This is a genomic window from Streptomyces caatingaensis, from assembly GCF_001187435.1.
In the GTDB taxonomy this organism is placed as follows: Bacteria; Actinomycetota; Actinomycetes; order Streptomycetales; family Streptomycetaceae; genus Streptomyces; species Streptomyces caatingaensis.
This window is the reverse complement of the sequence record NZ_LFXA01000002.1, coordinates 401623-516097: the sequence shown is the minus strand read 5'-3', so window position 1 is coordinate 516097 and position 114475 is coordinate 401623. Positions and strand designations below refer to the sequence as shown.

Genomic DNA, 114475 nt, shown 5'->3' with positions numbered 1-114475 from the left:
GTCATCATGGTCGCCCGCCAGCGGCTCCGCGTCGGCCGCACCTACGCCGGCGAGATCGTCACGGTCCACGTCGAGGACACGTACTTCCGCATCACCCTCAACGGCGCCGACCTGTCGCTTCACCCACGCAAGGAACAGCATCCCGTCACCCGCTTCAGGGCCAAAATCCACGCCCCGAAGCTCTGACGCGCTGTCCAGCATCACCTGAGACCGTCATCGATGTCGTGAGGCCAAGCTGTCAACAAAGTCCTGAGCCCTCACAGATCGGCTCACGGTGGGGAATTTCGTGACCGCCGACAGCCTCGCCCGCGTCGCGGCGTGATGCGGGATCTCCGGCCGGCTGGTCTCGTGGTTGGTCACGCCGCCGGTCGTGAACATCTCGGATTCTGCTGGTCACACGCTGCTCACGCCGACGCCCGATTCAGCCCGGAAAACAGAGAAACCCCAGGTGAACTGGGGTCTCTACTGGTGTCCGAGGGGGGACTTGAACTCTCCTCTCGGGCACCAGTCCACAACCGCTCTGACCTGGGGAAACGCCCGTCGACAGGCTTGATTTCGGCGGGCGTTTCTCCTGTTCTTTCCTGTTGTTTCAGGGGCTTTCAGGCCCCTGTTGGTCATGCGTTGGTCACGTGACCAACCCTCCTCCGGGGCGTCCGTCCCTGGTCAGGCTTCCCGGACCGCGCCACGGGGCTACGCCCAGTCTGCACGGGCGCGTACGTGACCACGTACCGGGTGTGGTCGGGGCGGCCGGGGACCTGTTTATGCAAGGACACGCATAGTCGCGTTCACGCATAGACGCGTAGCGCCACCCCCTCTACTGTCGGTGGGCAGGCGGCCCAAACGGGGCCAGAGCAAGGGGGTTTGGCATGTCCGAACGTTCGGCACTCACCCGGCTCACGGGCAACGGCAACGGCGAGTGCGGAGAGAAGGACTGCCCGAACGTGTACCGCACGGCCACGGGATCGTTCGTCGTGCAGGGCGACGTGTCCAACGCCTTCACCCCGCCGTCCGGGGAAGGGCTCGTGGAAATCCCGGAGGCGGTTCTCAGGGAGGCATTCCGTGCACTTGGATGGTGACGCGTGGAATGACTGCTTCGATTCCATGGCGCGTGAGGCGTGGCGGCTGGAAACGCTGCCCGTCTACACCATGCCCCAGGAAGCGGAGAAGCTGAAGCGCTTCCTCGCCGGGGAGAAATCCCCGGACGATTACACGTCGGCCTGGATGGACGAGGTTCGGCAATGGGCCTCGGAAGGAAAGAGCGTCGGCAGGGTGCACGTCGTGACCCGCCCGCTCTCGGACTACCTTCGGTTCGAGTTCGAGTATTACTACCGGCACCACGTGAAGGCGGGCGAGGATATCCGCATTCTCGACCTCACCGAGCGGGAGAACCCGGGGCTTCCGGATCAGGATTTCTGGATGTTCGATGAGTCCAAGGTGGTCCTGATGAACTACCGGGCGGACGGGACGCAGATAAACCGGGAACTGTACGAGGGTGACCCTGAGCCGTATCGGCAGTGGAAGCGGATTGCCGTGGCCGAGTCGGTTCCATTCCTGGAGTACGTGAGCGGGTGACGTTCGACCCTGAACAGTTGGGGCAGCCGAAGCAAGAATTGGCCGCCCTGCTGAAAGAACTACGCAAGCGAGCCGGCCTCACTGGGGACCGGCTCGCTCGGCGTTGCAACATGTCCCAATCGAAGATCAGTCGGATCGAGAACGGGAAAGCCCAACCGAGCCTGCTCGACCTGGAGAGAATCCTCCGGGCTGTCGTTGCTCCGCCCGAGGTCATCGAGGAGGTCATTGCCCTCGCGAGGCTGGCCAATACCGAGTGGCAAGACCTGCGCTCGCTTCGGCGAAGGGGGCTGGAGAAGAAGCAGACCGAACTTGCCGCGCTCGAATCCTCCTCTACCGAGTTCCGTTTCTTCCTGCTCTCGATGATTACGGGACTGCTGTCCACCCCTGAGTACATCCGGGCCAGCCTTGCCCATTCCCCGGCTGATGTCACTAAGACGATCGCGAGGAAGCTGGAGCGGCAGGAGGTTCTTTACGACGCAAAGAAGCGGTTCACCTTCATCCTCACCGAACAGGCCGTGAGGTGGCCACTCCTGCCCCCTGCCGCGATGGCGATGCAGATTGACCGGCTGACCTCATTGACCCACCTGCCGAATGTGAAGCTCGGTGTCATCCCAATCGCGGGATACAAGCCCATGGCTCCGATGGACACCTTCACTGTCTACGACAACACCCTGGCCACTGTGGAGAACACCACTGGTGTCGTGATCCTGAGAGATCCGCGCGACATCGAAATGCATTTGGAACTGTTCTCGACACTGGAGGGATACGCGCTGTTCGGGGCCGAAGCGCGAGCCCTGTTGACGGAGTGGGCTGCCGCCTGCCGTTCATGATCTTTAGTCCATGACGGGAAAGAACTACACAGCCGCCGCTTTCTAGGCCAATGATTTCCCCCATGACAGCGACCGAGCGAAACGAAGAACGGGTGCGTTACGGCGTAGGTCGGGGGCTGGAGTACCGGCGGACGTTCGGCCCTGACGGTGGTGTGCGCTCATGACGGGGCGCATGACTCTGCGGGTGTCGTACGACGGCGGCCGGACGTACGGCCCGGTTCGTGAGGTGCAGGTGGAGCCGCGCAATGCGGTGATCCTGGGTTCGCCGACCAAGTACCCGCCGTGCGAGTGCCCTCGGTGCACGGGCCGCAGTTCGTTGCCTGCCAGTGTTCTCCGCCCCGTGGCGGTGGAGCCGAAGGCGACGTGATGCGTCGCTTGGGGCACTGGGTGCTGCGCCGCTTGGGCCGGTACGCGGGGCCGCTCTACCTGGCCGCGATCCTCAGCGGCTGTGCCCTGGTTCTCGCCGTAGCTCTTTGGTAACCGCATTGGCCGCTGTCCCTGATGCTTCCCGCCGGATTCCCGGTGGGAGTTCCCGAGAAGAGAGGTAGTCCGATGGTGGAAGAGAACACCACTTCGGTGGCCCCCGAGGGGGGTGGCCTGCTCGTCGCGAAGCGGAAGATCGTGGCCGCGCGCACCCGTGCCGAGCAGGAGTCTGACGTCAGCAGTGGCCGTTCCGACGGCAACGACTGACGGGAGCGCCCACGGTGCTTGATGCAGCCTCGTGGGCGGGGCGTCTGGGCGGGGACACGTTCCTCGCCCGGACGTACCACCGCTCTTACGCGCACTTCCCCGGAGCCGCCGACACGGCGGGCCTGTTCTCCTGGGACGACCTGAACCGGATCATTGCCACTCAGCGGCTGGAGCCGCCCCGGCTGCGCCTGTCGGTCGACGGCGAGATGGTCCCGCTCCACCGCTACGCGATCCCGACCACGAACCGCCGAGCGGTCACCTGGTCCCGTATCCAACCGTCCGACTTCCACGCCCAGCTCAGAGACGGGGCGTCGCTGGTGCTCGATGCGGTGGAGAAGATCCACCCCGCTGTGGGGGCGGCTGCTGAGGGGCTGGAACGCTTCCTCGGAACTTCCGTGCAGGCCAACGTGTACGCCTCGTGGACCGAGCGGGAGGGCTTCGGCCGGCACTGGGATGACCACGATGTGGTGGTGGTCCAACTGCACGGCTCGAAGCGGTGGCGCCTGTGGGGGATGACCCGTGAGGCGCCCACCTTCCGGGACGTGGAGTCGCCGGAGGAGCCGGAGGGCGACCCGATGGCGGACCTCGTTCTGTCCCCGGGTGACGTGCTCTACCTGCCGCGCGGTTGGTGGCACGCGGTCACCGCTGACCAGGGGACGGAATCCCTTCACCTCACGTTCGGCATGGTCCCGCACACGGGCGCTGACCTGATGCTGTGGGTCGTCGATCAGCTCCGGGCGTCCCTCGCGCTGCGCAGGGACATTCCGCGCTTCGGCTCGCTGGCAGAACAGTCGGACTTCATCGACGCCGTTCGTCGTGAGGTGGCCGACATGATGGCGGACCCCCGCCTCGTGGAGCGGTGGGCGGAGTCGATCGATACGACGGACCTGGGCCATGCGATTCCGTCCCTCCCCTACGTGGGCGGACTCCCCGCCCATCGGGACATCACGGTCAAGCTCACCACTCCGAGGGGCCGCCTGACGGCGGACCGCGAACAGGGCACGGTCACCTTCTCGGCGGCCGGTACGGCTTGGGACTTCGCCGAGTCCGCCGCGCCCGCGCTGGGCACGCTGCTGACCAACCAGCCGACCACGCTGGGCGAACTCGCCGACTCCGCCGGGCTGGAGGTCAAGGAGGTGGCCGAACTGGTCTCCGTCCTCATCGACGGCCACGCCGTCGCAGTCGTGGGGACGGCGCTGTGACCGCCGCGCTCTGCCTGGGGACATACCGCGTGCGTGCCGTCAGTCGGGCGGCACGCACCGCCCTGGCGGCCGGTAGTCCCTGGGTGGACACGGCACCCAACTACGCCCGTGGTCGGGTGCATGAGGAGCTGCGCCCGGTTCTCGGGGAGTACCCGACCGTGCGGGTAGCCACGAAGACGGGGTTCTTCACGGCGGAGCAGGGCCGTGCCGCCCTGGCTGAGGGCGTGCTCACCCGGGAAGAGGCGGCGGGTAGGCACAGCCTTGAGCGGGGCTTCGTCCGCTGGCAGACGGAGCGGTCGTTGGCCGCGCTCGGGCGCGTGGACCTGGTGTTCGTACACAACCCGGAGCACCACGGGCACGGCCTTGACCGTGCCGCTCTGCACGGGCGTGTACGGGAAGCCTTCACGACGCTGGAAGAGTTCGCCCACGCGGGCAGGATCGGCGGGTACGGCGTCGCCACCTGGTCGGGCCTGACCTCCGGAGCGCTCAGCGTGCCCGAGTTGCTCACGCTCGCCCGGCAGGCGGCCGGTTCCGCCGAGCATCACTTCACGGGCTTGCAGATGCCCGTCAGCCTGATCATGGATGCCCCGATCACGCAGGCTCTGAACGGCGGCGGACCACTGGTGCAGGCGAAGGACGCGGGGCTGATCACGTTCGGCTCTGCTCCCCTGCACGGGGGTGAACTCCTCGACGCCATGACACCCGAACTGGTGAACCTCATCCGCCCCGGCCTGTCGGCCGCAGCCGCTGCCCTGCTGGCCGCTGGCTCGTGCCCTGGCCTCGATGTCGTCCTCACCTCCGCGAGCACCCGCGAGCACTGGGACGATGTGGCAAAGGCTCTGGCTGCGCCGCTGACGGCCCAGGAACTCAGGAGGGTGACGGATGAACTCACCGGTGAATGAGGAGGTACAGGCCCTGATGGAGGCCGCCCACGACCGGGCGGCCAAGGCACTGGGCCTCACCTGCACGGGGCCGCTGGCGTGGGGCTTCCTCGGTGTCACTCTCGGACGCCGAGCGGGGGACCGGTGGCTACGGGTCAGCCGGACGGCGAAGAGGAACGCGGGCAGGAAGGCGGGGGAGGGCATCGTCGGGGCTTCGGAGCTGGTGCCTGACGGCGTTCCCCGCCCCCGCCTCCACGGGGTGCATGACTGGACTGACGGAGAGTGGGCCTTCGAGTCGGAAGTCCTGGACTACCTCACGCAACCCACCGTGTCCCCGGACCGGGCCGACATCGACCACGACCCGGGGTTGCCTGACGAGTGGTGGGCGGACCTTCGCCGAGCCCTTGCCCTCCTCACTGAAGCAGAGGGAGTGAAGGTGACCGTGCGGGACGGGTGGATCGAACGAGCCTTCCCCCAGTTCCTCGGCATCCCTGCCCCCGCCAAGGTGGAGCGGGTGACTGGTCACGGTGACCTGCACTGGGGCAACCTCACCGCCGCGCCCCTGTGCCTGCTGGACTGGGAGCGGTGGGGCCTGGTGCCCTTCGGCTATGACGCGGGGCTTCTCCACGCCAACAGCCTGCTTGTGCCCGACGTAGCCGCCCGCATCCGCAAGGAGTTCGCGCCGATCCTCGACACCCCGGCCGGCCGAATCGGGGAACTCGCGGCCCTGGCCGAGATGCTGCAAGCCGTAGCCCGTGGCTGGTATCCCGACCTTGCGCCCCGCCTGGTGGCCCGTGCAGAGGCGCTCACCGGGGTGCGCCCACCCGTCCCGGTGCACTCGGAGGTGAGCGCCTGACTGCGCGCCCCTGTGCGCCTGTCTCAGGCGCTCTCACCGATGTGCCGGTACAAGGTGGCCCGGGAGATTCCCAGTGCCTTGGCGATGGCCGTGACGCTCTCTCCCTTGGCGTGCCGGGCACGGGCTACGGCTAGCTTGTCGTCGTCCACGACGGAGGGGCGTCCACCGTGGTTGCCCTTGCGGGCCGCAGTGTCCAGCCCCTCCAACGTCTTCTCCCGGATGCCTTCCCGCTCCACCTCTGCAGCCACGGCCAGGACGGCGAACACGATGGCTCCCGCCCCGTTCGGGTCGTACACGCCCTGCAAGGGACCGGAGAGGAGTTCCAGTTGGATGCCGTCCGCTTGCAGGGTGGAGGACAACGTCATGAGTTCCGCCGCGTTGCGGGCAAGGCGCTTCATCTCCACCACAGTCAGGATGACGGGCTGGTTCGGCGCGGCTGTCTTGAACTCCCGTGCCAGGGTTAGCGCCTTCTCTAGCTCGGGCCGCTCCTTCACGCGGGTGCTGATCTTCTCCGAGAACACCCGTGTGCAGTCGGCACGGGCCAGCATGTCCAACTGGCTCTGTAGTTCCTGCCCAACCGTGCTGCACCTGGCATAGCCCAGTCGTATCGCTGCGCCCGGCACAGCTTCGGCCACCACAGGCACGGGCTCACCCTGCACCCACCGCTTACCGGGGTTCCGGTCGGCCGGAGTCTTCACGGTGAGTTCCGCTTTGAGTGAGGGCACCAGGGCGAAGCGCCCCGTGTGGTAATTCGCTGCCACCTTGCCCGCTCCCGTACGGCAGGGGCTACCGGCGGGGGCGTCGCACTTCGGGCAGGGGTGACGCTCGACCTGTTCGGCCGGGGTGTTCGTGGTCACGACCAGACCGTCTCATAAACGTGTCTCGAAAGCCAGCCGGGAGACGGATCTTTTGAGACGGGTTTCGAGACGCTGGACTGAGGGCGAAACGGACATGGCCTGGTGTTCGGCGGATCGTCTCACTATCGAAGGTTATTGAGACGCCCTGTCGTGATCACTCTCCGCGTTGCCGTGGGCTGGTGCTCGTGCTCGTCGTGCTCACCACCTTCGACAGTGGGGCGCTCGTGCGCCCCGCCTTGGGCTTGTCCTCTGCCCTGACCGCCTGCCCTGTCGTGAGGCTGTGCGCCTGCCTGAGCGCCTGCCGCTCCGCTCTCGTCACGTCGTGAGTCGTGCGGCCTGTCGGCCGTTCAGGGAGGCACACAGCCGTTCACCTGCCACGACGTACGGCAAGCCTGCCAACGGCGGACGGGAGGGCAGGGCTCACGCCTGCCAGGGCGACGGCGAAGCGGACAGCCGAGACGTACGAGGCGACGGCGAAGGGGTGGGGGATGACCCCTTGACACCGAAGTCGAGGACCGCCCTGTCATGGCAGCAAAAATCTTGCCACCATCCCAAGGTCGATCAGACGACGGCGAGACTGGCAGGGCAGGGCATCACCGGTAACCCTTAGCAGGGCTCCCACTGCCACGGTTCCAGGGTCGATCAAGCGACGGCGGGCAGAGGCGACGGCGGAGAAGTAGCAGGTGGGAGCGCTGCCCCTAGCTCGGCCGGCACTCGGAGCCTGCACGAGAACGAAGCCTTTCAAGGCTTGGCGTAAGTGGCTTCGCTCTGTGGCCGCGTAAGCGGCCCATGTCCCTTGCCCTGAGCCGAAGGGGCTTCGGGCCATGGGGGCGCGGCAGCGCCCCACCTGTGGCTTCCCGGGCTTGCTCCTATCGGCCCCTGCCGGGGCCGCTCTGTCGAAGTGGCTTCCGGCTGTGCGGCCGGAGGCCGCCCCTGTCGCTTACCTCTTCGCCGCTGCACGTATGTACGTAAGTGACTTCGAGCTGAGCGGCCGAATGGCCGCCCTCTCTGCTCACGCCTTCGCCGTTGGGTCTTCGCCTATGGGGGCGCTGCGCGCCCCTCCTTCCTTTCGCCGCTGCATGTAAGTACGTAGGGGCTTCGTGCTGTCGGCCCCCTTCGGGGCCGCCCTGACGTAGACCCTTCGGCCCTCGCCTGTACGCCTTGCCGTTGACGTACGTACGCAAGTCGCTTCTCCCTGTCGGCCCCGGCAGGGGCCGCCCACTGCCAGAACCTTGGACATCCCTTACTAGATATAAGAGGGAACGAAGGACTTCGCAGGTCAGATGCTGTTTGCCTTCACGTCCGGCGTGAGGGAGCTTCACGTGTCGCGTGAAGGGGCGGTCATCCACGCCAGACGCGGGCGTTGTGCTGGCTGCAAGACTGGCTGCCCCTCTCGGTGCGGGCGTGGTGGTGTGAGAGCACCAGGCAGCGGGCGTTGGACTCGTTGTTGATGAGCCCCTTCTCTTTGGCCCTGGCGACGGCGTTGGACACACTGCCCTCGGCGAGCGGCTTGTCACCCTTCTTCGCCAGCAACCCGGCCAGTTCGCCGGACTGGAACTCGGCGTGTCCGATCTGGTTCAAGCGCCACTGTGCAGCGAAGTAGACGCGGAGCCACAGCGGGACGTCCGACTCGCGAGCAAGACGCTCGCAGTCCTTCTTGGACAGCTTGTTCCAGTACAGACCGGGACCGAAGCCTTCTCGCATTGAACGGGTGTGCCCTTCGATGTGTGGCGCGACGAGCGCCGGTAGTCGGTGGTTCGCATGTGCTCCCTTCTGATAGGCGCGGCCAGCCGTCCGGCTGGCTTGGGATTGGAGCTCAGGTCAGGCGGCTTCCCGGCAGTCCCGTCCGATCCAGCGGTCCACGTCGGCGGGCCGGAAGCGAAGGTGTCCGCCGATCTTGCAGGCGGGGATGTTCAAGGCTCGGTGGTTGTTGTAGACCCACGCGGGCGTCACGCCCAGGTACTCGGCCAGGTCGGTGACGCTCATCAGGCGGGCGTTCTGCAAAGGACGGCTCCTCGGTTAGCGGAGGGGATGGTTCCCCCTCGGGTTGCCCATCCTGAGTTATCAGTCCTGCTCAGTCAAACCCGGATGCGTCACGGCCTGACTTGCCCAGTGCGGCCATGTTCCGTATGTTGCTGCGCATGACGAACACCAACGATCACGAGGGCAGCGCTGCGCCCCGTGCGGGCGTCGAGCATGTCCAGCGCATCGGGGCATGGAAGGTCACCATGTGGCTTCCGCTCGACTCCGCTTCGGGCAATCCCCGCGAAATCCGGATCGAGCCACACGAGGATGCCGATCCGCAAGAGGTGGCGCGCGGCATCACCAGCACGGTCCTGCGGCAGATCGATACGACCTCACCGGGGCAGGAGATGGTTCGGGCGCGTGGAGAGTCGGCGCTTGCGGATGTGCATGTCGGTCTGACGGCGGTGCTCCCGCACCTTCCACGGGGCGTCTCTGACCAGTACCTGGCGGTTCTCTCCGCCTTCTATGTGCGCGTGGTTGAGATCGGTGAGCGCGCTCCCGTCCAAGAGCTCGAAGCCATCACCGGGACCAAGCAGGCGACGTTGAAGGGGCACCTCCGTGCGGCCCGTCAGCGGGGGTTCCTGACGAAGGTGGAGGGCAAGGCCGGCGGCCAGCTCACGGACAAGGCGATCGAAACGCTGAAGGGGATCAATGTCGAAGAAGTGCTGCGACAGCCGTAGCGGCTGCGACAGAGCGAGGGGGAAGTAGCCGGGTGGCAAAGCGCGGCAACGGGCTCGGTGGGACTCCGGTGGAGATCCCGCGCACGGGCCGACCGAACACCTGGGGCGTGCGTACGCCCCTGCACTTCAACCCGGCGACGGGCAAGAAGGAGCGCTACTGGATAGGACGCGAGTACAAGAACAAGACCGAGGCGGAACGGGCGCTGCGCAAGTGGCACACCGACCACGAGGCAGGCACCCTCACGCCCCGCTCCGACATGACCATGGGACAGCTCATGGACGGGTGGCTTGCCAAGCATCGGGGCGAGGACACGACCAAGGAGGGGTACGAGTCGAAGATCCGGCTGCACATCAAGCCGCACATCGGCAAGGTCAAGGTGGTGGAGGTGACGGACGAGCGGCTGGACGAGCTGTACCGGCTCCTGGAAACCGCGCCCATCGAGGCGAACGGGAACAAGCCGCTCGGCCCCAAGAGCGTCCGCCACATACACAACATCATCTCGGCGGCGCTGGACTCCGTGACCGGACCGAGGAAGCTCCTCACGGTCAACCCCGCCCACACCGCCAACCCGCCGACCGAGCGGCAGATCAAGGCGGCACAGCCGGACTTCCCGACCCTCAACGACCACGAGACGGCGCACTTCCTCAAAGAGATATGGACGCCGTGCGGCAACCGTGCGTGCGACGACGGACTGACCCACCACTGCCTTCGGGACGCCCCACTGTGGACCGCCTACGCGGCCACCTCATGCCGCCGCAGCGAAGTGCTGGGGTGGAAGTGGTCGCTCATCCACTGGGATGAGTGCGCCATCGAACTGGCCTGGGTCGTGGTCGAGGAAGGCAACACCTACCGGCTGCGCAAGCTCACCAAGGACGGAGACGACAACGCGATCATCTACGTAGACCAAGCCCTGATGAACGTCCTCAAGCGGCAGAGGGAGCGCCAGGACGCGGAGCGGGAACGCCTCGGGGATCTCTGGGTGGACCACGACCTCGTGTTCGCCCGCGACGGCTTCAAGCTGTACCGGGGCGAGGCAGGCGGACCACAGGACCCGGAGAAGGTGTCGGCCCGCTGGCGGACGGCACGCAACCGTCTGCACCTGCCGGACAACTTCCGGCTGCACGACTGGCGAGCATCGAAGATCACGAACGATCTCGACAACCACGAGAACCCGGTAGAGGTCTCCGCCAACGCCCGGCACCACTCGCCGGGCTACACCATGGCGCGCTACGGCAGGCGTCGCGCCGAAGGGGCAAAGAAGCTGGCCGCTTCCAGCGCTGCCCGTCTCGGCCTGTCATCCCTGGTCTGACCAGGAAGTTCGCTCGGCTGTTGGTCACGTGGTTGGTCACGCCACAGCCGGAGAAACAGAAAAACCCCAGATCGACTGGGGTCTCTGCTGGTGTCCGAGGGGGGACTTGAACCCCCACGCCCGATAAAGGGCACTAGCACCTCAAGCTAGCGCGTCTGCCATTCCGCCACCCGGACAAGGTGTCTGTCTTCGCGGGGTGTTCCCCGCGGCGACATGGATAACTCTATCAAGGTTTCGGAGTGCCTTTCACCAGGGCTTTCCTCGTGGGCATAAGGTCTGTTTATGGGCAAAGCCGGACAATCCTCGGGGAAGGTCGCCGCCGAGGCCCTCGCGCCCGCTCCCACCAGGCGTGTTCCCCGTCCGCTGTCGCCGTTGCGGGAGCATCTGCGGGACACGTTCTGGTTCACGCCGACGGTGGGGCTGGTGGGGGCCGTGGTGGGGGCGGTGGGGGTGTTGCTGGTGGACGAGGCGTACGTGGGGTGGTTGCAGGAGAGCGGGGACTACGGCACCGTCGCCTCGCTGACCAAGATCGCCGACGACGCGCGGACGATCGTCTCGACCGTCGGCTCGGCGATGCTCACCTTCATCGGCGTCGTCTTCTCGATCTCGCTGGTCGCGCTGCAGATGGCCAGCGGCCAGTTCTCGCCCCGCGTGGTCCGGCTCTACGTCCGCAGCAGGATCACCAAGTGCGCCTTCGCCGTGTTCCTGGCGACGTTCCTGTTCGCGCTGCTGGTGCAGGCGTCGTACGAGGGGGAGACGGACCCCAGGAAGGTCACCACCGTCCCGGTCTTCTCCAGTGGGATGTGCGTGCTGCTGGTGCTGGTGAGTCTGGGGCTGTTCATCGCCTATGTGAACTCCACGCTGCGGCTGATGCGGGTGAGCCACGTGATCGACCGGATCAACCGGGAGTCCATGCGGGTGCTGGACCGGCACGCCCGCGGCGGCGGGCCCGGCCCCGGGGCGGACGCGCTGCCGCCGGCCGGGTCCGAGATCGTCCACCGCGGGCGGGCCGGCGTCCTGCGGGACGTGCACATCGCGCGGCTGGTGCGGGTGGCCCGGCGGCACGGGGTGGTGCTGCGGCTGATCCCACGGATCGGCGACTACGTCGTACCGGGGACGCCCGTCCTCGCGGTGCACGGCGGACACAGGCCGCCCCCGCCCCGGGCGCTGCGGTACACGGTGTCCGTGGGGGTGGAGCGCACGTTCCACCAGGACGTCGGCTTCGGGCTGCGGCAGCTGTCCGACATCGCGCAGCGCGCCCTGTCGCCGGCCGTGAACGACCCGACGACGGCCGTGCAGTGCCTGGACCGGATCGTGCAGTTCCTGGCCGCCGTCGCACACCGTCCGCTGGGCGCCCTGTGCCACTGCGACCGCGCGGGAACGGTGCGGCTGGTGCAGGACCTGCCGGGCTGGACGGACCTGGTGGACCTCGGGCTGACCGAGATCCGGCGGTGCGCGGTCACCAGTCCGCAGGTCACCCGGCGGATGATGGCGGGGCTGGACGACCTGTGGGCGCTCGTCCCGGCGGGACGGCGGCAGCCGGTGGAGCGGCACCGCGCGCTGCTGGCGCAGGCCGTGGCGCGCACGGTGCCGGAGGCGGCGGAGCGGGCGTTCGCGCTCGTGCCCGACCGGCAGGGCATCGGCTGACCGCCGCGCCCCGGGCGACTCGGGCCTCAGGGCATGAGGTGGTACTCCGGGAAGTTGCCCGGCAGCCGCTCGTCCCCCGACGGCCCCACGGTCACCGCCCGCACCAGCAGTTCCCCGCCGACGAAGGCGCCCCGCCACGACGCCCCGAAGCCGCCGAAGAGCTCCTGCCGGTCCCCCCGGGAACGCGGCCTGCCGTGGCCGACCTTGAAGGCGCGGATCTGGGGGGCCAGCCGCTCGTAGGTGGCCGGGTCGTCGCAGGACAGCGTGGCGACGAGGGCACCGTTGCTGGCGTTCATCGCGGCGAGGAGCTCGGCCTCGGTGTCCACGAGGACGATGGTGTCCACGGGCCCGAAGGGTTCGGAGTGGTGGAGGGGAGAGGACGGGGGCGGGTTGAGCAGGGTGACCGGCGGGACGTACGCGCTGCGGTCCTGCCCCGGCAGGAAGCGGCCCTCGGAGAGCGAACCCTGGTGCAGCGGCACCGCGCCCCGGTCGATGGCCTCGGCGACCTGGTCCGTCAGCTCCTTAGCCTTGGCCGCGTTGATCAACGGGCCGAAGTCCAGCTCGGGCAGGTCGTCGGCGGGCCAGTCGATGGCCAGCGGGTGGCCGAACCGCACGGCGCGCACGGCCGGCAGGTAGTGGGCGAGGAACTCCGCGAAGGCGGAGCGCTGGACGACGAAGCGCGGGTAGGCCGTGCAGCGCTGCTTGGCGTAGTCGAAGGTCTTGCGGATCTGCGGGGCGAAGGCGTCCCAGTCGGTGAAGTTCCAGATGCCCCAGGTGTTGAGGCCCTCCTGTTCGAGGACGTGCCGCTTGCCCAGGTCGGCGACGGCGGTGGCGACGCGCGCGCCGGCGTCCCGGCCGCCGACGAACGACACACAGCCGATCTCGGGCGCGCGCACCAGCGCCTCCGACAGCTCGCCGCCGCTGCCGCTGACCAGCGTGACGGGGACGCCCTCGCGGTGGATCAGCGCACAGGCCAGGGTCAGACAGGCCAGCCCGCCGTCCGTCGGGGTCTTGGCGACCACCGCGTTGCCCGCGAGCGCCTGGACGAGCATCGCGTGGACGAGGACGCTCATCGGGTAGTTCCAGCTCGCGATGTTGGAGACGGGCCCGGCCAGCGGGCCGCGCCCGGCCAGCATGCCGTCGATCCCGTCCACGTACCAGCGGACGCCGTCGATCGCCCGGTCCACGTCCGCCTGCGCCAGCCGCCAGGGCTTGCCGATCTCCCAGACGAGCAGCAGGGAGAGGAGTTCGCGGTGTTCGTCGAGGGCGTCCAGCGCGGCGGCCACCCTCGCCCTGCGGTCGGCGAGGGGCACCTCGCGCCAGGCGCGGTGCTGGTCGAGCGCGGCGCGCACGGCCCGGTGGGCGGCGGACGCGTCCAGCCGCGGCGGGCCCGCGATGGGCGTGCCGTCGACCGGGGTGACGGCGGGCAGCGGACGGCCGTCCGCGTGCCAGGCGCCGTTCCAGAGGTTGAGGACACGGTCGTCCCGGAAGGCCTCGGGCGCGAGCACGAGGCAGCGCCGCCAGGCGCTGTCCCACTCGGCGCCGGGCCGCAGGACCAGGGAGTTGAGGGTCGGTGCCATGGAAGTCTCCGCTCTCGGTGCACAGTCGGGGCGGGGAACAAGCACGTTGCCCGTCGAACGGTAGCCCGCGGTGCGGCACGCGACAGGACGCCCGTACGCGATGAGGTCCACGTCACGTACGACCGCCGGTAACCGGGTCCGGAGGGTGCGCGGCCGCCCCTCGCCACGGCCGCCCCCGACAATGGAGCGGTCAGCCGCCGCCGAACAGACCAGGACTGATCACCCATGGGACGGGTCACCGCACGCCGCCGCGTCATCCGCATCCGCAACGGGGCGGTGAACACCCGTCCGGACACGCTGGTCACCGAGGAGCCGCTGGAGATCCGGCTGAACGGCAAGCCGCTCGCGATCACCATGCGCACCCCGGGCGACGACTTCGCGCTCGCCGCTGGCTTCCTGGTCAGCGAGGGCGTCCTCGGCGACGCGGCCGAACTCGCCAACATCGTCTACTGCGCCGGGGCCACCTCGCCGGACGGCGGCGGGAACACCTACAACGTCGTCGACGTCCGGCTCGCGCCCGGCGTCCCCGTCCCCGACGTGAGCCTCGAACGCAACGTCTACACCACCTCGTCCTGCGGTCTGTGCGGCAAGGCCAGCCTGGACGCCGTACGGACCACCGCGCGCTGGCCCCTCTCGGACGGGCCGGCGCCGCTGCGCCTCGACCCCGGGCTGCTCGCCGAACTCCCCGGCCGGCTGCGCTCGGCCCAGAAGGTCTTCGACCGGACCGGCGGCCTGCACGGCGCCGCGCTCTTCGCCCCGGACGGCGAACTCCTGGACGTCCGCGAGGACGTGGGCCGGCACAACGCCGTCGACAAGCTGGTGGGACGGGCGTTGCGCGAGGGGCTGCTGCCGCTGGCGGGCACGGTGCTGCTGGTCTCGGGACGGGCGTCCTTCGAGCTCGCCCAGAAGGCGGTGATGGCCGGGATCCCCGTCCTGGCGGCGGTCTCGGCGCCCTCGTCGCTGGCCGTCGACCTGGCGGCGGAGACGGGGATGACGCTGGTCGGCTTCCTGCGCGGGGCGTCGATGAACGTCTACGCCGGGGAGGAGCGCGTCGTACTGCCGTGACGGCCGGGTCTTCCGGGGTGGTCATGGCGTCCTCCGGGACGGTCATGCCGTCTTCGGGGCTGGTCATGCTGTCTTCCGGGACGGTCATGTCGCCTCCTCCTCAGTCGGCCCTGCGGTCGGCGCGGGAGGCGCGGCGCAGGGCCCCGAGGCGGCCGAGGACGCCGGGGCGCCTGTTCCACTCCTGGAACAACTCCTCCCAGGTCGCGTCCTCTTCGTAGAGGACCTGCTGGATCTCGTCCAGGTGCTCGCGGGGGAGGAAGCGCACGGCGGGGCGCAGCACGTCGTCGAGCAGGGTGGTGCGGACGTCGTCCCAGAGGCCGCTCGCGCCGGGGGCCGTGTGCCAGGCCGTGAAGCAGGCGGCGGCGAACGCGGGGGTGCGGCGCAGCGCGAGGTCGACACCGCCGCCGCGCGCCTCGTGGGCGTAGGCGCCCAGCAGCTCCTCGTCGCCGGACGCGGCGAGCTCGGCCAGCTCGTCGGGGCAGGGGTCGCCGAACAGCAGCCGGCGGACGAGGACTTGGCGCAGCCGGTCCTCGATGCCGGGCTCCAGGGGCCGGGCCTGCTCGCGCAGGGACAGGGCGCGGGCCGTGAAACCGGGGAGCTCCTGGCCGTCGGCGAGGGCGCCGGCCTGATCGAGGAGGAGCAGCGCGGCGTGCCGGCGCGGGTCGAGCCGGGGGCCGCAGCGCAGGACGAGGATCCGGGCCGCCGCCGGCGCCTCGGCGTCGTCGGGCGTGCTCTCCAGGGCGGAGCGGACGAGCACGTCGTCCAGGCCGGCGGCGCGGTGCCGCTCGGCGGGGAGGGCGTCCAGCAGGGCGGCGGTCTCGGCGGGGGTGGGCGGGGAGCTGCCCCAGACCAGGCGGAACGCGGTGCGCAGTACGGAGGGGTTGGCGCCCTGGCCGCGTCCGGCGCTCCGGACGAGCTGGGCGAGGAAGGCGATCCGGTCCTGGGAACGGCCGGTGCCGTCGGGGGCGCCGGGCCGTGGCCCGGCCTCGGCGTCGTCGGGGCTGCGGCGGGGGCGTGGGAGGGAGCCGTCGGCGAGGGCGGCGGCCATGCGCAGGTGCGGGTGACGCTGGAGGTCCTTCGCGGGGAAACCGCCGGTGAGCAGGTGGACGACGGAGGCGGGGTCACCGGTGGCCGCGGTGCGTTCGAGTGTGCCGAGGACGGCGGCGGTGAGCCCGGGGTGGGCGGTGACGGCGGCCCAGACCGCGTCGCGGTCGGGGGCGGCGTCGCCGAGGAGGGCGGCGCTCAGGCGGGCGGTGAGGACGGGGGTGTGGTCGGCGCGCAGCGCCTCGGCGAGGCGGGCGAGGCCCAGGACGCGGGTCAGGGGTTCGCCGGGGGCGGCGCGGTCCAGCTCGGCGCGCAGGTCGCGGCGGAGCCGCTCGCCTGGCGGCTGGGAGGCCAAGGGGGCGAAGAACTCGGCGAGTTCGGCGAGGGCGGCCCATTCCTCGGGCGGCCGGTCGGGCCCCGCGGTGGCCAGGGCCCCGAGCAGGGGGACGAGCAACGGGTTGGGTTCGCGGCGGTCGGCGCGGTCGGCGGTGGCGCGGAAGCGGGCCCAGCGGGCGGCGGCGGTCCGGCCGGCCGCGTCCAGCGGGATGCCGTCGCGCAGGGCGAGGGCGGCGAGGCGTCCCGCGTCGTGTGTGGCGTCGCGGTCGGCGGGGGTGCGCAGCCGCACGGCCTCCGTGAACAGCGCGGGCCGGTCGGCGAGCAGGACGCGGGCGGCGACGGACGCCCAGGGGTCGGGGTCGTCGCGGGCGGGGCTGGAGTGACCTCCGGCGCAGTCGTGGACGCGGTAGCGGCGGTCGCCGGCCACGTGGGCGTAGTCGAACTCCGCACCGGGCAGGGCCCCGACGATCTGCTGGCGGGCGAGCAGGGGTCGGCGGGTGTAGGTGGTGAAGGTGAGCCGGTTGGCGAGGTCGCGGGGCAGGACGGCGCTGGCGACGGCGATCCAGTGCGCGATGCGGTCGGTGTCCCTTTCGATGACGAGGAGTTGGGGCGCGTCGGGCCTGCGGAAGAGCGTCCGCACGTCGGTGAGGAACGGCACCAGCCGCTCGGCGCGCGCCCTGACGAACTCCAGCAGGCCCGCCTTGGTGATGCGGCGGGCCGGGGCGAGGGCGGTGAGGTGCTCGGGCACGCCCGTGCCGGGGGTGCGCTCGGCCCACGAGGGAGACTCCCACGCCTCGACGGGCAGGAGCCCGCCGGGCAGGGGGCCGTCGGGGGGCAGGCGGACGGCGTGGGCGTGGAAGGGGTGACGCCGGCCCCGGGGGTCGTCGCCGGTACGGACCACACGGCACAACAGCCGGGTGCCGTCGGCCAGCCGGTGGTGCCCGAAGACGACGGGGAAACGGGGGGCCGCACCACGGGAGGGGACGGCGGCGGCCCGCAGGGCGGCCGCGGCGGATCCGGATGGTTCGGAGCCGTGAGCGGATCCGGACGCTCCGGAGACGTGGGTGGGCCCGGACGCTCCGACGGCAGGGGTGGGCCCGGACGCTCCGGCGGCAGGGGTGGATCCGGAGGCTCCGGGCGCCCCGGTCGCCGCGGAGGCCGCGGGGCCGCCGCGCGGCGCGGCGGCGCCCGGTCTCCCGCCCGCCGCCCCGGCGGCAAGCGAGTCGGCGGGGGGAGGCCCGAGGCTGACCGACGCGGCGGGGACCGGCGGTGCGGTGACCGGCGCCGCAGGCACGGGCGGTGACGCAGGCACCGGCGGTGCGGATACGGGCACGGCGTCCGGAGGCTCGTAAGTGAGCAGCGGCTCGATCTCGCCGAGGAGCAACGCGGGCAGGTCGGGACTGGCGGCGGTGAAGCGGGGGGCGCTGTCCGGGGACGAGCGCGAGTAGTGCAGCTGCTGGAGCGGCTGCGGGTGCTGCGGACTCACGCGCACCACCTCCGCGTACGGGGCGGACGGCAGGAGCCGTGCGCCCGGGCCTCGTCGGACACAACCGCCCGAGCCGTGACTCTCAACTCCCGTCCGCCTGACCCGCGTTCGACGAGGAGCGCCGGGCGGCGTCGCGCGGAACCACCCGCCCCGTACGACCGGGCCCACCCGCCCGGGCCGTCGGGCCCCCCGACGTCTCCGAGGTCCCGGACCACTGCAACCACCCCTCCATCACGCCAGTCCGCCGGCGAAGGCCATCCCACCAGATCCGCGCGGGGGACGACGGGACTTTCGGGGAATGCCCGGCATCCCCCGGGTCCGGGCGGGGCGGGGTGCGCGGCCCCTCGCCGCCGCCGGTCAGTCCTCGTCGACTATCCGCGCGAGCAGCGCGAGGAAGAGCTGGCGTTCGGCCGGTGAAAGGGCGGCCATCAGGGCTTCGTTGGCCTCGTCGCCGAGCTCGGTGAGGCGCCGGAGGCGGCGGCGGCCCTCCTCGGTGAGGGTGATGGCGTTCTTGCGGCGGTCGTTGGGGTCGGGGGCACGGGTGACGAGCTGCTGGGCCTGGAGGTCGTTGAGGATGCCGACCATGTCCTTGGGGTCGAAGCCGGTGGTGCGGCCGAGCTCGGCCTGGGCCACGGGGCCGAGGTCGGCGACGGCGGAGAGGACGGCGTGGTGGGGCATGCGCAGGCCGTCCTGCGCGAGGGCGTCGGAGACGAGCCTTCGCCCGCGCGCGGAGGCGCGGTTGAGGAGCCAGCTCGGGAGGGTCTGGATGTGGGCGAGGGCGGGCTCGCCGACCGCGTGGGCGTCGCTGTGTGCCATGAGTCGAGGGTAGCGAAAAACTCGTTGGGTTTCCCTACGGAAAACCATTGGACTTCCCAACGCAGTCCGCTATCGTCGTAGCCGTTGGAACCCCCAACGAAGCGCCGGGAGCGCTGAGACGAAACCCTGCCCGTGGAGGTGCACCATGCGTCGTGTCCGCTATCACCAGAACGGCGGCCCCGAGGTTTTGCGGCTCGAGGAGACCGACGTCCCCCGGCCCGGCCCTGGGGAGTTGCTCATCCGTACCGAGGCGGCGGGCGTCACCCTGCCCATGGTGCGCAAGGTCCGCGAGGGCGGGCATCCCCTGCCGGCGAGCCTCGGGGGCGAGGTGGCGGGGGAGATCGTGGCCGTGGGCCCGGAGGTCACCGGCTTCCTGGTGGGCGAGCGCGTCACCGGCCTGTGCTTCGGCGACGGCTACGCCGACTACTCCCTCCTGCACACGGCGTTCACCTCGCGGATCCCCCAGGGGGCGAGTTCGGCCCAGGCCGTCGCCCTGGTGCGCTGCGGCCTGGTCGCCCGGGGCGCGTACGAGGCGGCCCGCCCCCTGGAGGGCGAGTCGGTCCTCGTCACGGCCGCCGCCAGCGGGGTCGGGCACCTCGCCCTCCAGATCGCCAAGGCCCGTGGGGCGGGCCGCGTGGTGGCCGCCGTCGGCTCCCCCGCCAAGGCGGACTTCGTCCGCTCCCTGGGGGCGGACGAAGTCGTCGTCTACGGACAGGAGTCCTGGGGCGACCCGGTGGACATCGTGCTGGACGCCGTCGGCGGCGAGCTCCTCTCCCCCGCGATCGCGGCCCTCGCCCCCGGCGGGCGCCTGGTCGCCTACAGCTCCGGCGGAGGAAGCATCCAGGCGTACGACCTGCTGGTGGGCGCGAAAGCGGTCATAGGGTTCCAGATGGCCCTGATAGCCCGTCACCGGCCGGAGGTGATGGAGCAATGGCGGCGGGAGCTCTGGGCCATGACCGCCGACGGCCGGCTGCAACCGCGCATCCACGCCGAACTCCCCCTGGAGGAGGTGGCTAAGGCCCACGAGATCGTCGAATCGCGCGCCAATCAGGGCAAGGTGCTGCTGCGTCCCGTGTGACCGTCCCGGCACCTGGACCCGGTGCCTTCACGGTCCGCGTACTCGACCGCACGGCCACCGTGTGCCCACTGGACCGCTTGCTCAGGACCGCGCGCCCACTCGACCGCAGCCACTCGACCGCGTGACCACTGGACGGCGTGCCACTGGACCGCGTGGCGGAGCGGCCCGGAGACCGCTCGGGCCGGGGCCCCGTGATCGCCCGGACCGAGGCCCAGTGACACCCTGGCCGGAGCCCGGTGACCACCCGGACCGGAGCCTTGACAACCGCCCGTGCAGCGGCCCGGCCCCCGCCATCAGGGAGTGCGATCGGCCCGATCGGCCGTGGCACCGGCGGGCACGGCCTCACCCCCGGCCGGGGTGGCGGCGCAGGAGGAGGCGGAGGCCGCCACAGCGGCCTCGCGTCCGTACCGCTTGGCGAGCACGGCGCAGACCATCAGCTGGAGCTGGTGGAAGAGCATCAGCGGCAGGACGGCAAGGCTGGCCTCCGCCCCGAACAGGACGGTGGCCATGGGCAGTCCGGCCGCCAGGCTCTTCTTCGATCCCGCGAAGGCGATCGCGATCCGGTCCTCGCGCGGGAAGCCGAGCCGCCGGGAGCCGACGGTGGTGAGGGTGAGCATGACCGCCAGCAGCACGGCCTCGACCCCGAGCAGGGCCAGCAGCCGCCACGGGGTGACCTGGTGCCAGATCCCGCGCACCATGCCGGCGCTGAAGGCGGCGTAGACGACCAGCAGCACGGATGCCCGGTCGACCCGGCCGAGCACGGTGCGGTGGCGGCCGAGGAAGCCGCCCACCCAGCGGCGGAGCCACTGCCCGGCGAGGAAGGGCACCAGCAGCTGGAGCACGATCGACAGCAGCGAGTCGAGGGAGAAGCCGGCCCCGCTGTTGCCGAGCAGGACGGCGGCGAGGAGCGGGGTCAGGACGATGCCGACGATGCTGGAGAAGGAGCCGGCGCAGATGGCGGCCGCCACGTTGCCGCGGGCGATGGAGGTGAAGGCGATCGACGACTGGACGGTGGAGGGCACCAGGCACAGGAAGAGCAGTCCGTCGTGGAGACGGGGGGTGAGGACGTACGGCACCAGACCGCCGGCGGCCAGTCCCAGCAGCGGGAAGACCACGAAGGTGCAGGCGAGGACGGTCGTGTGCAGCCGCCAGTGCCGCAGGCCCGCCACGGCCTCCTGGGTGGAGAGCCGGGCTCCGTAGAGGAAGAAGAGCAGCGCCACCACGACCTTGGACGCCGCGTCGGCGACGGTGGCGGCCTGGCCGCGGGCGGGGAGCAGCACGGCCAGCAGGACGGTGCCGAGGAGGGCGGCTATGTAGGGATCGAGGGGGAGGCCGCGGAAGAGGCGGCCGAGGAAGGCGGGTCGGGGCATGTCCGCCAGCCTGCCGCCGGCCGGGATCATCGGGAACCCCGTTCAGCGCGCTGACTGTTATCACGCTCATCGATGACCGGCTAGCCTGGAAATATGTTCGAGCCCGCCCATCTGCGGACCTTCCTGGCCGTCGCCCAGACACTCAGCTTCACGCAGGCCGCCCACCGGCTGGGGCTGCGCCAGTCCACCGTCAGCCAGCAGGTGCGCAGGCTGGAGGGGGCGGCCGGGCGGCAGCTGTTCGTCCGGGACACCCACAGCGTGTCGCTGACCGAGGACGGCGAGGCGATGCTGGGGTTCGCCCGGACGATCCTGGAGGCGAACGAGCGGGCGGCGTCCTGGTTCGCCGGCACGCGGCCGCGCGGGCGGCTGCGGTTCGGCGCCTCGGAGGACTTCGTGCTGACCCGGCTCCCGGAGGTGCTGGAGTCCTTCCGGCGGGAGCATCCGGAGGTCGAGCTGGAGCTCACGGTCGATCTCTCGGAGACCCTGCACGAGCAGCTGGCCGCCGGCCGCTTCGACCTCGTCCTGGTCAAGCGCCATCCCCACCAGCCGCACGGGCGGCTCGTCTGGCGCGACCGCCTGGTGTGGATCGGCGGCGAGCGGCTGCGCCTGGACGCGCACCGGCCCCTGCCGCTGGTGGCCTTCCCGCCGCCGGCGGTGACCCGGGCGCGCGCCCTGGAGGTGCTGGAGCGGCACGGCCGTCCCTGGCGCGTGGCATGCACCAGCCGCAGCCTCAACGGGCTGGTCGCGGCGGCCCGTGCCGGGCTGGGGGTGATGGCCCACACCCACGGCATGATCCCGCCGGGCCTGGTGCGGATACCCGCGCGCGCCGGGCTTCCCGAGCTGGGCGGCATCGACGTCGTGCTGCTGTACGGCACCGGGCCCGGGCGGGACGACGCCTCGCGCGGCAGCGCGGAGGCGCTGGCCCGCGCCATCCTCGCCGCCGGGGACCGGCTGCACACGGCGGCCGCCCCCGGCTGACCGGAGCCCCTCCCTTTCCCGCTCCCTCCCTCCTCCTCCCCCTCTCTCTCCCCCGAGAGAGGCCCGGTCTCCGCCACCCCGCCTCCGCCCGACCGGAGCCCGGCGCCGGAGGGCACTCTCCCCCGCCACCTCCTCGACCTGGGAAGGTGACACACCGCAGCCAATAATCCGCCCGGATCGGACAGTTCGCCGCCCGTCGCCGAGTACCGAGGGTTCGCCCGAGCCGGATCGGGTACGGTCACCGGCGCTGTGCGGAGCGTCGCGAGGAGCGAGAATTTGCGCGAGTTCACCGTCCCGCCCCTGACGCCGGCCCCGGCCGCCGGCGGCCTGGCAGACATCGTGTTCGAGCACGCCGCCGAGGCCCCGGACCGGATCGCCTTCGGCCGCAAGGCCGCCGGGCGGTGGCAGGACGTGACCGCGGGGGCGTTCCGCGACGAGGTCATGGCCGTCGCCAGGGGCCTGCTCGCCCAGGGCGTCGCCGCGGGCGACCGGGTCGCGCTGATGTCCCGCACGCGCTACGAGTGGACGCTGTTCGATTTCGCCCTGTGGTGCGTGGGCGCCCAGTCCGTCCCGCTCTACCCGGCTTCCTCCGCCGAGCAGGTCTACTGGACCCTGCACGACGCGGGCGCCACGGCCTGCGTCGTCGAGCACGAGGACCACGCCATGACCGTCGGCTCGGTCATCGACCGGTTGCCCCGCCTCGTCCGGCTGTGGCAGCTGGACGCCGACGCGGCCGGCGAACTGGGTGCGGCGGGCGCCGCCGTCCCCGACGAGGAGGTGCACCGGCGCCGGTCCGCCGTCACCCCCTCCTCACCGGCCACCGTGATCTACACCCCCGGCACCACCGGACGCCCCAAGCCCTGCGTCCTGACCCACGCCAATCTCATGGCCCAGACCGACAACGTCGTCCACGGCTTCGGCCCCGTCTTCCGCCCCACCGACGAGGACCCCTCCCTGCTGCTGGCCCTGCCCCTCGCCCATGTCCTGGGGCGGATGGTGCAGGTGACGGCCGTGCGCGCCGGGGTACGGCTGGGACACCGGACCGGGGCCTCACAGGAAGCGCTCCTCGCCGACCTGCGCGCCTTCCGGCCCACCGTCGTCTGCACCGTCCCCCACCTCCTCGAAAGGGTCTTCTCCACCAGCCGCCGCGCGGCGGAACGGGCCGGGAAGGAGCGCCCCTTCGAGAAGGCCGTGGACGTCGCCGTCCGCTACGCCGGCGCCCTGGAGGACCGCGCGTTCGGCACCGGCCCGGGGCCCGGCACGGCGCTGCGCGTCCAGCGGCAGGTCTTCGACAAGCTCGTCTACTCCAAGATCCGCGAATCCCTGGGCGGCCGGCTGCGGTTCGCGCTCTCGGGCGGCTCCTCCCTGGACCGGCGGCTGGGCCTGTTCTTCGCGGGCGCCGGCATCACCGTCGTCGAGGGCTACGGCCTGACGGAGACCACCGCCGCCGCGACGGCCAACCCCCCGGAGCGTCCGCGGTTCGGCACGGTCGGCAGACCCGTTCCCGGGACGGGCGTGCGGATAGCGCCCGACGGCGAGGTGTGGATCAGCGGCCCGCAGGTCTTCGCGGGCTATCTGGACGACGCCCGCGCCACCGCGGCGGTGCTGCACGACGGCTGGCTGGCCACCGGTGACCTGGGCGCGCTCGACGAGGAGGGCTATCTGACGGTCACCGGCCGCAGGAGCGAGGTCCTGGTGACCGCCGACGGCGCGAGCGTGCAGCCGGCGGCGCTGGAGGACCGGGTGCGGACCCACCCCCTCGTCGACCGCTGTCTGGTCGTGGGCAACGGCCGTCCCTATCTCGCGGCCCTGGTGACCCTCGACCGCCCCGAGGTGGCGCACTGGCTCGCGGTGCGGGGCAGGCCCCCGCTCCCCCCTGCCGCACTGGTGCGCGACCGCGAGCTGGAGGCGGAGATCCGCGAGGCGGTGATGGCGGCCAACGCGGGCCTCTCCCCCGCCGAGTCGATCCGCACCTTCCGCATCCTCGCCGGCCGCTTCACCGAGGGGCAGGGGCTGCTGACCCCCACGCTGAAGCTCAAGCGCAGGGCCGTGGAGAAGGCGTATGCGACGGAAGTGGACGCGCTCTACGAGGAGGCCGCGCCCTGAGCGCCCGGCAGCCGCCGGGCAGGAGCGCCGCACGGAACACCGCACGGGACCACCGGGCAGGAATGCCACACGGGAACGCCGGACGGGAACGCCGGACGGGAATGCCGGACGAACCGCACGCGTTGAACCGGATGGGACGGTTCCGCCCCGCCCCCTCCCCCCCCGGGGGCCACGGGCGGAGCCGGACCGCATGAACAGGCACACACGAACTGGCACCGCACGAACAGTCACCGCACATAGAACACGCACGAGCCCGCACGAGCAGGCCCTGCCCGCCCACCACACGACCGTGGACGGACAGGGCCACGACGGCCGCAGGCAGGCCGCCTCAGCGCGCCCCGTGCCCCGGGGCGATCTCCTCGATCCTGCGGGCCAGTTCGACGTCCAGCCCGGTGACCTTGCCGCCCACGCTGTGGGTGTTCACCGCGATCGCCACGGTGTCGTACCCCAGGGTCACCTCCGCGTGATGCCCCAACTCCTCCTGGATCCGGGCGATGTGCACCACCAGGGCCACCGCCGGGAAGTGCCCGGGAAGGCGGTACGAGCGACGGAGCAGCACCCCGTCGGTCGTCCAGCCGGGCAGTTCCTTCAGGCGCTCCTCGACGTCCTGCTGGGAGAGCGGTTCGACCGGCATGTCCCCTGTCCCTTCGTCCACCACCAGACACCGGTTCGACAAGGGTCCCACGGGACGCGGGTAATGTCGCGGCATGACGACTGCCACGGCCGGCGCCCCCACGGTGGGCGCGCTCCTGCGCTCCTGGCGGAACCGGCGCCGCATCAGCCAGTTGGAGCTGGCCCTGCGCGCCGACTCCTCCGCGCGCCACATCAGCTTCATAGAGACGGGCCGTTCGCTGCCGAGCCGGCAGATGATCCTGCGTCTCGCGGACCACCTCGACGTGCCCGTCCGGGAGCGCAACGCCCTTCTCGTCGCCGCCGGTTACGCCCCTTACTTCCCCGAACGCCCGCTGGACGACCCGGCGATGGGCGAGCTGCGCGCGGGGCTGGAGCGCCTGCTGTGCGCCCACGAGCCCTTCCCGGCGCTCGCCGTGGACGGCACCTACCGGGTGGTGGCGGCCAACCGGTCCGTCTCCCTCCTCCTGGACGGCGTCGCCGAGGAGCTGCTCGTCCCGCCGCTCAACGCCATGCGCCTGACCCTGCATCCGCGCGGCATGGCCCCGCGCATCCGCAACTACGGCCAGTGGCGCGCCCACTTGCTGCACCAGATGGAACGCCAGCTGGCCGTGCTGCGGTCGGCGCCGCTGCGCGCCGTCTACGACGAGGTCAGCTCCTATCCGCCGCCGGAAGTGCCGGGCGAGGAGCGGCCGGACGACGGCCCGGCGGCCCCCTTCGCGCTGCCGCTGCGGATCGAGCACGCCGGCCGGACGCTGTCCTTCGTCTCGGCCATCGCGACGTTCAACACCCCCATGGACGTGACCGTCTCCGAGCTGGCGCTGGAGACCTTCCTCCCCGCCGACGCGGAGACGGCCGCGTATCTGCACGGCGCGCACCTCCGGGACGCGCCCCTCCAGGGGGCCCTCACGCCGTAGCGGGCACCCGGTCCAGGAAGCCGAGGACGCCGCGGATGCGTCCGTCCTCGTCGAGCGTGGCGACGTCGGAGCCCGCGACGGGCGCCGACCCGTCCGCCCCGGACACCAGCTCCCAGGAGAACCGCACGGTGTCGTGGTGCCCGTCCGCCACTCCGGTCTGCCGGAAGACGAAGCCGGGGAACTGCTCCTGCGCCCCGGCGATCACGGCGGCGAGCGCCTCGTGGCCGCGGACGTCGGCGAGCGGGTCGGTGTACGAGCCGTCCTCCGTCCACGCGGCGGCGACGGCCCGGGCGCGGGTGTCCGCATCGGTGGCGTTCCAGGCGGCGAAGTAGCGGGTGACGGCGTCCTCGTAACGCGACATGGTGAACTCTCCCTCTCACGGTGCGTATCGAACGACGGGCGTCGAGCGACAGGCGTCGAACGACGGGTATCGAGCGGCCCCCGGACCCGAGTGCGCGGCTCCGGGGGCCATGGCTCCACCTTGTCGTGAGCGGGCCGACGACGCGATGACGTCGGAGGTAAGGGCGCCGGTCAGACGGCGCGGACGGGCTCGGGGGCGCTCCGCTCCGGGGCGCCTTCCACCGCCTCCGCCTCCGTCCCCGCGGCCGCTGGACGGGGGCGGCGCGCCGCCATCCACGCGTAGACGAGGACACCGGCGAAGAGGAAGAGCACGCCCTGGTAGACCGCCTCGTAACCGGCGCCGGCGACCAGCCAGAAGGAGAACGCGAAGGCGCCGAGGGCGAGGACCAGGTCGCGGGTCAGCCGCGCCGGGCGGACGCGCCCGCGCTGCCCGGTGAGCAGGAAGTACACCTGGGCGGCGGCGGCCAGCAGGTAGGGGACGGTCGCGGAGAAGGTCGTGATCAGGACCAGGATCTCGAAGACCCCGCCCGCCCCGGAGACGTAGTTGATCACCGTCAGGCCGGTGGCCAGCACCGACGCCGCCAGGACGCCGACCGTCGGCACGCCGCGCCGCTTGCGCGCGAACGCCGCCGGGAACAGGCCGTCCTTGGCGGCCGCGTAGGGCATCTGGGCGCTCATCAGCGTCCAGCCGTTGAGCGCGCCGACGATGGAGATCACCGCGGCGCCGGCGATCAGCGCGCCGCCCCACTCGCCGCCGAACATCGCGTTGACCGCGTCGGAGAACGGCGCGGTGGAGCCGACGAGCTTGTCGTGCGGCACGGCGCCGAAGACGGAGAGCGTCCCCAGGAGGTAGACCAGGGCGGCGCCGATGGTGCCCAGGACGCTCGCCCGGCCGACGTTGCGGCCCGGGTCGCGGACCTCGCCCGCGCTCATCGCGGCCGACTCGACGCCGACGTAGCTGTAGAGCAGGATCGCCGCCGAGGCGGACAGCCCGCCGGCCCAGCTCCCGCCGCCCTCGTGGAAGTGGCCGAGGTTCTTCGGGTCGAAGAAGAACAGGCCGACGACCGCGACGAACAGCAGCGGCACGAACTTCAGCACCGTGGAGACCAGCTGCACGGCCCCCACCCAGCGGGTGCCGGCCAGGTTGGCCAGCGCCGGCAGCCACAGCATGGCCAGGGCGACGGTCAGGTCCGCGGCCAGGGAGCCCTTGCTCCCGGTCAGGACGTGGAAGTAGCCCACGCCGGCGACCGCGAGGGCGGCGTTGCTGACCCAGGTCATGGTCCAGTACGACCACGCCGACAGGAAGCCGGCGAAGTCGCCGAACGCCGCGCGGGCGTACACGTACGGGCCGCCGGTGTGCGGATGCCGCTCGGCGAGCCGGCCGAAGACCAGGGCGAGCGCGATCGCCCCCACGGTCAGCACGCCGAAGGCCAGCAGGCTGACCGTGCCGAAGGGGGCGACGGAGGCGGGCAGCAGGAAGATGCCGCCGCCGATGATGTTCCCCATGACCAGCGCGACCGCTGTGGGGAGGCCGAAACGGCGCGTGTGCGTGCCGTCGGTCGTGTCGTGCATGGGGGTGGTGCGCCTCTCATCCTGCGGGCAGGTCGCAGATCTGTGCGATACGAGCACATGGTGAGCGGTGGGGAGCCCGGCGCAAAATCGCTCTTTTTTGTCCCGTGCCAGGTGCCCGGCGGCCGGAAAAGGTCCAGCGAACCGGGCCGTGAGCCGTCATTCGTCCACCGCCTCCGCGACGAGCAGTATCGGCACGGCCGGGGACGGCCGCAGTGACCTGGGTCACCACGGCCTCGGCCGTGCCCCCTCACGGCAGGAGGCTCGCGTACGCCGCGTACCCCTCCTCGTTGGGGTGGTACGACTCCCGCAGCGCGAGCCGCACCCCGTTGATCCACGGATCCCGGGAGCACGCGCCGTGCCCCGCGAACCGCCCCCGGGCGTCCCTGTACGTGAAGCCCGCCGCGCGCGTGCGGTCGGCCAGGACGGCGTCCAGGTGGTCCACGGCCGCGTCCATCCGGCGGGCCCGCGGCGGGGCCGGGATCAGGCAGGGGTCGGCGCCGAAGAGGTCGGGGTAGCCGAGGACGATCACGCGGGCGTGCGGGACGCGGCGGGCGACGGCCGCGTACAGCGCGTCGAGACGGGCGGGCAGCACCTCGTCCATCGCGCGCTCGGCCCGGTCGGCCTCCGCCGCGCAGTCCGCGGACGAGCCGATGCTGCACGCCTGCATGACGCGGACGTACTCGACGTCGTTGCCGCCGACGGTGAAGGTGACCAGGGCCGTGTCCGGCCGCAGCGCCGGGAGTTGGCGGGTCAGCAGGTCGCGGGTGGTCGCGCCCCCGCAGGCGGGGAAGCGGAAGTCGGCGACGTGGTGGGCGGCGGCCCACCGGGGCCCGTAGGCGCGCGGGCTGCGCAGGCACGAGCCGGAGGACGGGTCGTAGACGTGGGCGCCGACGCCCGAGGAGAACGAGTCGCCGAGCGCGGCGTAGGAGGGCACGGGTCCGGCGCCGGTGTCCGCCCCGGCGCCCGGGGGCCCGGCCCAGCTCAGGGCGAGGGCGACGGCGAGGGCGGCGGCCGGACGGGCGATGCGGCGGAGGGTGCTCACGGGCTGCTCCTTGCCTTCTGCGTGAGCTGGTTCCCTACCTCCGTCGCGGGCGTTCCAGTCGTCACCCGTTCGGGTGGGGGGACCCGGCCGGGCCGGCGGAGGGCTCCGCCGGCCCGGCCGGGCCGTACGGCCCGTCAGATGTGGTGCTGGGCGTTCCGCTCGCTCGACTCGCACGCGTGCAGCTTGCGGGAGATGGCGTCCGCCTTGGCGAGGGTGCGCCGGGCGGCGGCGTACTCGCCCTCGTGCTTCAGCCGGGCGGCCTTGGCCCTCAGGGAGGCGATCTCCTGGCGCATCTTGGGGTAGTTGCAGGTGACGGTGTGGCCCGCCGCGACGGACTCGGCCGGGGAGGCGGCGAGCAGGAGGCCGCCGGTCAGGGCGGCGGTGACGGCGAAGGCGGATATACGACGGCGCATAACTCTCTCCAGACCGGGCCCGCACGGGCCCGATGGGGGGTGTCTGATTTCGGTCGGTCACCTTATACGAGGCTCCCGGCATCCTTGATCGCGACGGCCCCGGACGCCCAATTCCTCCCTCCTCAGGCGTGTTTGCTCCGACGGTCTAGCAGCTCCGCTCCCACGACACAGCAGCCCTTTCCGGCCAAACGGGAGAAAGGGCACGGCCCACGGCCCCGCGCGGAGTGCGCCCGGCGCGACTGACCGGCGCGCGGAGGGGAAGGATGCCCGCATGACGACCACCCTGCGAACCCCCCGTCTGACGCTGCGGCGTTGGCGCGAGGAGGATCTCGAGCCGATGGCCGCCATCAACGCCGACCCGGAGGTGATGCGCTGGATCGGCGACGGCTCCGTGCAGGACCTGCGGCAGACCGCCGCCGGAATCGCCGCCTGGGAACGGGAGTGGGACGAGCGGGGCATCGGCCTGTTCGCGGCCGAGCTGCGCCAGGGCCGTCAACTCGTCGGCTTCGTGGGCCTGTCGGTGCCGCGCTACCTGCCGGAGATCCTGCCCGCGGTGGAGATCGGCTGGCGCCTCGGCCGGGCGCACTGGGGCCGCGGCCTCGCCACCGAAGGCGCCCGCGCCGCGCTGGACTTCGCGCTGCGCGACCGGGGGCTGGCGCGCGTGGTCAGCGTCCACGCCATAGGGAACGACGCCTCCGAGCGGGTCATGCGCAAGCTCGGCATGCGCGCGGAGAGGGAGACGCGGCACCCGGCCCTCGGCGTGCCGCTGCGCGTCCATGTCCTGGAGGCCCGCCCCTAGTTCCCCTCCTCGCCCGCCTCCTCCGCCGAGGGCCGCGACACGTACAGGGCCGCGTGGTAGTGGCCCTCCGCCTCCCGCCCGGCCGGGTCGAGCCCGGCGGCCCTGACGCGCTCCAGGACGACGCGCCGCTCCTCCGGCCCGGTGAAACGGCGCTGGGGATAGGTGCGTCCGGACGCGGTGGTGACCAGCCCGTGCCGGGCCAGCGCCTCGGCGACGGGCCGGTAGTCGACGGGCCGTACCGCGAAGGCGACCACGCGGACGCGGCCGCCCGAGGGGGCGACGACCGCGTCGAAGGTCCGCGGGCCGATGTAGCTGAGGCCGCCGGTGACGGTGACCAGGTCGGCCGGGGCGAGCGCCGCGGCGAGGGCCGGACCGGCGGGGGCGGCCTCCAGGTTCTCCGCGAACCCGGCGTCCAGCAGCCCGGCGTCCACCGCGTAGGCCACCGCCCGCGCCGAGACGTCGACGCCCACGACCGGGACCGCCTCCGGCCGGCGGCGGGAGGCGTAGAACTCCCGGTCGGACGCGGCGAGTTCCGCGCGGGACAGACCGGCCGTCGCCGGGCCCGTGTAACGGTCGTAGAGCTCGTCCAGGGTGACGTCGTGGTTGAGCAGGGCGGCGTTGATGCCGTAGGAGCAGCAGAGGTCCACGACGGTGACCGGCCGGCCGGGCCGGCGGCGGGCCAGGTCGGCGACGGCGGCGCGGAAGACGGGCTGCGCGTGGTGCGGGATCCGGTACTCCAGCGGGGCCAGCCGGGTGAAGTAGGCACGCGGGTCCGGCCGGTCGTAGATGTCGTCGAAGCTGCTCATGCCCCGCCGGTCGGGGCCCTCCGTCGGCACGCCCGCCGGCACGCGCGCCGTCACGTCGCGTAGGGGTCGACGGGGACGGTCCGCGGCGTCCGGTCGCGGCCGGGCTGCTCCAGCACCCGGGAGCCGCCGATCGGCAGGTCCCACAGGCCGTCCCGCGGCCGTCCCGTCGCCGCCCACGCCGCCCGCACCCGCCGCAGGGGCTCCAGCGGCGGCTCGGCGGACAGCAGGAACGTCCCCCAGTGCATGGGCGCCATCACCCGCGCGCCCACGTCCTCGCAGGCCCGCACGGCCTCCTCCGGATCGGTGTGCACGGGGCCGAGCATCCAGCGCGGGTCGTAGGCGCCGATCGGCAGGATCGCCAGGTCGATGCCCGGGTAGCGGGCGCCGATGCGGCCGAACCAGTGGCCGTAGCCGGTGTCCCCCGCGAAGTAGACCCGCTGCCCGTCCGGCGCCGTCAGCACCCAGCCGCCCCACAGCGAGCGGCACGTGTCGGTGACCGTGCGCCGGCTCCAGTGGTGGGCGGGGACGAAGTCGAAGCGCACCGGCCCGCAGGCGCCGGGCAGTTCGACCGCCTCCCACCAGTCCAGCTCGGTGACCCGGGTGAAGCGGCGGCGGCGCGCCCAGCGGGCGAGCCCGGCGGGGAGCAGCAGGTGCGTGTCGCGCGGCAGCCGCTTGAGGGTGGCGGCGTCCAGGTGGTCGTAGTGGTTGTGGCTGATGACGACGGCGTCGACGCGCGGCACGTCCTCCCAGGCCACCCCGACCGGCGTGATCCTGGCGGGGGTGCCGAGGATTCTGCGCGACCAGACGGGGTCGGTGAGCACGGTGAGACCGCCGATGCTCAGGATCCAGCTCGCGTGCCCGGCCCAGGTGGCGGCCACCGTCGCCGCGTTGACGGCGGGCGGCGGCCCGGGCTCCACGGGCACGCCGGGAATCTCGCGCAGCGCCGCGGCGGACGGGCGCAGCCGCCCCTCCCGGGCGAGGCGCGCGAAGGCGCGCACGCCCGGCAGCGGCGCGGTCAGCCGGTCGGCGAACGACCGCGGCCAGAGGCGGATCTCACCGGGCGTGCGCGGGGCCGCGAGGGGGCGCTCGCGCTCGGTCTGCTCGGTCATCGAAGGGCTCCGTTCGGGAAGAGCAGGCTCATCGACGGGCGACGGCACCGGCGGTCAGCCGCCGGCCAGTTCGGCGAACGCCGCGCCGAGCGCGTCCAGCGCCCGGGCGACGTCCGGCAGGGCCGGCGGGTCGGGGTCGTCGAGGGCGCGCCGGCGCAGGTCGTCGCCGGCACCCAGCAGCGGCAGGGCGGAGAGGCGGACGCGCAGGGCGTCCGGGTCGTCCCCGAACCGGTGGCCGCCGGGGACGGGCCGGCCGAGCGCAGCGGTGAGCCGGTCCTCCAGGTCGACGGAGTCGGCGACTCCGCGCCGGGCCAGCGCCCCGCGCAGCTCGCCGAGGTCCGCGTAGAGGTGCGGGCCGGTCCGCGGGGGGCGGGCGAGCGCCCCCGCGGCGGTGATCCGCTCGCGGACGGCGCCGGTCAGCGCCGCGTACAGCCGCGCGGCGGCGGCCGTCCGCTCGCGGACGGGCGCGGGCTCGCCCAGGGCCCAGCGGGCGGCTCCGGCCACGGGCGGCGGCAGCTCGGCCCGCAGCGCCGCCAGCACCGACAGCGCCCGGGCGCGCAGGACGGGACCGGGCGCGGCCCGGGGGAAGAGGGCGACGGCGGCGGGCCAGGACGACGGGGTCAGGCTCCCGGCGAGGTCGGTGAGGACGACGACGCGGTCCGGGTACATCTCGGCGGGCCCGACGAAGACGGTGCCGTGCGGGTCGTGCCGGCCGTCCCGCCACGTCTCGTCGCTGACGACGGTGAGCCCCTCGCCGGCCGCGGCCTCGCACACCTCGTGCAGGGTCTCGGGCGGGGCGACGGTGCCGGTGGTGTCGTCGGCGACCGACAGCACGAGGAAGCGCGGTCTGCCGCCCTCGGCCCTGATCCGGCCGACCGTCTCCAGCAGGGCGAACGGGTCGGGGACGCCGCCGCACTCGGCCGGGACGGGCACGTGGTAGGCGAGCCGGCCCGCGAGGCGGGCGAGCGGCGCGTACCAGGCGGCGCACGGCCGGGTGAGCAGGACCTCGCCGCCCGCCGAGGCGAAGAGCGCGAGCAGCAGCGGCTGCGGGCCCGGGGCGGCGACGACGTCCGCCGGATCGGCGGCGAGGCCGCGCCGCGCCCAGTACGCGCAGGCGGCGGCGCGCAGGTCCGCGCCGCCGCCGAGCGGTTCGGGCACGGCCCGGCCCGCCTCGGCGGCGAGGCGCCCGGCGAGCTCGGGGAGCACGGGCAGGGAGGGCTCCGGGCCGGGGAATCCGGGGACGCCCGGGGGCGGTGGGGAGCCCTGCTGCATTCCGTGCGCACCTCCTCCGTCCCTGCGGCACGCTTTTCGTCCACCCTCGCAGACGGGGTGGCGGCCGACCGCCCGGCGCGGGCGCCCGGGTGACGGCGCCCGCTGGATCCTTCCCCGCTCCCGCCCTTTCACCGCTTCCCCCGGGGGCTGCGCCCCTCACCCGCGACACCGCGCGGCGGGCGGCCGGCGGGGGCCGCGCACCCCTGCGCCCCACCGCGCCGCAGCGGGCGTTCGGGGACCTCGCGGCGCAACCGCGACTCCCCGCGCGGCGGCGTGCCGGAAACCGAGGTGCCGCCTCCCGGGGAGCAAGGTCGCGACCGGGGCGGAATCCCCCGGCGGGCCCCACCCGCCCCGCATCGCCGGTACGGGTGAACCCGCCCCCGAAGGCCCCCTGCCCGGGCCGCGGGCGAACTGCCGTACAGGGGGCGGACGTTCGCCACCCCACCCTCCCCCGCGAGGCCGTCTTCCCCCCCGCCCCCGGACAACTAGCCTGGCTCCCATGAACATTCTGGGGACTTCGCTAAGGGTGTGCGTCCGCGATCTCGAGGAGTCGATCGCCGTCTACGAACGGCTGACCGGCGCGGAAGCCATGCGCTTCCGGCGCGGCGGCGTCGCCGTCGCGGCCGTCGGCTCGTTCTTCCTGATGAGCGGTCCCGAGGCGGAGTTGTCCATCCTGCGGAAGATCAAGGCCACCATCGCGGTGACGGACGTCGACGAGGCGCTCGCCGACCTGCGCGCCGTCGGCGCGGACATCATCGCCGGGCCGGTGCCGACGCCCATCGGCCGCAACCTCGTGGCCCGCCACCCCGACGGGTCGATCTTCGAGTACGTGGACCGCAGGCAGGAGTGAACGGAGCGGCCGGAGGGGCGGCGGGTCGTCAGCCGGCCTCGGTGGCGACCCGCAGGCCGAAGCCGATCAGGACGACACCGGTCACCCGGTCCAACGCGCGCCGCACACGCGGCCGTTCGAAGACGGACCGCGCCCGGGTGACGAGCCACGCATAGCCGCCCAGCCAGCCCAGGGTCAGCGCCGCGTGCAGCAGGACCAGCAGACCCATGCCCGCCGCCGTGGACAGCCCGTCCGGGGCCGGCGTCGGCAGCAGTCCCGTGTGGAACACGGCGATCTTGGGGTTGAGGACGTTCGTCACCAGGCCCGACACATAGGGGCCGCGTCCGCCCTGCGTCCGCCCCGGCGCGCCCGGCGCGTCCCGGCGGCTCCGCCACAGCGCCCGGACGCCGAGCCAGGCGAGGTACGCCGCGCCGAGGACCTTGACGACGAAGTACGCCTCTGCCGCCCTGAGCAGCGTTTTTGCATCGAACGGAAGATCGGGTAACGTTCTGCCCGCGCCGCTAGCTCAGTTGGTCAGAGCGACTGACTCTTAATCAGTAGGTCCGGGGTTCGAGTCCCTGGTGGCGCACTTCTCAGCGTGGCCCCCGCCGGTTCGTCCGTCGGGGGCCACGGCCGTTTCGCGTCGTACGGCCGGTGGTACCCCTGCCGCATGCCCGGACGCGAGACGCGGAGGTGACGCGATGACCGAGCACGTGGGGGTGGCCGAGGCGCCGCGCGGTGCCGCCGCGCCTCCGGCGACGGCCACGACGGCGGTGGCGGTGGCGACGCCGATGTGCCGTTTCGACGACGTCCTGGGCGCGGCGGCGGCCGACCGGCTGCTGGAGGAGGGCTGCCGGGCGCTGATGGCCGAGGTCCGGGAGCGGGGCGCGGACACGGAGTCCGGGGTGCCGCCGATCTGGCGCTGCGCGGACCAGACGGCGCGGTTCCCGTCACTGGTGGCCCTGGTGACGCGGCTGGCGCCGATGGTGATGACGCTGCTGGGAGTGCCGGTGACCGACGCGCGGGTGTCCTTCGCCCTCACCATGCACAACGAACTCCCCGCCGGCGACGCGGCCGCGCGGCGGGCCCCGGCGCGGGACTCGGCCGGGGCGGGCCGCATCACCTTCCTCTACCACCTGCACCGCAGGCCGCGCGGCTTCACCGGCGGCCAGACGCGGATCTTCGACAGCACGGTCCGCGAGGGGCGGGCCTGCGTGGCCGAGTCCTTCCGGGACGTGCAGCCCGACCACGACTCCCTCGTCTTCTTCCCCGCCGACGCCTGGTACCGGATCCGGCCCGTGACCTGCCCGTCGGCGAAGCTGCTGGACAGCCGGTTCGCCTTCCACGGCTGGCTCGGCGCGGCCGACCGGTGACCCCGTGACGCCCGCGCCGCCCGCCGCCCGGCTGACCGTCGCCGTCGTCGTCCGCGACGACGACCACGACGGGGCGTACTTCACCGCGCTGGCCCTCCGGCTCCACCACCCCGAGGCGGCCGGCCGCTGCGAACTCCTCCTCGCCGACGGGGATCCGGGCGGGCCCGCCGCGCCCGCCCTGCGCGGCCTGCCGTGGCTGCGCCACGTCTCCTGCGACCAGGTGCACGGTTCGGCCCTGCGGGACCTGGCCGTCCGCGAGGCCCGTACCGAGTGGGTGCTGTGCGTGGACTCCGGGACGCTGCTCGCGCCCGGCGCGCTCGCCCGTCTCCTCGCCCTCGCCGACGCGCGTCCCGGGGCGCGGGACCTGTTCCAGGGGCCGCTGCTGGACGACGACCTGCGCGCCGTGCGCACGCACCTCGACCCGGTCTTCGACGGCTCCTCGTTCGGGACGTGGGGCTGCGACCCGCGCGGCACGGACCCGGACGCGCCGCCGTTCGAGATCGGCATGCAGGACCTCGGGCTGTTCGCCTGCCGGCGGGAGGCGTGGCCCGGCTTCAACCCGCGGCTGCGCGGGCACGGCGCGGAGGAGGGCTACCTGCACAAGAAGTACCGGGCGGCGGGGGCGCGGGTGCTGTGCCTGCCGTTCCTGCGGTGGACGCGGCGGGCCCCGGGGGCGCCGGCTCCCGATCCTGGGGCGCTGTGGCGCGACCGGCTCCTCGCGTGGGAGGAGGCGGGGATGGCGGTGGAGCCGGTGCTCGACCACTGCCGGGAGGTGTACGGGGACGCCGCCGTCGACGGCTGGGTCGCGGAGCGGGCGGCGGAGCGGGCGCACGCGCTCGACTGGTTCGACGCGGTCCTGTGCGTCAACTCCGACACGGAACCGCTGCGTTGGGTGGCGGCGGCGCGGCGTTTCCGGCGGCTGGGCGCCGACGCGATCGTCCGCCGCTTCCCGGCCGTCACCGTGTCCGGCGACGACGGCCGGGCCGCCGGGCACGCGCTGTCCCACCGGCGGGCCGTGGAACAGGCGCGGCGCCGCGGCCTCTCCCACGTCCTCGTCCTCGAGGACGACGTCACCTTCCACCCCGACGCGGAGGCGCTGCTCCGGGCGCACCTCGACGAGCTGGCGGAGCGGCGGTGGACGGTGTGCCGGCTCGGCGGGGGCGCGGTCGCCTACCACGGGCGGGTGTTCGACCGTCTGCTGGCGGAAATCCCGGCGGGGGAAGGGGACATGAGGGTGTGGGTGGCCGCGCACGGGGGCCTGGAGCGGTACTGCGACCGGCGCTTCCGGGAGGGGCTGGTGTCGGTGGCTCCGGCGGTGACGGCACAGGGGTGAGGGCGCCCCGGCCTCCGAGGGGGCACCGGAGGAGCACCCTCAACACCCCACCCGCACCGGCACCACCGCCCGCACCACCGATCCCCCGCCCCTGTCCACCTCCACGGACAGCGACCCCCCGACCTCCTCCGCCAGCTCGCGCAGCCGGCGGACGGCGGCCGTCCCCGCCCCGTCGTCGGTCACCTCGGCCACCAGCTCCCCGTCCCCGGCGGACAGCCGCAGCAGCACGACGGACGCCCCGGCGTGCCGTACCGCCTGCGTCAGCGCCTCCTCCGCGATGCGGTACACCGCCGCCTCGCAGGCCGCGGAGAGGTCGGGGACGGCGTCCGGCACCTCCGCGGCGGCGGAGAAGCGGGCGGCGAGCAGCCGCAGGGCCTCGGGCAGGCCGCGCTCGTCGATGTCCGGCGGGCGCAGGCCGGCGGCGAGGCGGCGGATCTCGCGGGTGCCGTGCCCGGCCCCGGCCCGGGCCGCGTCGAGCATCTGCCGCGGCACGCGGGCGTCGGGGACGCCGGTCAGCAGGGAGCCGGCGGTCTCGACGTTGAGGCGGATGGTGGCGAGGACGGGACCGAGGCCGTCGTGCAGTTCGCGCCGCAGCCGCCGGCGTTCGTCCTCGCGCTCGGCGACCACCCGTTCCCGCCCGGCCCGCAGCCCCTCGTGCAGTCCGGCGTCGCGGACGACGGGGGCGAGGCGGGCGGCGAGGAGTCCGAGGACGGCGCGGTCGTCCTCGTCCAGGCCGGGCGCGCCGAGGGCGAGGCGGCCGACGCACTCCCCGTGGTGCCGGAGGTCGACGGTGGTGGCGGGCTCCCCGACCGCCCCGCCGGCGCGGGCGAGTTCGCGGAAGCCGTGCGGCGTGCGCACCGCCAGGGCCGCGCCCGGCACGCGGAACCCCCGGACGACGGCGTCGCACGCGGCACGGGCCGCCCCGGCGGGCGTCCGGCGGCGGGCGAGTTCGTCGCCGAGCGCGCGCAGGGCGGCGTACGGCCGGGCGCGGCGGCCGAACGGCAGGACGTCGACGGCGCGCAGCAGCCGGGACACGGCGGGCGGGGCGACGAGGGTCACCAGGCCCGAGGCCACGGCCGCGGCGGTGACGCGCGAGGCCCCGAACCGGCCGGTGAGGAGCGCGCCGAGGCCGTCGTAGGCGTGGGAGAGCCCCACGCCCAGGGCGAGGGCGACGACGACGGGGCGCAGGATCCGGTCCGGCCGGACGGGGTCGGCGGCGCAGACGAGGGCCGCGGCGAGGGCGGCCGCGGTGCCGCCGAACAGGGCGGCGCCGGGCGGCACATGGGGCAGTGACCGGATCGTCCAGTACGCGGCACAGGCCGTCGCCAGGGCGAGGAGCCGGTGCCGGGCCGCGCCCCGGGCGCGTACGGCGCGCGGTACGAGCCGGGCGAGCACCGCGAGGGCGAGCGCCTGCGGGAGCCAGGGGAAGCGGTCGCCGAGGGCCGGGGACGCCAGGCAACTGCCGTAGACGACCAGGGCCGCGGCGGTGACAGCGCTGCGGACCCTTGGCGCGTCCCCGGCGAACCCCAGCGGGAGGAGGGCGAAGGCGCCCGCCCCGCCGAGCGCCCCGGCGTCCGTCAGGAGCGGGACCCAGCCGGGCGGCAGCGGGCCGAGGACGCGGGCGGCGGGGCCGTCGAGCACGGTGGCGAGCACGTGCAGCCCGTCGAAGCCGGAGACGGCGAACAGGCCCCGGGCGAGGGGCCGTCGGTCCGGGCGGCCGGCGCGCAGGACGGACGCCCCGGCGGCCAGGAAGCAGACGGCCGTCACCGGGGCGCCACCGGCGCGGGCGAGCGCGGCCGGGTCGCGGCCGAGGGCGGCGAGGGCGAGCGCGGCGGCGAGGGGGGCCAGGCACAGTCCGGCAAGGGCCGCGTGTCCCCCGCCCCTTGGGGACGGGACGGCCGGGACATCAGGGGCGAGCGAGCCGTTCGATGACACAGGGTATGTATGCGCTCACATGTGGTGGATCAATCCTTCCCGGACCCTCACGCCGTTTTGCTTCGAACAGGAGAGCAGGTAATGTTCTGCCCGCGCCGCTAGCTCAGTTGGTCAGAGCGACTGACTCTTAATCAGTAGGTCCGGGGTTCGAGTCCCTGGTGGCGCACGGGAGTTCGGGCCCGCGCACGGTTTCGGCCGGCGCGGGCCCGGCGCTTTTCGTCACCCGCCCGGGTACACCCGCTCCAGCGCCTGCCAGCCGTTGTCCCGCTCGCGCACGGCCTCTTCGGCCCGTCCGCCGCCGCGCAGCCCGAACAGCCGCTTGGCGAACAGGAGATAGCCGACCACCGCGAGGTTGATCAGCAGGGTGCAGACCTTCAACGCGCTGACGTGGCCGGTCAGCTCGTAGACCTCGGGGATCAGCAGCACGCTCGTCGCGACGAAGGTCAGGTACTCGGCCCACCGCGCCGCGCGCCACAGCCCGACGGCCTCCACGCCCTCCAGCACGGCGTACGCGGCGATCACCACGCCGATCACCCACAGCGTGCGGTCGTGGGCGGCGAACGCCTTCTCCAGGTCGCCGAGCAGTCCGTGGCCGTGGACGCCGCTGGGGCCGCCGACGCCGTTCTGGAGGTCGTCGACGACGCGGTAGAAGGGGCCGCGGAGCCGCTCGCGCTCGTGGGCGAAGAGGAAGACGGCGACGGCCAGGACGCCGAGGACCAGGAAGTGCACCAGCCGGTCGATCGCGATCAGCCGCAGGACGTAGCGGTCCCGCAGCGGCCTGCCGCGCAGCGGGAGTCCGATCTCCGCCCGCTGCTCGGGGACCTCGCGCCCCGGCCGGTCCGGCGGCGGCAGCGCCAGCCAGGCGTCGCAGCGCAGACAGCGGTGCCAGCGGTGGCCGTCGGGCGTCTCGCGCACCAGCAGCGCGTCCCCGGGGCCGACGCGCGCGGCGTCGGTGCCGACGAGCCGGTGGCTGTGGAGCGCGCACTCCAGCAGTTCGTAGCCGATCCCGCGCCGCCGCGGCCGTACGCCCGGAGCGGGCACCAGGCCCGGGGTGTCCGCCACCGATGTCCCCCTTCGCTCGGTCCGCACAGGATTATGGCGACGACCCGGCGGGAGACACGCCGCGTTTGACGGCGCCGCTGCGGAAAGCGGGCCTTCCCGTGGTGCCCCTTTGGCCCGCTCTTGGCCGGGGAAGTCCCTCCCGGCGCGGGCGGACCGGTCCGGGCGAGCGCTACCGGTGCGGCCGGGCCGCGGCCAGGGCCACCGCCGCCGTGTACCCCTCCCCCACCGCCACGTCCCGGACCGACCAGCCGTCGGGCGAGGCGGGGTGCTCCCCGCACCCCACGTACGTCACGGACAGGGCCTCCGCCAGGCCGGTGCCCGTGCCCTTGAGGTACGCCTCCTTCCGCGTCCAGCAGCGCGCGAAGGCCCGTACCCGCTCGGCCTCGGGGAGCGCGGCCAGTTCGGCGGCCTCCCGGGGGTGCAGCGAGCCCGCGACGTCGGCGACGACCGAGGGCCGCGGTTCCTGTTCGACGTCCGCGCCGACGGGCACGTCCGCGAAGGCGAGCAGCGCCAGGTCGCCCGCGTGCGAGAGGCTGAAGTGGAACGGGGCGCCCGCCACGGCCGGGCGGCCGTGCGGCGCGCCGCAGCAGGGGCAGGGCTCGCGCACGAACTCCACCTCGCCCGGGGCCAGCCCCAGGTAGGCGCCGAGCAGCCGCCGCAGCGCGACGTGCGCGGCGACGTAGCGCTCGCGGTGCCCGGCGCGGACGAAGGCGTCGGCGCGGGCGCGTTCGCCCGCGTCGAGCACGTGCTCGTGGCCGGCGGTGCCGTCCGCGCCGCGCAGCAGCCACACCTCGGGGGCGTCTCCGCCGCCGCGGGTCCACGGGCCGGGCAGCGGGCCGTCGCCGAACGGCCGTGCGCGCATCAGGGCGTTCCTCTCCGGTGGGCCGGCCTCGGCGGCGGCATCCGCCGAGGCCGGGGTCATGCGGTGCCGCCGAGCGGCCCCAGCGGCTCGACGCCGCCGTCCTCCCGGCGGCGGGCCGCCTCGCCCGTACGGTACATGCGCGTCCCGGGCGGGCCGTACGGATCGGCCGCGAACCGGGCCGCGGTGCGGGCCGGCCGCCCCGGCCACCCGGTGGCCAGCCCGGCCCCGGCCACCCACAGCTCCCCGGCGACCCCGGGCGGGCACGGCTCCAGCGTCGCGTCCAGGACGTACAGCCGGAGGTTCCAGCCGGGCCGGAGGACCACCGGGCCGGGCTCCTCGCCCGCCGCGCAGCCGTACCACGCCGCCCCCGCGGCCCCGTCCGGCCCGTAGTGGTGGTGCACCCCCGTCCCCGGGAGCAGGGCGCGCAGCCGCGCGACGGCGGCCGGGTCGGGCACCGCCGTCCCCGTGACGAGGAGGTGCCGCGGGCGGGCGCGGGCGGACTCCTCCCGCGGGTCGGCCAGGAAGCGGCCGAGCGCGTCGGGGCCGAACGCGGCGACGGTGACGGCGTGTTCGCGCAGGGCGGCGGCCGGGGCGCGGGGGTCGAGGACGAGGGTGGCGCCCTCCCGCAGGGGCCAGAGGAGGTGGGCCAGGGAGGGGTCCGCGTCCGGGGCGGGGAGGAAGCGGTCGCCGGCGGTCAGGCCGTAGCGGCCCTGGAGCCAGCGGAGGCGGTTGTCGGCGGCCGAGTGCGGGACGACGAGGGGTCCGCCGCCGGAGCGGACGGCGTACGCCGGGTGGTGCGGTGTCAGGGCGCGCGCCGGGTCGGTGGCCGGCCGGCCGCGCGGGTCCACCGCGGCCGGGTCCACGGCGGGCACCGCCGTGTCCGGCGGGACGTCGGCGGGCGCGGCCAGCACGCAGACGGGCGCGAACGGACCGGCCGGCTCCCCCGGCGCCAATGGGACGTACGCACCGCCCGCCTTGAGGACGGCGAGCACGGCGACCACCAGGCCGGCCGAGGGCGGCAGCGCGATGCCGGCGAACGTGCCGGGGCCCACCCCGAGCGGGACGAGGCGGCGGGCCAGCCGGTTGGCGCGGGCGTTCAGCTCCGCGTAGGTGAGCCGCTCGCGGTCGGTGACGAGGGCGGTCGCGCCGGGGGTGCGGGCCGCCCGGGCCTCGACCGGGCCGATGAGGGTCGTGGGCGGCAGCGCGACGGCCGTGTCGCGCAACCGGGCCGTGCGACGCGGGCGTTCGGACGCGGCGGGCAGCGGTGCGTGCGGGTCGCCCCCGGCGAGCCGGGCCAGCAGGCCGGGGAAGTCGCGCCCGTGCGGCCCGGCGGCGGGGTCGGCGTCGACGTCGACGCTCAGCCCGCCCCCGTCGGCGTCCCGGACGGTGACGACGGTCCGCTCGGGCGTCCCCGCGGCCAGCGGGCGCAGGGTCGTCCGGGCACCCGCGAAGGTGACGCGGTCCTCGCCCGGCGCGACGTGCAGGAGCGGTCCGTCGAGGACGCCCGCCGCCTCCGGCAGCTCCCGGCGGATGCCCGCGCCGCGCCGCCGCTGGTGGCGCCGGGCCTCGCGGATGCCGAGGTCGGCCTGGCGCACGAGGTCGGCGAAGGTGGTCTCCCCGGTGACCGTCAGCCGCAGCGGCAGCGTGTTCGCCACCGCTCCCGGCACGCGGAGCGCGGCCGGAGAGGTCCGCGCGGTCATCGGCAGTCCGAGGACGACGTCGCCGGTGCTGCCGCCCCGGCCCTCGCGCAGGTGCAGGGCCTGCGCGGCGAACAGCAGCCCGGTCCACGACCCCCGTACGGCGGCGGCGAGTTCGCGCAGCCGGGCGGTGGTCGCGGCGTCGAGGTGCGCGGTGTGCCGCACGCGGATGGGGCGTCCGCCGGGGCCGGGGGGTGCCGCCGCGCGGTCGTGCGTCGCCGCGCGTGCGGCCGTGCCCGCCAGCTTCCGCCGCCAGTACGCCCGGTCGCGGTCGTGGGCCGCCGACGTGCGGTAGGCGACGTCGTCGGCCACCAGGCCGGTCAGGCGGCCGAACGGGCTCGGCCCGGGGTCGGCGCCGGCCGCGAGCGCGGTGTAGACCTCGGCGACGCGGCGGTCCACGAGCGCGCGGCCGTGCGCGTCGAGCACGGCGCCGTGCACGCGGCGGTACCACAGCCAGCGCACGTCGCCCACGCGGAAGAGGCCGTGGGCGAAGAGGGGCCCGGTGCCGAGGTCGAAGGGGCGCTCCAGGTCGGAGCGCATCCAGGCCAGCGCCGTGGCGCGGGCGTCGCCGTCCTCGCGCAGGTCGGCGGCGAACAACGGGAAGCCGTGGCCGGGCGGTTCGACGACGACGGGCCGCTGGCGCAGCCCGTCCCGGGTCACGGTGATCCGCATGCGCAGGGCGTCGGCCTCGCCGACGGTGCGGTGCAGGGCCTCGGCGAAGAGGACGGGGTCGAGCGGCCCGTGGATCTCCCGGCAGTCGGCGGCGTTCAGCGCCGGGCTGCGCGGGTCGCGGGCCTGGACGCGTCACAGCTCCGCCTGGGCGGCCGTCAACGGGAGGCCCGCCGGGGCGGAACTCCCGTCGGCCGGGCCGCAGTCGGGGAGCGCCCGGCCACGGGTGGCAGACATCGCCGTCAGTTCCCTTCCAGGTCCGCGAGGAGCCGGTCGGTGGTGGTGACGACGGCGCACTTGGCGGCGGCCCAGCGCAGGGCCATGGCGTGGTCCCCGGCCGAGAAGTCGGCGACGGCGTCGGCGACGAGGAAGGGCCGGATGTCGCGCATCCAGGCGTCGCAGGCGGTCATCATGACGCCGATGTGGGCGTAGACGCCGACGACCACGAGCTGGTCGCGGCCCCGCGCGGCCATCAGCCCGGCGAGGTCGGAGCGGACGAAGGCGCTGTACTTCCACTTGGTGAGGACGGTGTCGCCGGGGCCGGGCGCCACCGCGTCGGCGACGGCCCCCGCCCGCTCGCCGGCGGGCAGTCCGGGCCCCCAGAAGTCCTGCTGGAGCCCGCGCTCGGCGGGGCTCTGGCCGCCGGGCTGGGCGGAGTAGACGACGGGCACGCCGCGCCGCGCGCACTCCTTCCTCAGCCGGCCGACGTTGGCGAGGAGTTCGGTGACCGGCGAGGCGCCCTCGGTGAAGGCGTCGAGGAAGTAGTTCTGGAGGTCGTGGACGAGCAGGACGGCCCGGTCGGGGTCGAGGCTCCAGTCCACCTTGTTCGCGGGGAGGTCGTCCTCCGTGGGCATGGGGTACGGGGCGATGGCGGGGAGCGCCATGGTGCTGGCCTTTCCGTGCGTTCAGTGCTGTGCCGCGGCGAGCCGCGCGGCGATGGCGGCGCGGAGGTCCTTCTTGGAGACCTTGCCGATGCCGGTCTGCGGGAAGGCGGCCACGAACTCGATCCGGTCGGGGATCTTGAAGGCCGCGAGGCCGCGTTCCCGGACGAACTTCTTCAGGGCGGGCGGCCGCACCGGCCCGGCGCCGTCCCTCAACACCACGTAGGCGCAGGTGCGTTCGCCGAGATAGGTGTCGGGCATGGAGACGACGGCGGCGTCGTGCACGGCGGGGTGGGCGAGGAGGTGGTTCTCGATCTCCTCGGCGGCGACCTTCTCGCCGCCGCGGTTGATCTGGTCCTTGGCCCGGCCCTCGACGACGAGATGGCCGGTCTCCGTGAGCCGGACGACGTCGCCGGTGCGGTAGAAGCCGTCGGCGGTGAAGGCGGTGGCGTTGTGCTCGGGGGCGCGCCAGTAGCCGCGGATGGTGTACGGGCCGCGGGTGAGCAGGTGGCCGGTCGCGCCGACGGGCAGGTCGTTGTCCTCGTCGTCCACGACGCGGATCTCGTCGTCGGGGCTGATGGGCCGGCCCTGGGTGGTGACGACGGTCTCCTCGGGGTCGTCGAGCCGGGTGTAGTTGACGAGGCCCTCGGCCATGCCGAAGACCTGCTGGAGGGCGCAGCCGAGCGCGGGCCGCACCCGCCGGGCGGCCTCCTCGCTGAACTTGGCGCCGCCGACGAGGAGGACGTCCAGGCTGGAGAGGTCGTAGGGGGTGCCGGCCGCGGCGGCCTCGGTCCACACCAGGGCGAGGGGCGGCACCAGGCCGGTGAGGGTGACGCGTTCGCGCTCGATGAGGGGGAAGGCGACGTCCGGGCTGGGGCGCGGGGCGAGCACGACGCGGGCGCCGGCGTAGAGGGCGCCGAGCGTGCCGGGCGAGCTGAGCGGGAAGTTGTGGGCGGCGGGCAGGGCGCACAGGTAGACGCTGTGCTCGTCCACCCGGCAGATCTCGTTGGAGCCGCGCAGCGAGTAGATGTAGTCGTCGTGGGTGCGCGGGATGAGCTTGGGCACGCCGGTGGAGCCGCCGGAGAGCTGGAGGAACGCCAGCTCGTGGGGCTCCGGTTCGTCCGGCACCGGCACCGGGTCGCGGGGGACGCCGGCGAGCGCGGTGTGCTCGCCGGGGTCGCCGACGACGAGGACGTGCCGCAGGCCGGGCACGTCGGCCCGTACGCGCGAGGCGAGTTCGCGGTAGTCGTAGCCTTCGGCCACGTCCTGGACGACGTACGCGGCGGCCTCGGTGAAGGCGCAGAAGTGGCGGATCTCGCTGTCGCGGTGCGCGGGCAGCGCGAAGACGGGCAGCGCGCCGATCCGGAAGAGCGCGAAGACGACCTCGAAGAACTCGGCGACGTTGGGGAGTTGGACGACGACCCGGTCGCCCTTGCCGATGCCGAGGGCGAGGAGACCGGCGGCGAGCCGGTCGGCGCGCTCGTCGAGCTCGCCGTAGGTCCAGCGGCGGGTCTCCCCGGCGGGGTCGACGATCGCGATCCGGCCGGGGTGGGCGGCGGCGCGGTCGCGCAGCATGCGGCCGAAGGTCTCGCCGCGCCACCAGCCGGCGGCGCGGTAGCGCGCGGCGAACTCCGGGGGGTAGCCGGGGGCGTCGGTGCTCATCGGTCGACCCCCACGGCCTGGAGGAACGTGCGGAACTTGGCGGCGGTCTCGGCGGTCTCCGCCTCCGGGTCCGACTGCTCGACGATGCCCGCCCCGGCGAAGAGCCGCAGGGTACGGCCCTCGGCCTCGGCGCAGCGGATGGTGACGACCCATTCGCCGTCGCCGTTGGCGTCGCCCCAGCCGACCATGCCCGTGTAGGGGCCGCGGTCGAAGGGTTCGAGCTCGCCGATGACGGTGCGGGCGGTGTCGGTGGGGGTGCCGCAGATGGCCGGGGTGGGGTGCAGGGCGCAGGCCAGTTCGAGGGCGGAGACGCCCGGGTCGGTGGGGTCGGCGGTGATGGTGGTGGACAGGTGCCACATGGCGGCGGTGCGCACCAGGGTGGGGCGCCGGGGGACGTCCATCGTGCGGCAGTACGGGGCGAGGGCCTCGCGGATGGCGTCCACGACCAGGGCGTGTTCGTGCAGGTCCTTCTCGGACTCCAGGAGGGCGGCGGCGCGCCGGACGTCCTCGGCGAGGTCGGCGCTGCGCGGGGTGGAGCCGGCGAGGGGGTTGGTGACGATGCGTCCGCCGCGCTTGGAGAGGAGGAGTTCGGGGCTGGCGCCGAGGAGGGTGCGGCCGGGGCCGGAGGGGACGGCGAAGGTGTAGCCGGAGGGGTCGCGGCGGGCGAGGCGGCGCAGCAGCCCGGGCAGGTCGGGGTCCTGCGGCGCGGTGAGTTCCAGGGTGCGGGAGAGGACGACCTTGCCGAACTCGCCGCGCTTCATGCGCGCGACGGCCGTGGCGACGGCCGCGGCGTAGCCGGCGGGCTCCGGGACGGGCCGTACGTCCCAGTCGAGTGCGGCGGGGGGCGCGGCCGGCAGGGCGGCGAGCGGGTCGTGGGAGAGCGGGGGCGCGAGGCGGACGGTGCGGGGGACGGCGAGTGCGGCGGGGGCGCCGGGGAGGAAGGGGACGGCGCCGACGACGACGGGGTTCTCGTGGCCGTCGAGCAGCTGGGCGTCGAGGGTCTCGGTGACGCGGCGGTGCAACGGGGCGTCGCCGTGCGGGACTTCGGCGCGGACGCCGTGGGCGAGGAGGGTGCGGGTGGGCGAGGCGAAGAAGCGGGCGTCGCGGTGGTCGTAGCCCTCCAGCAGCGCGGTCGCGGCGCCGACGGTGTCCGGGCCCGGGCCGCTCGCGGGGCGGTCGGGTATCGGGTCGGGTCCGCTCGGCCGGGCGGTCACGTGCTGAGCCGTGGTCACCGGGTGCTCCGTTCCTCCGGTGCGGCGGCACCGGGCGTGGGGTGGGGGTGGCGGCCGGCCGCCGGCCGGCCCTCGGGCGGTGGGTGTGGTCGGGTGCCGGCCGTCCGCGCGGGTGCCGTCGGCCGGTCGGGGGGCGGTCCGTCAGACGCGCAGCGTGGCCCCGCCGTCGACGTAGAGGTCGTGCATGGTGATGTGCCGGGCGCGGTCGGAGACGAGGAAGGCAACGGCCTCGGCGACGTCGGAGGGCTGGGCGATGCGGCCGAGGGGGATGCCGGTGCGGTAGGTCTCCGGGTCGCCGTCGAGGACCGTGGCGGGCGGCTCGTCGCCGTCCCACAGCCGGCGCTGCATGGCGGTGTCGGTGGAGCCGGGCGAGACGACGTTGCAGCGGACTCCGCTGCGGCCGAGTTCGAGGCCGAGGCACTTGGTGAACATGGTCGCGGCGGCCTTGGAGGCGGCGTACGCGGCCATGCTCGTGCGGGGGACGCCGGCGGCGTTGGAGCCGACGGTGACGATGCAGCCGCGGCGGCGCGCGGCCATCCTGCGGGCGGCGGCACGGGAGGCGGTGAAGACGCCGGTGGAGTTGACGGCGAAGGTCCGCTCCCACACCTCGTCGGTGAGGTCGACGACGGGCGAAGGGCTGAGGACCCCGGCGACGTTGACGAGGATGTCGAGCGGGCCGAGCGTCCGCTCGGTCTCCTCCACGACGGCCTCGACGGCGGCGCTGTCGGCCACGTCTGCGGTGCGGGGGACGACGTGTTCGGCGCCGAGGTCGGCCGCGAGCTTGTCCACGCCGTCGGGCACCAGGTCCAGGGCCGCGACCCGGGCTCCCCGTGCGACGAGGGCCCTGACGACGGCCTCGCCTATGCCTTGCCCTGCGCCGGTGACCAGCGCGACTCGGCCGGAGAGTTCTGACTGCTCCACGACGCTTCCCCACATTCCGCTTGAATAAGGTAAGGCTTACCTTACACACCTCTGGTGGGGGAGGGAATCGGCGGGCGCGCGGGGACCGCGGGGGCGCGCCCGCCCGCTCACGTCACGGCGCGAGGTCCAGCTCCGGCACCCCCTCCGCCGTGAACCCGAACACCCGGGCGTACAGCCCGAGTTCCGCCACCAGCGCCCGGACCAGCGACTCCGCCCGCCGGAAGCCGTGCCCCTCCCCCTCGAACGCCACATACGCGTGCGGCAGCCCGCGCTGCGCCGCCGCCCGCGCCAGTCGCTCGCTCTGCTCCGCCGGGCAGACCGGGTCCTCCAGCCCCTGCAACAGCAGGAACGGCGCCTTGATCTCCCCGGCCCGGCGCAGCGGCGACCGCTCGCGGTAGCGCTCCGGCACCTCCCCGGGCGGCCCGATCAGGCTCTCCGTGTAACGCGACTCGAAGTCGTGGGTGCCGCCGCCGGCCCAGTCCGTGGGATCCAGCGCCGGGTAGAGCAGCGTGCCGCACGCGTACAGGTCCGTCGTCACCAGCGACAGGGCCGCCGTCCAGCCGCCGGCGCTGCCGCCCCGCACCGCCAGCCGCGCCGGGTCCGCGACGCCCTCGGCGACCAGCGCCTCCGCCACGGCGGCGCAGTCCTCCACGTCCACCACGCCCCACCGGCCGCGCAGCCGCTCGCGGTAGGCCCGCCCGTACCCCGTGGAACCGCCGTAGTTGACGTCCACGACGCCGATGCCGCGCGAGGTGAAGTACGCGGCCTCCAGGTCGAGGGCGAGCGGGGTGCGGCCCGTCGGCCCGCCGTGCGCCCGCACCACGAACGGCGGCAGCTCCCCCTCCGGGACCGCCCGCTCCGGGTGGCGCGGCGGGTGGACGTGGGCGTGCACCTCGCGCCCGTCCTTCCCCGCGAACGTCCGGGCCACCGGCCGCGAACAGTACGCGGGGTCCACGGCGTCCTCGTGCCGGGCCCCGATCACCCGGGCCCGTCCCGTGCGGATGTCCAGTTCCACGATCTCGAAGCCGGTCGCCGGGCTCGCCGCCACGCCCACGACGCGGCTGCCGTGCGCGTCCAGCGCGGGCAGCCACTCCGTCCACGGCCCGGCCGCGTCCGCCAGCGATCCCGTCCGGGGGTCGAGCACGCCGAGCGCCTTCCCGCCGACGCCGTGCAGCACGGCGACTGTCCCGCCGGCCAGCGGGACGAACCAGCGCGACCCCAGCTGCCACAGCGGCCCCGCGAACTCCTCCGGCCGCTCGCAGAGGTTGACGGCCGTCCCGGCACCGGCGTCCGGATCCACCCGGTACAGGTTCCACCACCCCGTCCGGTCGGCGGCCGCCAGCAGCGTCCCGTCCTCCGCCCACTCCACCTGCGCGACGGACTCCTCCGGCCCGCCCAGGACGGTCCGTACGCCGGTGAACCGGCCCCGCTCGACCCGGGCGACGCACAGCTCCGTCCCGTCCCACGGCATCCGCGGATGGTCCCAGGCGAGCCACGCCACCCGCGTCCCGTCCGGGGACGGCCGCGGCCCGCCGACGAACCGGTGCCCGTCGTCGGTCAGTTCGCGCACCGCGCCGCGGTCCGAGGCCGCGCTCCCGTCGAGCGGGACGGCCGCGATCACCCGCCGCACGTCCAGCGCGCCGGGCCCGGTGAACTCCTCCAGCACGCACCAGACTTCACCGCCGGCCAGGACGGGGTCGGCCCAGCGCAGCCCGCCCCCCACGTCCGACACCGGCGTCAGCGGCCGCGGCTTCCCCGCCGCGTCCGGCTCCCAGGCGTACAACCGCTGGTCCGCGCCGTTCACGAAGACCAGCAGCGGTCCGCCGCTCGCCCGGGGAACCCCCGTCCAGGGCCGCCCCCCGTACTCGTGCACCCGGCTGCGCACGTTCCACGGCGCGGGCAGCGCGGCCGCCTCCTCGCCGTCCGGCCGGAGGCGCACCAGCGTCTGCCGCCCGCCCTCCTCCGGGCGGGGCGCGACCCACCACACCTCGTCACCGACCGTTCCCAGGAAGCCCGGTCGCGCGGAACGGGACACCGCCAGGGCGGCGTCCACGGGGGACGGCCAGGTTCCGCAGGGCGCCGTGGGCGTGGGCACCATGATCTCTACGCCTCCTCGTGGTGGTGGTGATGCATGACGAAACGGTCCAGCACCCGGACCCCGAAGTGCAATGCCCCGACCGGGACCCGCTCGTCGATCCCGTGGAACAGCCCCTGGTAGTCGAAGCCCGGCGGCAGCCTGAGCGGAGCGAAGCCGTAGCAGTCGACCCCCAGCCGGGAGAAGTACTTGGCGTCCGTCCCCCCGGACATGCAGTACGGCACCACCCGTCCCTCCGGGTCGAAGTGCTCCAGCGCGGCGCGCATCCGCGCGAACACCGGGGCGTCGACGGGCGCTTGCAGCGCGCGCTCGCGGTGGAGGTACGCCCAGTCGACGTCGGGACCGGTCAGCAGGTCCATCGTCGCCGCGAACTCCTCCTCCCCGCCCGGGACGGTCCGCCCGTCCACGATCCCCGTCGCCGTCCCCGGAATGACGTTGACCTTGTAACCGGCGCTGAGCCCGGTCGGATTGGCGCCGTTGCGCACGGTGGCCGCGACGAGGGCGCCGGCCTTCCCCAGCTTCCCCAGCAACGCGTCCACGTCACCGCCCGGATCGACCCCGTACGCGTCCGCCAGCCCGTCCAGCGCCGCCCGCACCACGGGCGTCATCCGCACCGGCCACTCGTACGCCCCGATCCGCCCGATCGCCGCCCCCAGCCGCGACACGGCGTTCTCCCGGTTGACCTTGGCCCCGTGCCCCGTCGTCCCCCGGGCCGTCAGCTCCAGCCAGGCCGTGCCCCGCTCCCCCGCCCCCACGGGATAGATCCTCACCCCTCCGTCCCCGTGGAACGTGTACGCCCCCGACTCCCCGACGGCCTCCGTGCACCCCTCGAACAGCCCCGCGTGCTCCGCCACGAGGTAGGCCGCCCCGACGTCCGCGCTGTCCTCCTCGTCCGCCGTGAACGCCAGCACGACGTCCCGCGGCGGCACGGCCCCGGCCCGCGCCCACCCCCGCACGAGCGCGAGCACCATCGCGTCCATGTCCTTCATGTCGATGGCCCCGCGCCCCCAGACCATCCCGTCGCGCACGTCCCCGGAGAACGGGTGCACGGACCAGTCCGCGGGCTCGGCCGGCACGACGTCCAGATGCCCGTGCACGAGCAACGCCCCCGCGCTCCGGTCCCTCCCCGGAATCCGCGCCACCACATTCGTCCGCCCCGGCTTCTTCTCCAGCACCACCGGCTCGATCCCGGCCTCGGCGAGCCGCTCCGCGACATACTCGGCCGCCGGCCGCTCCCGGCAGTCCCCGCTTCCGCGGTTGGTGGTGTCGATCCGGATCAACTCGGACGTGAACCGCACGACTTCGTCGAGTGCGCGCTCGTCCACCCGTTCGTCCTGCATACGCTTCCTCCACCGCCGCCACCGAGCCGGCGGATCGCCTCGAACATGGCCGATGCGGTGAAGGAAACCGGCCGCCGCACTCCGCCTCGCATCGGTCACCCGCACCACTGGACCACCGTATTCGGCCACGCCGGGAGAGAAGGGCATCCGGTCACCGACCCGCGCGCCGGGATCTCCGGCGTCCCCGACGGAAGTTGATCAGCCGCCCACCGCGCGCAGCGCCTCCTCGTGGGCACGGCCGAGCGCCTCGTCCGCCGGCACGTCCAGATCCGGAACCACGCCCACGCCCTCCCAGTTCGTCCCGGTCACCGTGCTGACCGTGCGCGCGCTCGGCACGGTGACCACCACGTGCTCGGTGACGGGGTGACGGGCCGTCGGGTGGGCACCCCCGCGAGTCGTCTCCCCGACGACGGCCGCCCGCCCGTGCGCCTGGAGCGTGTACGCCACGTCCTCCCCGCCGGAGAACGTGACGGCGCTGGTCAGGACGTACACCGGCCGGTCCAGGTACCGCGGCGCCGGCAGGTGCGCCCAGGTCCAGAACTGCCGGACGCTCCCGCTCGGCCGGTCATGGATGTCATGGAGACGCACCTGATCGTCGGGAAAGAAATAACTGCACCACATCGCCGCCCCCTCCGGCGCCCCGCCCCGGCACTCCCGCAGATCGAGGATCAGCGCGGAACTGAGCGCCGCGAGCTGCATGGCCGCCCCGACCGCCCGTGCGCCGTCGTCGGCGTACGGGATCCTGCGCACCGCGACGACGGCGACGTTCCCCTCCAACTGCTCGAAGCGCCGGACGCCCTGGTTCTCCCTCCGCGCCACCTCCAGAAAGGCCGCCTTGCCCCCGTCCTCACTCCGCCGGGAGACCGGCTCCTCGCTCCACAGCAGCCGCAGATGCCTGTCCGGACAGACCCTCTGCAGATCGGCAGTCACGGCCTCGCAGAACGCGGGCCCGCCCAAGCCGTCATACGCCCCGGCCGCGAGCCGGCCCCTGACCGCGTCCTCCATGGCCGCCGTCTTCTCCGGAAAGACATAACCGGCCGCGATCCGTTCGAGCGCACGCTCGACTATGTGTGCGTGAGGGAGCATGGCCGCCGATCCTAGATCGCGGCCGCGCGCCGCGCCAGGGTGTCAGCAGCGCAACCGAAGGGGGCACGACGATGTCTCGGACCACGCCCGCTCCAACGCGCACATGCGGATCCGCATCCGTCCCGTCCATCAGCGCCCGATCCGCCCCGCTCGGACCTCGTCGACGAACGAGGTCCAGGCGGGCAGGGGGACGACGAAGGCGGGGCCGGTGCGGCGTTTTTCGTCGCGTATGCCGACCTGGTCGGGCAGGGGGCTATGGAGACGCAGCCTCCGCCGTTGTTCTGGCTGCTGTACGAGGACTTGAACCAGCGCTTCTGGTGGGCTACTTCGAAAGCCGCCCGCTGGGTGTTAATGATCGTCGACCTCTCTGGCCAGTCTGGCCAGCTGGTGCAGGAACCCCGGCGTTTCGACCGGGACAAGGGCCCCGTCACGCATCGTGTCGAACCGCCGGCCGTACTTCCAGACCTCACGCGTCTTGTCGGACACCGTCATGACGGTCGCTCACTCCTCCATGACCACGGGCTCAAGGTTGTGGTCGGAATCCAGGAGGACGAAGTTCGCCGCCTCCCGGAAGGTGTCCCGGCGTAGCGGAACGATCTGGACCGTCACATGATCGAGTGCCGCCAGGCGCTCGGTCTCCGCATACTGCTCACGCATGATGTCCGGGCCGCCGACCACCCGACGCAGCGCCGCCTCATCCAGGATCACGCGCAGCTCGACGGGGTCGTCGCCAGTGAGAACGCCCTTCCGCGCCATGCGAAGGGCTACGGACTCGTCGACGAACTCACTCGTCCTCTGTCCTCTGCTCCACATGCTTGGCCTATGAACAAGGCCCGGGCGTAACTCTCCGTCTGGAGGAGCCCGGAGATCACCTGAGAGTGCCAGGCTCGCATCGAGCGAGCGTCGGACCCCAGCCCCACCTACATCGTCGTGCCCGACGGCATCACGTTCCGGTACGGCCGGTACCAGTCCTTGCTGAGCGAGTCCCGGTGAAGCATGAGCAGGTTCTCCCGGTCAACACGATCGGTGATCCCGTAAAGGTCGAGGAGATCCGTCATGTCGCGCACGCGCGGGAGTTGATTCTGGCCGGTCTCCACTCGGTTGAGCTTCGTCTCGGAGCTCTCGATGTACGCAGCGGCATCCCGCACGCTGATCCCCTGCTTCTCCCGCAGACGCCTCAGCTCCTTGCCGAGTTCACGCCTCCTGAACGTCGGACCGCGTCGTGCTGCCACCCTTGAACCCTCCTGTTGTGTTCCCCGGCGGCGCGTCTCTGTACCGCGTCGCCGCCGCCCTGTTGGGTCCCGCCGCTGCCCTGATGCCTTCCAGGACGCCTCTGCTGGCAGCCTTCCATCGCCTGCTGCCTCGCATCGGACTTCTGCAGATCTTTGGCGTATGCCAATGTGAGCGGCCATTTGCTGAAGCAGTTGCCGCTGAACCTGCCGGTGCGGGACCGTAATTGCGCCATCGCACAAGGCAGCCATCGCTGCCTCGGAGGAGCCCCACGCCCTTCTCTTCTTCCCCCACACCGCCAACTCCGGCGGCGGCCTCACCCCTCACACTCTCCCCGCACCGCCACTGCACCCCTCGATCCACAACGTGATCCAAGAGGCCGATGCCCTCTCCCAGCAGCTCCGCCCATCGAACGCGTCCATGCACTGATCGCCCGGCTCTACTGCTACATCTCCATGACAGCCATGGAGTTGGAGTCCATCGCGGACAACCGTCCAGCGGACGATCCCGTGCGCGAGCGCACACTCGCCGCCGTACAAGAGGCCCGCCGCGGCCTGGCGCAAGGCCCGGGCAACGGCTACATCTCGGCGCTCACCTACACCCGCACACTCAGCCGCTCAGCCGCGCAACTCCTCCCCCACCACACCCAATTGACGAACGCGAAGGAGAACTCCTGATGCACACCGTGGGCCGGCTCATGAGCCACTGCCAACACCTGTCCGGCTGGGAATCCGCCCACGGCGAAGACCGCTGCCCGACCTGCGGAACCCGCCGCTTTACGGACTACGGCGCCCTCCGCCCCAAGGAGTTGCCCCCGGCGGTGACCCCCTCCCCACACGACCGCATCCGCGCCGACAGGGCCGCCGCCACCGTGATCGCACGCACCGTGCGCCACCTCAGCCACTGGGGGCGCAGCAGAGCGGACTTCTGGCGCTGCCAGACCGCCTGACCGGCGGATACCTGTCCACCGGCCGCTCCAGTGCAGGGCAGATAGCACTCGAACCAATCTCATGAGAGCCTGGACCGGCACTCGAACACACTTCCAAGCTCACTGAATAAAACAGAGGTTGATCGCCAGCGAACGCGCAGGTCAAGTAGCGTGGTCCCCGCGAGCGCGGGGGTGGTTCCGGCTTCCCGGCCACCGAGTTCAAGGGCTGGAAGTGGTCCCCGCGAGCGCGGGGGTGGTTCGGGATCGCTCATCGGACCAGCTCCCCGTGCGCCGTGGTCCCCGCGAGCGCGGGGGTGGTTCACTGGCGCGGTGTGCGCCGGACGTCACCGGGTTGTGGTCCCCGCGAGCGCGGGGGTGGTTCGGACGAAACCAGGGCAAGGTGGTCCCCGCGAGCGCGGGGGTGGTTCCTACAGGGCGGCGTCCCATACGGCGCGGCGCAGGTGGTCCCCGCGAGCGCGGGGGTGGTTCTCCGCCCCACCCCGGCCCGCGTGGCACGTCGCGGTGGTCCCCGCGAGCGCGGGGGTGGTTCGGCCCACGCCATGCAGCGCATGGCCGCCGACCCGTGGTCCCCGCGAGCGCGGGGGTGGTTCACCGCCGGCCAGGACGGGGTCGGCCCAGCGCAGGTGGTCCCCGCGAGCGCGGGGGTGGTTCGCGGACCCGCGGCGGCGATGTGCCGGGCTCGTTGTGGTCCCCGCGAGCGCGTGGGCGCACGAGTGGTCCCCGCGAGCGCGGGGGTGGTTCATAGCCGGCTCACCACAGCGCTCCTTCCGGTCGGTGGTCCCCGCGAGCGCGGGGGTGGTTCCGCACGGTCGCGTGGTGCACGGGCAGCGCTCAGGTGGTCCCCGCGAGCGCGGGGGTGGTTCGAAGCTGGTCGAGCACGGCGTGCTGCGGCGCGAGTGGTCCCCGCGAGCGCGGGGGTGGTTCGGGCTGCGGGCCCGGGCCGAGGAGGTGCGGACGGTGGTCCCCGCGAGCGCGGGGGTGGTTCGATGGGAAAGCTGGGCGGGATCACGGCGTCATCGTGGTCCCCGCGAGCGCGGGGGTGGTTCGTTGGCCCCCACCTCGTGCCGCAGCCGGATCCCGTGGTTCCCGCGAGCGCGGGGGTGGTTCTGAAAAAGTCCCCCCACCCTGCACACGGCAGGGGTGGTCCCCGCGAGCGCGAGGGTGGTTCGCCAGCCTGAAGCGGGTGTACTTCACCGGCGGCGTGGTCCTCGCGAGCACGGGGGTGGTTCCTGGCCGAACGGATCATCGCCCACCTGGAGGCCGTGGTCCCCGCGAATGCGGGGGTTGCTCGGTTGGCGACATGTGCCGGTACTCACGAACGCGGTCGTCCCCGCGTAGCAGGGGTGATTCCCGCCGGTCTGGGAGCAGTTCCCGCTGGGTATGTCGCCTTCGCATAGCGGGGGTTACTCGAACAGCGCGCCACTGAACCGCTCGTCGCCCGGGCCCGAGTAGCAGGGGTGGTTCGTTCTCGGACGGGGCTTTCAGTCGCCATCGGCTCGTGGTCCCCGCGAACGCGGGGATGGTTCAGTTCACAAACGACGCACGGGATTGCCCCCCGGCGAATACCGGGGGTGGCTCACAACCGGAAGAGGTCCCGCCCTGGGACAATGGCCTTCTACACAGGGTGAGCCCTCCCCCGGCTGCCGCACCTCCCAGTCAGCAAACAGCGACAGCGGACGGCTCACCTACGGTTCCGAGCCGACAGAATCAGTCCATCGAAGTCCACCGGCCGCCATCGGTCCCGGCCGGCTGTCCGGACCGCCCAGCCCTGTTCATTGGAAGCGGGTTCGACAAGGACCACTTGGCCGTCGCCGATCCGTGTGGCCAGGAGCTCCCACAAGCGGTCCCGAACTCGCCGGCTCGGGGTGCCCACGAAGACGCCGGCGTTTACTTCGACCATCCACCGGGTGAGGTGACCGCGTAGCCCTTCTGGAGCCGCGATCAACACGATGACCGTCATCGCGTCTTCTCCTTGGGCGAAGCTTCCCCCAGCTCTGGACCGATGACCGCGATGTGTCGCTCACCCATGTCGGCAGGCGCCAAGGACCAGTTCACTCCTGCCGGAACCGTTCCCAGTCGCTCGTCCCAGAGTTCGCTCGTTTCGGGAGTGTCGATATCCACGCCCTCAGGGGTGAGAAGTCCCTTCACATCGTGCACGATCCGACCGAGCAGCTTCGTTTCGGCAATCCTGTCCCGCAGACCGGTTCGTGCGTCACGTTCCTCCACGAGCCCCTTGGCCATGAGGTCGAAGGCAAGGGGCAATGTGTACTCAGCCTTGTACAGATCCGCGATGTCCAGGACAAAGGACAGGGCCGAACCCGTGTGGACGAAGCCCAGACCAGGGCTGGCTCCAAGACCGACGATCACCGCATGGCAGATTCCGTACAGCGCCGCATTGGCCGCCGACAGCAGACGGTTCAGGTCATCGCCGGCCGCGAAGGCATCACCGGCCTTGTAGACACGGCCATTCCATGGAACGCCGGTCCGACGGGAATGCTCCTGGTACAGGCGACGGAACCGTGCTCCCTCTCGTCCGCGCAACTGCTGCATCGTCACCTTGGAGACGTCCTCGCCCGGAAACCGCAATCCGTACATCGCCCGGGCCACGCTGAGCCGTTCTTTCGGACGGGTGACAAGCCACGCCTGTCGGTGGAGCAGGCCGGCACTGCGGCTCGGACCCAGTCCCGCCGCATACATGCGGACTCCCTGTTCACCGACCCAGCACACTGCGGTTCCGGAGTCGGCCAGCAGCCGAATCGCACCGTGGGTCACCCGAGTTCCAGGACCGAGCAGAACAACGGCGATCATCGCCGCAGGTACGCGCACCGTCTCCTTCTTGTTGACGATGACGACGGCGTTCTCATCACGATCTACGTGGCTGCGTTCCACGTAGACACTGGACACACGATCCACGATGCGGTGCAGATCGTGCGGATCGGCCTTCCACCAGATGTCGGCCATCGTTCACCCTCTCCCACCCGGCAGTGGCGCGAGGGTGAGAAGGCCACAACCGTATGCCTTCGACGGTCCGATCCCCTCCAACAAGTGTCGCGTGAATGCTGCGGTATCGGTCACGCGCAGCCTCCCTTCAAAGGTGGCGCTGTTAAACGTGACCTGGTGCCCCTTTCCGTTCTTTCTGAAGGAATGACGGCGACGGTCGATGATGCGGACCTCATGCGCAGGGGGCTCGGTGAGCGTTGAGGGAACGTCGAACCCCCAACGTCGAGTTCGGCTCAGAAACCAATCGAGCTGAGCTGCGGCAGTACGATGCCCTATCCGGAAGCTGCGCATGCGCTCGCCATCGGCAGCCGCGGCGATGCGGGCGGCCTTCGCGGGGGTCAGTCGGTCCGGTGTCAGCGTGTTCTGGACTGGATTCGCGGTGAGGCGGAAGGCGAACTCCCGGCCCACGGCGATCTGGGCGAGGAGCGGTGCATAATCCCGGACGGCAGCGTGCTCCCCGTCCGCTCCGGGCCAGCCCGCCCTTTCCACCAGGTGCGTCCAGTCCGGTTTCGAGCGGGTGAGGACGAACACATACGGCCGGTGCGGATTGTCGGCGTCCAGCCGCCACAGAATGCGCTCCGTGTCAGGAACGCCGCCCATGACGGCGGCGTGCATGGCGCGCGGATTCGCCAGAAGCCGGCGGCTCTCCGCGCGGAGCGGGTTGATGCGGATGCGGGACAGGCAGGTCATGGTCATAGGTCACCAGCCCAGCAGGGCGAAAGGGTCGTGCCCGGTGGCCGGGGCCGAGTCGGCCTCGGCCATGGCGTCATCGGGTTGTGGGAATCCGGTAGGGACGCTGAGCCAGCAGTGCCGTACCCGACGGCTGGTGAAACTGCGCGCGTACGGGTCGAAAGAGAGCGGGGCGTCGTGGATGACGTCGTCCCCCTCGGGGTCCTCCAAGGTGACCGAACGGTCGATGCGCGCCGGGCGGAAGGCCCGGCCGAGGCCGCGTTCGCGGCCGAGTCGGGCAGCGTACCGCTCACGGGCACGGTCGGACGCCTGCCACGGTTCGTCCGTTAGAACGGTCTCGAGATCGCCCTCTCGTAGGCCCAGGGAGAGCGGTTGTGTCGGCGGGCAGGATCGACGGCCCAGTGCCAGGGGGAAGGCCGGGGCGCGGACCGCTTGGTCGAGGGCGTCCAGCAGATCGTCCCCGCCTTCGACAGCGGCCACGAACACCGCGTCCTGAAGGTAGTAGCGCGTTGTGACATGGGTGTGCTTGGCGGGAGACGTCGGCTTCTGCAGTCCTTTGGCGGAGACTCCGGCCTGTGGCAACGGCCGCCCCCGGTAGTCGCTGACCGTGTGGTAGTCCCGCAGCAGGGTGCCGGGCTCATCGACGCGCACGCCCAGGCGCAGCCCCATCAGGTCGTCGAGGGAATCCTCACGAGAGCGGCCGGCCGCCGCCGCGAGCAGTCCGAGAACACCGGACTTGGTGGGCTCGGCCCCCGTCTCGCGGCGGTTGAACGCACTACGGGATCCCCAGGATTGGAGAGGACCGGCCAGCCGGAGGAGCAGGACTCGTGTCATCGGGCGCCCTGCTTCAGCACCTCGGTGAGGTGCTCGCGCAGACCGTCCAGAAGCTCCGGGAAGGCGATCGCGTCGCCAAAGGTCCGGGTCAGCAGCTCTGTGACCTTCGTGTTCGGGTCCGCCTCCGCGAAGGTGTGGCAGAGGGCCGTGAAGGCCGGCTCCCCGCCCCAGTTGCGTACGGCTGTGGCGTGCTCGTACGCCAGACGGCAGGCCGATTCCGTCGCGATGCCTGTCGACGACGCGTCGACCGGCTTCTCGAAAGCGGACACCAAATTGACCGGCTGGTCGTGGCGCACCATGACCGCCACCAGACTCGGCAGCGTGCGATGGGCGAAGGAGTTGCCGTGGCCGCCTGGCATCGAGCGTGCGAAGGAGTTGACGAACTCCTCGACCGCGCTGACGGCCGCCTCCTCATCGGAGAGGTTGTGCACGAGCTGGTGCAGGCCGACCGTCGCATATCGGTAGAGCGTGGCGGAGTTGAAGCCGATGGTGCCGATCATTCCGGCGCCGGGCTCGTCCCCCTTCTTACTCGTTTCATCATCGACGGCTGTGAAGTAGTCGAACTCGAGCTCTACCGCATGGGTGGAGAGGGCGTGGGCGACCTGCGTCGCGGCGTCTACCTTCAGGGTCGGGACATCAGCCACCATCCGGCCGAACAAAGCGACGTCCATCGGGTGCCCGGTGCTGAACTTCTCCTGGACGGGGAGCTGTTCGATCTCCTTGGCCAGCTTCTCGTCATCCAGTCGTGCGAGGTCCGCCGCACGCTCCCGGACAAGTGCGGCCACATCTTCGAGCTGACGGCGGCCGAAGAAGAACAGATACGCCGTATCGCCTTCCTTCTTGCCCTCACTGATCTTCAGCGGCTTCAGCAGCGCGGCCGACAGTCGTGCCGCGTCCTCGGGGGACAGGTCCGTCCCATCGGTCAGCAGGCCGGCAAGTGCGCCGCTGATCCGCCGGGTCCGGGTCGCCAGATCCTGCACGGGAGTCCGCTCGGCGAAGTGGACGCGCGTCGCCCGCTTCCAGGCTTGGGAGGAGACCCGGGAACGGCGTACCCCTCCGAAGTACGCTTCCTTGGGGTTCCCTTGGTCGTCACGGTTGAGGTTGGCGGGCGGAACAGTCTGCAGGATGTGCACATCGATGTAGGTACGGGGAACAGAAGGCGTCACAGGTTTCTCCGGTGGTCTGTTGGCGTCATCAACAGGATGTCGGTCAGGGTGTCTTCGTGGGGGACTTGTCCTGCTCGGTCCGGGAGCCCCAGGCGTGATACGCCAGCCCCCAGTTGCGGCGGACTCGCTGCCGGGCATCGGTGCTGTACCAGTCCTGGACATCGCGGAGCAGCAAGTCGTAATCCAAGGGCTGACCGATACCCCGTAGTTGCGTGACCAGCCCGCGGAGGCGGTAGACGAAGGCTGGGACGGAGGTGCTGCTCACAGCGGCAGCGACACGGCGGTCGACAGCCGCCTCGCTGAACTGGCTGCTCCCCTGCAGGACGCGTAGGGCTGCGCCCGGACTGACTCCTCTCTTGTGCATGGAGGTGGATCGGCCCTGCTGGTGCAATCCATAGAGCGCGAGCGCGGCGTGCTCAGCCTCCAGCTCGGGGGTGACCTTCCCGTCGGTCCAACTGGTGTAGAAAGGCCAGAGCTTGGGGACCGTACCGGCGGGTCGGCCGAGCCCGGCGCGCAGGGCCGCCAGGTCCTCACCGGGTGGCTCCCACCAGCTGCCGTTGTCTCTGAACCGCTGGGCCCAGTAACGGGGAGCGGGTGCACTGTCCTTGGTACGTGTGGGCACAGGAGCGTCGGGCATGCGTACTCCTTTGTTCGGGTGATGAGAGGGACGGGCTCGGCCTCAGGAAGCGTCCGCGCGCCGGGCCGCCGCTCGACGGGTGAGGATCCCGTCGAGACGGTTCCGGAAGCCGCGCTCGGCGTTGCTCAGCCGGAAGGTGAGCTCCTTGCCGTCCTTGGTGACGGTCCGGCCCGTGAACAGGCCGGGGGCTGCGGTGGAGAGGACTTGCTCGGCGACCTGCCACGCCTCACGGCCGGCTCGTTGCTCCCATGCTTCCAGCCCACGCTCGGACTGCTCGAAGTCCTCCCCCACAGCCCGGAGTCCGGCGAGCAGCCTCCGCACCAGCGGATCGAGGGCGTGCAGCAGGGTCTCGCCGGGACGCTGGCCCTTGTCCCAGGGGATGGGGTCCGCGCCGGCCGCCCTACGGAGGTCGGCGGAGAGCATGTTGACCGCGTTCGCGAGCTTCTCCGCCTGGTCGACGGCTTCGAGGAGGGAGTCGTAGACGATGCTGTCGGGGTCCAGGGCGGTAACCGGGAGGGGGATCTCGTCGAAGAAGACGTCCTCGATGACGGCCGACTGGTTTCCGTAGGTGATGCCGGTGAGCTCGAGCTGGAGGGGGTACGTGCTGGGCAGCAGACCGCGTGCCTCGGCGAGCGAACTGAGAAGGGTACTGGTGCGGAAGCCCGCGCTCTTGTTCGTCGCATCGCGCTCGTTGTCGGTGCCGTTCATGGCCAGAAGCGCGTCGAGGCCGCGCCAGGCCGCGCGGCCCGGCTGGTGGCGACGTGGCCGGATGGGAGATCGGGGGGACTTGCCACCGGGTTTCTTGGCGCGGGTTCCCGGGGAGTCGATGGTCCAAGCCGTGTGGGGCTCATGGTCGGGCGGTGTGGCGAGGAGGCGGTCACCGGCGGCGACGATCACTCGGGTGACTCGCAGGCCCGCCGGTGTCTCCTCGGGGATCAGTCGAATGCGGCGCGACTGCCAGGTCCAGATGTCCAACAGACCGCGCGGGGCCCGGGTCTGCCAGGTGGGTGTGGCGGACGAGAGCGGGTGATCGACGGCGCGGCGCCTCCACTGCGGCAGGTCGTCGGAGAGCAGTGCCTGGCCGAAGGGGATGTTGAGGAAGAGGGTTTCGTAGAGGGTGCGGCCCATGGGCATGACGACGCCGAGCTGCCCAAGAGGTCCTGTGGGGTTGCCGGTGGTCTTGCCGGCCTTGGCCTTGTCATCGCCGACGACGCCTGTTTTGATCGCCGCCGTATCCCAGCAGTGGGTGTGCAGCAGCCAGCGTGCCGCCTGCGCCGGAGTGAGTTCCAAGGGGTCGCCCTCGGTGCGCGAGGCGAAGAGGGGGACGTTGTTGCCTGTGGCCGCGGTGGCGACCAGCAGGGCCGATCCCTTGGTTTCATTCTTCGCCGTATATAGTCCGGGCACTTGGGCGAAGGGATCGGAAGGATCGAAGAGGTCGAAGTGGTGCCGGTTCGCGTCGCAGTACTCGGTGAGCCTCTTCCGGTCGGCGGAGGAGAAAGCTCCTGTCGCGAACGTCCTTGCCCAATCGGCCGCGTCGGTGGGACGCCCCAGGGCATCCACAGCGACCGGGAGGAGCAGCTGGCGGAAGATCGCCGGCTTCTGGGTGGGGAGATCCACCAAGAGATCCTGGAAGCGGTGGGCTTCCAGGAGCAGCTGTCGTACACCGACTTCTTCCAACGGGCCCGCCGCGATGGGGCGTACGGTCAGCCAGGGGTCGTCCAATACGTTGAACAACGTACGTTCCTCAATCTCTTCCATCAGCGCGGCGTCAGCCTTGCACAACGAGATACCTACGGGAGGGTGAACGTCGGAATTCACGATGGATCGCGCATGCCCTCGTCCAGCAGGCCGAGTTGGCTGTCGTAACGGAGTCGCCGGTCTCCGAGAGTGACGTTGTGTTGTGTGTCGAGGACGAGGGCACGGCTGTAGCGCAGCCGCGGGTGGGCGAGCCAGCCAGGCAGTGGACGCAGATCGTCCATCGCCTGCTTGGTTGCTATTCGGTTGGTGAAGTGCGAAGGCAGCCGAACGGTTCCCGCGAGCACATCGTCGAGGAGTTCGTCGGACGAGACATCTCCGTTCGCGGTCAGGGCACGCCCTGCCAAGGTGAAATAGACGTCGTTCTCGTGGGAGACGAGGACGACCTCCACGCTGGGGTCGCCATCGCGGACCAGGACGTCCAACTGCGCGTCGCTGGAGGCTCCGGGGACGGCGAAGTGGTGCAGTCCGGCCAGGGTCGTGCCCTCCTTGTCGCCTCGGCGGGTCAGAAGGAACGGGGACGCGTTGTCCGACCTCTTCTGCTGTTCCGTTTCCCATTGGATGCGAGCCGACTCCGCGTCCGTCCGCCATGCCGGCGGGATGGCTTCGTCGTCCTTGTCGTACCCCGATGCGACCAGCGCCGGCACGCGGTCCGGGACGGTCCAGCCTGTGTTGTGCACCGCGTCGAGCACCAGAGCGGCCGCTCTGAGCAGGAGGTGCCGTCCATAGATGCCCTCCGAGGAGCGGAGGAACGCAGGAGCGGACTCCTCGATCGCCGACACTCCGGTGATCACGACTCGCGGCACGGCCACCGGGGCGGGCCGGGATAGGCCGTCATGGCGGTGCAGGCGGCCGATTCTCTGCAACAGGAGGTCGATCGGAGCGAGGTCCGTGATCAGGATGTCCGCGTCGATGTCGAAGGACTGCTCGGCGAGCTGCGTCGCCACGACGATCAGTCGGTGTGGTCGACGGTGCTCCGTTCCGTCCGTGGACGGTGCGCCGAGCAAACGCAGGCATTCCTCTGTGCGATCGGCACGCGGCCCGACGGCGATGCGGCCGTGCAGCAGCCGGACGTCGCCACCGAAGCGCTTGCACAATTCGTCGTAGAGCGTTTGGGCCCGATCGACCGTGTTACGGATGACGAGGGCGCATCCGCCGTGCTTCAAGGCGAGTTCGAGACGGTCGGCGACCGACGTATCGGCGGAGGCTTGTGCGTCCCGCTTCTCCGGGCGGCGGGCTTTGGGGCCCGGGATCATCTCCGGCATGAGCTCGACCGTGACGTCCAAGCCGGGACGGCGCCAGCTCTGGCAGTCCACGACCTTGTAGCGCGGGCCTGCCCCGTTCGGGTCCATCCAGGTGGCGGTGATGGAAGGGTATCCCGACGTGTCGGGCAGCTCGTCGGCCGTGAACTCCTCCTGAGTGGCGGCCCCGCCCAGATAGACGTCCACCAGTTCCCTGCGTTGGGCGGGCGGCAAGGTCGCCGAGAGCAGTACGACGGGAACGCGGGCCTGGCCGAGCCAGCGCAGACCCTCCTTGAGGAACTGGGACATATAGACGTCAGCAGCATGGATCTCGTCGAGGACCACCACCTTGCCCGCGAGGCCGGCCATGCGCAGCATGACGTGCTTGGCGCGGGTTGCCGCGAAGAGGAGTTGGTCGATCGTGCCCACGACGAAGGGGCAGAGGAGGCCGCGCTTGGCTCCGAGGAACCATTCGACCGGGCCGCGGGAGGGGGCGTCGGAACCCGGCGCTTCGAGTCCGTAGGGGTCGTCCTCACAATATTCGCCGTACTCGTCGACGCCGCCGAACTCGTCCTCCGTTCGGCCTTCGACGATGGTGCGCCACTCCTTGTTGAACATCCGCTTGCCGTGGAGGAGGGAAACGAGCGGGGCGAGCTCCTCGTCAATGGTGCTCACCCACCGGCGGACCTGTCCGAACATGGGGTCGCTGGTGGCCTGCGTGGGCATGCCCACGAATACGCCGTCCATGCCGAATCTGTGAGCGAGGATCTCGGCGGCCATCAGGGCTGCCTTGGTCTTTCCCTCGCCCATGGGTGCCTCGACGATGAGGAGTCCGGGGGCGTCCATGTGCTGGGCGGCCTGGATCACCAACTCTTGGGACGGGCGGGGGTCGTGCCCGAAGCGGGCTCGGAAGGCTTCGGGGGCCACCTCCGCCAGGTGCGTCCAGCCGCCGCGCAGACCGAGTGCGTCCCAAGCCCTGCTTGCGCGCTGTCTGGCCGACTCCATGGTCACCAGGGGCAGTTCGTCGACTCCGGTGAAGTGCCTTTCGTCGCTGGCGATCCAGTCGGCCATGACGATCAAACCGCTGAGGTGCAGTTGTGCTGCGCGAGAGGGGACGCGCTCGGGGGCGACATCGGCGATGGCGCCGAATCCGAGTTGCGCGGTGAAGCGCTCCAGTAAAGCCAGTTGCACCGCTGCCCAGCGTGCTCCGCCCGCCAGCTGTTCCCTGAGTTTGGGCCTTCCCGGCCTCAGGGAACTCTTGGCCGGAAAGGCGCCGTGGTGGCCTGCGACGAGGGGCCAGACCCATGCGATGTGCCCCTCCGACCAACCTGCGGTGGGGAGAAGCTCGCACAGCAGGTGGCCACCTGCCCGGTCGTGCCGCCATCGAGGCGGCTTGCCGCTCGGCTCATGCCAGGTCAGACCGGCCGCGCGCACGGCTTCCGCGCCGGCCGGCCACATCCGTTGGAAGGCGGGGGTCGCCTTCCCTAGGTCGTGCACCCCGCACAGCCAGGCAAAGAACTGCCGCCCACGGGCGTTCCCGCCGGCGATCTCGTCCAAGATGCGCTTGGTTGAAGGTGCCAGGAACCGGTCCCACATGCGCTCGGCGATGGCAGCGGTGTCCAGGAGGTGAGAAAGAAGCAGGTTCTTCCGGCCGTTGGCCTTGCCCTCGGACTTGCCCCAGAGCGCTCCGATGGCTCTGTCGATGTCAAAGCCGTCGGCGTCGGCCGCGTCATGCATGGACTCACCTATCTCGTAGACTAGTTCGGGACACTATCCTCTGCCTCTGACAATGTCGGCCCGAACCAGCCAGGCACGCGGGGGCAGGCCAACCGCTGTTGTCTGGGCTCCGTGTTCACCGCGAGCCCAGATTCCAACTGAATGAAACGGGCGCTAGTCCCGAGCAACATCGCAGGTCAGCAAGCGTCGTCCCCGCGTAGCGGGGGTTGCTCCGTCGCTGCGGGGGACGGACGGTTCGCCGCAGGGTCGTCCCCGCCTAGCGGGGGTTGCTCCCCGGCAGACATTCGACGTGCTGGTCTCGTACCGTCGTCCCCGCGTAGCGGGGGTTGCTCCTCGATTACGTCGGCCGGGGTGTAGGCCACGCCGTCGTCCCCGCGTAGCGGGGGTTGCTCGGAGGCCGAGCGGCAGCGCCGGGGCAACGAGCAGTCGTCCCCGCGTAGCGGGGGTTGCTCGAGCGGCTTCGGTCTCCGCCGGGCGGTGGGGCCGTCGTCCCCGCGTAGCGGGGGTTGCTCACGTACCGGCTGACAGCGCGGCTGACCCGGGACGTCGTCCCCGCGTAGCGGGGGTTGCTCGCTCAACGACCCCTTCCACACCGACGGCCTGGCGTCGTCCCCGCGTAGCGGGGGTTGCTCGATCCGGTCGGACGAGAGCCTGCCCGACCTGGTGTCGTCCCCGCGCAGCGGGGGTTGCTCATGTCCTGGGCGAGTGGATCGCCGGTCTCCTGGGTCGCCCCCGCGTAGCGGGGGTTACTCCTACGACCCCGCCTGGAAGACCCAGCCCACCCCGACGTCCCCGCGTAGCGGGGGTTGCTCGGAAGGCCATGCCCTTCGCGGACCGTCTCACCGCCGCCGTCCCCGCGTAGCGGGGGTTGTTCGACGGGCCGGCGCGTCACCCTTGCCCACGCCCAGTCGTCCCCGCGCGGGGGTTGCTCCCCTTGCCGCCGTCGGCCTGTTCGCCCCGGCCCGTCGTCCCCGCGTAGCGGGGGTTGCTCGGAGACGACGATGGACCTCAACAACGCGACCGCTTCGTCCCCGCGTAGCGGGGGTTGCTCGCCGGCCTCGAGGACCTGTTGTCGCGACCGGGAGTCGTCCCCGCGTAGCGGGGGTTGCTCGCGCGGCCCCGCGCTCCTTGTCGAACCCGGAACGTCGTCCCCGCGTAGCGGGGGTTGCTCGGTCAGGCTTGGGGCGGATCAGCGCGATGACCGGTCGTCCCCGCGTAGCGTGGGTTGCTCGAGGCTCGCGGTCGCTCGCTGGGAGTCGGGAGAGTCGTCCCCGCGTAGCGGGGGTTACTCGGTCGGCCCGGACTTCGTCGACGTCGTCCAGACGTCGTCCCCGCGTAGCGGGGTTGTTCGGTGAATTTCGCTGGGGGTAAGGCCGTAGCGGCCATCGTCCCCGCGTAGCGGGGGTTGCTCGCGCCGCAAACACCTCCCGCCACCGGCCCTCAGGTCGTCCCCGCGTAGCGTGGGTTGCTCTAACCGGCTTGGTGTACGACACGTCGCGTCCGCGTCGTTCCCGCGTAGCGGGGGTTGCTCGAAGACGTCGAACACTGGCTCACCTGGTGCGCCGTCGTCCCCGCGTAGCGGGGGTTGCTCCCGCTCGGTGATCACCAGCTGTTCCGAGATCGCGTCGTCTCCGCGCAGCGGGGGTTGCTCTAACCGGCGCGCTGGCCGCCGCCACGGCGACGGGTCGTCCCCGCGTAGCGGGGGTTGCTCACGCTCAGCGCGGGGCGGTCTTCGGCACCACCATCGTCCCCGCATAGCGGGGGTTGTTCGCACCGGGCCAACATCGCCAGGTTCCCGACGCCGTCGTACCGCGTAGCGGGGGTTGCTCGGGCAACGCCGACTCGTCGTAGGAGCCGGTGGTGTCGTCCCCGCGCAGCGGGGGTTGCTCTGGGCAGCGCGCCGAGGGCCGTCCCCTCCGCGGGTCGTCCCCGCTGAGCAGGGATTACTCCCCCGGCGACCCAGGGCATGGCCCGGTCAAGGAATCATCCCCCGCGTAGCGGGGATTTGCTCTCCGATAGAGAAGCAGATCACGATCACAGGCTTGCCGTCCCCGCATCGCGGGGGCGTTCCCCATCGCGGACGCCATAATGGCAGCGATCATGTCGTCCCCGCCCTCTCAGGGGTACGGAAAACGGGAGCCACACCGTACTCGGAGCAGCTCCCGCACCATCAACTCAGCCCCTCCCAGCCCCCGGCGGCGTCAACGAAGCCCGCCCATTCAGCTCCTCCGCCTCCCCCACCGCCTTGCGGTACGCCTCCGTCACCTTCTCGAACGACTCGCCCGAAGACAGGCCGCCGGCCGCCCTGTTGCGGCGCCCACGCGATCCATCTCGCGGTTCGCCAGGATGATCGCCGAGGTCGCCTCTCGGCGTTCCGACTCGTAGGCCGCCAAGGCCGTGGTCACATCCCGCTCCACAGCCAAGTGGTACGCCAGCACCCGCGCGAGTCGGAAGGACCGCTCCCACAAGTGCAGGCCCGACAGCATGTGCGAGGCCGTCCACGCCCCTTCTTCCTACCAGCAGGGCTCCGACAACCGGTCGTCGTCGGCCAGTTGCCGTTCGACCTCCCGGGCCGTCCTCATCAGTTCGAGGGCCTCGCGGCGCAGGTCGCTCGCCCGCTCCCGGAGCTGCCGGACGCGTCGGCGCTGCTGCTCCGGGCTGTACGGGTTGACGTACTGGCCGCGTGGCCCGCCAGCAGCCCCTCGGCCACCAACCGGCGCACCGCGGCCGCGGCCTCCTTCGTGCCGATCTGAAACGTCCGGGCGATCTCGTCGCGGTTCATGAAACACTCACCGGGCTCGTAGCCGCGGTGGATCGCGGTCCGCATCATCCGGTGGGCACGCTCCGTAGGAGTCATCGTGCCGACGCTGTAGAGCCGGTAGCCGTCGTGGAGGGTCACCAGCCCTTCAGTGGCGAGCCGCTCCAGCGCGGACCGGACCACGGCCGTTGGTAGCTGGACGTGCCCCGCGATCTCGGCCAACGCAGGCAGATGGGCGCCTGGGGGGTTCAGTGCACGACAGGCACACCCACCGGCGCACTGCACGCACATCGTCGTCACTCGCCACCACGCCGTCCGCCGCCATGGCTCTGCCCCCTGTCTCCTGGTGGTCCGATGCGGGATCAAGCCTGATGGGCCGTGTGACACGGCTGCCACGAACTTGCAGGAATTTCCACGAGCCGGGCCCGGTGTCGCGGACCAAGGGAGAGCGGTGTGGACGGACGGACCCCGACCGGTCAACTCCCTTCCGTGAACGGGATGTGCCCGTAACGCGGAGGGATCAGGCGGGCGTCGGCAGCCGGGGCCAGGTCCACGACCAAGCGCTCGCCGACACCGGAGGCCGTGGTGGCGTCGGGTGTGAGGTAGCCGAGGGTCCGCAGCTCGCCGACGGCTTTGCGGAATGCCTCGCGGCCTTCGGCAGCCAGGCGCTCTTCGCGGGTCAGGGAGACGAGTTCGCTGATCGTGGGTTCTTGTCCGGGTGTATAGCCGATGGCGAGTTCGGCCAGGACGCCGCGGGCGCGCCAGGTCAGGCGCATGTCCCGCATCGCTCGCGCGAACAGCACCGGGTCCTGGGCGGGCAGGGTGGTGGGGACGGGCCACCGCGGGGTCGGGGTATCGGTGGTGGTCATCAGGCTCCCGTCGGTGCGGTTGACCTGTGGCGCCGGCCCTTCAGCCGGGACAGCGCCGTACCGTGTCGGCGGTCGCGGCCTCACTTGCCCTACTTGCCCTCGTCGGCGATGCGTCGTGGCTGCCGCCTTGGGTGTGGCGGGACGGGGTTGAGGCCCTTCACTATCTCCCGGTGTTCAACCATCGGATCATCGCCAAGTCACGCTCGTCCTGGCTGCGGCGAGGACCAAGTCCGGTACAGCAGGATGACCATTGGGCAGTCGAGGGCCTCCAAGACCTTTTCGATACGCCCGACCAGTCGGCCGCATCGTCCGGATCGATGGCGATAGACGGTGCGATTCTTCGCCACGCGCACCAGGCGGCGCATGCCGATGTTCTCCAACAGCCGGTTCGCTACCTGCTCCTGGACGGCGGCCAGGACGGCGTTCGTCCTGCTGCGCCAGCGCCGGATGAACCGCATCCGATCCGGCAGGGACGAGCCTCGTGGTCCACGGTGGGTCCACAAGCTCCAGGATCGGCTCATCGCTGCGGCCTACCGGCCCTCGTACTGGTCGATCAGGTTCCTCGCCCAAGGAGCCATCACCAGCCGGGGAATCACGGCGGCGGGAAACCAGTGCAGCATCACGCCTTCCGTCAGTGCAAGCTCTCGAACGTCGCCGTCCCAGTGCCCCAGGAACACGGTGGCCTCCCCCGGCCGGCCGTCCGGCCCGCGCAGGGAGACGACGGCATACCGTCTGAGATCGGGCACGGCGAGCCCGGCTTCCTCCTTCAGCTCCCGGACGATGGCGTCCTCGGGGGTCTCGTCGTCGCTGTCGCGGTTCCCGCCGAGGAAGGACCACGTCCCCGGATCGCAGATTCCCGGGATGTTGTCCCGCAGGTGCAACAGGTACTCGCCCTGCCCATTGACGATCAACGCCGCCGTATCTTTCGGCTCCTGGCTGGTCACGGTGTCCCTTCGTCCGCCTGTGGCCTGAGCCGCTAGCATCGCGGAACCACCGCCAGTGGAGGGAGCGTTCACCCGTGCGTCACCCACGCGTAGGCGTCGCCGTCTTGACGATGGGCAACAGGCCCGACGAATTGCGGGCCCTTCTCGACTCCGTCGCCAAGCAAGATGCCGCACCGACCCGCGTCGTGGTGGTCGGCAATGGCTCCCCGCTACCCCCGCTGCCCGACTGGGTGACAGCGGTTGAGCTGGACGAGAACCTGGGCGTCTCCGGCGGCCGCAATGCCGCCTTACGGGCCCTGAAAGAGTTCGGAGACGTCGATGTCGTGGTGGACCTGGACGACGACGGACTGTTGATCAGCCCGGATGTCTTCGGCCAGATCCAGGAGCTGTACGAGCAGGACGGCCTACTGGGCATCGTCAGCTTCCGGATCGCTGACGAGACAGGGCACACCCAACGCCGGCATGTCCCACGGCTCCGGGCCGCCGACCCGATGCGTCGGGGGCTCGTGACCACCTTCCTCGGTGGCGGGCACGCACTGTCGGTCCCCATGCTGAAGCAGGTCGGCGGCTGGCCGGACGAGTTCTTCTACGCTCACGAGGAAACGGATCTCGCGTGGCGTGCCCTGGATGCCGGGTGGAGGATCCTCTACGAACCCGGGCTCGTCCTCCAGCACCCGCGCACGCTGCCCACGCGGCACGCGGTCTACCACCGCATGGTTGCCCGCAACCGGGTGTGGCTGGCCAAGCGCCACCTCCCGGCCGCCCTGGCCCCCGTCTACCTCGGCGTGTGGGCCCTGCTCACGCTCGCCCGCAGCCGGTCCCTCGGTGGGTTGAAGGCATGGGCAGGCGGGTTCGTGGAAGGCGTCAGAACGCCGTGCGGGCGACGCCGGCCGATCGCATGGGCCACGGTGTGGCATATGACCAAGCTGGGCCGCCCACCGATCATTTGATCCGGGTCAGGCAGCGCGGAGACGGCGCTCTGCAGCCAGCTCTCGCATCCACTGCGGTGTGGCCTCCGGACGCTCCTTGATCCACTTCACATATCGGTCCACGCCCTCCTCCATGGTCACCTGCGGTTTCGACCCGAGGACCCGGCGCATACGGCGTGTGTCCGCGTACCCGCCCATCGGATCTCCCGGGGGCAAGGGACGCTCCACCAACTCGGCCTCCAGGTAATGCTTCAGGGTGCGGTCGGCGATACTGCGGATCGTCGTCGGCCACCCGGTGCCGATGTTCAGGACCTGACCGCCGGCTTCCGGAGCGATCAGCAAGCATCGGCGGTGGCCGACCACTCGTCTCCGCCTTGGGGGGTCCGCAGGTGACAGGTCAGGCAGGTAGCACCATCGGGAACGCCTGCGACAACGCCGTTCCTGCCGCGCGCGATGTCGTGGGCGAGATCGCCGAGTTGAGGCTTCCAGCCGGGGCCGCGTCCTGCGACGCGCGACGCCTGGCTGGGTTGTCGACGGATCGCTCGGTGCGTCGTCCGGTCATGCCCGGGAAGGTAGGGGCCCGCCCGGGCCCGAATATGAGCCGGAGGAATACGGCCCCTATCCGTCCAGGTGGAAGCGGTCGGACATCCTTCGCAGCTTCTCCCGGGTGATGGATCGCTCCGCTTCGACGATCGTCCGGAGGGTGGCCCTGGCCATGGGGTGGTTGCGGATGAGCTGTGGCGCGATGCGCTCGGCCTTCTCCAGCTCCGTCACGGCCTTGTCCCGGTTCCCGTCCCACAGCCAGGCACGCGCGATGTCCATGTGATGGTGACTGCGACGAGAGTTGGGGAGCGCTTCCAGTACCGCGACGTCGGTGCGCCGGTCTATGGCCAGGGCCTTGGTCTGGTCGCGCATCTCCAGCGCGACGCTGATGGAGTGGATCTCCACGTTGCCGGTGGAGAAGGTCAGCGAATGCCGGTCGTAGACGGGTTCACCGCGATAGGCGTCCATACGGCCGCCGGCCGCACGGGCGTGCCCGATGCGGTCGTCCGTCTCCTGCTCATTGCCGGCCCTCGCCGCCGAGACGGCGGCGCGCAGTTGCAGCGAACCCCAGATGCGCAGGGCCAGTTGGTCGCCCTGGTCGTATTCGCGCTGGACACTGCGGAGAGCCTTGTCCGACAGTGTGAGCGCGTCGCTCCAGTCGGCGGTGGCCCACATGTCCCAGACCCGCATCCAGTCGGCGACGGCCGGCATCAGGGGGTCACCGGAGAGCTGAGCCGACCATGCGGCACGCTCGCACGCCATGGCGATCAGTTCGGAGTGCCCGAGCGCGTGGGCGGCCGTGTGCGCGAACTTGCAGCACACGGCAACTCGCCCGCGCTGGAACGGGCACCCGCCACCTACGCCTCCGGGGGAGGAGCGAGCGGGCCGCCCTGGCGTCCCCGCGCAGTGCGGGTTGCTCCGCGCCCGGGTTGTGGATCAGCCCCGGCCCGGCGGTCGTCCCCGCGCACGCAGGGGTACGGAAGCGGGAGCCATCCCGTACTCGGAGCGGCTCCCGCCCCAAATTACCGTCGCTCAACCCCCGGCGGCGTAAGCGAAGCCCGCCCGTTCAGCTCCTCCGCCTCCCCCACCGCCTTGCGGTAGGCCGCGGTCACGCGCTTCATTGCCTCGCCGGAAGGGGCGCCCGGTTCGGGGGACTTGTTGCGGCCGACGCGGTCCATTTCGCGGTTGGCGAGGACGATGGCCGAGGTGACCTCGCGGCGTTCGGACTCGTAGGAGGCCAGGGCGGAGGGGACGGAGGGGGCGACGGCCAGGTGGTAGGCGAGGACACGGGCGTCGATGACGGCCTGGGTGCCGCCGTTGGCGCCGGAGGGGTAGCCGGGGTGGGCGGCGTCGCCGAGGAGGGTGACGCGGCCCCTGCCCCAGGATGGCAGGGGGTCGCGGTCGACCATCGGGTATTCGAGGATCTGCTCGCTGCGGGCGAAGAGTTCGGGGAGGTCGGCCCAGTCGGCGTGCCAGTCGGCGTAGTGCGGCAGGAGGTCGTCGATCGTGCCGGGGGCGTTCCAGTTGACGTCGGCGGAGAGGGGGCCCGGCTCGCCGGTGGGGACGAGGGCGACCCAGTTGATGCGGGTGCGGCCGGCGTTGAGGGCCTCGCGGGAGATCTGGTAGGCGACGAACTGGGTGTTCTTGTCGTCGGCGGCGATGACGACCGCGTTGCCGGGGGCGAACGCGTCCGCCTCCGTCACGCCGCGCCACATGGTGACGCCGTTCCACTGGAGCGGGCCCTGCTCGGGGTGGAGGAGGGCGCGGATCGTGGAGTGGATGCCGTCGGCGGCGATCAGGGCCTCGGCGGAGAAGGTGAGCTGCGTGCCGGCGGCGCGGTCCAGGGCGTGGACGCGGACGCCGTCCGCGCTCTCGGTGAAGTCCTCGACCTGGACGCCCGTGCGGAGCGCCTCCGGGCCCAGCCGCTTCACCACCGCGTCGCGCAGCATCATCTGCAACTCGCCGCGGTGGACGGAGAACTGCGGCCAGTTGTAGCCCGCCGCCGTCCCGCGCGGCTCCGCGAAGAGCGTGCGGCCGCGGCCGTCCGCGAAGAGGTGCTGCTCGGCGGGGACGCCGAGGGCGGCCAGCTCGTCGAGCAGTCCGAGCTCGTCCAGTTCGCGGACGGCCGCGGGCTGGAGGTTGATGCCCACGCCGAGCGGCCGGATCTCCCGGGCGGACTCCAGGACGAGGGGTTCGATGCCGGCGGCGTGCAGGCTGAGGGCGGCGGTCAGGCCGCCGATGCCGCCGCCGGCGATGAGGACGTCCGCGGAGTGTGTCATGGTCCTGGTTCCTATCGGGTCTTCTTCAGGATCAGCGCCGTGTTCTCACTGGGGAGTCCGACGCTGTCCTCGATCGTCAGGCCGGTGCGCTCCGCCAGCACCCGGGTGGCGTCCAGGGTGCGCTGGCGGCCGCCGTTGAGGACGTACAGGTGCAGGTCCCACAGGGCGGGCAGCAGGCCGGTGCCGTCGTCGCGGGTCAGGCGCTCGATGACGATCAGGCGGGAGTCGTCGGACATCGCGGAGCCGAGGTTGGTGAGGAGGCGCAGGCACGGCTCGTCCTCCCAGTCGCCGAGGACCCGGGAGAGGAGGTACGTGTCGGCGGCGGCCGGGAGGCTGCCGGAGAACATGTCGACGACGGCCAGGTCCACCCGGTCCATGCCGACGGTCCGCTCGAAGTGCGCCCGCGCGATGGGCATGGTGTGTTCGAGGTCGACCAGGGTGCCGCGGGCCTGCGGCGCGGCGCGCAGCACCGTGGAGAGCAACTGGCCGCTGCCGCCGGCGATGTCCACGATGTGCCGGTCGGCGGAGAAGTCGATCTCCTTGGGGATGGCGTCGAAGTAGAAGTTGCTGGCCTGCATGGCACGTTGGAAGCGGCCGGCCGCCTCCGCGTTCTCGCGCAGGTACGGGATGAGGGGCAGGCCGTGGACCTTCTCGAAGCCGGACGCGCCGGTGCGGAAGGCGTCCTCGGCGTGCCCCCAGGCCGCGTAGAACTCCTTGCCGTACAGGAGGCACATGTCGCGCAGGGAGTCCGGGCGGTCGCGCAGGAGGTCGCCCACCTCCGTCACGGCGTACCCGTCCTGGGCGGTGAAGACGCCGAGCAGGACCAGCAGCCGCATCAGGCGGTGGACGACGTCCTCGTCCATGCCGGCCGCCCGGGCGAGCGAGGCGTCGTCGGTGTTCCCGGCGGCGACGAGATCGGGCAGGCCGATCCTGGCCGCGGCGTACACCGCCTGGGTGCGCCAGGCGGCGGTGATGAGGTCGACGGTCGCGCGCGAGCCCTCTGCGCCAATGGCCATCTTTCGCAGTCCTTCGGTGTCGTGGTGGTGCGTCGTCGGTGGGGCCAACGGGCCGGGCTAGTGGTCGGCCTGGATCCAGTCGCGCTTGATGTGCGGCGTCTCGATGCTCAGCGAGCGCATGTGCTCGATCGGATTGGCGTACTCACGGCTGGACTTGATCTTTCCGTCCTCGAGGGTGAAGCCGTGGACGAAGTGGTTGCGGTAGTGCCCCTCGGGGTACTCCGGGAACCTGATCGTCCCCTCCCCGTCGCACTCGACCCAGATGACGTTGGGGTCCTGGGTCTCGTAGATCCGCACGTCGATCCACTCCCAGTCGGGCAGGACCTTCAGCGAGAGTTCGCCGTGCCGCTTGAGCCGGTCCTTGCCCTTGACCACGATCGGGCGGCCGATGTCGGTGTAGAAGAGGGCGGTCTCGCCGTCCTCGGTGTAGAGCGTGTAGCGCTCCAGGCGCGCCTCGGGCCCGGTGCGCATGTACTTCTCGACCGCTTCCCGGTTGCGGGCGCGCAGGTCGAGGTCGCTGGTGAAGACGGACGGGGGCAGGGTCGGCGTGGTGCTGTCGCTCATGGAGTTCTCGCAGGCGTTTCGGTGGTACGGGGTTCCTGGTGGGAGAGGAAGCCGTGGCTCAGGGCTGGAGGCGGCTGGTGGTCCAGCCGTCGCCGGAGCGGTCGTAGCGCAGCCGCTCGTGGAGCCGGTCGGTGCCGTTGGTCCAGAACTCGACGAGCTCCGGCTCCAGGCGGTAGAGGGAGTACGAGGCGGGGCGCGGCAGCGGCCGGTTCAGCTCGGCGAGCCGCCGGGCCTCCGCGCGCAACTCCGCGACCTGGGCGTAGGTCGCGAAGGGCGCGCTCTGGCGGGCGGCGGAGGACATGGCGTGGGTGAAGACCGGGCGGGCGTTCCAGGTGGCCTCGGCCTCCTCGTCGCAGAGCTTCCGCACCGGGCCGCCGAAGATGATCTGTTGGCTGGTCTCGCGCCAGTACAGGACGCCGGATGCCCAGGGGTTGACGGCCAGTTCGCGGCCCTTCTGGCTGGTGCTGTGCGAGGTGAAGAGCAGGCCCTGGTCGGTCACGGCGCCGAGCACCACGATCCGGGAGGAGGAGTGGCCGCGTTCGTCGGCGGTGGCCAGGGCGAGCGCCAGGGGCTCGCGGACCTTGTTCTCCTTGGCGCCGTCGATCCAGGCCCGCAGCAGGCCGTAGGGCTCGGCCGGGGGCTCGGCGAACTCGGGGAAGTCGACGTCGACGTTCCCGGTCATGGATTCGGACCTCTTGCTCGCGGGGTTGCTCATGGTGGTGGACTCCAGCCTTGGGGGAACGGAAGCGGTCGCGGTCAGACGTGCAGCGTGCCCTCGATGGCGAGGACGCCGTTGCCGCCGACCTCGACGGTGTCGACCGTGTCGCCGGCGCCGTGGACCAGGGCGCGCATCGGCGAGGGGCGGCCCATCTCGACGCCCTGGGTGATGGTGATGCGCTGCCCGTACTCGATCAGGCCGCGGCGGGCCAGGTGGATGGCGATCGGTCCGGCGGCGGAGCCGGTGGCGGCGTCCTCGACCACGCCGTAGGCGGGCGAGAACATGCGGCTGCGCCACTCGGTGCCGGAGCCGGCGAAGCAGTTGGCGGCCATGTCCTCGAAGGCGCTGAGCGCGCGGTGGTCGGGGTGGAGGGCGGAGAGTGCCTCGACGCTCTCCAGGGCGACGAGGACGTGCCGGGGGCCGTTGCGGTAGATCTCCACCGGCAGCGCGGAGTCGCGGACGCCCAGGGCGGCGAGGAGTTCCCCGGTGCGGTCGAAGGGCTGCCAGGTCGGGATGGGCTGCTGCATCCAGGCGGCGGTCACCTCGCCGTTCTCCCGCTCCAGTTCGAAGGGGACGATGCCCATGGCCGTCTCCAGCCGCAGCTTGTCGGCGCCGGTGCGGCGGCCGAGCGCGATGGCGGTGCCCAGCAACGGGTGCCCGGCGAAGGGCAGTTCGTTGACCGGCGTGAACACGCGGATGTGGTGGTCGCCGCCCTGCTTGGGGGTCAGCACGAAGGTCGTCTCGGAGAGGTTCATCTCCCGCGCGATGCGCTGCATGCGCTCCGCCGAGAGGTCGTCGCTGTCGAAGAAGACGGCGACCGGGTTGCCCTTGAGCGGCTCCGTCGCGAAGGCGTCGACGACGACGTAGGAATGCATGTGCTGCTCCAAGCGGTGCGAGAGGTACGGGTGGTGACAGGTGGGGCGCGGTGGGGCCGCGCCGGTGGCGGGACCGGCGAACGTGCCGGTCCCGCCGGGACGGTCCGCGCCCGGGCGGGGGCGCGGACCGGGGTGACGCCGCCGGGGCCGGCTCAGCCGACGGCCTCGGCCTTCAGGACGCCCAGGACCTGTTGCACCGCGGTGCCGACGATCCGCGGCCCGTCCTGGGTGAGCACCGACTCGGCGTGGAACTGCATGGAGGCGAAGTGCGGGCCGCGCAGGGCGTGCACCTCGCCGGTGTCCGGGTCGCGGCTGACCCGGACGGTGCCCACGCCGTCCACCTCGACCTCGTCGCGGTCGCTGCGGGCGGCGAAGGTGTTGTAGAAGCCGACGTGCTCGGTGCGGCCGAACAGGTCGATCTCCTTCTGCACGCCCTGGTTGGGCACCTCGCGCCGGCGCAGCCCGAGGCCCAGCTGGAGGCTGAGCACCTGGTGGCTGAGGCAGACGGCGAGGAAGGGCCGGCGCTCGGCGAGCAGGGTGCGCACCGCGGCGTGCAGGTGGGCCATCTTGGGCTGGCCGGTCTCCTGGGGGTCGCCGGGGCCGGGGCCCATGACGATCAGGTCGTGGCCGTCGAAGGAGTACTCCTCGTCGAACCGGCGGACCGTCACCTCCAGTCCGAGCGACCGCAGCTGGTGGTCGATCATCGAGGTGAAGGTGTCCTCGGCGTCGACGACGAGCACCTTGCGGCCGGCGAGTCCGGGCAGGACGCCCGCGCGGCCGTCGAGGTCGCGCAGCCAGAAGTCCGCGATGGTCTCGTTGCGGCGGGCCAGGGCGGCCTTGACCTCGGGGTGGTTGCCCAGCCGCTGGTCGCCGGACTCCAGGGCGGCGACGAGACCGGCGGCCTTGGCCCGGGTCTCGGCCGCCTCGGAGGCCGGGTCGGAGTGGCGCACGATGGTGGCGCCGACGCCGATGCTGACGCGGCCGGTGGCGTCGATGTCCGCGGTGCGGATGAGGATGGCCGAATCCATCGCCCGGCCGCCGTCCTCGTCGCGGCCGATGAGGGCCACGACACCGCTGTAGTAGCCGCGCCCGACGGGCTCGTACTGGCCGATCACGCGGCAGGCGCTCTCCAGCGGGCTGCCGGTGACGGTCGGCGCGAACATCGTCTCGCGCAGGATCTCGCGGACGTCGCGGGTGGTGTGCCCCTCGATGAAGTACTCGGTGTGGGCGAGGCGGGCCATCTCCTTGAGGTACGGGCCGACCACGCGGCCGCCCGACTCGCAGATGCGGGCCATCATCTTCAGTTCCTCGTCGACCACCATGTAGAGCTCGTCGGTCTCCTTGGGGTCGGCGAGGAACTCCATGACCTCGGGCAGGCTGGGGCCCGAGGCCGGGTAGCGGTAGGTGCCGCTGATGGGGTTCATCACGGCCGTGCCGCGGTCGAGGCTGACGTGCCGCTCGGGCGAGGCGCCGACGAAGGTGCGGTCGCCGGTGTGGACGACGAACGTCCAGTAGGCGCCCGACTCCCGCTGGAGCAGCCGGCGGAAGAAGGCGAGCGCGCTGTGCGGCCCGTAGTCGGTGATGTCGGCGACGAAGGAGCGCTTCATCACGAAGTTGGCGCCCTCGCCGGTGCCGATCACCTCCTTGACGACGCGGCCGACGACCTCGGCGTAGGCGTCGTCGTCCAGGTCGAAGTGCTCGCCGGTCAGCCGGGTGGGCACCGCGGGGACGCGGTCGAGCTCGGCGACGGGCACCCGCTCCTGGCCGGTGACGGTCATCGCGATCAGCGGTGCCCCGTCGTCGGCGCAGTGGTAGCCGCGCTCGGCGATCTGCCGGTAGGGGACGACGGTGAGGACCTCGTGGTGGGCGCCCTCGGCGGCCGGGGCGTCCGGCAGCGGGATGTCGCCCAGGGTGGCGGGGTGCGACACCTCGCCCACCAGGACGTCCAGGACGCCTGCTCCGGTGGCCTCGGGGCGGTGGAGCAGGGCGAAGGCGGCCGGGCGCTCGCCGGCCCTGCCGAGCACGCGGTCGAGGAGGTCGCCGGTGGCGGGACGCTCGCTCATGCGAGGACCTCCTTCGCGGTGACGACCCGGGCGCAGCGCTCGGCCGCGTACCGCAGGGCGAGGCGGTGGTACTCCTCGGAGAAGTCCGCGACGGCGTCGGCGACGAAGAACGGCTGGATGTCGTTGGTGTACGCCTCGACCGCGGTCATCAGCACGCCGACGTGGGCGTAGACGCCGCAGACGATGAGCTGGTCGCGGCCGGCGGCGCGCATCCGCTCCAGCAGGTCCGACTTGAAGAAGGCGCTGTAGCGCCACTTGGTGAACTCCCAGTCGCCGTCGGCCGGCGCCAGTTCGTCCACCACGAGCCGGTCGGCGGGCTCCGGGCGCATGCCGGGGCCCCAGAAGTCCTTGAGCAGGCCGCGCTGTTCGTCGGTCATGCCGCCCGGCTGGGCGGTGTAGGCGACCGGGACGCCGAGGGCGGCGCAACGGTCGCGCAGCGCGGCGGCGTTGCGCACGAGCGGTTCGCGGACGCTGTCCGGGAACGGCTTGAGGAAGTAGCGCTGCATGTCGTGGACGAGGAGGACGGCGCGGTCGGCGTCGGGCGTCCAGTCGACGGTGTTGGGGGGCAGATCGCCCGGGGCGGGCATCGGATACGGTGTGATCGGTGGTATGCCGGACATGGCCCTGCTTTCCAGTTCCTGGCTGTGGTGCGAAGCGCGGCCGGTGCGCCTCGGAGTCACGGGTCGTGCGCGCCCGTTGAGGGAGTCGCGTCAGGCCTTCCAGGAGGAGACGACGCTGACGGCCTGCCACGGGTTGAGCCGCGGGTCGCAGTAGGACGTGTACCGTTCGCCGACGCCGGACAGGCCGGACTCGTCGACGACGCACTCGGTCACGTCGTGGGGCGTGGTCTCCAGGTGCAGGCCGCCGGCGACGCCGCCAGCCCGGGTGACGGCCTCCAGGAACCGCGCCACTTCCAGGGAGACGGTCTCCACCAGGCGGGTCTTGTAGCCGCCGGGCGCGGAGACGGTGTTGCCGTGCATGGGGTCGGTCAGCCAGATCACCGGGTGACCGGCCGCCTTGACGGCCTCGACGAGGGCGGGGAGCCGCTCGGCGACGTTGTCGGCGCCCATGCGGGCGATGAGGGTGAGCCGGCCGGGCTCGCGGTAGGGGTCGAGCCGCTCGCAGAGCGCGAGGAGCTCGTCCGGGGTCATGGTGGGGCCGACCTTGCAGGCCACCGGGTTGCTGACCTCGGCGAGCAGGGCGACGTGGGCGCCCTCGACCTGGCGGGTGCGCTCGCCGATCCACGGGAAGTGGGTGGAGCCCAGGTAGAGCCGGTCCTGGTCGTCGGTGCGCAGCATCGGCACCTCGTAGTCGAGCAGCAGCGCCTCGTGGCTGGTCCACACGACCGGCTCGATGACGTCGCGTCCGGCGGCGCGCTCGCGCCAGCCGAGGTGCTCGACGATGTCACCGGCGGCCATGTAGCCGGTGAGGATGCGCAGCGGGTCGGGCCACCGGCTGTCGGCGTCGGCCTCGGGTCCGTTGACCATGTGGCCGCGGAACGAGGGGAGTTCGACGCCGTCGACGATCTCGGTGGGCTTGGAGCGCGGCTTGGCGAACTGGCCGGCGATGCGGCCGACGCGGATGACGGGCTTGTGGGCGACCAGGCGCAGGGCGCCCGCGAGGAGGTCCAGCAGGGCGGCCTTGCGGGCGACGTGGGAGGCGGTGCACTCTTGGGGGTCCTCGGCGCAGTCGCCGGCCTGGACGATCAGGGCCTGTCCGGCGGCGACCTTGGCCAGGTAGCCGCGCAGGGTGGCGACATCGGTGGCCTGGACCAGGGGCGGACGGGAGGCCAGGGCGTCCCGGACGCGGTTGACCTGGAGGAGGTCACCCCACTCGGGCTGCTGCAGGGCGTCGCGCGTCCGTATGTCTTCTAACACGTTGTCCTTGATCACGTACTCGAACTCCAATCCGGCGATGGGGAGCGGTGGATCGAGATGGGGGGTGGCGGTCGGCCGGTGTCCGGCCCCGGCCCCTGGGACGTCGGGTGGGGTACGTCAGGTGGGGATGCCCTCGCGCTTGATCTCCGGGACCGGGATGCCCAGGGCGCGCAGCTGCTCGAAGGGGTTCATGAACTCGCGGTTCTGCTTGATCTTCCCGTTCTCCAGCTCGAAGGAGTGCAGGAAGTGGTTCTCGTAGTAGCCCTCGGGGTATCCGGCGAAGCGGATCTTCCCGTGCCCGTCGCACTCCACCCAGAAGTGGTTGGGGTCGTCGGTCTCGAAGATCTTGATGTTGTACCACTCCCAGTCGGGGAAGCACTGGAGGGACCAGACGGCGTGCTCGGCGAGGCGGTCACGTCCGTTGATGGCGATCGGGGCACCGGTGTCGGTGGTCCACAGGCCGCCGCTGCCGTCCTCGGTGAAGAGCTCGTGCCGCTTCAGCCGGTCCTGGCCCTTGGTGTTCATGTACTTCTCGACCGTGGCGCGGTTGATACGCCGCAGCTCGGCGTGGTCGGTGAATCCTTGCGACTGCACAGACTCGGACATTAGTTCCCCTCCATGGATGTCGGATGGAATGCAGGTGTACGGACGATGCAATCCGTCGCCGCGGTGCCGGGGCGAGCCCGGATCAAGCCTCTTTCCACCGGCCCCACCGGATGCCGCGGGACGGCGGCCGGTGCGCGAACACGCCTGTAGACGCAGGTGGGTTGGTGGTGTCCGGTGGAACGGCGGACCGCTGGACGGATCGTTCGGGCGCCATGGAGCCGGCCGGAGCGGCGCGACCGCGCACAGGGTCGCCGACGCCGCGCGCCCCGCGGTTCCCGCGGGCGGCGCGGTCGCGACGCCCCGGCCGACCCATGCCGACCGGGTTCTCTAGTGCGAAGGTGTCACATCGCCCGCTCGACGGGCGAGGGCGCGGGCCGCACCACTGGACGGTGTGGCCGAAAACGTACACAAAGTGGTGCTCATGCCGATCCCCCGTTCGGGAGCGCGCCCCGCGCGTTGCCGCATCGCGGACGCCGCCCCTGGATACACCTGACCCGTTGGCCCTGCCGGAACCAACGACTTGGTTGATTCTGCCCCACTCCGCGGCGCCAGACAATGGATATTGATGTACGCCGCATGAGGACTATTTGACACGGAGGGGGCTTGACTCGCAACGTCCTGGGCGCAATTGAGCCGCCGCCCCGGCGGGGCCGATCGAATCATGGTCCCCACCACGGCAGTTCATCAATCTGTGAGGGAAGCCACACAGAACTTCGTCCCCTCCGCTCAACCATCGCGCACCCCATGCGAATGCGCCATGGCTCGAATTCAACGCCCGCTCGCCACAGGGCCCGTTCACCCTCCGGCGATGCGACTGCGATATAGCTCCTATACGCCGTTCGTATTGGAACTCCGTCCCGCGTTGGGGGAAGCTCGACCCATCGGCCTAGGTCCCTGGATGGATCTTCGGCCCGACCATGGGGACCAACGGGGGAAGTTGGAAGAAATGAACGTCCTCGCGCCATGCGCGCGTGACGTGGTGCCATCGCACCGGTCCGCCGCGCCGTACCCCGACCGCGTACGGCGCGCCGCACAGTGGTCAGCCTTCCCGGGGAAGGCCGCGGCCCCGCCGACGTCCCTCCGCCGGCCCGGCCCCGGCCGCCCGGGTCCGGACCGTCCCGTCCCGCCGATCCGTCCGGCGGCGCACCCCTCATCCGCCGCCGACCAGCACCCCTTCAGCTCGACAGGAGACAGCTGTCCATGACCACTACATCCCAGAGCCCGTCGGCCGCGGCCACCGGGCACGAGGTGCCGTCCCGCGCCGAGCTCGTCGCCCGGGCCTCGGCCCTGCGGGACCGGCTGTGGGAGGACGCCCCGCGGGCCGACCGCGACCGGCGTCTCGACGACGGCACCGTGGACGCCATCCGGGAGGCCGGGCTCTTCCGCCTCCTGACCCCCCGGCGCTTCGGCGGCTACGAGACGGACTCCCGCACCCTGCTGGACGTCGTCACCGAGCTCGGCCGCGGCTGCGGCTCCGCCGCCTGGGTCACCGGCGTCCTCAACGCGGGCAACTTCGTCGCCGCCCTCTTCCCCGACGAGGCCCGCCAGGAGGTCTGGGGCGAGAACCCCGACGCCGGCGTGGCGCTGATCCTGGGCCCCGGCGCCCCCGCCCGCAAGGTCGCGGGCGGCGCGCTCGTCACCGCCAAGTGGCCCTACGCGTCGGGCTCCCTGCACTGCGACTGGGCCGTGGTCGTCGTCCCCGTCCAGGACGGCGACGCCGCGCCCGAGCCGTACCTCGCGCTGATCCCCATGACGGACGCCACCGTCGAGGACACCTGGTTCATCACCGGTCTGCGCGGCACGGGCAGCAACACCATCGTGGTCGACGGCGCGACCGTGCCCGACCACCGGCTGATCCCGCTGATGCCCACGCTCAACGGGGCGGTGCCGCCGCGGCACCCGGAGGAGACCCTCTACCGCAGCAACTTCGCGGGCCTGCTGCTCACCTCGCTGCTCGGCGCGCAGCTCGGCGAGGTGAAGGCCGGGCTGGAGCTCGTCCTGGAGAAGGCGCCGAAGCGCTCGATCAACGCCTCGGCCTACACCAGCCAGGTCCAGTCGGTCACCTTCCAGACCACCGTCGCCGAGGCGGCCACGAAGATCGACACCGCGCAGTTCCACGCGCAGCGGCTCACCGAGGACATCGACGGGCACGCCCGCCGCGGCGAGGCCCCCGACGTGCCGACCCGCACCCGCGTCCGCAACGACTCGGCGTACGCCAGCCGGCAGTGCCGCGAGGCGGTCGACCTGCTGGTCACCGCCCACGGGACGTCCGCCTTCGCCGAGTTCAACCCGCTCCAGCGGATCTGGCGGGACGTCCACGTGGCCAACCGCCACGCGGGCTTCGGCGCCGGCATCCCCGAGGAGATGTACGGCCGGGTGCTGCTCGGCGAGGACCCGCAGGCCGTCAGCTTCCTGCTGTAACGGTTCGCCGGGCCGCCGCCCCCGGGCCGCGCTCCGGCGACCGCGCATCGCCACCGGCGGGCGACGCCGGCGGCCGGGCCGCTCCCGGGTGGTCCGCCGCCGCGTCGCCCGGCGGTGTTGACGGGCGGCCCGGCACGTCCGGGGCTCCGCCGTACCGAACGGGAGAACAGATGCTGGAGCAGCGCTCCTTTCGCGACATCCTCGGCCGGTTCACCACCGGCGTCGTGCTGATCACCGCGCGGACGCCGCACGGTCCGGTGGGCATGGCCGTCAACTCCTTCACCTCCGTCTCGCTGGATCCGCCGCTGATCGCGGTGTGCGCCGCGCAGACCTCGACCACCTGGCCGGCCGTGCGGGCCGCCGGGGGCTTCGCCGTGACGATCCTCGGGGGCCAGCACGAGGAGGTGTGCCGGGCGTTCAGCACCCATGGGGCGGACCGGTTCGCCGGCGGGGAGTGGATGTTCACCCGGAGCGGGCACCCGGTGCTGCGGGACGGACTGGGCTGGCTCGACTGCGCGATCTCCACGATCCAGCCGGCGGGCGACCACGAACTGGTCGTCGCCGAGGCCCTGGAGGGCGCGCTGACCGGCCGCGAGGGCCCGCTGATCTTCCACGCCGGCCGCTTCGGCACGCTCACCGGGGTTCCCGGACGGGAGCGGGAGTGCGTCTGACGGAACGCCGTGGCCCCGGGCCGCACTTGGTGAAGTGCGGCCCGGGGCCACGGCGTTCCGTCATGGGGCGGAACATGACCGCGGCCGGTGGGCGGTCCCGGGGAAGGGAACCGCACACCGGCCGCGGTGCGGCGGAGGACCGGACTGCCCGGTACGGAACGGCGGGGGTTCCATGCCGTACGGTCGAAGCCCTCGTGCGCCAGGGCGTCCGGTCAGGACGTCACTGCCGCCTCCTCCGCCGGTTCGGGGGAGCCGGCCGCGGCCGCGGCGGCCTTCCGCTGGGTGAGCCGGTGGGCGAGCTCGGAGAGGCCGAGGCCGAGCAGGGCGATGACCGCGCCGATGTAACCGAGGCTGCCGGAGCCGCCGATGGACAGGCCCGCGCCTCCGATGGCACCCGCGAGGGCGATGGCCACGTAGAGGATGGACGCGTGCAGCGAGACCAGCACCGAGGCCAGCGGCGGGTTGAGCCCGATCAGCCGGTGCTGCTGCGGGGCGCTCATGCTGAAGCAGGCGACCGCGAAGACGGCGATGAAGCCGATCGACGCCGGGAACGAGTCGCTGAACAGCTGCACGGCGCCCAGGCAGACGGCCACCCAGATCAGGCAGATGGCCATGACGCCGCGGCCGCCGATGCGGTCGGTCACGATGCCGGCGAGGTAGCTGCCGACGATGGAGATCACACCGAGGACGAACATCAGCGTGGCGACCTTGCCGCCGGACCCGCCGGTGGCGCCGTCGAAGATGTCGGCGATGTAGGTGTAGAGGACGTACACCGAGGTGAAGGCGAGCGCCGTGGTGCCCAGCGTGGTCAGCACGCGCGGGTCGGCCAGCGGCACGAAGCGCTTCTTGAGGCTCTCGGCCGGCGGCGTCGGGATGTTGCGCGGCACCAGGGTCAGCAGACCGATGATGCCGACGACCGCCAGGCCCGCGACGAACCACATGGTGCCGCGCCAGCCGAAGCGGCTGCCGAACGCGGTGCCGATCGGGGCGCCGAAGGCCGTCGCCGCGGTGAAGCCGGTGAGCACGGTCGCGATGGCGCGGCCGCGCCGCTCCGGCGGCACGAGCGAGGCGCCCGACGAGGCGCCGACGGGCACGAACAGACCGGTGCCGCCGGCCGCGACCGCCTGGGCGACCAGCAGCAGCGGGTAGTTGGGGGCGACGGCGGCACCGACGGTGCCCACCAGGTAGACCAGCGCGGCCGTCAGCAGGACGACACGACGCGACCACGCGGCCGTCACCGTCGCGAAGATGGGCCCGAGGATGGCGCACGCCAGCGCGTAGACCGTGACCACCTGGCCCGCGGCCGCCGTCGAGACGTGCAGCGAGTCCTCGAGGTGGGGCAGCATGCCGGCCAGCACGAACTCGTTCGTGGCGACCGCGAATACGCCAAATCCCAGGAGCGGGACGCTGAACCGGGACACCTGTCCCGGTGCCGCGTCGGTGGCATTTGACACTTACTTTCCTCCCTGCAGAGTCCACTTTTCAGCGGGCGTGACAAGCGGTCACCTCGTGCGTGTTCCGGGCCGGGCACTGCGGGGATCAACGGCGGCCGGGGACGCGGAGTTTGAACGTCGCCGTCGGCAGCGCACCGGTGGCAAGGGCGCCCGGTGCGGGCCTGCGAAATCCCTGCACTGACGATCAACACCCCTGCTACGCACGGCAAACCGCGGCTGGTGTCACCACGCCAGAAGTACCTGACTCGTATAGTCCAGCAGCCCTGTTCATAAGTCCAATACGGACTCCGTCTGGCTGGTATAATGGATCCTTATGGAGATCAGGCAATTGGAGTACTTCGTCGCCGTGGCGGAGGAACGGAGTTTCACCAGAGCGGCGGCGAAATTGCACGTCGCCCAGCCCGGTGTCAGCACTCAAATTCGCCAGCTCGAAAGGGAACTGAAACAGAAACTCCTCGACCGGACCGGGCGCACGGTGCTCCTCACCGAGGTGGGTGCGGCGGTCCTGCCCTACGCCCGCGCGGCCCTCGCCGCGGTGGCCGGCGTGCGGCAGGCCGTGGACGAGCACACGGGGCTGCTGCGCGGGCGGGTCTCGGTCGGGATGGTCACGTCGTCGGCCTCCGCCTACGATCTGCCGCGGCTGCTCGCGGACTTCCACCGGGAGCATCCCGCGATCGAGATCACCCTCTCCGAGTCCACGTCGGACCACCTGCTCAGCGCCTTGCGCGAGGGGCGCTTCGACGCGGTGGCGATCTCCCCCTCCACCACCGTCCCGCCCGGGGTGGAGACCCTGACCGTGGCCGACGAGCCGCTCGTCGCGGCCGTCAGCCCCGACCATCCCCTCGCGGGCCGCGACCGCCTGCGCCTCGCCGATCTGCGCGACGAGCCGCTCATCATCTTCCACCAGAGCGTGGGGGCGCGGGCGACGGTCGAGGACGCCTGCGCCGAGGCCGGATTCCCGCCCCGCATCGCCTTCGAGGCGAGCGATCCCAATCTCCTGGCGGAACTCGCGGCGAAGGGTCTCGGCGTGGCCATTCTCCCCGCGCCGTTCGCCGCGATCCGTCCCACGACTCTGCGCGGAATTCCCCTGACGGATCCCCCCATGCGGGGATCCATCGCCTTTGCCTGGCGCGAGAACGGCTCCGCGAATCCGGCGGCGAATGCGCTGATCCGTCATCTGCAGCGCGCGATGCGGGGCGGCGACGAGTAGCCCGCCCCCTCCTCCCGGGTGTGCCTGCCCCGCCCCGCCCTTTCAGTTTCTTCGGGGCGGAGCCCCGGGCTCGCCGGGGCCCCGGGGGCGGGTCGGACCTCCGCGGGGGCCCTCGCGGCGGGGGCGGACCGGACCTCCGCGGAGCGCGGCACCTTCCGGCGGGGGCCGGGCCGGACGTCCGCGAACCCCCTTCCGGAGGTGGGCCGAACCCCCGCCAGGGCCCTCCCGGGGACGGTCCGGACCTCCGCGGAGCGCGCCCCCCTCCAGGGAGCGGACCAGACCTCTGCGAGAGCCCTTCCCGGGGGCGGGCCCGACCTCCTGGAGCGCGGTCCCCCGGGGCGGGGCCGCGCTCTGCGCGGGCGCGCCGGGGCTCCACCCCAGTCGTCGCAGCCGCGCGGTTACGGGGCCGGGGCCCCGAAGCGGGGTCCAGGTGGCGCAGCCCCCGGTGGGCTGCGGGGGCGAAGCCCCGCCGACCCGCACGCAGCGCGGTCCCGCCCCGGGGCGCAACGCCCCTGGGGTGCAGGGGCGGAGCCCCGCTCGTCCGCGCGCAGCGTGGGCCCCCCGGGGCCGAGCCCCGGCGGAAACGGTGAAAGGGCGGGGCGGGGAGAGGAAAGGGCGGGCGGGGCGTCGGGGGGCTAGTCCGCGTGGCCGAGTTGGAGGTCGCGTTCGGTGCGTCCGCCGCCGGCGACCCGGAGCACCGTGGCGACCGGAGGGTAGCCGGCGGCGACGACCGTGTACTCCCCCGCCGCCAGGTCCACGAACCGGAACGTCCCGTCCGCCCCGGTGATCGCGGAGTCGACGACGTTCCCCGCCGCGTCCAGCAGCGTGACCCGCGCGTCCTCCACGGGCCGGCCGCCCCCGGCGCGCACCGTGCCGCGCAGCACCGCGCCCCCGGCGAGCTCGACGTCCTGCCGCGTCTCCCGCGCGGACTGGACGGTCACGGGCAGGGCGGCGGGCCGGTAGGCCGGGGCGCTGGCCGCCAAGGTGTACTCGCCGGCGACGAGTTCGTCGATGACGTACCCGCCGTCGTGCCCGGTCCGCGTCGAGGAGACGACCTCCCCCTGGACGTTGGTGAGCGTCACGAGCGCCTCGCACACCGGCGTGCCGTCCGCCGTCCGCACGGCGCCCGCCAGCCGCCCCGCCCCGCCGAGGACGACGTCGAGTTCGACGGGCCGCTCCCCGACCGTGACGGTGACCGCCTGCGGCTGGTGCCCGCCGGCCGCGGCGATGAGGACGTACGAGCCGGTGCCCGGCGTACTGAGCGCGTACCGCCCGTCCTCGCCGCTCGCGCCGCGCCCGATCTGCCGTCCCTGGACGTCGATCAGGGTGAGGGCGGCCCGCGGCACCGTCGTCCCGTCGTGGTGCTGGACGGCACCGGTGACGGGGATGCCCGCCCCGAACGACCCGTAGGAGACCGGTGGTTCGCCGGCGAAGGGGGCGGCCGGCGCCGGCTCGGTGATCAGCGGGGGCGGCGGCGGGGGCTCGCACCGCGCGGGAGGGACGACGGTCGGTGCTTCGGAGGAGGCGTTGTGGGACACCAGCGGTTTCTCTTTCAGCAGGAAGGCGATCAGGAAGCCGAGGACGAACACCGGAACGAGATAGAGGAAGATCCGCGGCATGGCCTCCGCGTACGCCCGGACGTACCCGTCCCGCAGCGGCGCGGGGAGCGCGTGCACCAGCTCGGGGGTGAGGGAGTCGGCGTCCGGCAGCCCCGCCCTGGGCGGCAGTTCGACGGCGAGCCGCGCCGCCAGCCGGTGGGTGAGGAGGGTGCCGAAGACGGCGGCCCCCATCGAACCGCCGATCTGCCGGAAGTAGTTGGCGGCGCTGGTGGCCGTCCCGAGGTCGGCGGGCCGCGCGGAGTTCTGGACGGCGAGGACGAGGACGGGCAGCGCGAGCCCGATGCCGACCCCGAGGACCGCCATCCAGAGGCTGTAGACCAGCCGGCCGATGCCCGCCTGCAGGTGGGAGAGGAGGTACATGCCCTCGGCGGACAGGGCGCAGCCCAGCACGGGCAGCAGCTTGTAGCGCCCGGTGCGGGTGACGACCTGGCCGGCGACGAGCGAGGCCGCGACGACGCCGCCCATCAGGGGCAGCATCAGCAGTCCGGAGCCGGTGGCGTCCGCCCCGTCCACCATCTGCAGGAAGGTGGGCAGATAGCTGGCGGCGCCGAACAGCCCGACGCCGACGGCCGCGTTGACGAGTCCGGAGACGGTGAAGACCGGGTCGCGGAACAGCCGCGGGGGGATGATGGGTTCGGCCGCGTACTGCTCGACGACCGCGAAGAGCAGGGCCGTTCCGAGCGCGCCGGCGGCCAGCCCGATGGTGACGCGCGAGGTCCAGGCGTACTCCGTGCCGCCCCAGGTGGTCAGCAGCACCAGACAGGTGGAGGCCGCGGTCAGCAGCAGCGCGCCCAGCACGTCGAACCGGCCGCGCGCGGCGGGCCGCGGCAGGTCCAGCGCCTTGAGGACGACGAGCAGGGTGACCAGCCCGAAGGGGACGTTGACGTAGAAGCACCAGCGCCAGGAGGCGTGGTCGGTGAAGAACCCGCCCAGCAGCGGTCCCGCGACCGAGGCGAGCCCGAAGGCGGCGCTGATGACGCCCATGTAGCGGCCGCGCCGGCGGGCGGGGACGATGTCGGCGATGATCGCCTGCACGCCGATCAACAGCCCGCCGGCGCCGACGCCTTGGAGCGCGCGGAAGGCGATGAGCTGGTCCATCGTGCGCGACCAGCCGGCCAGTCCGGAGCCCAGCACGAAGACGACGATGGCGAAGACGAAGACGGCCTTGCGCCCGAGGAGGTCGCCGAGCTTGCCGTAGAGCGGCAGGGCGACGGTGGACGTCAGCAGGTACGAGGTGACGGCCCACGACATCCGGTCCACGCCGTGGAGTTCACCGACGATCCTCGGCAGGGCGGTGGCGACGATGGTCTGGTCCAGCGCTGCGAGGAGCAGCGTGAGGACGAGCCCGGCGAAGACGAACCGTACGCGGCCCGCGCCCGGCCGGGCGTCCCGGCCGGGCGGCAGTGGGTCGGGTCCGGGCAGGGCGGGATGGCCGCCCTTCACCAAGGTGGCCTCGGAGGTGGACCCGCCCACGTGTCTGCTCCCGTCGTCGCGCCTGTCCCGGCCGACCTTTTTTCGCATTACGCGACAACGGGGAGCAAGCGCGACGATTTGCCCGGGCGTTGGGCCCGGGGGGCTTTCCGCCGGTCGGAGGGGTGGTGGCGGTCCGCCGCCGGGCCGGGAAAACCACCCGATCAGGTGAGCGTGCAGTAATGGAGGCGGCAGCTCAGGAGCCGGCGCCGCCCTTCTCGGTCTCGGCCGCGAGACGGGCGAGGACCGCGTCGTAGATCCGGGCCAGGCCCTTGGGCGCGAAGGTCCGCTCGAAGAAACCGCCGATGCCGCCGGCGCCGTTCCACGTGGTGGTGACGGTGGCCTTGGCGCGGCCCTCGCCGGCCGGGGTGACGGTCCAGGTGGTGACCATGCTGGAGTTGCGGTCCTTCTCCACCAGCTGCCCGGTGGAGGGCTCCGACACCTCCAGCAGGCAGTCGCGGATGCGCTTGCTCGTGGCCTGGAGCTTCCAGTGCACGAGGGTGCCCTCGCCGTCGCCGCCCTCGCGCACCTCGTACTCGCTGAAGTGCTCCGGCAGCAGCTTGGCGCGGGTGCCGCTGTAGTCGGCGAGCGCGTCGAAGACCTCTTCCGGGTCCGCCGCGATGATCCGCTCCGTGGTGGCCTCGACCTGGCCCATGACGTGTCCTCCGGGACGTTCGGTGCAGTGCGCGCCGCTCTCTGCGGCCGCGGGCCACAGCCAACCACCAACCGGGGCGGCGCCCAAATCCGGGGTGCGAGTGTTTTGCGTATTTACGCACTCTGTGGCCGGGGCTCGGGGCGCCCCCTGCGGGGGGAGGGACAGGGGCGAACACTCCCCGGTACGCACCCCGCGCACACTACCCCCGCCGCGGCGCACGCCCCGACCGCACCACCCCCGCCCGTCCGTTCAGGCGCGCCAGCGCCAACACCGCCGCGGGCCGCAGCCGTTCGTGCTCGCGGGCGGCGACGAGCGTCGCCTCGGCGCGCCGGTCGCCGAGGGTGCCGAGCCCCTCCACACAGGCGCGGGCGACCGGCCAGCAGTGGTCGCGCGCCGCCAACAGCCGCTCCAGCGTGGAGAGAAGGGCGGGCACCGACTCCGGCGCCCGCAGTTCGCTCAGCAGCCGCACCGGATACAGCGCGTACGCCGTGCGCAGCGGGTTCGTCGCGAGCGCCGCCGCGGCCCGGGCGGTCCGCGGGTCGCGCAGCCGGGCCAGCACGTGCGCGGCGGTCGCGCACCGCACCGGCTCGCGGTAGTTGAGAAGGAGGACGAGCGTCTCGAAGGCCCTCCGGTCCCCCTGCACGCCCAGTGCGAAGGCGGCGATCTCCCGTGCCCAGAGGGGCTGTTCGGGGGCGACGAGGACCTCGGCGAGCGCGTCCCGCGCGGCCCGCCCGTCGGTGCGGACGAGGGCGACGAGCCGCTCGTACGCCGTGAACTCGGCCGGGGAGACCAGTTCGGCCCTGACCCGCTTCAGCAGTACCCGGAATTCCTCTTCCATTGCTGCTCTCCTCCCCGAGTGGCCTGTACCACATCCTAAGTCGCGGGTACGCACTCTGGCGCTCCGGGTTACCGGTGAGTTAACCTCCGGGCACGAGCGAGACTCACGCTCGGGCGGTCTGGTGACGCAGCCGCCTTTGGCACTTGGCATCCTCGATGTCGGTCCGCCGGTTCGGCACTCCAGTACGGCACGGCCCCGGGACAGGGCCCGCCGGTTTCGCACAACTGCACCCCCGTGGACGCCCTTTACCCGTCCGCGGCCGTCATCAAAATCGCCGCGCCCGCCGACGGGCGCGGCACCGCATCCCCTGGAGTCCCGCGATGGACCGTCAGTCCGCCCCGCCGTCCCCCCGCCCGCTCCCCACCGTCGCCGTGGTCGGCCTCGGCACGATGGGCACCGGCATCGCCGAGGTGCTCGTCCGGGCCGGCCGCCGGGTCGTCGGCATCGACGTCGACGAGGCCGCCGCCCTGCGCGCCGCCGGGGCGCTGGCCGCCGGCACCGCCCGCCAGGTCGCCCGCGGCCGCCTCACCGAGGACGAACGCCGCGCCGCCCTGGCCCGCTTCCGCACCTCGGCCGACCTGGCCGACGCGGCCTGCGCCGACCTGGTGATCGAGGTCGTGCCCGAGGACTACGCGCTCAAGCACCAGGTGTTCACCGCGCTCGACGCCGTCGTGCGCCCCGACACCATCCTCGCCACCGGCACCAACGCCCTCTCCGTGACCCGCCTCGCCGCCGACTCGGCCCGCCCCGAACGCGTCCTGGGCCTGCACTTCTTCAACCCCGCGCCCGCGATGCGGCTCGTCGAGGTCGTCTCGTCGGTGCTCACCGCGCCGGCCGCCGTCGCCGCCGTGACCGAACTGGCCCAGGATCTGGGCAAGGAGCCGGTCGCGGTCGGCGACCGGCCCGGATTCGTCGCCGACGGGCTGCTGTTCGGCTACCTCAACCAGGCCGCGGCGATGTACGAGTCGCGCTACGCCGGCCGCGAGGACATCGACGCCGCGATGAGACTGGGCTGCGGGCTGCCGATGGGCCCGCTGGCCCTGCTCGACCTGATCGGCGTGGACACCGCGCGCACCGTCCTGGAGGCGATGTACGCCGCCTCGCACGACCGGCTGCACGCGCCCGCGCCGATCCTGGGCCAGCTCGCGGCCGCCGGCCTGACCGGCCGCAAGGCGGGCCGCGGCTTCTACACCTACGACGGCCCGGGCTCGGCGACCGTCGTCCCCGACGCGGAGACACCGGACCCGGCCGCCACCGGGCCGGCCCCGCGGCCCGTGCGCTCGGTCGGCGTCGCCGGCTCGGGGACGATGGCGAGCGGCATCGCCGAGGTCTTCGCCAGGGCGGGCTTCTCCGTCGTGCTCGCGGCGCGCTCGGAGGAGAAGGCCCGGACCGCCACGGCGCGCATCGCCGCCTCCCTGGCGCGCTCGGTGGCCAAGGGCCGCCTCACGGAGGCGGACCGGGCGGCGGCGCTCGCCGCGATCACCCCGTCCGGCTCGCTCGACTCCCTCGCGGACGTCGACCTCGCCGTCGAGGCGGTCGCCGAGGACCTCGACGTCAAGCGGGAGCTCTTCACCGCCCTCGACAAGGTGTGCCGGCCGGGCGCGGTCCTGGCCACGACCACGTCCTCCCTCCCCGTGATCGCCTGCGCCCGCGCGACCGCCCGGCCCGGCGACGTCGTCGGGCTGCACTTCTTCAACCCGGCCCCCGCGATGAAACTGGTCGAGGTCGTCCGTACCGTCCTCACCTCCGACGAGGCCCGCGCCACGGCCCACTCCGTCTGCGCCGCGCTCCGCAAACACCCCGTGGACTGCGGCGACCGCGCCGGCTTCATCGTCAACGCGCTCCTTTTCCCGTACCTCAACAACGCGGTCAAGATGGTGCAGGAGCACTACGCGACCCCCGACGACATCGACACGGCGATGAAGCTCGGCGGCGGCTATCCGATGGGCCCCTTCGAACTCCTCGACGTCGTCGGCCTGGACGTCTCCCTGGCCATCGAGCGGGTCCTGCACCGGGAGTTCCGCGACCCGGGCCTCGCCCCCGCGCCGCTGCTGGAGCACCTGGTGGCGGCGGGCTGCCTCGGACGCAAGACGGGGCGCGGCTTCCGCGAGTATGCGCGACCCTGACACGGGCTGGGGCGGGCTGCTGGAACCGCCCGGCGGTCCGCCCCCGCACGCCCGCGCGGCCGCGTGTTACGTTCCCCACATGTCCCAGCCCGCCAAGTCAGCCCGCCCGTCGCGCGGGGCCGCCACCAGGGGTTCGGCCCGGTCCGGCCCGGAGGGCCCGGGCGGCCGCCGCGCCGCCGCCCAGCGCCTCACCATGCGCCGCAAACTCGCCGCCGCGGCGATGGAGTTGTTCGCCACCAAGGGCTACGAGGCGACGACCGTCGACGAGATCGCCGCCGCGGCGGGGGTCGCCCGCCGGACCTTCTTCCGCCACTTCCGCTCCAAGGAAGAGGCGATCTTCCCCGACCACGACGACACCCTCGTCCGCGCGGCCGCCGTCCTGGACGCCGCGCCCGCGCACGAGAACCCGCTCGACACCATCTGCCGCGGCATCAAGGAGGTCATGCGCATGTACGCGGCCTCCCCGGCCGTCTCCGTCGAGCGCTACCGCCTCACCCGCGAGGTCCCCACCCTGCGCGAGCGCGAGATCGCCTCCGTCGCCCGCTACGAACGCCTCTTCACCCGCTACCTCCTCGTCCACTTCGAGGAGGGCACCCACCACGACGACGACCCGCTCCTCGCCGAGGTCGCCGCCTCCGCCGTCGTCACCGCCCACAACCACGTCCTCCGCCGCTGGCTCCGCGCCGGCGGCGAGGGCGACCTGGAGGCGCAGCTCGACCACGCCTTCGCCATCGTGCGCGAAACGGTGGGCCGCGGCATCGGCGCGGGCCGCGAGCCGTCGCCGGCCGCGACGGCCCACGCGGAGGGCGAGGTCCTGGTGACGGTGGCCCGCACGGACGCGCCGCTGGCGGAGGTGATGGCGGCGATCGAGAAGGTGTTGCGGCCGGCAGAGGGCTGATGGGGGGCGGCCGGAGGCGGTGAACGGGCTGCCGCACCGGCCGCCCTCTCCCGAACCATGAACGAAGTTCGTCGCCCAGAGCAGGCACATCCCAGGCATAGGGAGTTCGCTAACCTGTGCGGCGAGGTGAATGCGGTGACGTTGGTCCAGGAAAAGGCAGCTTTATACGCGTTGCGGGGAAAGCCGGCGGCGGTCGTCGGCGAGTTCCGACGTTCGGCGGTGCTCGTGCCGCTCGACGAGCGCGGTGGTCTGTGGACGTCCGCGTACGGCGGGCTGTGGTGGATCCACGCGTTCTCGGACGAGTCCGCGCTGGCACGCTTCGCCGCGCATCGACCGGAAAGGGCGGGCGCCGACTGGGAGTTCGTCACCGTACTCGGTGCGCGATTGCTGGACGTGGTCGTCCCGGCGGTCGGTGAACCCACCGGTGTGGCTCTGGACGTGGGCAGCGACACTCCGTTCTTCCTGCCGCCGGTGGCGGGCGTCGTGCCGGACGGAACAGTGGTCGACACCGGGGAGGGTGCGGCGTCATGAGCGAGGACCTGAAGGCGGATCCCGAGGCACTGGGACAGATCGCGAAGGGCATCACGGATGCGCTGTCCGAGCTGAAGGAGCTCGGGATGATCGGCGAGTCCCAGGCCGGCCGTGGATTCTCCGAACTCGCGCTGAACGGGCTGGAGACCGGACACGACGGACTCAAGGACGCGCTGAAGGAGTTCTGCGACCGCTGGGAATGGGGAGTGCGTTCCCTGGTCCGTGACGGCAACCAGTTCGCCCGCCGGGTGGGACTCTCGGCGGGGGCCTATTACGAGAACGACCAGTACATCAAGGGAACGTTGAAGGTCGGCGTGGCCGCCTTCGCCGCCGATCCGACGCTCTCCGACGAGCAGGTGGAGAAGATGTCGATGGACGAGATCGCGGATCACGGGAACTTCGCGCACATCGACTACAGCGGCAAATCTTTCGACCGCTCCTTCGATCACATGGTCGAGACGAACAAGAACATTGCCAAGGACACCTACGCGTCCCACCGCGACGAGCTGAACGTCATCCGGCGCGCGGGTGAGCGCTGATGGACTTCTCACTCGGCGGCCTCAAGCGCGGCGTCGACAAACTCGGGGACAAGGCCGAAGACCTGTGGGACGAGGGCAAGAAACAGGTCGGCAAGGGCGTCAACTACGCCGCCCATGAGATCGGCAACGGCCTGGACAAGGTCGGCCTGCACGACATGGCCGAGACCGTGGACGACCTCGGCGACCACGTCGCCAACCGCCTCGGCGCCCACGTCGACGAAAAGCAGCTCGGCGAGACCGAGGACCCCAAGGACCTCGTCCACGGCAGCACGGGCCGGATCCAGTCCGCCGCCTCCCACCTCACCGATTTCGCCGGCGCGTTCGGACGCGTCGGCCAGGGTATGTCGAACCTGGACTCCGACCACTGGAAGGGCAAGGGCGCCGACGCCTTCCGCGAGAAGTTCGCCATGCACCCCAAGCAGTGGCTCCAGGCCCAGCAGGCGTGCGAGGAGGCGGCCAAGGCCCTCAAGGCGTACGAGCACACGGTGCGCTGGGCCCAGGGCAAGGCCAAGGAGGCCATAGCCACCTACAAAGCGGGGAAGGAAGCCCAGAAGAAGGCCTTCGACGCCTACAAGGCCCAGGTGGACGCCTACAACGACGCCGCCGAGACGTACAACGCGAAGCTCGACAAGGGCGAGAATCCCGGAACCCGCCCCACCCCGCCCGGCTCCTGCCCCAACGTCGGCGCGGACAAAATCCAAGCGGCCCAGGAAATGCTGACGGAGGCCCGCAAACAACGCAACTCCGCCGCGGAAACCGCCGCCTCCGCACTCCGCAACGCGCTGCGCAACGCCCCCGAGAAGCCGGAGTTCACCGACCGGATGGGGATGAACCTCGACGACTTCCAACAGGCCGGTGCTGTCGAAGTCACCCACTTCGCGGGCGGTTTCGCCAAGGGCGCCGCGGACACGGTCAAGTTCGCCCGAACGATCATCCCGATCGACCCATACAACGTCACACACCCGGCCCTGTACCTGGACCACATGACCAACCTGGGCGCCGGCTTCGTCACCCTGGCCAACCACCCCGATCAGATCCCCTCCACCCTGCTCGGCACCGGCTGGGGCAAGGACCCGTCCGAGGCCGCCGGCCGCCTGGGCTTCGACGCGCTGACCGCCCTGGCGACCGGCGGCACGAGCGCGGGCGGCGCCGCGGCCCGCCGCATGGCGATGAACGCGGCGAGGAAGGGAATGGAGGAAGCAGCCGAAGGAGCTGCCGAGAGCACGGCCCGCAAGGCCTCCAAGGAGCTGGCGAACGAGCCGAATACCCACCCGGAGAAGGTGGAGACCGGCGAAACGGACCCAGTGGATGTCACCACGGGGCGCATGTTCCTGCCGCAGACGGATGTGTCCTTGCCCGGCGCGCTCCCCTTGGTCTTCTCCCGTCATGTGAAGTCCGGCTACCGGTGCGGCAGATGGTTCGGCCCGTCCTGGGCGAGCACCGTGGACCAACGCCTGGAGATCGACACCGAAGGGGTCATCCTCGTCGACGAACACGGCCGGCTCCTGGAATACCCCCACCCGGTACCGGGCGTCCCCACCCTCCCTGTGCGGGGCCCTCGCTGGCCGCTGGACCTGTCCCTCGACGGCACCTACACCGTCCACATCCCCGAAGCGGGCCGCACGCGGCACTTCGCTTCCTCCGGAGCGGCGGACGTCTTCCTCCTCGCGGAGATCACCGACCGCAACGGCCACCGCATCACCTTCGACTACGACGCCGAGGGCACCCCGACCGGCATCACCGACCACTCCGGCCGTCACCTCCGCGTCACCACACACGCGGGCCGGATCACGGCCCTGCACCTGGCGGACACGGAACTGATCCGCTACGGCTACACCGACGGCAACCTGACCGAGGTCTACAACTCCTCCGGCCGGCCGCTCCGTTTCTCCTACGACGAGCGAGGCCGGGTCACCTCCTGGACGGACCGCAACCACACTCACTACCAGTACGTCTACGACGACCAGGACCGCTGCGTCTTCGAGTCGGGCGCCGAGGGGCACATGCGCTGCGCCCTCGAATACGGCGCCTCCGACCCCGCAACGGGCCTGCGCATCACACGCGTCACGGACTCACTCGGCAACACCAGCGCCTACACCATCAACAGCCGCTCCCAGATCGTCGCCGAAACGGACCCGACCGGTGCGACGACCCTCTCCACCTGGGACAGTCACGACCGCCTGCTGTCGCGGACGGACCCCTTGGGCCGCACGACGGAGTACACCTACGACGCGGACGGCCGCCTGACGACGGTGACCCGCCCCGACGGCCTCACTCTGTCGGCCACCTACAACGAACTCGGCCTTCCGGAGACGACGACAGGCCCGGACGGCGTGGTATGGCGCCACACGTACGACGACGCCGGCAACCGCACGTCCACCACCGACCCCACAGGCGCGATCACGTCCTACGCCTACGACGCCGAGGGCCACCTCACATCCGTCACCGACGCACTGGGCAACACCACCCGCGTCACCTGCGACGCGGCCGGCCTGCCGATCGAGACCACCGACCCTCTGGGCGGAGTGACGACCACCCGCCGTGACGCCTTCGGCCGCGTCGTCGCCGTGACCGACCCACTCGGCAACACGACCCGCCTGACCTGGACCGTGGAAGGCCGACTGGCTCACCGCATCGCACCGGACGGCGCGGAGGAACACTGGGCCTACGACGGCGAGGGCAACTGCACCACTTATACGGACGCCCTCGGCGCCGAGACGCACTACGAGTACGGCCCCTTCGACCGGCTGACGGCGAAGACCGGCCCGGACGGCGTCCGCTACGAGTTCACCCACGACACGTCGCTGCGCCTGCGCCGGGTCACCAACCCCCAGGGTCTCACCTGGGGCTACGACTACGACCCTGCGGGCCGCCTCGTGGCGGAGACCGACTTCGACGGCCGCACGCTCACCTACACGCACGACGCGGCGGGCCGGCTCGTCTCCCGCACGAACGGCCTGGGCGACACGATCTCGTACGAGTACGACGTGCTGGACCGCCTGGTGACCAAGACCGCGGGAGACGCGGTCACCACCTACACCCACGACGCGACAGGCCACCTGCTGCAGGCCACCGGCCCGGACGCGACCCTGGTCTACAGGCGGGACCGCCTGGGCAGGGTCACGTCCGAGACGACCAACGGCCGCACCCTTACCTACGCGTACGACCGACTGAGCCGTCGAGTACGCGGGACCACTCCGGCCGGAGCGGTGACCACCTGGACCTACGACGCGGCGGGCAACCGCACGTCGCTGACCGCCTCCGGCCACACCTTCGCCATGGAGCACGACGCGGCGGGCCGCGAGATCGCCCGCCACTTCGGCGAAGACCTCACCCTCGCACACCACTGGGATCCGGCCGGCCGCCTCCAATCACAGAGCCTGACCACCGGCCCGACGCCCCTCCACCACCGCGCGTACACCTACCGCCCCGACGGCCACCTCACCGGCATCACGGACACCACGACCGGCACCCGCACCTTCGACCTCGACGCGGCGGGCCGGGTGACCGCCGTCCACGCCCATGACTGGACCGAACGCTACGCCTACGACGCGGCAGGCAACCAAACCGCGGCAACCTGGCCAACCGACCACCCCGGCACGGAATCCCAAGGCCCCCGCACCTACACCGGAACCCGCATCACCCGCGCGGGCAACGTCCGTTACGAGCACGACGCACAAGGCCGCGTCATCCTCCGCCAGAAGACCCGCCTCTCCCGCAAGCCGGACACCTGGCGCTACGAATGGAACGCGGAGGACCAACTCACCGCGGTCATCACCCCGGACGGCACCCGCTGGCGCTACCTCTACGACCCTCTGGGCCGCCGAATAGCCAAACAACGCCTCACGGACACGGACGAGATCGCCGAACAGGTCGACTTCACCTGGGACGGCCCCACCCTCACCGAACAGACCACCACGGCCTCGTCCCTCCCCAACCCCGTCACCCTTACCTGGGACCACGACGGCCTCCACCCCATCGCCCAGACCGAACGAATATCGGCGGCCGATGCCTCCCAACGCGAAATCGACCGCCGGTTCTTCGCCATCATCACCGACCTCGTCGGCACCCCCACAGAACTCATCGACGAAACAGGCACCACAGCCTGGCGCACCCGCACCACCCTCTGGGGAACCACCGCCTGGGCAACGGACAGCACGGCCTACACCCCCCTCCGCTTCCCCGGCCAGTACTTCGACCCGGAAACCGGACTCCACTACAACTTCCACCGTCACTACGATCCCGAGACGGCTCGCTACATCGCCTCGGACCCTCTTGGCCTCACGCCAGCACCCAACCCCACCGCATACGTCCACAACCCCACGACCTGGGTGGACTCACTGGGCCTATCGCCCTACAAAGCAAATCCCCAAGGGGGAACAGAGGTCGATCCCAGAAAGCTTGATTACCTCTTCAACAAGGACATCAAGCCTGATTCTCACAACTCGCCGCGAGCATCACAAAACGAACTGCAGCTGCATCGTATCGGTATCAAGGACTCACCTGAGATGCGCAACTATGTGTCGGATCACTTGGTGAGCGCTTCACAACAACCCTTCGAACGGACCTTCACAAAGACCTGGGACGGAGGAGGCGGCGACTTTGGCGTGACCAACTCGGTACTCTATGGACCATATGGCGCTTTGGGTGTCGAGAGTACGTGGCAAGTCCTGCCCGACGGTACACATAGACTGGCGACCGTCATCTTCCGCGGCAGTGGGCCCAACGTAAGCATCAAGGGGAGTCTCGACCACTGGCCGCCCTACGAACACTAGACCCGTTGGAGCAGGAGAGAATGTACAGAGAGTTTTCCGTTCCAGATGAACAGTCCATCCTCGAATCGCTTGGCGAGTGGCCCGAGGAAGTGGAAGAGGGAGTGCATCAGCTTGCGCTTTGCAGGGAGGGCGGCGAAACCCTGAAACTCTCATATTCCGTCTTGGGCAGGTCCGTTCGCGTACAGTGGGTGGACACTTCCGGCAAGACTGTCGTGGATCTGTTCAAGGAGGGGGCTACCCGACTGGCAGTAACTTCCACGGGGTTCACTGTTAGTTCCCATATGGGGGAATGCACAGGGGAGATGGTGGTTGAGGTCTTTCCTGTCATCTCCGTTACCGAGAGAGTGCTGTTCACCTGATTGGAATGAAGGGGAATTTCAGGGGGACCACCGCCTGGGCAACGGACAGCACCACCTGCATGCGGGCCTCGATCCAGGCGCTCCAGCTCCTGGCGTCGGACGCAGTGAGCCAGATCGGCTACGCGCGGAGGCTGAAGGTAGAGATCGACGAGATTGCCCCGGAGTTTGACGACGCCTTCCGTCTGGCTCGTGGGCTGCACGCAGAGGGCTTGATCGAAGCGGATTTCGCCGGCGCGATGTCTCAAATCGATGAAACGTTGAGACAGATGACCGGCCACCCTGGAAATCTCTGGTCCGAGGACGGCGTCAGATCGTCGAGAGAGTGACCAGGACCTTGATGTGACGCCTCTCGGCCATCTCCAGGATGTGACGGAGCTGGAGCGGAGCCGTAGCCGGTCTTCCGAACCTCATGCGCAGGGCGACACTCATGGATGATGGCCGTGCACGATGTCGGCTTGTCCCGATGAAGCGCCGGGGGGAGGCGACGGTGCGCTGCGAGCGGCGCGTCTCAGGCGCGGTTGGCGGTCGGGGGGAGCCGCTGCCCGGGCAGTGACCGCCGCAGGCAGGGAAGCACTCGGCGACCGCACCTTCGAGGTCTCGCCCCGCACCTGGCGACGATGGGAGTCCGCCAAGCCGGGCTGGCCACGCGGCGACTGTGCACAGGCGTTGTACGCAGCGTTCGGACGCCGGCCGAAGGATCTCGGTTTCGACACTCCGCCCGGGTGGGTGCGTACGGAGATCCAGAATGTGACCGGAACCGAAACAGCGTGCGGACCACGCCACTTCACACCTTCGGTGACCGCCGCCGTCACCTCAGGTCCCGTCGCCCGGCGATATGTCGACCCGTCGCTGATCGACTACTTCGCCGAGCAGTTGGAGGGGCACTACAGAGCGGACATGCTCCTGGGACCCCACGACCTGATCGGCACTGTTTCCGCTCAGTACGCGTTGACCGACCGACTGGTACGAGTGGCCACGGGCGAGGTCCTGGTGACGGTGGCCCGCACGGACGCGCCGCTCGCCGACGTCATGGCGGCGAGCGAGAAGGTGCTGCGGCCGGGCGGCGCCGCGAGCTGACGTCCCGCGGGTGGGGCAGGGGTACGGCCCGCAACCGCCGGCGGTTGCGGGCCGTACCGTAGGTCACCGCCGGTCGCGCGGGGCGAGCCGTGCGGCGGTCTCGTTCTCGACCGTCTCGCGTAGTTCGTCCGGCGAGAAGCCGAGGTCGCGCAGGATGCGCGCCGCCGGGCTGTCCCCGGTGCGGATCAGGCCGAGCAGTGTGTGCTCGGTGCCGACCCAGTCGTGACCGAGATCGGCCGCGGCGCGGGACGCCTGCTCGATGGCCTCCTTGCTCTCGGGACGGAACGGGATGTGCCCCCGTGGCGCCTTCTCCCCGGCGGGCGGCAGCCGTTCTTCGACCGCGTCGCGGACGCGTCGCTCCGACCCGGCTTTCGCCACCAGCACCTCGTACGCGAGGCCCCGGGGCTCACCGAGCAGGCCGAGCAGGAGGTGTTCGGTGCCGATGAAGTCGTGCTTGTGCGTCCGGGCGGCCTCCTGGGCCAGCACGATGCCGTGCCGGTTCAGTTGGGTGAAGCGGTCGAACGCGGCGGGTGCGCGGCGTTGTTGGGCGGCCTGTTTGGACACCCCGAGGGCGTCGCCTATCTCGGTCCAGGACGCGCCGGTCCGCTTGGCCTTGCTGACGTAGTGGTCGATGAGCTGGTCACCGAGGTCGGACAGGGTCTGGGCGCGTAGCCGCGCCTCGCTGACGCGGGCCAGTTCGTCGGCTTCGGGAAGTTCCTCGTCGAGCCGGGTGATCAGGTCTGCGAGACTGATGTCGAGTGGGCTCATGCGTCAACCGTAGGTTGACAACCGCCCACCGTCAAGAAGCAGTTGACGCCCGGCTGCTCCTCCGCCCCGCCGCACCGCACGGCGGCAACTCGTCTTCCCACCCGTCCACTTGGGGGACTTCACCGGCGGCGAGAGCCGGCAGGGGTCACCGCCGGGGAGCGGACCGCGGCCCCGGCGCGCCGGCTTCGGCACGGGATTCGCCGCTCGCGACGACCGGCGAGTCCTCCGGAGCGGCGCGGTCGAGGCGGCCGGCCACCACCGCCACCACCAGTCCCACCGCCGCGAGCGCCGCGCCGACCAGGGTCGGTGACGTCCAGCCCCAGCCCGCCGCGATGGCGGCGCCCCCGAGCCAGGCCCCGCCCGCGTTCGCCAGGTTGAAGGCCGAGTGGTTGGAGGCGGCGGCGAGGGTCGGGGCGTGGCGGGCGTGGCGCATGACCAGCATTTGCAGGGGGTTGTGGTCAGGAAGCCGACCGCGCCCAGCAGGACGACGGTGGCCAGGGCCGCCCAGGTCACGTGCACCGTGAAGTCGAAGAGGACGAGGACGGCGGCCAGGGCGGCCAGGGAGCCGTACAGCGTCGGGCGCAGGGCGCGGTCCGTCAGCGGGCCGGCGGCGAGTGCGCCGAGGGTCATGCCGGTGCCGAAGAGGGCGAGCACCAGGGTCACCGAGGTCTCGGAGAGGCCGGTCACCTCCGTGACCATGGAGGCGAGGTAGCTGTAGACGGCGAAGACGCCGGCGAAGCCGAAGACGGCGGTGAGCAGGCCGAGCAGCACTTGGCGGTGGCGAAGGGCGCGCAGTTCGCGGGCGAGGTTGCCGGGCGTCTCGCCGGGGACGGCGGGGACGAGGAGGGCGAGCGCGCCCATGGCCAGCAGGCCGACGCCGGCGACGACGAGGAAGGTGGCCCGCCAGCCCAGGTGCTGGCCGAGCAGCGTGGCCGCGGGGACGCCGACGATGTTGGCGACGGTCAGGCCGAGGAACATCGTGGCGACGGCCCGCGCCTGCCGGTCGCGGGCGACGAGCCGTGTGGCGGCCACCGCGCCGACGCCGAAGAACGCGCCGTGCGGCAGCCCGGCGAGCACCCGGCCCGCGAGCAGCAGCCCGAAGGAGGGGGCCAGGGCGGAGGCGAGGTTCCCGATCGTGAACAGGCCCATCAGGAGGACCAGCATGCGCTTGCGGGGGACGCGGGCGCCGAGGGCGGCGAGCAGCGGGGCGCCGACGACGACGCCGAGGGCGTAGGCGGAGACGAGGTGGCCGGCCGTGGGCACCGAGGTGCCCAGGTCGTCGGCGACGTTGGGCAGCAGGCCCATCATCACGAACTCGGTCGTCCCGATACCGAAAGCGGAGATCGCCAGGGCGAGCAGGGCCAGGGGCATGGGGCGTCTTCCAGAGCGGGGAGGGGGCGTACGGACCCTCGCGCAACAAGGCGGACGGGTGCGGATGTTCCCCACCGGCCCGGACGAGACGTACGCCACACCCGTCACGCCCCGGTCGCCTCCTGCGCCGACACCGACGGCGGCGAGCCCTCCAGCGGCCGCCCGGCCGTCTCCTTCATGCAGGCCACCGCGGCCAGGCCGACCAGCGCCGCCCCCGCCGCGTACCAGGCGGGCGCCAGGTCGCTGCCGGTGGCGTGGATGAGGCCGGTGGTGATCAGCGGGGTGGTGCCGCCGAAGAGCGAGGTGGCGAGGTTGTAGCCGATGGACAGGGAGCCGTAGCGGACGCGGGTGGGGAAGAGGGCGGGCAGCGCGGCCGACATCGTGGCGAGCAGGCAGACGAGGGGCAGGCCGAGCAGCAGCGTCCCGCCGAGGACGGCGGGGCCACCGCCCTGCCCGAGCAGGAGGAACGCGGGCACGGACAGGACGACGGACCCGCCCATGCCCGCCGCCAGCAGCGGTTTCCGGCCGACGCGGTCGCCGAGCCGGCCCAGCCCGGTGATGACGCACATCAGCAGGAGCATGGTGACGATGAGGACGGCGGTGCCGTGCGTGTCGTCGTACCCCAGGCGGTCGGTGAGGTAGGTGGGCAGGTAGGAGAGCAGCGTGTAGTCGGTGATGCCGTACGCGCCGGCGAGGAGGACGCACAGCGTCAGCCGCGGCCACTGGGTGCGGAGGATGGCGGCCGGCCCCACCGCCTCCACGGGTTTCTCCGCCAGCCGCCGGAACGCCGGTGTGTCCTCCAGCCGCAGCCGCAGGTACAGGCCGACGAGGCCGAGCGGTCCGGCGACGAGGAACGGGACGCGCCATCCCCACTCCCGCATCCCGTCGCCGCCGAGCCACACGCCCATCACGGTCACCAGCCCCGCGGCGCCGACGTAGCCGGCGAGGGTGCCGAACTCCAGGAAACTGCCGTAGTAGCCACGGCGTTTGTCGGGCGCGTACTCGGCGATGAAGGTGGCCGCGCCGCCGTATTCGCCGCCGGTGGAGAAGCCCTGGAGCATCCGGAGCACGATCAGCAGGACGGGCGCCCAGAAGCCGGCGGTCGCGTACGACGGGATCAGTCCGATGGCGAAGGTGCCGGCGGCCATGAGCACCATCGTCAGCGCGAGGACGCGCTTGCGGCCGACACGGTCGCCGAGGGGCCCGAAGAAGAGCCCGCCGAGCGGCCGTACGAGGAAGGCCACGGCGAAAGTGGCCAGGGAGGACAGCAGCCGTACGGTGCCGTCCCCGGAGGGGAAGAAGACGTCGCCGATGGTGACGGCGAGGTAGCTGTAGACGCCGAAGTCGAACCACTCCATGGCGTTGCCGAGCGCCGCCGCCTTCACCGCGCGTCTGACGAGCCGTTCGTCGGTGACCGTGACGCGGCCGTGGGGGGCGGGCGCGGCGGTGCTGTCTCCGGGCACGGGGCGGTTCCTTTCGGCGGGGGGCTCGGTGTCCGCGGCTCGTCTGCGCGCTGGGCCGCCGCTCAAACCGGTTCGCGACGCAGATCACGCCGACCCGGGCCCGCGCTCATATGTGCACCCCCCGGTGACAGATGTCTCAATTTCCTGGCACGCAGTGTCTTGTCGGCTGGCACGGCGTGCCATAACTTGTTCCCGTCCGGGCGGCCGGCGCGCAGACACCGACGTCGCGCTCCGGCTGTCCCCACAAGGCAACTCCCGTGCGCCCGGACCCGCCTGCGTCACCAGGCGTCAGCACCCCGCACACGCACCTCCCGCGCGCAGCACCCCCGCGCGCTCCCGAACCGACGGCACCATCCCCCGACGTTCCCTCAAGCCCGTTTGCCCAGGACGCGCTTCGCCGGAGGCACAACCGTGAACCAGATACTCGACGCCATCCTCGACCCGGACAGCGGGAGCGAGGACTTCGCCGCCCTGCCGCTGCCCGAGTCGTACCGCGCGGTGACCGTGCACAAGGACGAGGCGGACATGTTCGCCGGGCTCACCACCCGGGAGAAGGATCCGCGCAAGTCGCTGCACGTCGAGGAGGTGCCGGTGCCCGAACTCGGGCCCGGCGAGGCGCTGGTGGCCGTCATGGCCAGCTCCGTGAACTACAACTCCGTGTGGACGTCGATCTTCGAGCCCGTGCCGACGTTCGCGTTCCTGGAGCGCTACGGCAAGCTCTCACCGCTCGGCAAGCGGCACGACCTGCCGTACCACGTCATCGGCTCCGACCTGGCCGGCGTCGTCCTGCGCACCGGACCGGGCGTCAACGCCTGGCGGCCGGGGGACGAAGTGGTCGCCCACTGCCTGTCGGTGGAGCTGGAGTCGGCCGACGGGCACAACGACACGATGCTCGACCCCGAGCAGCGCATCTGGGGCTTCGAGACCAACTTCGGCGGGCTCGCCGAGATCGCGCTCGTCAAGTCCAACCAGCTGATGCCCAAGCCGCGCCACCTCAGCTGGGAGGAGGCCGCCTCCCCGGGGCTGGTCAACTCCACCGCGTACCGGCAGCTCGTCTCGCGCAACGGCGCGGGCATGAAGCAGGGCGACAACGTGCTGATCTGGGGCGCGAGCGGCGGACTCGGCTCGTACGCCACGCAGTTCGCGCTCAACGGCGGCGCCAACCCCATCTGCGTCGTCTCCAGCGAGGAGAAGGCGGAGATCTGCCGGCGGATGGGCGCGGAGGCGGTCATCGACAGGGCGGCGGAGGGCTACCGGTTCTGGAAGGACGAGCACACCCAGGACCCGAGGGAGTGGAAGCGCTTCGGCAAGCGGATCCGCGAACTGACCGGCGGCGAGGACGTGGACATCGTCTTCGAGCACCCGGGCCGGGAGACCTTCGGCGCGTCCGTCTACGTCACGCGCAAGGGCGGGACGATCGTCACCTGCGCCTCGACCTCCGGCTATCAGCACCAGTACGACAACCGCTACCTGTGGATGTCGCTGAAGCGGATCGTCGGCTCCCACTTCGCCAACTACCGCGAGGCGTGGGAGGCCAACCGCCTGATCGCACAGGGGAGGATCCATCCGACGCTGTCGAGGACGTACCGTCTGGAGGAGACCGGGCAGGCCGCCCACGACGTCCACCGCAACCTCCACCAGGGCAAGGTCGGCGTGCTCGCGCTCGCCCCCGAGGAGGGCATGGGCGTGCGGGACCAGGAGATGCGCGACCGGCACATCGACGCCATCAACCGCTTCAGGAACGTGTGATGACGGAACGCCAGAAGGACCGCCCCTGGCTGATGCGGACCTACGCCGGCCACTCCACCGCCGAGGCGTCCAACGAGCTCTACCGGCGCAACCTCGCCAAGGGCCAGACGGGCCTGTCCGTCGCCTTCGACCTGCCGACGCAGACCGGCTACGACCCCGACCACGTCCTCGCCCGCGGCGAGGTCGGCCGGGTGGGCGTTCCGGTCTCCCAACTGGGCGACATGCGGCGGCTGTTCCAGGACATCCCGCTGGAGCGCATGAACACCTCCATGACCATCAACGCCACCGCGATGTGGCTGCTGGCCATGTACCAGGTGGTGGCGGAGGAACAGGGCGCGGACGTGCGCCAGTTGCAGGGCACGACGCAGAACGACATCGTCAAGGAGTACCTCTCGCGCGGGACGCACGTCTTCCCGCCCGGGCCGAGCCTCCGCCTGACGACGGACATGATCGCGTACACGGTCCACCACATCCCCAAGTGGAACCCGATCAACATCTGCAGCTACCACCTCCAGGAGGCGGGGGCCACCCCCGTCCAGGAGATCGCGTACGCGATGAGCACCGCGATCGCCGTGCTGGACTCGGTGTTCGCCTCCGGGCAGGTCCCCGAGGACCGCCGGGGCGACGTCGTGGCCCGCATCTCCTTCTTCGTCAACGCCGGGGTGCGGTTCGTCGAGGAGATGTGCAAGATGCGGGCGTTCGGCCGCATCTGGGACCGGATCACGCACGAGCGGTACGGCATCGAGAACCCCCGGCACCGCCGCTTCCGCTACGGCGTGCAGGTCAACTCCCTGGGCCTGACCGAGGCCCAGCCGGAGAACAACGTCCAGCGCATCGTCCTGGAGATGCTGGCCGTCACGCTCTCCAAGGACGCCCGCGCCCGCGCCGTCCAGCTGCCCGCCTGGAACGAGGCGCTGGGCCTCCCCCGGCCCTGGGACCAGCAGTGGTCGCTGCGCATCCAGCAGGTGCTGGCGCACGAGAGCGACCTGCTGGAGTACGACGACATCTTCGAGGGATCGCATGTGATCGAGGAGAAGGTGGCGGGCCTGGTGACCGACGCGCTCGCCGAGATCGACCGCATCCAGGAGATGGGCGGCGCGATGGCGGCCGTCGAGTCGGGCTACCTCAAGGCCGAGCTCGTCGCCTCGCACGCCGCGCGCCGGGCCCGTATCGAGTCCGGCGAGGAGAAGATCGTCGGCGTCAACTGCTACGAGTCCACCGAGCCCAACCCGCTCACCGCGGACCTCGACACCGCCATCATGACCGTGGACCCCGCCTCCGAGGCCGCCGTGGTGGCCGCGCTGCACCGCTGGCGCGACGACCGGGACGAGGTCCGCGCCCAGGAGGCCCTGTCGGTGCTGAAGAAGACGGCGGCCGGCTCGGAGAACCTGATGCCCGCGACGCTGGAGTGCGTCCGCGCCGGGGTGACCACCGGGGAGTGGGCCTGGGCGCTGCGCGACGTCTTCGGCGAGTTCCGCGCCCCGACGGGGGTGAGCGGCGCGCCCGTCGCGGTCACGGCGGAGGCGGGCACCCCGCTGGCCTCGGTGCGGGCGAAGGTGGCGCGGACCGCCCGGGAACTGGGCGCCGGCCGGCTGCGGTTGCTGGTCGGCAAGCCGGGGCTGGACGGGCACTCCAACGGCGCGGAGCAGATCGCCGTACGGGCCCGCGACGCCGGCTTCGAGGTGGTCTACCAGGGCATCCGGCTGACCCCCGAGCAGATCGTCGCGGCGGCCGTGGCCGAGGACGTGCACTGCGTGGGGCTGTCCATCCTCTCCGGCTCGCACGCCGAGCTGGTGCCCGACGTGCTGGCCCGGCTGCGCGCGGCGGGCGCGGGCGACGTGCCCGTGATCGTCGGCGGCATCATCCCGGCCGCGGACGCCGAGGCCCTGCGGGCGGCGGGCGTCGCGGCCGTCTTCACCCCCAAGGACTTCGGCATCACCGAGATCATCGGTCGTATCGTCGATGAGATCCGCACAGCGAACGCGCTCGACCCCCTGGAGGTCTCCGTATGACTCCCGTGAACCGACTCCGTCCCCGGCGCTCCTGTCTCGCCGTGCCCGGCAGCAACCCCCGTTTCCTGGAGAAGGCCCAGGGCCTCCCGGCCGACCAGGTCTTCCTGGACCTGGAGGACGCCTGTGCGCCGCTCGTGAAGGAGAAGGCGCGCCACATGATCGTGGAGGCGCTCAACGAGGGCGACTGGTCGGGCAAGACGCGTGTGGTGCGCGTCAACGACTGGACGACGCACTGGACGTACCGGGACGTGATCACGGTCGTGGAGGGCGCGGGCCCGAACCTCGACTGCGTGATGCTGCCGAAGGTGCAGGACGCCGAGCAGGTGGCCGCCCTGGACCTGCTGCTGACGCAGATCGAGAAGACGATGGGCTTCGAGGTCGGGAGGATCGGCATCGAGGCGCAGATCGAGAACGCCAGGGGGCTGGTGAACGTGGACGCCATCGCGGCGTCCTCGCCCCGGCTGGAGACGATCGTCTTCGGCCCGGCCGACTTCATGGCGTCCATCAACATGCGGACGCTGGTCGTCGGCGAGCAGCCGGCGGGCTACGGCGCCGACGCGTACCACTACATCCTGATGCGCATCCTGATGGCCGCCCGCGCCCACGACCTCCAGGCGATCGACGGCCCCTACCTCCAGGTGCGCAACCCCGACGGCTTCCGCGAGGTGGCGGGGCGCGCGGCGGCGCTGGGCTTCGACGGCAAGTGGGTGCTGCACCCGGACCAGGTGGGCATCGCCAACGAGCTGTTCTCGCCGACCCAGGAGGACTACGACCACGCCGAGCTCATCCTGGACGCCTACGAGTACTGCACCTCCGAGGCGGGCGGCTTCAAGGGGTCGGCCATGCTCGGCGACGAGATGATCGACGAGGCCAGCCGGAAGATGGCGCTGGTGATCGCCGGCAAGGGCCGGGCCGCCGGCATGACCCGTACGTCGAAGTTCGAGATCCCGGAGGCGTAGCACCGTGCAGTTCGGCCGCACCTACGAAGAGTTCACCGTCGGGGACGTCTACAAGCACTGGCCCGGCAAGACGGTGACGGAGTACGACGACCACCTGTTCTGTCTGCTCACCATGAACCATCACCCGTTGCACATGGACAGCAACTACGCGGAGCGGACGACCGACTTCAAGCGGAACGTGGTGGTCGGGAACTACGTCTACTCGCTGCTGCTCGGCATGTCCGTGCCGGACGTGTCCGGCAAGGCGATAGCCAACCTGGAGATCGAGTCGCTGCGGCACGTCGCGCCGACCTTCCACGGCGACACCCTCTACGGCGAGACGACCGTCCTCGACAAGACGCCCTCGAAGTCGAAGTCCGACCGCGGGATCGTGTACGTCGAGACCCGCGGCCACAAGCAGGACGGCACCCTCGTCTGCGTCTTCCGGCGCAAGGTGATGGTGCCGACCGCCGAGTACGTGCAGGAGCGCGGCGGCGAGCAGCCGGGCCGCCCCGAGCCGGTCCTCCCGACCGTTCAGGAGAAGTGACATGGGCCGCCTCGCGCAGACCGACGGGCTGACGGACGTCCAGCGGGAGATCCTCGCCACCGTGCGGGACTTCGTGGACAAGGAGATCATCCCGGTCGCCACGGAGCTGGAGCACCGCGACGAGTACCCGACGAAGATCGTCGAAGGGCTCAAGGAGCTGGGGGTCTTCGGGCTGATGATCCCCGAGGAGTACGGCGGCCTCGGGGAGTCGCTGCTCACCTACGCGCTGTGCGTGGAGGAGATCGCCCGGGGCTGGATGAGCGTCTCCGGGATCATCAACACCCATTTCATCGTCGCCTACATGATCAAGCAGCACGGGACGCCGGAGCAGAAGGAGCACTTCCTGCCGCGGATGGCGACGGGCGAGGTGCGGGGCGCCTTCTCGATGTCCGAGCCGGCGCTGGGCTCGGATGTGTCGGCCATCACGTCCAAGGCGGTGCGGGACGGCGACGACTACGTCCTGACCGGCCAGAAGATGTGGCTGACGAACGGCGGTTCCTCGACGCTGGTGGCGGTGCTGTGCCGGACCGACGAGGGACATCCGGAAGGAACGGCTCCGCACAAGTCGATGACGACCTTCCTGGTGGAGAAGGAGCCCGGCTTCGGCGAGGTCCAGCCGGGGCTGACCATCCCCGGAAAGATCGACAAGATGGGGTACAAGGGCGTCGACACCACCGAACTGATCATGGACGGCCTGCGCGTTCCGGCCGGCCGGGTCCTCGGCGGCACCACGGGCCGGGGCTTCTACCAGATGATGGACGGCGTCGAGGTGGGCCGGGTCAACGTCGCGGCGCGTGGCTGCGGTGTCGCACAGCGTGCGTTCGAACTCGGCGTCGCCTACGCGCAGCAGCGCCACACCTTCGGCAAACCCATCGCCCAGCACCAGGCAATTCAGTTCAAGCTTGCGGAAATGGGGACAAAGGTCGAGGCCGCCCATGCGATGATGGTGAGTGCGGCCCGCAAGAAGGACTCGGGCCGGCGCAACGACCTGGAAGCCGGAATGGCCAAGTACCTCGCCTCCGAGTACTGCAAGGAGGTGGTCGAGGACGCCTTCCGCATCCACGGTGGATACGGGTTCTCCAAGGAGTACGAGATCGAGCGGCTCTACCGCGAGGCGCCGATGCTCCTCATCGGTGAGGGGACGGCCGAGATCCAGAAAATGATCATCGGTCGCCGACTGCTCGAGGACTATCGAATCCAGGGTTGATTGTCCGAGTTAGGGGGGTTTGGCGGAGGATTAGCCGAGAAGTAGATCACACACTGTCATCGATGTCCGGCCATTGACGGGCACTGGCGCTTGGCCAGTTGTCGCTCGCAACCGATAGCATCGCCGGAAAGCCGCCGTCCCCCGATCGTTATGCGGCACTCCTCCGCTACGAAGGTCACCCATGCCCCACAGCTCTTCCTCTGCACCACGCGGCCGCGTCGTCCGCCTTGCGCGCGGAGCATCGCCGTGGCTCCTCCCGACCGTCGCCACGGCGGCGGTCAGCCTCACCCGCGCCCGTCGCTCCGGGCGCTGGGCCGCACTGGCCGTGCCGTCGACCGCCCTGGCGGCCGGCATGCTGTGGTTCTTCCGCGACCCCGACCGGGAGATCGCCCAGGGCCGGGTCATCTCGCCCGCCGACGGCGTGGTGCAGAGCATCATGCCGTGGAAGGACGGACGCACCCGCGTCGCGATCTTCATGAGCCCGCTCAACGTCCATGTGAACCGGGCCCCCATGGCCGGCACCGTGACGTCGGTCGAGCACGTCCCCGGCGGGTTCGTGCCGGCCTTCAACAAGGAGAGCGAGAACAACGAGCGGGTCGTCTGGCACTTCGACACCGAGCTCGGCGACATCGAGATGGTGCAGATCGCCGGCGCGGTCGCCCGGCGCATCGTCCCCTACGTCCCGCAGGGGACCAAGGTGGAGCAGGGCGAACGCATCGGCCTGATCCGCTTCGGCTCGCGCGTCGACGTCTACCTCCCGGAGGGCGTCGAGGCGGCCGTCGAGGTCGGCCAGACCACCACGGCAGGAGTGACACGCCTTGACCGTGATTGATCCCGACACACAGGCATCCTGGGTCCCGGAGGCCGAGCCCGAGGACGACGTCGACGACATGCCGCTGTCCACGCGGCTGTCGATAGCGGACACCCTCACCCTGGGCAACGCCATCTGCGGCTTCATGGCCGTGTACTTCACCACCACCGGCATCCTCATGCCGCACCTCACCAACAACGAGGACGGCGGCATGGCGCGCAACAGCGCGGCCACGGCGGTGATGCTGATGCTGCTCGCCTCGGTCTTCGACCTCTTCGACGGCCTGGTGGCGCGCAAGCTGCGCAGCTCGGCGATGGGTGCCGAGCTGGACAACCTGTCCGACCTGATCAGCTTCGGCCTCGCCCCCGCGTACTTCGTGGTGGTCTGGGGCGTCGTCGCCCAGGGCGCGCACCAGAAGGTCTCGGCGGTCGCCGCCGTGGTGGTGCTGCTCGCGGTGATCCTGCGGCTGGCGCGCTTCTCGTGCGTGCCGATGCGGGACGGGATCTTCCAGGGGATGCCGAGTCCCTTCGGCGCCCTCACGGTGGTCTCCGTGGTGCTGCTGGAGCTGCCGTTCATCCCGACGCTGCTGGCGATCCTGGGGGTGGCGTGGCTGATGGTGAGCCGCGTCGAGTACCCCAAGCCGCGGGGGCGCCTCGCGGTGGCCATGCTCAGCTGGATCGTGCTCAGCATGGGGCTGCTGGCGGCGTGGGCGTTCGACGCGCCGGGCGGGGAGCTGCTGCTCCAGACCGGCTGTGCGCTCCAGCTCATCCTGGGGGCCGTGATCCCGCTCTTCGCGACGGCCCGTCGGGTGAACACGTTCCGTGACAACCGGCGGGAGGCGCGGGCGGCTCAGCTGCCGTAGCGGCCGCTCTCACGCGTGAAGGCCCCGGGCTGTCGGCCCGGGGCCTTCACGCGTTCCTGGCGCGTGCTGGCGCGCGGCGGGGGCGGGCGGGTGCCCGCTGGGCGGTGTCACCTGGGGTGGCCGGGCGCCGGGGGCGTCTGCGGGGCGTGCCGGGCACTTCCCGCGCCTCCGGCGCGGCCCTCCCCCACCCGCGCGCCGCCCGGCACCCTTGCACGGATGCCGGGGCTCACCTGTGGGTGGCGCGGCGGCGTTGGCGGCTGCGGGGGGGCGCGCCTCCCGGCGAGCCGTGGGTGGTGCGCCGGTGTTGGCGGCTGCGGGGGCGGCGGGGCGTGCCCCCCTGAGCGAGCCCCGACGGTCAGGCGAGGAAGTCGGTGGCCAAGGCGGCGGCGAGTCGCTCCAGGAGGGGGCCCGCTTCGGTGATGCAGCGGGTGACGTCCGGCTGGAGGTCGGTGAGGGCGTAGGCGCGGGAGACGCCGAGGGCGCGGAGGTCCGCCGGGGGCAGGGCGAGGCGGCCGCAG

101 protein-coding genes, 3 tRNA genes, 3 pseudogenes and 2 CRISPR repeat arrays (2 of these 109 running past the window's edge) are annotated in these 114475 nt (G+C 71.9%); of the genes and pseudogenes, 43 read left to right on the top strand and 64 right to left on the bottom strand.

Going from position 1 to position 114475, the window contains the following annotated elements:
• The 8 genes from AC230_RS03040 to AC230_RS03015 form a co-directional block, all read left to right on the top strand.
• Positions 1 to 186, top strand: partial view of an IS481 family transposase gene (locus AC230_RS03040; RefSeq protein WP_049714346.1) — the 3' portion only. It extends 1605 nt beyond the left edge of the window; 186 of the gene's 1791 nt are visible here — the last part of the coding sequence; its start codon lies beyond the left edge, outside the window; the stop codon is at positions 184 to 186.
• A 680-nt stretch (positions 187 to 866) separates the two neighbouring features.
• The gene (locus tag AC230_RS30670; protein WP_078870908.1) at positions 867 to 1076 is read left to right on the top strand and encodes a hypothetical protein; all 210 of its coding nucleotides are present in this window, start codon (positions 867 to 869) and stop codon (positions 1074 to 1076) included.
• The gene (locus AC230_RS03035) at positions 1060 to 1572 is read left to right on the top strand and encodes a DUF6879 family protein (protein WP_049714345.1); all 513 of its coding nucleotides are present in this window, start codon (positions 1060 to 1062) and stop codon (positions 1570 to 1572) included. Before AC230_RS30670 ends, AC230_RS03035 begins: the two co-directional genes overlap by 17 nt.
• Positions 1569 to 2402: a helix-turn-helix domain-containing protein gene (locus AC230_RS03030; protein WP_049714344.1), complete on the top strand. Its 834-nt coding sequence runs from the start codon at positions 1569 to 1571 to the stop codon at positions 2400 to 2402. Before AC230_RS03035 ends, AC230_RS03030 begins: the two co-directional genes overlap by 4 nt.
• Before the next feature lie 552 nt (positions 2403 to 2954).
• The gene (locus tag AC230_RS32865; protein WP_169748831.1) at positions 2955 to 3092 is read left to right on the top strand and encodes a hypothetical protein; all 138 of its coding nucleotides are present in this window, start codon (positions 2955 to 2957) and stop codon (positions 3090 to 3092) included.
• A 14-nt stretch (positions 3093 to 3106) separates the two neighbouring features.
• Positions 3107 to 4294: a cupin domain-containing protein gene (locus AC230_RS03025; protein ID WP_049714343.1), complete on the top strand. Its 1188-nt coding sequence runs from the start codon at positions 3107 to 3109 to the stop codon at positions 4292 to 4294.
• Positions 4291 to 5196 carry an aldo/keto reductase gene (locus AC230_RS03020; protein ID WP_049714342.1) on the top strand — a complete coding sequence of 302 codons (906 nt, stop codon included), beginning with the start codon at positions 4291 to 4293 and terminating at the stop codon, positions 5194 to 5196. Before AC230_RS03025 ends, AC230_RS03020 begins: the two co-directional genes overlap by 4 nt.
• A complete protein-coding gene (locus tag AC230_RS03015; RefSeq protein WP_049714341.1) occupies positions 5177 to 6031 on the top strand; it encodes a hypothetical protein in 855 nt (284 codons plus the stop codon). Before AC230_RS03020 ends, AC230_RS03015 begins: the two co-directional genes overlap by 20 nt.
• A 23-nt stretch (positions 6032 to 6054) precedes the next feature.
• Here AC230_RS03015 and AC230_RS30660 read toward each other — a convergent pair whose 3' ends face one another.
• The 3 genes from AC230_RS30660 to AC230_RS03000 form a co-directional block, all read right to left on the bottom strand.
• Positions 6055 to 6888, bottom strand: coding sequence for a recombinase family protein (locus AC230_RS30660; protein ID WP_198535397.1), 834 nt, complete (start codon positions 6886 to 6888; stop codon positions 6055 to 6057).
• 1341 nt (positions 6889 to 8229) lie between these two features.
• Positions 8230 to 8592, bottom strand: a complete 363-nt coding sequence (locus AC230_RS03005) for a hypothetical protein (RefSeq protein ID WP_049714339.1) — start codon at positions 8590 to 8592, stop codon at positions 8230 to 8232.
• Between the two features lie 117 nt (positions 8593 to 8709).
• Positions 8710 to 8892 (bottom strand): helix-turn-helix domain-containing protein, encoded by a 183-nt coding sequence (locus AC230_RS03000; protein ID WP_049714338.1) that lies wholly within the window; start codon positions 8890 to 8892, stop codon positions 8710 to 8712.
• 137 nt (positions 8893 to 9029) lie between these two features.
• Here AC230_RS03000 and AC230_RS02995 point away from each other — a divergent pair, with 137 nt between their 5' ends.
• Complete coding sequence (locus tag AC230_RS02995) at positions 9030 to 9593, top strand: hypothetical protein (RefSeq protein WP_157868493.1); 564 nt, start codon at positions 9030 to 9032, stop codon at positions 9591 to 9593.
• Between the two features lie 107 nt (positions 9594 to 9700).
• On the top strand, positions 9701 to 10903 hold the full coding sequence (locus AC230_RS33385) for a tyrosine-type recombinase/integrase (RefSeq protein WP_241833055.1): 1203 nt from the start codon (positions 9701 to 9703) through the stop codon (positions 10901 to 10903).
• 88 nt (positions 10904 to 10991) lie between these two features.
• Here the strand turns inward: AC230_RS33385 and AC230_RS02985 are convergent.
• Positions 10992 to 11079, bottom strand: a tRNA-Leu gene (locus AC230_RS02985).
• Positions 11080 to 11185: 106 nt separating this feature from the next.
• On the opposite strand from AC230_RS02985, the gene AC230_RS02980 reads away from it, so the two are divergent.
• Positions 11186 to 12550 carry a DUF2254 domain-containing protein gene (locus AC230_RS02980; protein WP_078870906.1) on the top strand — a complete coding sequence of 455 codons (1365 nt, stop codon included), beginning with the start codon at positions 11186 to 11188 and terminating at the stop codon, positions 12548 to 12550.
• 26 nt (positions 12551 to 12576) lie between these two features.
• Here AC230_RS02980 and AC230_RS02975 read toward each other — a convergent pair whose 3' ends face one another.
• Positions 12577 to 14130, bottom strand: a complete 1554-nt coding sequence (locus tag AC230_RS02975) for an aldehyde dehydrogenase family protein (protein WP_049714335.1) — start codon at positions 14128 to 14130, stop codon at positions 12577 to 12579.
• A 225-nt stretch (positions 14131 to 14355) separates the two neighbouring features.
• Here AC230_RS02975 and fdhD point away from each other — a divergent pair, with 225 nt between their 5' ends.
• Positions 14356 to 15195, top strand: coding sequence for a formate dehydrogenase accessory sulfurtransferase FdhD (gene fdhD, locus AC230_RS02970; RefSeq protein WP_049714334.1), 840 nt, complete (start codon positions 14356 to 14358; stop codon positions 15193 to 15195).
• A gap of 100 nt (positions 15196 to 15295) precedes the next feature.
• Here the strand turns inward: fdhD and AC230_RS02965 are convergent, their stop codons facing one another.
• Both AC230_RS02965 and AC230_RS02960 read right to left on the bottom strand, forming a co-directional pair.
• Positions 15296 to 18061: a GTPase-associated protein 1-related protein gene (locus AC230_RS02965; RefSeq protein WP_049714333.1), complete on the bottom strand. Its 2766-nt coding sequence runs from the start codon at positions 18059 to 18061 to the stop codon at positions 15296 to 15298.
• A 357-nt stretch (positions 18062 to 18418) separates the two neighbouring features.
• Positions 18419 to 18877: a MarR family winged helix-turn-helix transcriptional regulator gene (locus AC230_RS02960; protein WP_049714332.1), complete on the bottom strand. Its 459-nt coding sequence runs from the start codon at positions 18875 to 18877 to the stop codon at positions 18419 to 18421.
• 145 nt (positions 18878 to 19022) lie between these two features.
• Here AC230_RS02960 and AC230_RS02955 point away from each other — a divergent pair, with 145 nt between their 5' ends.
• On the top strand, positions 19023 to 19955 hold the full coding sequence (locus AC230_RS02955) for a quinone oxidoreductase family protein (RefSeq protein WP_049714331.1): 933 nt from the start codon (positions 19023 to 19025) through the stop codon (positions 19953 to 19955).
• 293 nt (positions 19956 to 20248) lie between these two features.
• On the opposite strand, the gene AC230_RS02950 is transcribed toward AC230_RS02955, so the two are convergent.
• A complete protein-coding gene (locus AC230_RS02950) occupies positions 20249 to 21325 on the bottom strand; it encodes a bile acid:sodium symporter family protein (protein ID WP_049714973.1) in 1077 nt (358 codons plus the stop codon).
• Between the two features lie 93 nt (positions 21326 to 21418).
• Between AC230_RS02950 and AC230_RS02945 the strand changes: the two genes are divergently transcribed.
• Together AC230_RS02945 and AC230_RS02940 are read left to right on the top strand one after the other, a co-directional pair.
• Entirely contained in the window at positions 21419 to 22303 is an 885-nt protein-coding gene (locus tag AC230_RS02945; RefSeq protein WP_049714330.1) for a LysR substrate-binding domain-containing protein, read from the top strand.
• Positions 22304 to 22579: 276 nt separating this feature from the next.
• Positions 22580 to 24409 (top strand): AMP-dependent synthetase/ligase, encoded by a 1830-nt coding sequence (locus AC230_RS02940; RefSeq protein ID WP_049714329.1) that lies wholly within the window; start codon positions 22580 to 22582, stop codon positions 24407 to 24409.
• A 328-nt stretch (positions 24410 to 24737) separates the two neighbouring features.
• On the opposite strand, the gene AC230_RS02935 is transcribed toward AC230_RS02940, so the two are convergent.
• Entirely contained in the window at positions 24738 to 25043 is a 306-nt protein-coding gene (locus AC230_RS02935) for a 4a-hydroxytetrahydrobiopterin dehydratase (RefSeq protein WP_049714328.1), read from the bottom strand.
• A gap of 73 nt (positions 25044 to 25116) precedes the next feature.
• On the opposite strand from AC230_RS02935, the gene AC230_RS02930 reads away from it, so the two are divergent.
• Positions 25117 to 25956, top strand: a complete 840-nt coding sequence (locus AC230_RS02930) for a helix-turn-helix domain-containing protein (protein ID WP_049714327.1) — start codon at positions 25117 to 25119, stop codon at positions 25954 to 25956.
• Here the strand turns inward: AC230_RS02930 and AC230_RS02925 are convergent.
• The 4 genes from AC230_RS02925 to AC230_RS02910 all read right to left on the bottom strand — a co-directional run bounded on the left by AC230_RS02925 (position 25946) and on the right by AC230_RS02910 (position 29343).
• A complete protein-coding gene (locus AC230_RS02925; protein WP_049714326.1) occupies positions 25946 to 26317 on the bottom strand; it encodes a nuclear transport factor 2 family protein in 372 nt (123 codons plus the stop codon). The two genes, AC230_RS02930 and AC230_RS02925, sit on opposite strands and share 11 nt — an antisense overlap.
• 170 nt (positions 26318 to 26487) lie before the next feature.
• Positions 26488 to 27888, bottom strand: coding sequence for an amino acid permease (locus AC230_RS02920; protein ID WP_049714325.1), 1401 nt, complete (start codon positions 27886 to 27888; stop codon positions 26488 to 26490).
• A 247-nt stretch (positions 27889 to 28135) separates the two neighbouring features.
• Positions 28136 to 28930 (bottom strand): SGNH/GDSL hydrolase family protein, encoded by a 795-nt coding sequence (locus AC230_RS02915; RefSeq protein WP_053160963.1) that lies wholly within the window; start codon positions 28928 to 28930, stop codon positions 28136 to 28138.
• A 134-nt stretch (positions 28931 to 29064) separates the two neighbouring features.
• A complete protein-coding gene (locus AC230_RS02910) occupies positions 29065 to 29343 on the bottom strand; it encodes a hypothetical protein (protein ID WP_049714324.1) in 279 nt (92 codons plus the stop codon).
• Between the two features lie 271 nt (positions 29344 to 29614).
• Here AC230_RS02910 and AC230_RS02905 point away from each other — a divergent pair, with 271 nt between their 5' ends.
• Positions 29615 to 30142, top strand: coding sequence for a GNAT family N-acetyltransferase (locus AC230_RS02905; protein WP_049714323.1), 528 nt, complete (start codon positions 29615 to 29617; stop codon positions 30140 to 30142).
• Here the strand turns inward: AC230_RS02905 and AC230_RS02900 are convergent.
• From AC230_RS02900 to AC230_RS02890, 3 genes are read right to left on the bottom strand one after another with little or no spacing between them, the layout of a single operon-like run.
• The gene (locus AC230_RS02900) at positions 30139 to 31002 is read right to left on the bottom strand and encodes a hypothetical protein (RefSeq protein ID WP_241833054.1); all 864 of its coding nucleotides are present in this window, start codon (positions 31000 to 31002) and stop codon (positions 30139 to 30141) included. The two genes, AC230_RS02905 and AC230_RS02900, sit on opposite strands and share 4 nt — an antisense overlap.
• A complete protein-coding gene (locus AC230_RS02895) occupies positions 30999 to 32057 on the bottom strand; it encodes an MBL fold metallo-hydrolase (RefSeq protein ID WP_049714322.1) in 1059 nt (352 codons plus the stop codon). Before AC230_RS02895 ends, AC230_RS02900 begins: the two co-directional genes overlap by 4 nt.
• Before the next feature lie 54 nt (positions 32058 to 32111).
• Positions 32112 to 33329, bottom strand: a complete 1218-nt coding sequence (locus tag AC230_RS02890; RefSeq protein WP_049714321.1) for an aminotransferase class I/II-fold pyridoxal phosphate-dependent enzyme — start codon at positions 33327 to 33329, stop codon at positions 32112 to 32114.
• A 499-nt stretch (positions 33330 to 33828) separates the two neighbouring features.
• Between AC230_RS02890 and AC230_RS02885 the strand changes: the two genes are divergently transcribed.
• Positions 33829 to 34179, top strand: coding sequence for a VOC family protein (locus AC230_RS02885; protein ID WP_049714320.1), 351 nt, complete (start codon positions 33829 to 33831; stop codon positions 34177 to 34179).
• A 28-nt stretch (positions 34180 to 34207) separates the two neighbouring features.
• Here the strand turns inward: AC230_RS02885 and AC230_RS02880 are convergent, their stop codons facing one another.
• On the bottom strand, positions 34208 to 34633 hold the full coding sequence (locus AC230_RS02880) for a LysE family transporter (RefSeq protein WP_078870905.1): 426 nt from the start codon (positions 34631 to 34633) through the stop codon (positions 34208 to 34210).
• 40 nt (positions 34634 to 34673) lie between these two features.
• On the opposite strand from AC230_RS02880, the gene AC230_RS02875 reads away from it, so the two are divergent.
• The 3 genes from AC230_RS02875 (at position 34674) to AC230_RS02865 (ending at position 36864) form a co-directional block, all read left to right on the top strand.
• A tRNA-Lys gene (locus AC230_RS02875) sits at positions 34674 to 34747 on the top strand.
• 112 nt (positions 34748 to 34859) lie between these two features.
• On the top strand, positions 34860 to 35531 hold the full coding sequence (locus AC230_RS02870; protein WP_049714319.1) for a 2OG-Fe(II) oxygenase: 672 nt from the start codon (positions 34860 to 34862) through the stop codon (positions 35529 to 35531).
• Positions 35532 to 35535: 4 nt separating this feature from the next.
• Positions 35536 to 36864: a glycosyltransferase family 25 protein gene (locus AC230_RS02865; protein WP_049714318.1), complete on the top strand. Its 1329-nt coding sequence runs from the start codon at positions 35536 to 35538 to the stop codon at positions 36862 to 36864.
• Positions 36865 to 36903: 39 nt separating this feature from the next.
• On the opposite strand, the gene AC230_RS02860 is transcribed toward AC230_RS02865, so the two are convergent.
• Positions 36904 to 38799: a sensor histidine kinase gene (locus AC230_RS02860; protein WP_049714317.1), complete on the bottom strand. Its 1896-nt coding sequence runs from the start codon at positions 38797 to 38799 to the stop codon at positions 36904 to 36906.
• Positions 38800 to 38891: 92 nt separating this feature from the next.
• Between AC230_RS02860 and AC230_RS02855 the strand changes: the two genes are divergently transcribed.
• Positions 38892 to 38965: transfer RNA gene (locus AC230_RS02855), tRNA-Lys, on the top strand.
• A gap of 53 nt (positions 38966 to 39018) precedes the next feature.
• Here AC230_RS02855 and AC230_RS02850 read toward each other — a convergent pair.
• The 16 genes and pseudogenes from AC230_RS02850 to AC230_RS33365 all read right to left on the bottom strand — a co-directional run bounded on the left by AC230_RS02850 (position 39019) and on the right by AC230_RS33365 (position 53538).
• Entirely contained in the window at positions 39019 to 39861 is an 843-nt protein-coding gene (locus AC230_RS02850; RefSeq protein WP_049714316.1) for a DUF2127 domain-containing protein, read from the bottom strand.
• Between the two features lie 169 nt (positions 39862 to 40030).
• Positions 40031 to 40723: a 4'-phosphopantetheinyl transferase family protein gene (locus tag AC230_RS02845; RefSeq protein ID WP_078870904.1), complete on the bottom strand. Its 693-nt coding sequence runs from the start codon at positions 40721 to 40723 to the stop codon at positions 40031 to 40033.
• 56 nt (positions 40724 to 40779) lie between these two features.
• Positions 40780 to 41586, bottom strand: coding sequence for an AMP-binding protein (locus tag AC230_RS34220; protein WP_422125556.1), 807 nt, complete (start codon positions 41584 to 41586; stop codon positions 40780 to 40782).
• Between the two features lie 81 nt (positions 41587 to 41667).
• Positions 41668 to 43197 (bottom strand): annotated as a pseudogene (locus AC230_RS34215) (condensation domain-containing protein); the annotation flags it as partial.
• A gap of 134 nt (positions 43198 to 43331) precedes the next feature.
• Positions 43332 to 43973, bottom strand: a complete 642-nt coding sequence (locus AC230_RS02835; protein ID WP_049714314.1) for an isochorismatase family protein — start codon at positions 43971 to 43973, stop codon at positions 43332 to 43334.
• Between the two features lie 21 nt (positions 43974 to 43994).
• A complete protein-coding gene (locus AC230_RS02830; protein WP_049714313.1) occupies positions 43995 to 45632 on the bottom strand; it encodes a (2,3-dihydroxybenzoyl)adenylate synthase in 1638 nt (545 codons plus the stop codon).
• Positions 45629 to 46864, bottom strand: coding sequence for an isochorismate synthase DhbC (dhbC, locus tag AC230_RS02825; protein WP_422125549.1), 1236 nt, complete (start codon positions 46862 to 46864; stop codon positions 45629 to 45631). The genes AC230_RS02830 and dhbC overlap by 4 nt, the downstream gene beginning before the upstream one ends.
• Before the next feature lie 141 nt (positions 46865 to 47005).
• Positions 47006 to 47800 carry a 2,3-dihydro-2,3-dihydroxybenzoate dehydrogenase gene (locus AC230_RS02820; protein ID WP_049714312.1) on the bottom strand — a complete coding sequence of 265 codons (795 nt, stop codon included), beginning with the start codon at positions 47798 to 47800 and terminating at the stop codon, positions 47006 to 47008.
• 97 nt (positions 47801 to 47897) lie between these two features.
• Complete coding sequence (locus AC230_RS02815; RefSeq protein ID WP_049714311.1) at positions 47898 to 49883, bottom strand: S9 family peptidase; 1986 nt, start codon at positions 49881 to 49883, stop codon at positions 47898 to 47900.
• 5 nt (positions 49884 to 49888) lie between these two features.
• Positions 49889 to 51220, bottom strand: a complete 1332-nt coding sequence (locus AC230_RS02810; protein WP_049714310.1) for a M20/M25/M40 family metallo-hydrolase — start codon at positions 51218 to 51220, stop codon at positions 49889 to 49891.
• Between the two features lie 198 nt (positions 51221 to 51418).
• Positions 51419 to 52306 (bottom strand): S41 family peptidase, encoded by an 888-nt coding sequence (locus AC230_RS02805; protein WP_049714309.1) that lies wholly within the window; start codon positions 52304 to 52306, stop codon positions 51419 to 51421.
• A gap of 129 nt (positions 52307 to 52435) precedes the next feature.
• Entirely contained in the window at positions 52436 to 52537 is a 102-nt protein-coding gene (locus tag AC230_RS34455) for a DUF397 domain-containing protein (protein ID WP_338399782.1), read from the bottom strand.
• Between the two features lie 117 nt (positions 52538 to 52654).
• On the bottom strand, positions 52655 to 52792 hold the full coding sequence (locus AC230_RS33375) for a hypothetical protein (RefSeq protein WP_241833053.1): 138 nt from the start codon (positions 52790 to 52792) through the stop codon (positions 52655 to 52657).
• A 15-nt stretch (positions 52793 to 52807) separates the two neighbouring features.
• Positions 52808 to 53062, bottom strand: coding sequence for a Scr1 family TA system antitoxin-like transcriptional regulator (locus AC230_RS33370; RefSeq protein WP_277816835.1), 255 nt, complete (start codon positions 53060 to 53062; stop codon positions 52808 to 52810).
• An 8-nt stretch (positions 53063 to 53070) separates the two neighbouring features.
• Positions 53071 to 53199, bottom strand: a complete 129-nt coding sequence (locus AC230_RS34205; protein WP_277816834.1) for a Scr1 family TA system antitoxin-like transcriptional regulator — start codon at positions 53197 to 53199, stop codon at positions 53071 to 53073.
• Positions 53200 to 53226: 27 nt separating this feature from the next.
• Positions 53227 to 53538, bottom strand: a complete 312-nt coding sequence (locus tag AC230_RS33365) for a helix-turn-helix domain-containing protein (protein WP_241833052.1) — start codon at positions 53536 to 53538, stop codon at positions 53227 to 53229.
• 168 nt (positions 53539 to 53706) lie between these two features.
• Between AC230_RS33365 and AC230_RS33360 the strand changes: the two genes are divergently transcribed.
• Positions 53707 to 54213: a DUF6415 family natural product biosynthesis protein gene (locus AC230_RS33360; protein ID WP_338399776.1), complete on the top strand. Its 507-nt coding sequence runs from the start codon at positions 53707 to 53709 to the stop codon at positions 54211 to 54213.
• The gene (locus AC230_RS02790) at positions 54213 to 54485 is read left to right on the top strand and encodes a DUF6255 family natural product biosynthesis protein (RefSeq protein WP_049714307.1); all 273 of its coding nucleotides are present in this window, start codon (positions 54213 to 54215) and stop codon (positions 54483 to 54485) included. Before AC230_RS33360 ends, AC230_RS02790 begins: the two co-directional genes overlap by 1 nt.
• Before the next feature lie 150 nt (positions 54486 to 54635).
• A CRISPR array of direct repeats spans positions 54636 to 55775; the repeat unit is 28 nt; unit sequence GTGGTCCCCGCGAGCGCGGGGGTGGTTC.
• A gap of 391 nt (positions 55776 to 56166) precedes the next feature.
• Here AC230_RS02790 and cas2e read toward each other — a convergent pair.
• The 11 genes from cas2e to AC230_RS02725 form a co-directional block, all read right to left on the bottom strand.
• Positions 56167 to 56445, bottom strand: a complete 279-nt coding sequence (gene cas2e / locus AC230_RS02785) for a type I-E CRISPR-associated endoribonuclease Cas2e (protein WP_049714306.1) — start codon at positions 56443 to 56445, stop codon at positions 56167 to 56169.
• Positions 56442 to 57446: a type I-E CRISPR-associated endonuclease Cas1e gene (gene cas1e / locus AC230_RS02780; RefSeq protein WP_049714305.1), complete on the bottom strand. Its 1005-nt coding sequence runs from the start codon at positions 57444 to 57446 to the stop codon at positions 56442 to 56444. The genes cas2e and cas1e overlap by 4 nt, the downstream gene beginning before the upstream one ends.
• A gap of 3 nt (positions 57447 to 57449) precedes the next feature.
• Entirely contained in the window at positions 57450 to 58175 is a 726-nt protein-coding gene (gene cas6e, locus AC230_RS02775) for a type I-E CRISPR-associated protein Cas6/Cse3/CasE (RefSeq protein ID WP_198535395.1), read from the bottom strand.
• A 9-nt stretch (positions 58176 to 58184) separates the two neighbouring features.
• Complete coding sequence (cas5e, locus tag AC230_RS02770; protein WP_049714303.1) at positions 58185 to 59009, bottom strand: type I-E CRISPR-associated protein Cas5/CasD; 825 nt, start codon at positions 59007 to 59009, stop codon at positions 58185 to 58187.
• The gene (gene cas7e / locus AC230_RS02765; protein ID WP_241833051.1) at positions 59006 to 60142 is read right to left on the bottom strand and encodes a type I-E CRISPR-associated protein Cas7/Cse4/CasC; all 1137 of its coding nucleotides are present in this window, start codon (positions 60140 to 60142) and stop codon (positions 59006 to 59008) included. Before cas7e ends, cas5e begins: the two co-directional genes overlap by 4 nt.
• 76 nt (positions 60143 to 60218) lie before the next feature.
• On the bottom strand, positions 60219 to 60812 hold the full coding sequence (gene casB / locus AC230_RS02760) for a type I-E CRISPR-associated protein Cse2/CasB (RefSeq protein ID WP_049714301.1): 594 nt from the start codon (positions 60810 to 60812) through the stop codon (positions 60219 to 60221).
• A gap of 42 nt (positions 60813 to 60854) precedes the next feature.
• Complete coding sequence (gene casA, locus AC230_RS02755; RefSeq protein ID WP_241833050.1) at positions 60855 to 62546, bottom strand: type I-E CRISPR-associated protein Cse1/CasA; 1692 nt, start codon at positions 62544 to 62546, stop codon at positions 60855 to 60857.
• 80 nt (positions 62547 to 62626) lie between these two features.
• Entirely contained in the window at positions 62627 to 65545 is a 2919-nt protein-coding gene (locus tag AC230_RS02750; RefSeq protein WP_049714299.1) for a CRISPR-associated helicase/endonuclease Cas3, read from the bottom strand.
• A 963-nt stretch (positions 65546 to 66508) separates the two neighbouring features.
• Positions 66509 to 66837: a CRISPR direct-repeat array (repeat unit 28 nt; unit sequence GTCGTCCCCGCGTAGCGGGGGTTGCTCG).
• Between the two features lie 1289 nt (positions 66838 to 68126).
• On the bottom strand, positions 68127 to 68525 hold the full coding sequence (locus tag AC230_RS02740) for a hypothetical protein (RefSeq protein ID WP_241833049.1): 399 nt from the start codon (positions 68523 to 68525) through the stop codon (positions 68127 to 68129).
• Positions 68526 to 68779: 254 nt separating this feature from the next.
• Positions 68780 to 69172, bottom strand: a complete 393-nt coding sequence (locus AC230_RS02735; protein WP_049714297.1) for a hypothetical protein — start codon at positions 69170 to 69172, stop codon at positions 68780 to 68782.
• 530 nt (positions 69173 to 69702) lie between these two features.
• Positions 69703 to 70116 carry an NUDIX domain-containing protein gene (locus AC230_RS02725; protein WP_049714295.1) on the bottom strand — a complete coding sequence of 138 codons (414 nt, stop codon included), beginning with the start codon at positions 70114 to 70116 and terminating at the stop codon, positions 69703 to 69705.
• Between the two features lie 74 nt (positions 70117 to 70190).
• Between AC230_RS02725 and AC230_RS02720 the strand changes: the two genes are divergently transcribed.
• On the top strand, positions 70191 to 71066 hold the full coding sequence (locus tag AC230_RS02720; RefSeq protein ID WP_049714294.1) for a glycosyltransferase family 2 protein: 876 nt from the start codon (positions 70191 to 70193) through the stop codon (positions 71064 to 71066).
• A gap of 6 nt (positions 71067 to 71072) precedes the next feature.
• Here AC230_RS02720 and AC230_RS02715 read toward each other — a convergent pair whose 3' ends face one another.
• The 11 genes and pseudogenes from AC230_RS02715 to AC230_RS02665 all read right to left on the bottom strand — a co-directional run bounded on the left by AC230_RS02715 (position 71073) and on the right by AC230_RS02665 (position 81586).
• The gene (locus AC230_RS02715; RefSeq protein WP_157868492.1) at positions 71073 to 71387 is read right to left on the bottom strand and encodes a Rossmann-fold NAD(P)-binding domain-containing protein; all 315 of its coding nucleotides are present in this window, start codon (positions 71385 to 71387) and stop codon (positions 71073 to 71075) included.
• 276 nt (positions 71388 to 71663) lie between these two features.
• Positions 71664 to 72413: pseudogene (locus AC230_RS02710) on the bottom strand (helix-turn-helix domain-containing protein); the annotation flags it as partial.
• A gap of 197 nt (positions 72414 to 72610) precedes the next feature.
• Positions 72611 to 73867 (bottom strand): FAD-dependent monooxygenase, encoded by a 1257-nt coding sequence (locus AC230_RS02705; RefSeq protein ID WP_049714292.1) that lies wholly within the window; start codon positions 73865 to 73867, stop codon positions 72611 to 72613.
• Between the two features lie 11 nt (positions 73868 to 73878).
• Positions 73879 to 74883: a methyltransferase gene (locus tag AC230_RS02700; RefSeq protein ID WP_049714291.1), complete on the bottom strand. Its 1005-nt coding sequence runs from the start codon at positions 74881 to 74883 to the stop codon at positions 73879 to 73881.
• 57 nt (positions 74884 to 74940) lie between these two features.
• Positions 74941 to 75447 carry a PhzA/PhzB family protein gene (locus tag AC230_RS02695; RefSeq protein WP_049714290.1) on the bottom strand — a complete coding sequence of 169 codons (507 nt, stop codon included), beginning with the start codon at positions 75445 to 75447 and terminating at the stop codon, positions 74941 to 74943.
• Positions 75448 to 75505: 58 nt separating this feature from the next.
• Positions 75506 to 76129: a phenazine biosynthesis FMN-dependent oxidase PhzG gene (gene phzG / locus AC230_RS02690; RefSeq protein ID WP_277816833.1), complete on the bottom strand. Its 624-nt coding sequence runs from the start codon at positions 76127 to 76129 to the stop codon at positions 75506 to 75508.
• A 74-nt stretch (positions 76130 to 76203) separates the two neighbouring features.
• Positions 76204 to 77040 carry a PhzF family phenazine biosynthesis protein gene (locus tag AC230_RS02685; RefSeq protein WP_049714288.1) on the bottom strand — a complete coding sequence of 279 codons (837 nt, stop codon included), beginning with the start codon at positions 77038 to 77040 and terminating at the stop codon, positions 76204 to 76206.
• 152 nt (positions 77041 to 77192) lie between these two features.
• Positions 77193 to 79103, bottom strand: a complete 1911-nt coding sequence (locus AC230_RS02680; RefSeq protein ID WP_049714287.1) for an anthranilate synthase family protein — start codon at positions 79101 to 79103, stop codon at positions 77193 to 77195.
• A complete protein-coding gene (locus tag AC230_RS02675) occupies positions 79100 to 79723 on the bottom strand; it encodes an isochorismatase family protein (protein WP_049714286.1) in 624 nt (207 codons plus the stop codon). Before AC230_RS02675 ends, AC230_RS02680 begins: the two co-directional genes overlap by 4 nt.
• A 90-nt stretch (positions 79724 to 79813) precedes the next feature.
• Positions 79814 to 81010, bottom strand: coding sequence for a 3-deoxy-7-phosphoheptulonate synthase (locus tag AC230_RS02670; protein ID WP_277816832.1), 1197 nt, complete (start codon positions 81008 to 81010; stop codon positions 79814 to 79816).
• An 87-nt stretch (positions 81011 to 81097) separates the two neighbouring features.
• Positions 81098 to 81586, bottom strand: coding sequence for a phenazine biosynthesis protein (locus tag AC230_RS02665; protein WP_049714285.1), 489 nt, complete (start codon positions 81584 to 81586; stop codon positions 81098 to 81100).
• A gap of 1200 nt (positions 81587 to 82786) precedes the next feature.
• Here AC230_RS02665 and AC230_RS02660 point away from each other — a divergent pair.
• Together AC230_RS02660 and AC230_RS02655 are read left to right on the top strand one after the other, a co-directional pair.
• A complete protein-coding gene (locus AC230_RS02660; protein WP_053160961.1) occupies positions 82787 to 84007 on the top strand; it encodes an acyl-CoA dehydrogenase family protein in 1221 nt (406 codons plus the stop codon).
• A 170-nt stretch (positions 84008 to 84177) separates the two neighbouring features.
• The gene (locus AC230_RS02655) at positions 84178 to 84678 is read left to right on the top strand and encodes a flavin reductase family protein (protein ID WP_049714284.1); all 501 of its coding nucleotides are present in this window, start codon (positions 84178 to 84180) and stop codon (positions 84676 to 84678) included.
• A 212-nt stretch (positions 84679 to 84890) separates the two neighbouring features.
• On the opposite strand, the gene AC230_RS02650 is transcribed toward AC230_RS02655, so the two are convergent.
• Positions 84891 to 86132, bottom strand: coding sequence for an MFS transporter (locus tag AC230_RS02650; protein ID WP_049714283.1), 1242 nt, complete (start codon positions 86130 to 86132; stop codon positions 84891 to 84893).
• Between the two features lie 313 nt (positions 86133 to 86445).
• On the opposite strand from AC230_RS02650, the gene AC230_RS02645 reads away from it, so the two are divergent.
• Entirely contained in the window at positions 86446 to 87342 is an 897-nt protein-coding gene (locus AC230_RS02645) for a LysR family transcriptional regulator (protein ID WP_049714282.1), read from the top strand.
• Positions 87343 to 87977: 635 nt separating this feature from the next.
• Here the strand turns inward: AC230_RS02645 and AC230_RS02640 are convergent.
• The 3 genes from AC230_RS02640 to AC230_RS02630 all read right to left on the bottom strand — a co-directional run bounded on the left by AC230_RS02640 (position 87978) and on the right by AC230_RS02630 (position 91924).
• The gene (locus AC230_RS02640; RefSeq protein ID WP_049714281.1) at positions 87978 to 90434 is read right to left on the bottom strand and encodes an MFS transporter; all 2457 of its coding nucleotides are present in this window, start codon (positions 90432 to 90434) and stop codon (positions 87978 to 87980) included.
• 193 nt (positions 90435 to 90627) lie between these two features.
• Positions 90628 to 91086, bottom strand: coding sequence for an SRPBCC family protein (locus AC230_RS02635; RefSeq protein ID WP_049714280.1), 459 nt, complete (start codon positions 91084 to 91086; stop codon positions 90628 to 90630).
• Between the two features lie 199 nt (positions 91087 to 91285).
• On the bottom strand, positions 91286 to 91924 hold the full coding sequence (locus AC230_RS02630) for a HEAT repeat domain-containing protein (protein WP_049714279.1): 639 nt from the start codon (positions 91922 to 91924) through the stop codon (positions 91286 to 91288).
• 320 nt (positions 91925 to 92244) lie between these two features.
• Between AC230_RS02630 and AC230_RS02625 the strand changes: the two genes are divergently transcribed.
• The 8 genes from AC230_RS02625 to AC230_RS30195 all read left to right on the top strand — a co-directional run bounded on the left by AC230_RS02625 (position 92245) and on the right by AC230_RS30195 (position 102229).
• Positions 92245 to 94050: a 3-hydroxyacyl-CoA dehydrogenase family protein gene (locus AC230_RS02625; RefSeq protein WP_049714278.1), complete on the top strand. Its 1806-nt coding sequence runs from the start codon at positions 92245 to 92247 to the stop codon at positions 94048 to 94050.
• A 79-nt stretch (positions 94051 to 94129) separates the two neighbouring features.
• A complete protein-coding gene (locus tag AC230_RS02620; RefSeq protein WP_049714964.1) occupies positions 94130 to 94948 on the top strand; it encodes a TetR family transcriptional regulator in 819 nt (272 codons plus the stop codon).
• Positions 94949 to 95074: 126 nt separating this feature from the next.
• On the top strand, positions 95075 to 95479 hold the full coding sequence (locus tag AC230_RS02615; RefSeq protein ID WP_241833048.1) for an SseB family protein: 405 nt from the start codon (positions 95075 to 95077) through the stop codon (positions 95477 to 95479).
• Positions 95476 to 96018, top strand: a complete 543-nt coding sequence (locus AC230_RS02610) for a hypothetical protein (protein WP_053160954.1) — start codon at positions 95476 to 95478, stop codon at positions 96016 to 96018. The genes AC230_RS02615 and AC230_RS02610 overlap by 4 nt, the downstream gene beginning before the upstream one ends.
• Entirely contained in the window at positions 96018 to 100793 is a 4776-nt protein-coding gene (locus AC230_RS02605) for a putative T7SS-secreted protein (protein ID WP_049714276.1), read from the top strand. The genes AC230_RS02610 and AC230_RS02605 overlap by 1 nt, the downstream gene beginning before the upstream one ends.
• Before the next feature lie 5 nt (positions 100794 to 100798).
• Entirely contained in the window at positions 100799 to 101152 is a 354-nt protein-coding gene (locus AC230_RS02600; protein ID WP_241833047.1) for a hypothetical protein, read from the top strand.
• 59 nt (positions 101153 to 101211) lie between these two features.
• Positions 101212 to 101478 carry a hypothetical protein gene (locus AC230_RS02595; protein WP_157868490.1) on the top strand — a complete coding sequence of 89 codons (267 nt, stop codon included), beginning with the start codon at positions 101212 to 101214 and terminating at the stop codon, positions 101476 to 101478.
• Positions 101479 to 101947: 469 nt separating this feature from the next.
• On the top strand, positions 101948 to 102229 hold the full coding sequence (locus tag AC230_RS30195) for a hypothetical protein (RefSeq protein WP_053160952.1): 282 nt from the start codon (positions 101948 to 101950) through the stop codon (positions 102227 to 102229).
• A 63-nt stretch (positions 102230 to 102292) separates the two neighbouring features.
• On the opposite strand, the gene AC230_RS02585 is transcribed toward AC230_RS30195, so the two are convergent.
• The 3 genes and pseudogenes from AC230_RS02585 to AC230_RS02575 all read right to left on the bottom strand — a co-directional run bounded on the left by AC230_RS02585 (position 102293) and on the right by AC230_RS02575 (position 105831).
• Entirely contained in the window at positions 102293 to 102997 is a 705-nt protein-coding gene (locus AC230_RS02585; protein WP_049714273.1) for a Clp protease N-terminal domain-containing protein, read from the bottom strand.
• A gap of 145 nt (positions 102998 to 103142) precedes the next feature.
• Positions 103143 to 104368: pseudogene (locus AC230_RS02580) on the bottom strand (MFS transporter).
• A gap of 104 nt (positions 104369 to 104472) precedes the next feature.
• Positions 104473 to 105831 carry an MFS transporter gene (locus AC230_RS02575; protein ID WP_241833046.1) on the bottom strand — a complete coding sequence of 453 codons (1359 nt, stop codon included), beginning with the start codon at positions 105829 to 105831 and terminating at the stop codon, positions 104473 to 104475.
• A gap of 411 nt (positions 105832 to 106242) precedes the next feature.
• Here AC230_RS02575 and ccrA point away from each other — a divergent pair, with 411 nt between their 5' ends.
• From ccrA to pssA, 7 genes are all read left to right on the top strand, one after another.
• Complete coding sequence (gene ccrA / locus AC230_RS02570) at positions 106243 to 107580, top strand: crotonyl-CoA carboxylase/reductase (RefSeq protein ID WP_049714271.1); 1338 nt, start codon at positions 106243 to 106245, stop codon at positions 107578 to 107580.
• On the top strand, positions 107580 to 109592 hold the full coding sequence (locus AC230_RS02565; protein ID WP_049714270.1) for a protein meaA: 2013 nt from the start codon (positions 107580 to 107582) through the stop codon (positions 109590 to 109592). Before ccrA ends, AC230_RS02565 begins: the two co-directional genes overlap by 1 nt.
• Positions 109589 to 110551, top strand: a complete 963-nt coding sequence (locus AC230_RS02560) for an HpcH/HpaI aldolase/citrate lyase family protein (RefSeq protein ID WP_049714269.1) — start codon at positions 109589 to 109591, stop codon at positions 110549 to 110551. The genes AC230_RS02565 and AC230_RS02560 overlap by 4 nt, the downstream gene beginning before the upstream one ends.
• A 4-nt stretch (positions 110552 to 110555) precedes the next feature.
• A complete protein-coding gene (locus tag AC230_RS02555) occupies positions 110556 to 111077 on the top strand; it encodes a MaoC family dehydratase (protein ID WP_049714268.1) in 522 nt (173 codons plus the stop codon).
• A 1-nt stretch (position 111078) separates the two neighbouring features.
• Positions 111079 to 112284 carry an acyl-CoA dehydrogenase family protein gene (locus AC230_RS02550; protein ID WP_049714267.1) on the top strand — a complete coding sequence of 402 codons (1206 nt, stop codon included), beginning with the start codon at positions 111079 to 111081 and terminating at the stop codon, positions 112282 to 112284.
• A 181-nt stretch (positions 112285 to 112465) separates the two neighbouring features.
• Entirely contained in the window at positions 112466 to 113116 is a 651-nt protein-coding gene (locus AC230_RS02545; protein ID WP_049714266.1) for a phosphatidylserine decarboxylase, read from the top strand.
• Positions 113103 to 113957 carry a CDP-diacylglycerol--serine O-phosphatidyltransferase gene (gene pssA / locus AC230_RS02540; RefSeq protein ID WP_198535393.1) on the top strand — a complete coding sequence of 285 codons (855 nt, stop codon included), beginning with the start codon at positions 113103 to 113105 and terminating at the stop codon, positions 113955 to 113957. Before AC230_RS02545 ends, pssA begins: the two co-directional genes overlap by 14 nt.
• A gap of 355 nt (positions 113958 to 114312) precedes the next feature.
• Here the strand turns inward: pssA and AC230_RS02535 are convergent, their stop codons facing one another.
• Positions 114313 to 114475, bottom strand: the final stretch of a protein-coding gene (locus AC230_RS02535) for a glycerate kinase (protein ID WP_049714264.1). It continues 953 nt past the right edge of the window; the window shows 163 of its 1116 coding nt (coding positions 954–1116); the start codon falls outside the window, past its right edge — the gene reads right to left on this strand; the stop codon is at positions 114313 to 114315.

What these genes read in the sequence shown, in the direction of transcription:
- AC230_RS30670 (WP_078870908.1), top strand. Translation starts at nt 867, where the DNA reads ATGTCCGAACGTTCGGCACTCACCCGGCTCACGGGCAACGGCAACGGC.
- AC230_RS32865 (WP_169748831.1), top strand. Translation starts at nt 2,955, where the DNA reads ATGGTGGAAGAGAACACCACTTCGGTGGCCCCCGAGGGGGGTGGCCTG.
- AC230_RS03015 (WP_049714341.1), top strand. Translation starts at nt 5,177, where the DNA reads ATGAACTCACCGGTGAATGAGGAGGTACAGGCCCTGATGGAGGCCGCC.
- AC230_RS03005 (WP_049714339.1), bottom strand. Translation starts at nt 8,592, where the DNA reads ATGCGAGAAGGCTTCGGTCCCGGTCTGTACTGGAACAAGCTGTCCAAG.
- AC230_RS02995 (WP_157868493.1), top strand. Translation starts at nt 9,030, where the DNA reads ATGACGAACACCAACGATCACGAGGGCAGCGCTGCGCCCCGTGCGGGC.
- AC230_RS02980 (WP_078870906.1), top strand. Translation starts at nt 11,186, where the DNA reads ATGGGCAAAGCCGGACAATCCTCGGGGAAGGTCGCCGCCGAGGCCCTC.
- AC230_RS02975 (WP_049714335.1), bottom strand. Translation starts at nt 14,130, where the DNA reads ATGGCACCGACCCTCAACTCCCTGGTCCTGCGGCCCGGCGCCGAGTGG.
- fdhD (WP_049714334.1), top strand. Translation starts at nt 14,356, where the DNA reads ATGGGACGGGTCACCGCACGCCGCCGCGTCATCCGCATCCGCAACGGG.
- AC230_RS02960 (WP_049714332.1), bottom strand. Translation starts at nt 18,877, where the DNA reads ATGGCACACAGCGACGCCCACGCGGTCGGCGAGCCCGCCCTCGCCCAC.
- AC230_RS02955 (WP_049714331.1), top strand. Translation starts at nt 19,023, where the DNA reads ATGCGTCGTGTCCGCTATCACCAGAACGGCGGCCCCGAGGTTTTGCGG.
- AC230_RS02950 (WP_049714973.1), bottom strand. Translation starts at nt 21,325, where the DNA reads ATGCCCCGACCCGCCTTCCTCGGCCGCCTCTTCCGCGGCCTCCCCCTC.
- AC230_RS02945 (WP_049714330.1), top strand. Translation starts at nt 21,419, where the DNA reads ATGTTCGAGCCCGCCCATCTGCGGACCTTCCTGGCCGTCGCCCAGACA.
- AC230_RS02935 (WP_049714328.1), bottom strand. Translation starts at nt 25,043, where the DNA reads ATGCCGGTCGAACCGCTCTCCCAGCAGGACGTCGAGGAGCGCCTGAAG.
- AC230_RS02930 (WP_049714327.1), top strand. Translation starts at nt 25,117, where the DNA reads ATGACGACTGCCACGGCCGGCGCCCCCACGGTGGGCGCGCTCCTGCGC.
- AC230_RS02925 (WP_049714326.1), bottom strand. Translation starts at nt 26,317, where the DNA reads ATGTCGCGTTACGAGGACGCCGTCACCCGCTACTTCGCCGCCTGGAAC.
- AC230_RS02920 (WP_049714325.1), bottom strand. Translation starts at nt 27,888, where the DNA reads ATGCACGACACGACCGACGGCACGCACACGCGCCGTTTCGGCCTCCCC.
- AC230_RS02910 (WP_049714324.1), bottom strand. Translation starts at nt 29,343, where the DNA reads ATGCGCCGTCGTATATCCGCCTTCGCCGTCACCGCCGCCCTGACCGGC.
- AC230_RS02905 (WP_049714323.1), top strand. Translation starts at nt 29,615, where the DNA reads ATGACGACCACCCTGCGAACCCCCCGTCTGACGCTGCGGCGTTGGCGC.
- AC230_RS02895 (WP_049714322.1), bottom strand. Translation starts at nt 32,057, where the DNA reads ATGACCGAGCAGACCGAGCGCGAGCGCCCCCTCGCGGCCCCGCGCACG.
- AC230_RS02890 (WP_049714321.1), bottom strand. Translation starts at nt 33,329, where the DNA reads ATGCAGCAGGGCTCCCCACCGCCCCCGGGCGTCCCCGGATTCCCCGGC.
- AC230_RS02885 (WP_049714320.1), top strand. Translation starts at nt 33,829, where the DNA reads ATGAACATTCTGGGGACTTCGCTAAGGGTGTGCGTCCGCGATCTCGAG.
- AC230_RS02870 (WP_049714319.1), top strand. Translation starts at nt 34,860, where the DNA reads ATGACCGAGCACGTGGGGGTGGCCGAGGCGCCGCGCGGTGCCGCCGCG.
- AC230_RS02845 (WP_078870904.1), bottom strand. Translation starts at nt 40,723, where the DNA reads ATGCGCGCACGGCCGTTCGGCGACGGCCCGCTGCCCGGCCCGTGGACC.
- AC230_RS02835 (WP_049714314.1), bottom strand. Translation starts at nt 43,973, where the DNA reads ATGGCGCTCCCCGCCATCGCCCCGTACCCCATGCCCACGGAGGACGAC.
- AC230_RS02830 (WP_049714313.1), bottom strand. Translation starts at nt 45,632, where the DNA reads ATGAGCACCGACGCCCCCGGCTACCCCCCGGAGTTCGCCGCGCGCTAC.
- AC230_RS02820 (WP_049714312.1), bottom strand. Translation starts at nt 47,800, where the DNA reads ATGTGGGGAAGCGTCGTGGAGCAGTCAGAACTCTCCGGCCGAGTCGCG.
- AC230_RS02815 (WP_049714311.1), bottom strand. Translation starts at nt 49,883, where the DNA reads ATGGTGCCCACGCCCACGGCGCCCTGCGGAACCTGGCCGTCCCCCGTG.
- AC230_RS02810 (WP_049714310.1), bottom strand. Translation starts at nt 51,220, where the DNA reads ATGCAGGACGAACGGGTGGACGAGCGCGCACTCGACGAAGTCGTGCGG.
- AC230_RS02805 (WP_049714309.1), bottom strand. Translation starts at nt 52,306, where the DNA reads ATGCTCCCTCACGCACACATAGTCGAGCGTGCGCTCGAACGGATCGCG.
- AC230_RS33370 (WP_277816835.1), bottom strand. Translation starts at nt 53,062, where the DNA reads ATGGCGCGGAAGGGCGTTCTCACTGGCGACGACCCCGTCGAGCTGCGC.
- AC230_RS34205 (WP_277816834.1), bottom strand. Translation starts at nt 53,199, where the DNA reads ATGCGAGCCTGGCACTCTCAGGTGATCTCCGGGCTCCTCCAGACGGAG.
- AC230_RS02790 (WP_049714307.1), top strand. Translation starts at nt 54,213, where the DNA reads ATGCACACCGTGGGCCGGCTCATGAGCCACTGCCAACACCTGTCCGGC.
- cas2e (WP_049714306.1), bottom strand. Translation starts at nt 56,445, where the DNA reads ATGACGGTCATCGTGTTGATCGCGGCTCCAGAAGGGCTACGCGGTCAC.
- cas1e (WP_049714305.1), bottom strand. Translation starts at nt 57,446, where the DNA reads ATGGCCGACATCTGGTGGAAGGCCGATCCGCACGATCTGCACCGCATC.
- cas6e (WP_198535395.1), bottom strand. Translation starts at nt 58,175, where the DNA reads ATGACCTGCCTGTCCCGCATCCGCATCAACCCGCTCCGCGCGGAGAGC.
- cas5e (WP_049714303.1), bottom strand. Translation starts at nt 59,009, where the DNA reads ATGACACGAGTCCTGCTCCTCCGGCTGGCCGGTCCTCTCCAATCCTGG.
- casB (WP_049714301.1), bottom strand. Translation starts at nt 60,812, where the DNA reads ATGCCCGACGCTCCTGTGCCCACACGTACCAAGGACAGTGCACCCGCT.
- AC230_RS02750 (WP_049714299.1), bottom strand. Translation starts at nt 65,545, where the DNA reads ATGCATGACGCGGCCGACGCCGACGGCTTTGACATCGACAGAGCCATC.
- AC230_RS02735 (WP_049714297.1), bottom strand. Translation starts at nt 69,172, where the DNA reads ATGACCACCACCGATACCCCGACCCCGCGGTGGCCCGTCCCCACCACC.
- AC230_RS02705 (WP_049714292.1), bottom strand. Translation starts at nt 73,867, where the DNA reads ATGACACACTCCGCGGACGTCCTCATCGCCGGCGGCGGCATCGGCGGC.
- AC230_RS02700 (WP_049714291.1), bottom strand. Translation starts at nt 74,883, where the DNA reads ATGGCCATTGGCGCAGAGGGCTCGCGCGCGACCGTCGACCTCATCACC.
- AC230_RS02695 (WP_049714290.1), bottom strand. Translation starts at nt 75,447, where the DNA reads ATGAGCGACAGCACCACGCCGACCCTGCCCCCGTCCGTCTTCACCAGC.
- phzG (WP_277816833.1), bottom strand. Translation starts at nt 76,129, where the DNA reads ATGACCGGGAACGTCGACGTCGACTTCCCCGAGTTCGCCGAGCCCCCG.
- AC230_RS02685 (WP_049714288.1), bottom strand. Translation starts at nt 77,040, where the DNA reads ATGCATTCCTACGTCGTCGTCGACGCCTTCGCGACGGAGCCGCTCAAG.
- AC230_RS02680 (WP_049714287.1), bottom strand. Translation starts at nt 79,103, where the DNA reads ATGAGCGAGCGTCCCGCCACCGGCGACCTCCTCGACCGCGTGCTCGGC.
- AC230_RS02675 (WP_049714286.1), bottom strand. Translation starts at nt 79,723, where the DNA reads ATGTCCGGCATACCACCGATCACACCGTATCCGATGCCCGCCCCGGGC.
- AC230_RS02665 (WP_049714285.1), bottom strand. Translation starts at nt 81,586, where the DNA reads ATGTCCGAGTCTGTGCAGTCGCAAGGATTCACCGACCACGCCGAGCTG.
- AC230_RS02660 (WP_053160961.1), top strand. Translation starts at nt 82,787, where the DNA reads ATGACCACTACATCCCAGAGCCCGTCGGCCGCGGCCACCGGGCACGAG.
- AC230_RS02655 (WP_049714284.1), top strand. Translation starts at nt 84,178, where the DNA reads ATGCTGGAGCAGCGCTCCTTTCGCGACATCCTCGGCCGGTTCACCACC.
- AC230_RS02645 (WP_049714282.1), top strand. Translation starts at nt 86,446, where the DNA reads ATGGAGATCAGGCAATTGGAGTACTTCGTCGCCGTGGCGGAGGAACGG.
- AC230_RS02635 (WP_049714280.1), bottom strand. Translation starts at nt 91,086, where the DNA reads ATGGGCCAGGTCGAGGCCACCACGGAGCGGATCATCGCGGCGGACCCG.
- AC230_RS02630 (WP_049714279.1), bottom strand. Translation starts at nt 91,924, where the DNA reads ATGGAAGAGGAATTCCGGGTACTGCTGAAGCGGGTCAGGGCCGAACTG.
- AC230_RS02625 (WP_049714278.1), top strand. Translation starts at nt 92,245, where the DNA reads ATGGACCGTCAGTCCGCCCCGCCGTCCCCCCGCCCGCTCCCCACCGTC.
- AC230_RS02620 (WP_049714964.1), top strand. Translation starts at nt 94,130, where the DNA reads ATGTCCCAGCCCGCCAAGTCAGCCCGCCCGTCGCGCGGGGCCGCCACC.
- AC230_RS02610 (WP_053160954.1), top strand. Translation starts at nt 95,476, where the DNA reads ATGAGCGAGGACCTGAAGGCGGATCCCGAGGCACTGGGACAGATCGCG.
- AC230_RS02605 (WP_049714276.1), top strand. Translation starts at nt 96,018, where the DNA reads ATGGACTTCTCACTCGGCGGCCTCAAGCGCGGCGTCGACAAACTCGGG.
- AC230_RS02595 (WP_157868490.1), top strand. Translation starts at nt 101,212, where the DNA reads ATGCGGGCCTCGATCCAGGCGCTCCAGCTCCTGGCGTCGGACGCAGTG.
- AC230_RS02585 (WP_049714273.1), bottom strand. Translation starts at nt 102,997, where the DNA reads ATGAGCCCACTCGACATCAGTCTCGCAGACCTGATCACCCGGCTCGAC.
- AC230_RS02565 (WP_049714270.1), top strand. Translation starts at nt 107,580, where the DNA reads ATGACGGAACGCCAGAAGGACCGCCCCTGGCTGATGCGGACCTACGCC.
- AC230_RS02560 (WP_049714269.1), top strand. Translation starts at nt 109,589, where the DNA reads ATGACTCCCGTGAACCGACTCCGTCCCCGGCGCTCCTGTCTCGCCGTG.
- AC230_RS02550 (WP_049714267.1), top strand. Translation starts at nt 111,079, where the DNA reads ATGGGCCGCCTCGCGCAGACCGACGGGCTGACGGACGTCCAGCGGGAG.
- AC230_RS02545 (WP_049714266.1), top strand. Translation starts at nt 112,466, where the DNA reads ATGCCCCACAGCTCTTCCTCTGCACCACGCGGCCGCGTCGTCCGCCTT.